The sequence below is a fragment of the Janthinobacterium sp. BJB446 genome (assembly GCF_002735655.1).
In the GTDB taxonomy this organism is placed as follows: Bacteria; Pseudomonadota; Gammaproteobacteria; order Burkholderiales; family Burkholderiaceae_D; genus Janthinobacterium; species Janthinobacterium lividum.
On the sequence record NZ_PDZK01000006.1, the window covers coordinates 1 to 115343 of the forward strand.

96 protein-coding genes and 4 tRNA genes (1 of these 100 running past the window's edge) are annotated in these 115343 nt (G+C 61.9%); 54 read left to right on the plus strand and 46 right to left on the minus strand.

From position 1 onward, the window contains the following. Positions 1 to 164 precede the first annotated feature (164 nt). Genes CSQ92_RS25375 through CSQ92_RS25395 form a run of 5 tightly spaced genes read right to left on the minus strand, consistent with a single transcriptional unit; the run spans position 165 to position 9436 of the window. Positions 165 to 893, minus strand: coding sequence for a YfaP family protein (locus tag CSQ92_RS25375; RefSeq protein WP_070253868.1), 729 nt, complete (start codon positions 891 to 893; stop codon positions 165 to 167). Between the two features lie 29 nt (positions 894 to 922). Then, entirely contained in the window at positions 923 to 2605 is a 1683-nt protein-coding gene (locus CSQ92_RS25380) for a DUF2300 domain-containing protein (protein WP_099395730.1), read from the minus strand. Further along, the gene (locus tag CSQ92_RS25385; RefSeq protein WP_099395731.1) at positions 2605 to 7155 is read right to left on the minus strand and encodes an alpha-2-macroglobulin family protein; all 4551 of its coding nucleotides are present in this window, start codon (positions 7153 to 7155) and stop codon (positions 2605 to 2607) included. Before CSQ92_RS25385 ends, CSQ92_RS25380 begins: the two co-directional genes overlap by 1 nt. Positions 7156 to 7163: 8 nt before the next feature. Next, positions 7164 to 7838, minus strand: coding sequence for a DUF1175 family protein (locus CSQ92_RS25390; protein ID WP_099395732.1), 675 nt, complete (start codon positions 7836 to 7838; stop codon positions 7164 to 7166). Continuing rightward, entirely contained in the window at positions 7835 to 9436 is a 1602-nt protein-coding gene (locus tag CSQ92_RS25395) for a DUF2138 family protein (protein ID WP_180277112.1), read from the minus strand. The genes CSQ92_RS25390 and CSQ92_RS25395 overlap by 4 nt, the downstream gene beginning before the upstream one ends. A 164-nt stretch (positions 9437 to 9600) precedes the next feature. On the opposite strand from CSQ92_RS25395, the gene CSQ92_RS25400 reads away from it, so the two are divergent. The 9 genes from CSQ92_RS25400 to CSQ92_RS25440 all read left to right on the plus strand — a co-directional run bounded on the left by CSQ92_RS25400 (position 9601) and on the right by CSQ92_RS25440 (position 18288). Continuing rightward, entirely contained in the window at positions 9601 to 11121 is a 1521-nt protein-coding gene (locus CSQ92_RS25400) for a B12-binding domain-containing radical SAM protein (protein WP_099390197.1), read from the plus strand. 57 nt (positions 11122 to 11178) lie between these two features. Continuing rightward, positions 11179 to 12312: an MlaE family ABC transporter permease gene (locus CSQ92_RS25405; protein ID WP_099395734.1), complete on the plus strand. Its 1134-nt coding sequence runs from the start codon at positions 11179 to 11181 to the stop codon at positions 12310 to 12312. After that, positions 12312 to 13211: an ABC transporter ATP-binding protein gene (locus CSQ92_RS25410; protein ID WP_070253863.1), complete on the plus strand. Its 900-nt coding sequence runs from the start codon at positions 12312 to 12314 to the stop codon at positions 13209 to 13211. The genes CSQ92_RS25405 and CSQ92_RS25410 overlap by 1 nt, the downstream gene beginning before the upstream one ends. Continuing rightward, positions 13211 to 14170 carry an MlaD family protein gene (locus CSQ92_RS25415; RefSeq protein WP_034781344.1) on the plus strand — a complete coding sequence of 320 codons (960 nt, stop codon included), beginning with the start codon at positions 13211 to 13213 and terminating at the stop codon, positions 14168 to 14170. The genes CSQ92_RS25410 and CSQ92_RS25415 overlap by 1 nt, the downstream gene beginning before the upstream one ends. A gap of 12 nt (positions 14171 to 14182) precedes the next feature. Beyond that, on the plus strand, positions 14183 to 14797 hold the full coding sequence (locus CSQ92_RS25420; protein ID WP_034781341.1) for an ABC-type transport auxiliary lipoprotein family protein: 615 nt from the start codon (positions 14183 to 14185) through the stop codon (positions 14795 to 14797). Then, positions 14794 to 15981 carry a VanZ family protein gene (locus CSQ92_RS25425; RefSeq protein ID WP_034781338.1) on the plus strand — a complete coding sequence of 396 codons (1188 nt, stop codon included), beginning with the start codon at positions 14794 to 14796 and terminating at the stop codon, positions 15979 to 15981. Before CSQ92_RS25420 ends, CSQ92_RS25425 begins: the two co-directional genes overlap by 4 nt. Before the next feature lie 40 nt (positions 15982 to 16021). Next, entirely contained in the window at positions 16022 to 16339 is a 318-nt protein-coding gene (locus tag CSQ92_RS25430; protein ID WP_034781335.1) for a (2Fe-2S) ferredoxin domain-containing protein, read from the plus strand. A gap of 35 nt (positions 16340 to 16374) precedes the next feature. Beyond that, positions 16375 to 17028: an alpha/beta hydrolase gene (locus CSQ92_RS25435; protein WP_070280179.1), complete on the plus strand. Its 654-nt coding sequence runs from the start codon at positions 16375 to 16377 to the stop codon at positions 17026 to 17028. 114 nt (positions 17029 to 17142) lie between these two features. Continuing rightward, positions 17143 to 18288 carry a D-alanyl-D-alanine carboxypeptidase family protein gene (locus tag CSQ92_RS25440; protein ID WP_034754313.1) on the plus strand — a complete coding sequence of 382 codons (1146 nt, stop codon included), beginning with the start codon at positions 17143 to 17145 and terminating at the stop codon, positions 18286 to 18288. Positions 18289 to 18351: 63 nt separating this feature from the next. Here CSQ92_RS25440 and CSQ92_RS25445 read toward each other — a convergent pair whose 3' ends face one another. From CSQ92_RS25445 to CSQ92_RS25455, 3 genes are read right to left on the minus strand one after another with little or no spacing between them, the layout of a single operon-like run. Next, positions 18352 to 19737 (minus strand): cytochrome c, encoded by a 1386-nt coding sequence (locus CSQ92_RS25445; RefSeq protein ID WP_099395735.1) that lies wholly within the window; start codon positions 19735 to 19737, stop codon positions 18352 to 18354. A gap of 14 nt (positions 19738 to 19751) precedes the next feature. Then, a complete protein-coding gene (locus CSQ92_RS25450; protein WP_052140055.1) occupies positions 19752 to 21539 on the minus strand; it encodes a GMC family oxidoreductase in 1788 nt (595 codons plus the stop codon). A 38-nt stretch (positions 21540 to 21577) separates the two neighbouring features. Next, positions 21578 to 22270 (minus strand): gluconate 2-dehydrogenase subunit 3 family protein, encoded by a 693-nt coding sequence (locus CSQ92_RS25455; RefSeq protein ID WP_070258739.1) that lies wholly within the window; start codon positions 22268 to 22270, stop codon positions 21578 to 21580. Between the two features lie 251 nt (positions 22271 to 22521). Between CSQ92_RS25455 and CSQ92_RS25460 the strand changes: the two genes are divergently transcribed. After that, entirely contained in the window at positions 22522 to 23064 is a 543-nt protein-coding gene (locus tag CSQ92_RS25460; RefSeq protein WP_143450432.1) for a TetR/AcrR family transcriptional regulator, read from the plus strand. Between the two features lie 53 nt (positions 23065 to 23117). Then, positions 23118 to 24044: an aldo/keto reductase gene (locus CSQ92_RS25465; RefSeq protein ID WP_070258735.1), complete on the plus strand. Its 927-nt coding sequence runs from the start codon at positions 23118 to 23120 to the stop codon at positions 24042 to 24044. A gap of 3 nt (positions 24045 to 24047) precedes the next feature. On the opposite strand, the gene pssA is transcribed toward CSQ92_RS25465, so the two are convergent. Next, positions 24048 to 24788: a CDP-diacylglycerol--serine O-phosphatidyltransferase gene (gene pssA, locus CSQ92_RS25470; RefSeq protein ID WP_225243950.1), complete on the minus strand. Its 741-nt coding sequence runs from the start codon at positions 24786 to 24788 to the stop codon at positions 24048 to 24050. A gap of 268 nt (positions 24789 to 25056) precedes the next feature. Here pssA and CSQ92_RS25475 point away from each other — a divergent pair, with 268 nt between their 5' ends. Together CSQ92_RS25475 and CSQ92_RS25480 are read left to right on the plus strand one after the other, a co-directional pair. Then, on the plus strand, positions 25057 to 26007 hold the full coding sequence (locus tag CSQ92_RS25475) for a CAP domain-containing protein (RefSeq protein WP_306532438.1): 951 nt from the start codon (positions 25057 to 25059) through the stop codon (positions 26005 to 26007). Positions 26008 to 26112: 105 nt separating this feature from the next. Beyond that, positions 26113 to 26748, plus strand: a complete 636-nt coding sequence (locus CSQ92_RS25480; RefSeq protein ID WP_034781319.1) for an Hpt domain-containing protein — start codon at positions 26113 to 26115, stop codon at positions 26746 to 26748. A 9-nt stretch (positions 26749 to 26757) separates the two neighbouring features. Here the strand turns inward: CSQ92_RS25480 and CSQ92_RS25485 are convergent, their stop codons facing one another. Further along, positions 26758 to 26955 carry a hypothetical protein gene (locus CSQ92_RS25485; protein ID WP_034781317.1) on the minus strand — a complete coding sequence of 66 codons (198 nt, stop codon included), beginning with the start codon at positions 26953 to 26955 and terminating at the stop codon, positions 26758 to 26760. A gap of 179 nt (positions 26956 to 27134) precedes the next feature. Between CSQ92_RS25485 and CSQ92_RS25490 the strand changes: the two genes are divergently transcribed. Next, positions 27135 to 28832, plus strand: a complete 1698-nt coding sequence (locus CSQ92_RS25490) for a M1 family metallopeptidase (RefSeq protein WP_099395737.1) — start codon at positions 27135 to 27137, stop codon at positions 28830 to 28832. Between the two features lie 23 nt (positions 28833 to 28855). Here CSQ92_RS25490 and CSQ92_RS25495 read toward each other — a convergent pair whose 3' ends face one another. The 6 genes from CSQ92_RS25495 to rpmH form a co-directional block, all read right to left on the minus strand. Further along, the gene (locus tag CSQ92_RS25495; RefSeq protein WP_143450433.1) at positions 28856 to 29155 is read right to left on the minus strand and encodes a hypothetical protein; all 300 of its coding nucleotides are present in this window, start codon (positions 29153 to 29155) and stop codon (positions 28856 to 28858) included. Positions 29156 to 29164: 9 nt separating this feature from the next. Further along, entirely contained in the window at positions 29165 to 30544 is a 1380-nt protein-coding gene (mnmE, locus tag CSQ92_RS25500) for a tRNA uridine-5-carboxymethylaminomethyl(34) synthesis GTPase MnmE (protein ID WP_070258729.1), read from the minus strand. 185 nt (positions 30545 to 30729) lie between these two features. Further along, a complete protein-coding gene (yidC, locus tag CSQ92_RS25505; RefSeq protein ID WP_070258727.1) occupies positions 30730 to 32460 on the minus strand; it encodes a membrane protein insertase YidC in 1731 nt (576 codons plus the stop codon). 11 nt (positions 32461 to 32471) lie between these two features. Then, complete coding sequence (yidD, locus tag CSQ92_RS25510) at positions 32472 to 32732, minus strand: membrane protein insertion efficiency factor YidD (RefSeq protein ID WP_034754335.1); 261 nt, start codon at positions 32730 to 32732, stop codon at positions 32472 to 32474. After that, positions 32729 to 33166, minus strand: coding sequence for a ribonuclease P protein component (gene rnpA / locus CSQ92_RS25515; RefSeq protein WP_071653349.1), 438 nt, complete (start codon positions 33164 to 33166; stop codon positions 32729 to 32731). Before rnpA ends, yidD begins: the two co-directional genes overlap by 4 nt. 23 nt (positions 33167 to 33189) lie before the next feature. After that, a complete protein-coding gene (rpmH, locus tag CSQ92_RS25520) occupies positions 33190 to 33324 on the minus strand; it encodes a 50S ribosomal protein L34 (protein WP_010401996.1) in 135 nt (44 codons plus the stop codon). A gap of 513 nt (positions 33325 to 33837) precedes the next feature. On the opposite strand from rpmH, the gene dnaA reads away from it, so the two are divergent. The 5 genes from dnaA (at position 33838) to CSQ92_RS25545 (ending at position 41475) form a co-directional block, all read left to right on the plus strand. Further along, positions 33838 to 35232 (plus strand): chromosomal replication initiator protein DnaA, encoded by a 1395-nt coding sequence (gene dnaA, locus CSQ92_RS25525; RefSeq protein ID WP_034781304.1) that lies wholly within the window; start codon positions 33838 to 33840, stop codon positions 35230 to 35232. Positions 35233 to 35382: 150 nt separating this feature from the next. Next, on the plus strand, positions 35383 to 36489 hold the full coding sequence (gene dnaN, locus CSQ92_RS25530; RefSeq protein ID WP_034754341.1) for a DNA polymerase III subunit beta: 1107 nt from the start codon (positions 35383 to 35385) through the stop codon (positions 36487 to 36489). A 153-nt stretch (positions 36490 to 36642) separates the two neighbouring features. Further along, positions 36643 to 39141, plus strand: a complete 2499-nt coding sequence (gyrB, locus tag CSQ92_RS25535) for a DNA topoisomerase (ATP-hydrolyzing) subunit B (RefSeq protein WP_034781301.1) — start codon at positions 36643 to 36645, stop codon at positions 39139 to 39141. A 145-nt stretch (positions 39142 to 39286) separates the two neighbouring features. Then, positions 39287 to 40207, plus strand: a complete 921-nt coding sequence (locus CSQ92_RS25540) for a bifunctional helix-turn-helix transcriptional regulator/GNAT family N-acetyltransferase (RefSeq protein ID WP_099395739.1) — start codon at positions 39287 to 39289, stop codon at positions 40205 to 40207. A gap of 206 nt (positions 40208 to 40413) precedes the next feature. Further along, a complete protein-coding gene (locus CSQ92_RS25545) occupies positions 40414 to 41475 on the plus strand; it encodes a GGDEF domain-containing protein (RefSeq protein ID WP_052140052.1) in 1062 nt (353 codons plus the stop codon). On the opposite strand, the gene CSQ92_RS25550 is transcribed toward CSQ92_RS25545, so the two are convergent. After that, positions 41472 to 41822 (minus strand): hypothetical protein, encoded by a 351-nt coding sequence (locus CSQ92_RS25550; RefSeq protein ID WP_092613340.1) that lies wholly within the window; start codon positions 41820 to 41822, stop codon positions 41472 to 41474. The two genes, CSQ92_RS25545 and CSQ92_RS25550, sit on opposite strands and share 4 nt — an antisense overlap. Positions 41823 to 41945: 123 nt before the next feature. Here CSQ92_RS25550 and CSQ92_RS25555 point away from each other — a divergent pair, with 123 nt between their 5' ends. Beyond that, positions 41946 to 42956, plus strand: a complete 1011-nt coding sequence (locus CSQ92_RS25555) for a hypothetical protein (RefSeq protein ID WP_143450434.1) — start codon at positions 41946 to 41948, stop codon at positions 42954 to 42956. Between the two features lie 163 nt (positions 42957 to 43119). Next, positions 43120 to 44271 carry an AI-2E family transporter gene (locus tag CSQ92_RS25560; RefSeq protein WP_070280107.1) on the plus strand — a complete coding sequence of 384 codons (1152 nt, stop codon included), beginning with the start codon at positions 43120 to 43122 and terminating at the stop codon, positions 44269 to 44271. 1 nt (position 44272) lies between these two features. Here CSQ92_RS25560 and CSQ92_RS25565 read toward each other — a convergent pair whose 3' ends face one another. From CSQ92_RS25565 to CSQ92_RS25575, 3 genes are all read right to left on the minus strand, one after another. Beyond that, the gene (locus tag CSQ92_RS25565; RefSeq protein WP_099395741.1) at positions 44273 to 46006 is read right to left on the minus strand and encodes a methyl-accepting chemotaxis protein; all 1734 of its coding nucleotides are present in this window, start codon (positions 46004 to 46006) and stop codon (positions 44273 to 44275) included. A 350-nt stretch (positions 46007 to 46356) separates the two neighbouring features. Continuing rightward, positions 46357 to 47970 (minus strand): toxin-antitoxin system YwqK family antitoxin, encoded by a 1614-nt coding sequence (locus CSQ92_RS25570; protein WP_099395742.1) that lies wholly within the window; start codon positions 47968 to 47970, stop codon positions 46357 to 46359. A gap of 41 nt (positions 47971 to 48011) precedes the next feature. Further along, positions 48012 to 48926 carry a DMT family transporter gene (locus CSQ92_RS25575; RefSeq protein WP_099395743.1) on the minus strand — a complete coding sequence of 305 codons (915 nt, stop codon included), beginning with the start codon at positions 48924 to 48926 and terminating at the stop codon, positions 48012 to 48014. Between the two features lie 102 nt (positions 48927 to 49028). On the opposite strand from CSQ92_RS25575, the gene CSQ92_RS25580 reads away from it, so the two are divergent. The 6 genes from CSQ92_RS25580 (at position 49029) to CSQ92_RS25605 (ending at position 56956) form a co-directional block, all read left to right on the plus strand. Continuing rightward, a complete protein-coding gene (locus CSQ92_RS25580) occupies positions 49029 to 49817 on the plus strand; it encodes an AraC family transcriptional regulator (protein WP_092613323.1) in 789 nt (262 codons plus the stop codon). 116 nt (positions 49818 to 49933) lie between these two features. Then, a complete protein-coding gene (locus CSQ92_RS25585; protein ID WP_034781292.1) occupies positions 49934 to 50533 on the plus strand; it encodes a MarC family protein in 600 nt (199 codons plus the stop codon). Positions 50534 to 50551: 18 nt separating this feature from the next. Then, positions 50552 to 51097, plus strand: a complete 546-nt coding sequence (locus CSQ92_RS25590) for a DinB family protein (RefSeq protein ID WP_099395744.1) — start codon at positions 50552 to 50554, stop codon at positions 51095 to 51097. 138 nt (positions 51098 to 51235) lie between these two features. Continuing rightward, a complete protein-coding gene (locus tag CSQ92_RS29645) occupies positions 51236 to 51529 on the plus strand; it encodes a hypothetical protein (protein WP_218964091.1) in 294 nt (97 codons plus the stop codon). Positions 51530 to 51736: 207 nt separating this feature from the next. Further along, the gene (locus CSQ92_RS25600) at positions 51737 to 53443 is read left to right on the plus strand and encodes a methyl-accepting chemotaxis protein (RefSeq protein WP_099395745.1); all 1707 of its coding nucleotides are present in this window, start codon (positions 51737 to 51739) and stop codon (positions 53441 to 53443) included. A gap of 174 nt (positions 53444 to 53617) precedes the next feature. Further along, positions 53618 to 56956, plus strand: coding sequence for a DEAD/DEAH box helicase (locus CSQ92_RS25605; RefSeq protein ID WP_257219351.1), 3339 nt, complete (start codon positions 53618 to 53620; stop codon positions 56954 to 56956). Between the two features lie 180 nt (positions 56957 to 57136). On the opposite strand, the gene CSQ92_RS25610 is transcribed toward CSQ92_RS25605, so the two are convergent. Both CSQ92_RS25610 and CSQ92_RS25615 read right to left on the minus strand, forming a co-directional pair. Continuing rightward, a complete protein-coding gene (locus CSQ92_RS25610; RefSeq protein ID WP_099395747.1) occupies positions 57137 to 58537 on the minus strand; it encodes a heavy metal sensor histidine kinase in 1401 nt (466 codons plus the stop codon). Next, positions 58534 to 59244 carry a heavy metal response regulator transcription factor gene (locus tag CSQ92_RS25615; protein ID WP_099395748.1) on the minus strand — a complete coding sequence of 237 codons (711 nt, stop codon included), beginning with the start codon at positions 59242 to 59244 and terminating at the stop codon, positions 58534 to 58536. Before CSQ92_RS25615 ends, CSQ92_RS25610 begins: the two co-directional genes overlap by 4 nt. A 138-nt stretch (positions 59245 to 59382) precedes the next feature. Here CSQ92_RS25615 and CSQ92_RS25620 point away from each other — a divergent pair, with 138 nt between their 5' ends. Together CSQ92_RS25620 and uraH are read left to right on the plus strand one after the other, a co-directional pair. Further along, positions 59383 to 59877, plus strand: coding sequence for a GlcG/HbpS family heme-binding protein (locus CSQ92_RS25620; RefSeq protein WP_099395749.1), 495 nt, complete (start codon positions 59383 to 59385; stop codon positions 59875 to 59877). Positions 59878 to 59888: 11 nt separating this feature from the next. Further along, positions 59889 to 60299 carry a hydroxyisourate hydrolase gene (uraH, locus tag CSQ92_RS25625; protein ID WP_099395750.1) on the plus strand — a complete coding sequence of 137 codons (411 nt, stop codon included), beginning with the start codon at positions 59889 to 59891 and terminating at the stop codon, positions 60297 to 60299. Positions 60300 to 60306: 7 nt separating this feature from the next. On the opposite strand, the gene CSQ92_RS25630 is transcribed toward uraH, so the two are convergent. Continuing rightward, positions 60307 to 61005: a glutathione binding-like protein gene (locus CSQ92_RS25630; RefSeq protein WP_099395751.1), complete on the minus strand. Its 699-nt coding sequence runs from the start codon at positions 61003 to 61005 to the stop codon at positions 60307 to 60309. A 177-nt stretch (positions 61006 to 61182) separates the two neighbouring features. Between CSQ92_RS25630 and CSQ92_RS25635 the strand changes: the two genes are divergently transcribed. After that, positions 61183 to 61608 carry a hypothetical protein gene (locus tag CSQ92_RS25635; RefSeq protein WP_034781263.1) on the plus strand — a complete coding sequence of 142 codons (426 nt, stop codon included), beginning with the start codon at positions 61183 to 61185 and terminating at the stop codon, positions 61606 to 61608. 4 nt (positions 61609 to 61612) lie between these two features. Here CSQ92_RS25635 and CSQ92_RS25640 read toward each other — a convergent pair whose 3' ends face one another. Next, on the minus strand, positions 61613 to 63265 hold the full coding sequence (locus tag CSQ92_RS25640) for a methyl-accepting chemotaxis protein (protein WP_099395752.1): 1653 nt from the start codon (positions 63263 to 63265) through the stop codon (positions 61613 to 61615). A gap of 288 nt (positions 63266 to 63553) precedes the next feature. Between CSQ92_RS25640 and CSQ92_RS25645 the strand changes: the two genes are divergently transcribed. Both CSQ92_RS25645 and CSQ92_RS25650 read left to right on the plus strand, forming a co-directional pair. Further along, complete coding sequence (locus CSQ92_RS25645; RefSeq protein WP_070280120.1) at positions 63554 to 63982, plus strand: EamA family transporter; 429 nt, start codon at positions 63554 to 63556, stop codon at positions 63980 to 63982. A 73-nt stretch (positions 63983 to 64055) separates the two neighbouring features. Continuing rightward, on the plus strand, positions 64056 to 64421 hold the full coding sequence (locus tag CSQ92_RS25650) for a hypothetical protein (protein ID WP_099395753.1): 366 nt from the start codon (positions 64056 to 64058) through the stop codon (positions 64419 to 64421). Between the two features lie 112 nt (positions 64422 to 64533). On the opposite strand, the gene CSQ92_RS25655 is transcribed toward CSQ92_RS25650, so the two are convergent. Continuing rightward, positions 64534 to 64959: a hypothetical protein gene (locus tag CSQ92_RS25655; protein ID WP_034781252.1), complete on the minus strand. Its 426-nt coding sequence runs from the start codon at positions 64957 to 64959 to the stop codon at positions 64534 to 64536. Positions 64960 to 65130: 171 nt separating this feature from the next. Here CSQ92_RS25655 and CSQ92_RS25660 point away from each other — a divergent pair, with 171 nt between their 5' ends. Beyond that, positions 65131 to 65973 carry an AraC family transcriptional regulator gene (locus CSQ92_RS25660; protein WP_257219352.1) on the plus strand — a complete coding sequence of 281 codons (843 nt, stop codon included), beginning with the start codon at positions 65131 to 65133 and terminating at the stop codon, positions 65971 to 65973. 54 nt (positions 65974 to 66027) lie between these two features. Here CSQ92_RS25660 and folE read toward each other — a convergent pair whose 3' ends face one another. Further along, positions 66028 to 66594, minus strand: a complete 567-nt coding sequence (gene folE, locus CSQ92_RS25665; RefSeq protein ID WP_034781250.1) for a GTP cyclohydrolase I FolE — start codon at positions 66592 to 66594, stop codon at positions 66028 to 66030. A gap of 74 nt (positions 66595 to 66668) precedes the next feature. Next, positions 66669 to 67508 (minus strand): NAD(+) diphosphatase, encoded by an 840-nt coding sequence (gene nudC, locus CSQ92_RS25670; RefSeq protein WP_099395754.1) that lies wholly within the window; start codon positions 67506 to 67508, stop codon positions 66669 to 66671. Positions 67509 to 67799: 291 nt separating this feature from the next. Here nudC and CSQ92_RS25675 point away from each other — a divergent pair, with 291 nt between their 5' ends. The 5 genes from CSQ92_RS25675 to CSQ92_RS25695 all read left to right on the plus strand — a co-directional run bounded on the left by CSQ92_RS25675 (position 67800) and on the right by CSQ92_RS25695 (position 76300). Then, positions 67800 to 70133 (plus strand): catecholate siderophore receptor Fiu, encoded by a 2334-nt coding sequence (locus tag CSQ92_RS25675; protein ID WP_099395755.1) that lies wholly within the window; start codon positions 67800 to 67802, stop codon positions 70131 to 70133. Positions 70134 to 70517: 384 nt separating this feature from the next. After that, on the plus strand, positions 70518 to 71831 hold the full coding sequence (locus tag CSQ92_RS25680) for a dicarboxylate/amino acid:cation symporter (RefSeq protein ID WP_034781235.1): 1314 nt from the start codon (positions 70518 to 70520) through the stop codon (positions 71829 to 71831). Between the two features lie 108 nt (positions 71832 to 71939). Next, entirely contained in the window at positions 71940 to 72932 is a 993-nt protein-coding gene (locus CSQ92_RS25685) for a porin (RefSeq protein ID WP_034781233.1), read from the plus strand. A gap of 121 nt (positions 72933 to 73053) precedes the next feature. Then, positions 73054 to 74964 (plus strand): sensor histidine kinase, encoded by a 1911-nt coding sequence (locus tag CSQ92_RS25690; RefSeq protein WP_034781230.1) that lies wholly within the window; start codon positions 73054 to 73056, stop codon positions 74962 to 74964. After that, the gene (locus CSQ92_RS25695; RefSeq protein ID WP_034781227.1) at positions 74957 to 76300 is read left to right on the plus strand and encodes a sigma-54-dependent transcriptional regulator; all 1344 of its coding nucleotides are present in this window, start codon (positions 74957 to 74959) and stop codon (positions 76298 to 76300) included. The genes CSQ92_RS25690 and CSQ92_RS25695 overlap by 8 nt, the downstream gene beginning before the upstream one ends. Here CSQ92_RS25695 and CSQ92_RS25700 read toward each other — a convergent pair whose 3' ends face one another. Both CSQ92_RS25700 and CSQ92_RS25705 read right to left on the minus strand, forming a co-directional pair. Continuing rightward, positions 76301 to 77038: a metallophosphoesterase family protein gene (locus CSQ92_RS25700; protein WP_099395756.1), complete on the minus strand. Its 738-nt coding sequence runs from the start codon at positions 77036 to 77038 to the stop codon at positions 76301 to 76303. It lies immediately after the preceding gene. Then, positions 77035 to 77610 carry a GNAT family N-acetyltransferase gene (locus CSQ92_RS25705; protein ID WP_373606065.1) on the minus strand — a complete coding sequence of 192 codons (576 nt, stop codon included), beginning with the start codon at positions 77608 to 77610 and terminating at the stop codon, positions 77035 to 77037. The genes CSQ92_RS25700 and CSQ92_RS25705 overlap by 4 nt, the downstream gene beginning before the upstream one ends. 168 nt (positions 77611 to 77778) lie before the next feature. Here CSQ92_RS25705 and CSQ92_RS25710 point away from each other — a divergent pair, with 168 nt between their 5' ends. Continuing rightward, complete coding sequence (locus CSQ92_RS25710; RefSeq protein ID WP_099390167.1) at positions 77779 to 78627, plus strand: MipA/OmpV family protein; 849 nt, start codon at positions 77779 to 77781, stop codon at positions 78625 to 78627. Positions 78628 to 78633: 6 nt separating this feature from the next. On the opposite strand, the gene CSQ92_RS25715 is transcribed toward CSQ92_RS25710, so the two are convergent. After that, positions 78634 to 79143, minus strand: coding sequence for a GNAT family N-acetyltransferase (locus CSQ92_RS25715; RefSeq protein ID WP_143450435.1), 510 nt, complete (start codon positions 79141 to 79143; stop codon positions 78634 to 78636). A 254-nt stretch (positions 79144 to 79397) separates the two neighbouring features. On the opposite strand from CSQ92_RS25715, the gene CSQ92_RS25720 reads away from it, so the two are divergent. The 3 genes from CSQ92_RS25720 to CSQ92_RS25730 all read left to right on the plus strand — a co-directional run bounded on the left by CSQ92_RS25720 (position 79398) and on the right by CSQ92_RS25730 (position 84471). Then, positions 79398 to 80315, plus strand: a complete 918-nt coding sequence (locus CSQ92_RS25720; RefSeq protein WP_099395758.1) for an ABC transporter ATP-binding protein — start codon at positions 79398 to 79400, stop codon at positions 80313 to 80315. A 10-nt stretch (positions 80316 to 80325) separates the two neighbouring features. Beyond that, positions 80326 to 83907 carry an ABC transporter permease/M1 family aminopeptidase gene (locus CSQ92_RS25725; RefSeq protein WP_099395759.1) on the plus strand — a complete coding sequence of 1194 codons (3582 nt, stop codon included), beginning with the start codon at positions 80326 to 80328 and terminating at the stop codon, positions 83905 to 83907. 135 nt (positions 83908 to 84042) lie between these two features. Further along, the gene (locus tag CSQ92_RS25730; RefSeq protein WP_099395760.1) at positions 84043 to 84471 is read left to right on the plus strand and encodes a hypothetical protein; all 429 of its coding nucleotides are present in this window, start codon (positions 84043 to 84045) and stop codon (positions 84469 to 84471) included. A 6-nt stretch (positions 84472 to 84477) separates the two neighbouring features. Here CSQ92_RS25730 and CSQ92_RS25735 read toward each other — a convergent pair whose 3' ends face one another. The 6 genes from CSQ92_RS25735 to ssb all read right to left on the minus strand — a co-directional run bounded on the left by CSQ92_RS25735 (position 84478) and on the right by ssb (position 89943). Further along, positions 84478 to 85746 carry an MFS transporter gene (locus tag CSQ92_RS25735; protein ID WP_176374355.1) on the minus strand — a complete coding sequence of 423 codons (1269 nt, stop codon included), beginning with the start codon at positions 85744 to 85746 and terminating at the stop codon, positions 84478 to 84480. Then, positions 85721 to 86479, minus strand: coding sequence for a nucleotidyltransferase domain-containing protein (locus CSQ92_RS28905; RefSeq protein WP_143450436.1), 759 nt, complete (start codon positions 86477 to 86479; stop codon positions 85721 to 85723). The genes CSQ92_RS25735 and CSQ92_RS28905 overlap by 26 nt, the downstream gene beginning before the upstream one ends. Then, complete coding sequence (locus CSQ92_RS25740; protein WP_099395762.1) at positions 86476 to 87561, minus strand: DUF455 family protein; 1086 nt, start codon at positions 87559 to 87561, stop codon at positions 86476 to 86478. Before CSQ92_RS25740 ends, CSQ92_RS28905 begins: the two co-directional genes overlap by 4 nt. A 108-nt stretch (positions 87562 to 87669) precedes the next feature. Then, positions 87670 to 88860 (minus strand): hypothetical protein, encoded by a 1191-nt coding sequence (locus CSQ92_RS25745; protein WP_139144537.1) that lies wholly within the window; start codon positions 88858 to 88860, stop codon positions 87670 to 87672. Positions 88861 to 88925: 65 nt separating this feature from the next. Continuing rightward, entirely contained in the window at positions 88926 to 89150 is a 225-nt protein-coding gene (locus CSQ92_RS25750) for a hypothetical protein (protein WP_131688859.1), read from the minus strand. Between the two features lie 283 nt (positions 89151 to 89433). Next, positions 89434 to 89943, minus strand: a complete 510-nt coding sequence (gene ssb / locus CSQ92_RS25755) for a single-stranded DNA-binding protein (RefSeq protein ID WP_034781209.1) — start codon at positions 89941 to 89943, stop codon at positions 89434 to 89436. A gap of 381 nt (positions 89944 to 90324) precedes the next feature. Here ssb and uvrA point away from each other — a divergent pair, with 381 nt between their 5' ends. Then, entirely contained in the window at positions 90325 to 93174 is a 2850-nt protein-coding gene (gene uvrA / locus CSQ92_RS25760) for an excinuclease ABC subunit UvrA (RefSeq protein ID WP_070258657.1), read from the plus strand. A 185-nt stretch (positions 93175 to 93359) separates the two neighbouring features. Here the strand turns inward: uvrA and CSQ92_RS25765 are convergent, their stop codons facing one another. Next, the gene (locus tag CSQ92_RS25765; RefSeq protein WP_034781200.1) at positions 93360 to 95231 is read right to left on the minus strand and encodes a phosphoenolpyruvate carboxykinase (GTP); all 1872 of its coding nucleotides are present in this window, start codon (positions 95229 to 95231) and stop codon (positions 93360 to 93362) included. 356 nt (positions 95232 to 95587) lie between these two features. Between CSQ92_RS25765 and CSQ92_RS25770 the strand changes: the two genes are divergently transcribed. Continuing rightward, the gene (locus CSQ92_RS25770) at positions 95588 to 96601 is read left to right on the plus strand and encodes a D-2-hydroxyacid dehydrogenase family protein (RefSeq protein WP_099395763.1); all 1014 of its coding nucleotides are present in this window, start codon (positions 95588 to 95590) and stop codon (positions 96599 to 96601) included. Here the strand turns inward: CSQ92_RS25770 and CSQ92_RS25775 are convergent. Then, entirely contained in the window at positions 96589 to 97362 is a 774-nt protein-coding gene (locus CSQ92_RS25775; RefSeq protein ID WP_099395764.1) for an L-asparaginase, read from the minus strand. The genes CSQ92_RS25770 and CSQ92_RS25775 overlap by 13 nt on opposite strands. A gap of 179 nt (positions 97363 to 97541) precedes the next feature. On the opposite strand from CSQ92_RS25775, the gene CSQ92_RS25780 reads away from it, so the two are divergent. Together CSQ92_RS25780 and CSQ92_RS25785 are read left to right on the plus strand one after the other, a co-directional pair. After that, positions 97542 to 98027, plus strand: a complete 486-nt coding sequence (locus CSQ92_RS25780) for an asparaginase domain-containing protein (RefSeq protein WP_034781194.1) — start codon at positions 97542 to 97544, stop codon at positions 98025 to 98027. Between the two features lie 520 nt (positions 98028 to 98547). Beyond that, positions 98548 to 101292 carry a TonB-dependent receptor gene (locus CSQ92_RS25785; RefSeq protein WP_092613252.1) on the plus strand — a complete coding sequence of 915 codons (2745 nt, stop codon included), beginning with the start codon at positions 98548 to 98550 and terminating at the stop codon, positions 101290 to 101292. Between the two features lie 136 nt (positions 101293 to 101428). Here the strand turns inward: CSQ92_RS25785 and CSQ92_RS25790 are convergent, their stop codons facing one another. Together CSQ92_RS25790 and dinB are read right to left on the minus strand one after the other, a co-directional pair. Further along, positions 101429 to 102325 carry a recombination-associated protein RdgC gene (locus tag CSQ92_RS25790; RefSeq protein ID WP_034754435.1) on the minus strand — a complete coding sequence of 299 codons (897 nt, stop codon included), beginning with the start codon at positions 102323 to 102325 and terminating at the stop codon, positions 101429 to 101431. Positions 102326 to 102443: 118 nt separating this feature from the next. Beyond that, the gene (gene dinB, locus CSQ92_RS25795) at positions 102444 to 103598 is read right to left on the minus strand and encodes a DNA polymerase IV (RefSeq protein WP_034781190.1); all 1155 of its coding nucleotides are present in this window, start codon (positions 103596 to 103598) and stop codon (positions 102444 to 102446) included. 173 nt (positions 103599 to 103771) lie between these two features. Here dinB and CSQ92_RS25800 point away from each other — a divergent pair, with 173 nt between their 5' ends. The 5 genes from CSQ92_RS25800 to CSQ92_RS25820 all read left to right on the plus strand — a co-directional run bounded on the left by CSQ92_RS25800 (position 103772) and on the right by CSQ92_RS25820 (position 106680). Next, complete coding sequence (locus CSQ92_RS25800; protein ID WP_099395765.1) at positions 103772 to 105946, plus strand: S9 family peptidase; 2175 nt, start codon at positions 103772 to 103774, stop codon at positions 105944 to 105946. Between the two features lie 100 nt (positions 105947 to 106046). Beyond that, positions 106047 to 106122, plus strand: a tRNA-Val gene (locus tag CSQ92_RS25805). 54 nt (positions 106123 to 106176) lie between these two features. Beyond that, a tRNA-Asp gene (locus CSQ92_RS25810) sits at positions 106177 to 106253 on the plus strand. 217 nt (positions 106254 to 106470) lie between these two features. Then, positions 106471 to 106546, plus strand: a tRNA-Val gene (locus CSQ92_RS25815). Between the two features lie 57 nt (positions 106547 to 106603). After that, a tRNA-Asp gene (locus CSQ92_RS25820) sits at positions 106604 to 106680 on the plus strand. 162 nt (positions 106681 to 106842) lie between these two features. Here CSQ92_RS25820 and CSQ92_RS29135 read toward each other — a convergent pair. Further along, positions 106843 to 107016, minus strand: a complete 174-nt coding sequence (locus CSQ92_RS29135) for a hypothetical protein (protein WP_180277113.1) — start codon at positions 107014 to 107016, stop codon at positions 106843 to 106845. A gap of 38 nt (positions 107017 to 107054) precedes the next feature. Between CSQ92_RS29135 and CSQ92_RS25825 the strand changes: the two genes are divergently transcribed. From CSQ92_RS25825 to CSQ92_RS25835, 3 genes are all read left to right on the plus strand, one after another. Then, positions 107055 to 107894 carry a hypothetical protein gene (locus CSQ92_RS25825; protein ID WP_143450437.1) on the plus strand — a complete coding sequence of 280 codons (840 nt, stop codon included), beginning with the start codon at positions 107055 to 107057 and terminating at the stop codon, positions 107892 to 107894. After that, a complete protein-coding gene (locus tag CSQ92_RS25830) occupies positions 107885 to 108511 on the plus strand; it encodes an ATP-binding cassette domain-containing protein (protein ID WP_099395767.1) in 627 nt (208 codons plus the stop codon). Before CSQ92_RS25825 ends, CSQ92_RS25830 begins: the two co-directional genes overlap by 10 nt. Before the next feature lie 136 nt (positions 108512 to 108647). Beyond that, positions 108648 to 108986 (plus strand): CzcE family metal-binding protein, encoded by a 339-nt coding sequence (locus tag CSQ92_RS25835; protein ID WP_099395768.1) that lies wholly within the window; start codon positions 108648 to 108650, stop codon positions 108984 to 108986. 69 nt (positions 108987 to 109055) lie between these two features. On the opposite strand, the gene ahpF is transcribed toward CSQ92_RS25835, so the two are convergent. From ahpF to rbsD, 5 genes are all read right to left on the minus strand, one after another. Next, positions 109056 to 110651 carry an alkyl hydroperoxide reductase subunit F gene (gene ahpF, locus CSQ92_RS25840; protein WP_092613242.1) on the minus strand — a complete coding sequence of 532 codons (1596 nt, stop codon included), beginning with the start codon at positions 110649 to 110651 and terminating at the stop codon, positions 109056 to 109058. Positions 110652 to 110749: 98 nt separating this feature from the next. Then, positions 110750 to 111313 (minus strand): alkyl hydroperoxide reductase subunit C, encoded by a 564-nt coding sequence (gene ahpC, locus CSQ92_RS25845; RefSeq protein ID WP_034780873.1) that lies wholly within the window; start codon positions 111311 to 111313, stop codon positions 110750 to 110752. 188 nt (positions 111314 to 111501) lie between these two features. Then, entirely contained in the window at positions 111502 to 111906 is a 405-nt protein-coding gene (locus CSQ92_RS25850) for a DUF3597 domain-containing protein (protein ID WP_099395769.1), read from the minus strand. Positions 111907 to 112076: 170 nt separating this feature from the next. After that, on the minus strand, positions 112077 to 114920 hold the full coding sequence (locus CSQ92_RS25855) for an EAL domain-containing protein (RefSeq protein WP_257219353.1): 2844 nt from the start codon (positions 114918 to 114920) through the stop codon (positions 112077 to 112079). 134 nt (positions 114921 to 115054) lie between these two features. Next, positions 115055 to 115343 carry the 3' portion of a D-ribose pyranase gene (gene rbsD / locus CSQ92_RS25860; protein ID WP_034780878.1) on the minus strand. 104 nt of this gene lie beyond the right edge of the window, so the window shows 289 of its 393 coding nt (coding positions 105-393); its start codon lies beyond the right edge, outside the window; its stop codon occupies positions 115055 to 115057.

Here is a 115343-nt window from a genome sequence, read left to right on the forward strand (position 1 = left end):
GCGTTGTGTTTGTCAGCTGCGAAGAAGGAAGAGTATGAAGCATTTCGCTACGTCCGTCAACTCCTTCTTTTTTCTCACTTTACGCTGCATTTGCATGCGTCGTTCAGCGAGGGGGCGAATTATAGCCATAGTGCTGCGGCTCCGCAAGAGCCATTTGCGACCATTTATGGCAAGACGAACGATTTCACCAAGGTCAGCTCGCCAGCAGCCCGCATCGGTACCTGGAAGCTCTGCAGCTTTTCACGCGGCGTGCCTTCGTTGGTGATGACCGATATGCGGGCGACAGTCAGCATGGCGGTGTTCTCGCCGCTGCCGTAGTAATTGACATAGACGTGATAATTGCCCTTCAGGGGTGCCGCGCTGGAAAAGATCTCCGGGCCATAACCGGTGGTCACGTCCACATCCAGCGCGCCGCCATCTTTCAAGACGCGATTGCCGTACCAGGCGTGGCCACCGTCCGGCGTGACCACGTGCATATCGAGGTCCGTGCCGGCGCTGTCCCAGGACAGCACGATACGCAAGCGCGCCTGCGTCTTGCCCTGGTAGCTGTCGACAAACTGGGTGCGCGCACGGCTCCTGCCATCCGGCGAGCGCACTTCCACGCTGTTCGAGCCGCTGCCGAAGCCATACGGACGTCCGTAGCTGCCATCCTCGCCCACTTCCATTGGCATCGCCACGCCATTGACTACCAAAGTAGCGGGCTTGCCCTTGACGGCGCCCGCGATGCGTCCCCGTATCTGCGCCGTCTCGGCCTGGCCCGGCTGCAGGTTGACGGACGCGGCGGGGTAATTCACCGCTTGCGTATAGTCCTCGCGCGCGCCGGCCGAATTGCGCCAGCCGCCCTTCGGTGCATCGATGGTGACCTGGGCCTGAGCCCAGAGTGGCAATAGCATCAGGGGAATCGAGCAACGGATATAAAAACTCACAGGGCCTCCAGGTTAAGGTCGACGAGCCGGCGGGCCAGCCGCTCGACATATTCTTCGTCCTGGCCGCGCGGATGACGGCGCAGGCCAAGATGCAGGTATTCATGGGCCAGGGTGATGCGGTCTTCGCGCGTGGCCAGCGGCCGCATGAAGATACGGTTGCGCGACTGCTCCGAATACGGCGCGCCACTCTGCAAGGCGCAGACCAGCGGCGCTTGTGGCGGCGCCTCGTAGCCGGCCTCGCGCAGCAGCACGCGCTGCCAGCGCGGCACGGACCGCGCTAGCCAATCCTCGTTCTGCGCCAGGCGCTGGCAACGCGCGCCGGTATTGCCAAAGGTAGTCAATGCGCCGCCGGGATAAGCTGCCGCCAGCAATTCATCATAGTGCTTGCCCTGTTTGGCCTGGCGCACCGCCTCGCTCCATGCCATGGTGCCCTCGGACGGCAAGTTCGTGTGATAGCGCACGGTGACGCCATCGACGATTAACTGGTCGGTCCAGCGCGCAATCGCCAGCGCCGCCGGCGTGGCGGGGCTGGGACTGACGCGCTGGGTCGCACTGCTGTCGGCGATCTGCTGGCAGCCTGCCACGGTCACGGCGTTCTGCTGCAGATACGTGCGCGCGGCAATCGCCAGCGCCTTGGCCGCTTCCGGCTCGCCGGCATTCGCTTCGCGGTCGAGCACGCGCGCCACATATTCATTGACGCCGAAGCGGCCGCGCAATTGCGGGCGGCCGCCCTTCTCCTGCAGCAGCATCAACTCGCCGCTGCTGCGCAGGGCCAGGTTCTGGCCATTTTCGAATTGCACATGGTAGCGGCCATTGAGCGGGCCAGGTGCGGCTGCACCACGCTCGCCGCGCACGGCACGGATCGGATAGCGCTTGAAGTAATCGACCACCACGCAGCCGCCATCGTCGGCCGCGCCCACTGGCGGCAAGCTGGCGGCCAGTCTGGGCGCCCACTGTGCAAAGACATTGCTGCTGCCGCCCGCGCCGCCAAACCAGATCGGCGTGCCGTCGGCCAGCCAGCCGGCCGCGCCGCCGATACGCTCTTCTGCCCGGCGCTGCTCGTGCCAGGAATACGTCTTCACGCGCAGCTGGCTGCCGAACCAGCGCGCCGCACCAAAGCCGCGCCCATCGAGCACCACGCGCAGCAGCGCCGCTTCGGCATCCGCGCGGCTGGCAGCCGGGATGCTGCCCAGCGCGCGCAGCAGGCTGTCCAGGCGCACCATGCGCGCCGGCGCCAGCTGCGCGGGGTCGGACAGCCAGGCAAAATCGCCTGTGGGTGCGCTACCCAGGCGGCCCGTCCAGTACTGGCGCCATGAAGCCGGCGCGATCATCAGACGCCTGGGCGAGAAAAAGGGGCCGCAGGACTGCGCCAGCGCCGCGTCGTGGCCGATGCTCTGGCCCGCATCGCAGCAATACACTTCTTCCGGATCGCGGCCGCCGCAGCGGTAGTCCGGCATCGCCACCTTGCTATCGCTCGCGTACACATATACGAACAGCTTCCACAGGCTGGCCAGCGGCACCTGCCGCGCGCCGTCAAACGGCGGCGGCGCAGCACCGCCCTGGCGCAGCTGCCGCACTTCCGTCTTGCCGTCGCGCCACCAGGCGACATCCAGCGATGCAGACCGGGCAGGAGCGGCCAGCAGCAGGGCCGCCATCAACGCAGGAAGTACCACACGCATCACTCGACTTTCAACGCGCGCGTGGCCTTGCCGCCGCCCTCGAGGGCTTTCTGCTCCGGCTGGTACATGCGATAAAAGCGCGCTGGCGGCAGCACATAACTGCCCTTCTGTGCAAAGCGAATCAAATGGCGCACGGTCACGTCGCCGGCCAAAGGCTCGATCGGCACCGCATAGCCGTCGCGGCGCTCGGTGTGGCGCGCGCGTTCCAGCGCGGCCGGCTTGTCGCCCGCCATGACCATGCCCCAGGTGGTCGATTCGACCATGGCGCCCGGCGGCAGCGCCACTTCCAGCAAGCCAAAGCGGTGCTTCGCGCCCGCCGCCGCTTTCAAGGTGATTTCATCGAGGTACAGCGCGTCCGTGCTGAGCGCCTCGCCCGGCTTGACCAGCTCCGTCGTGTAGCCGCCCTTGCCCGCCTTCATGCGCAGGATGCGCCGTTCGACGGTGACCGGCAAGGTCTGCGTTTCGGCGGCGTGGCTGTCGTACTGCAGCACAGCCACCGTGCCGGCTGGCGCCGGGGTCGATGCAGCGAGACGCAGTTTGTCAGGCAGGCCCTTGGCATCGCTCCAACGCCAGAGCGGCTGGCCGCCGCGGCTGTCGCGTTTTTGCCATGCACCGTCCGGCGCGACGGCCGGCCCCTTGCCAAACGATGCCCCGCCCAGCTTTTTTTGCACCCACAACAAGGTCATCGCGCGGTCCAGGGTCGGCATCTCGGCGCGCACGCTGGCCAGCACCGCCTCGGCCTGGGTAGCCGGCACTTCGCCAGCCAGCATCAGCAGGGCCTGCGCCACCGGCGCTTTCGATTCGCGCAGCACCTGCCACGCGCTGGCCACTTGCAGCTGCAGCGAATGCGGCAAGGCGATGCCGTTCTGGGCGGCGACCAGCGCCACCAGGCCCAGCGACATCGCTTGCGCTTCGCGGTCAGAAGCACCGCCCAGCAGCAGGCTGCCGCTGTCGCCCGCCTGGCGCGGCTTGCCGCCCAGGACGGCGATAGCGCTGTCGTCCACCAGGCCCGCCGCCAGCGTCTGCGTGGGCAGACCCATCTCGCGCGCCATCCACAGCACCAGCGCGCGGTCGCCCATCGCGTCCTTCAAGCCATGTTCGCTGTAGACGGCCAGCAGCTTGTTCCAGTGTTCGGGCGGCAGCTCGATGCGCAGCGCGCGCGCAGCGTACCAGTCGGCGTAATAGGCATAGGCCGTCATCAAGGCATTGCCGGCCGTGGCATTGCCCCACCAGCCGAAGACGGCATTCGGACCGGCCATGGACACCAGGCGCAGGCGCTGCGCAGTCAGCAGCGTTTGCAGGCGCTCGCTTGCCGCGCCGGCATCCGCTCCCAGGCTTTGCGTGGCCAGCGCCAGCGGAATCAGGCGGCTCGCCGTCTGCTCCACGCAGCCATATGGATAGTCGATCAAATCGTCGGCAATGCGTGCGAAGTGGCTGGCGGCTCCTTGCGCGAACGAGAGGCGGATATTGCGCGCATCCGCCGGCAGTTTGAGGGGAATCTCACCAGCGGCGCCATCGAGCGGCAGCACCAGCGTGCGCGGGCTGCTCCAGGTGGCGGGCAGCGTCTGCATAGCGGTATCCAGCGCGTCGACCAGTTTGCCGTTCTGTTTTACCTCCAGGCGCAGCGGTCCGGCAGCGCCTGCAGCGAGCGGAAATTCAACGTAATTGACGCCCGGTTTGGCGGTCAGTTTTTCCGTCTTCGCTTGCGTGCCGCCTGCACCGCCGGAAAGCACCACGTCGAGCGCCTGCTCCTTGCCCGTCTGGTTGAACACGGCCACCGAAGCGCGCGGCGCATCGCCGGCGCGCATCCAGTCCGGCGCGGTCCACTTGGCATAGTAATTCTTGTCCGAACGCAGATAGGCGGTGCGCTGGCCGACCCGTCCCTGCTCATCCATCGCGCGGCCCGTGATCCTCCAGCGGGTCAGCGCGTCGGGCATGATGAAGCTCACGCGCGCATTGCCATTGGCATCGGTCTTCAGCGATGGCGCCCAGTACGCGGTATCGATATTGTCGCGGCGCGGACGTTCGAGTACCTTGACGCCCCGCTCGTTGTAGTTGTGGCGCGCCGGTGCGCCCGCGGTGCGCCCCTGGGCCATGTCGTAGCTGATGAAAGACAGGCTGGCCGTGGTGCGCACGTTGTTGCGGCGCGGATGATAGAAGAAGTCGCCGATGTCCGGCGCGATTTCCGGCTGCAGCACATAGATCATTTCATCGACCACGCCCAGCGCCACCAGGGTGCTCAGGGGCTTGCCGTCCAGGGTCGCCTTGACGTCCAGGGTGACCTTCTCGCCCGGCTGGTAGACCTCCTTGTCGCTCTTGAACTGCAGCGCGACGCGCGGCTCGATCACTTGCAGGCCCGCGTTCTCAAAGACGAAATCGCCATTGCGGGTATAGGCTACCGAGAACGTCATGTTCGGCCCATGCTCCTCCTTGACGGGAATGCGCACGCGCCACTGCCGCGGCGCCACGCGCTTCGCCTGGTACCAATCAGCGGCGCCGGCCATCAAGCCATGGTGCTCCACCTTGTCGCGCTCGAGCGTGAACAGCGCCTGGTCGACCTTGTCGGAAAACGTGATCAGCGCTTCGGCGGTGTCGCCGGGACGATAGCGGGCGCGGTCCAGCACGATCTCGATGCTGCCCGGCGTCGCCTGCACGCCGTCACCCGACACCCAGTGGCTGGCGGCGGCCAGCAAGTTGCCGCGCTCGTCGCGCAGCGCCAGCTGATACGAGCCCGATGCGGGGAATGTCACATCCCAGCCCTTGGCGGCCGGATCAAATGCGCCCTCGGTCTTGCCCTGTTTTTCCAGCTGCACCATCTCCCAGCGCACGGGCTTGGCCGCGCTTTGGCCATCGGCCACCAGGTCGAAATGCACGTTTTGTCCCGGATCGGAAAACTGGCGCGCGGCCTTCAGCTGGTAGCTGCTGCTCGAACGTTCTATCATCAGCTCGCGCGTCGTCTTGACGCGGTAGGCCGCGCCATCGGTCGCCAGCACGGTCAGGATGTAGCGCGACGGATCGGCGGCGGGCGGCAAGGTGAAGTCCACATTGCCGCTGCCATCGCTCGTCACTTCCTCGGTTTTCAGCGCCACGGGGAACAGGCCGCTGTAACGCAGTTCGCCCTCGACCATGGTGTTTTGCTGGCTGCGCAGCGACAAGGTCATCTTCGCGTTTTTCACCGGTTTGCCATCGGGGTAGCGCAGCGCGATGCTGCCCTTGACCGCCTCGCCCGTCTTGAATTCCGGTTTCGATGGCTGGACGTTGATTTCAAAATGCGGCTTGACGTATTCGGCCACGCGGAAGGCCGCGCCATACACGCCATCCTTGTAATTGAAGCGCAGCTCATAGCCGCCGGCGGTGGCTTCCGTGGGCAGGCGGAAGCGCGTGTCGGCGCCCATGTCACCGGACAGCTGCAGCGTTTGCGTCAGCAGCGGCGTGCCGTTCGGATTGAGCACGGTCAGGCTCAGCGGCGCAGCAGCGGCCGCCTGCGATGCGCGCGCCGAAGTGAATTCTCGCCCCAAAAACTTGACATTGACTTCGTCGCCGGGCCGGTACAGGGGCCGGTCGGTTACCGCATAAATCTTGGTGTTATAGATTTCGCTGTCATAGTAAAAATTCTCGGACACGAACACGCCGCCGTCGCGGTCCTGGCCCAGCACATACGTATGTTCCGGGCTGCCGCGCTCGAGCGAGGCGACGCCATCTGCCCCCGTAGTGGCCGACTGCAGCACGCCGGTGCCGTCCGTCCACGCCACGCTGGCGCCAGCCACGGCGGCGCTGTTGTCGCGCCGCGCCGTCCACACCAGCATCTGGCCGGACGATACCTTGGTGACGGCCACCGTGTCCGACACGAACACCAGGGTGGTGGCGCGGTGCTCGCCGATGATCGCTTCGATCAGGTACAAGCCCGGCTTGCGTTTGCCCAGCGGTATCATCACGTTGCCGGCGCCGGCGACGATGAAGTCGCTGCTGGAGCCATCGAGCTTGACGCCTTTCGGCGGCGCGATGGCCTTGGCTTGCCAGATCGGATAGCGGAAGCTCTCGACCAGCTCCATGCCCTTGATCGGCTTGTACTGCGGATGGTTGGCAAACACGGTCGGCTTGCGGATCGCGTCATTCGTCGCCAGTTGCGGCTGCTCTTTCGTGACGGCGCGGCGCGCCTCGCCGGAAAACAGCTTGCGCCAGGCCAGGCGCGACTGCTTCCACCAGCTATCCCACAGAAAGCTCAGCGTATTGGCCAGGCCCTCGCCCTGGTAATTGCCTTCAACCTGGATGCGGTGCAGATTGCGCTGTTTCTTCAGGAATTCCATCGGTTCGGGCACGCGGTAGACGACGATGTCGGCGCCCGAATACGCTTCCAGGTTCATGCGTCCCATATCGCGGCCCGGCACTTCCAGCCGCACGCGCGCTTCATCAAGACTGCCGTAGCTGGCGTCCGACAGCAGGAAGAAGGGCTCGCCCTTGAAGGTGCTGTAGTTGCTCGCTTCGCGCTGCTGCGCGGAGGCACCGCCTATGAGCACCAGCGCCAGCAGGCCGGCAAATAACAGCTTCATGAGAAGCTTCATGACAGGAACGCCAGCCGGAACACACCGGCGAAATTCGGATTGTTGACCACAGGTTGCCACCGCGTGTCCTTCCAGCTCGTAAGTTCTTTGATATCGACGGTCCGCAGACCATTGTCGTCGGGGGTGACGGTGCCGGTGTGGTAGGCGATGCGCGCCCCCATCCAGACCATCAGGTGCTGTTCGTCGCCCTGGTCGAAAAACAGCAGGTCGCCGGGCAGCGCCTGGCTGATTTCGCGGGCGATGAAACGGCTGTTGTGCTGCACCAGCGCCAGCGCCGTGACGAAGTGGCCGACGCTGCCGCCCGTCTGCACCCAGCGGTTGCGCAAAGCTGCCTGCTTCGCGTCCAGTTCCAGCTCGGGCGGCAGGCGCCGGTCGCTGGCGATGCCGTTCGCATGCAGCCACTTCGCGTCATGCACGGTCAAGGCTTCGTTGACGGCAAAGCGCACCAGGCCGGCGCAATCGCGGTGCGTCCAGCGCGGTGACGGCCCGCGTTCGATCTGCGCATTGACGATGCGCAGCATCCAGGCCTGGAAGGCGCGGCTCTGGGCCTGCGACAGCTGCACTTGCGGTTCGGCGGCCGCGCGCAGGGCCCACGCCTGGGGCACTGCCGCGGTGGCGGCACAAGCCACGAGCCGGCGCAAGGTGGCGCGGCGCGCGTGCCACACCGTCATCGCGCGGTCTCCTGCCATTCCAGCGTTTCCCATGACGTGCCGCTGGCTGGCTGCCGCTTGAGCACCATGCGCAGCGGCGGGTATTTTTTCAAGGCGTTCAGGCGCGGCACCAGGTGTTCGTTGGCGGCTGCGCGCAGTACCGGTTCGTTATTCGCCGGCAGAGTATCGAAGGCTTCCAGCTGGATCAGCCGGGCCAGCGATGCCGGCGCGATCAGGCCAATGGTGCGCGCGCCATCGGACAGCAGGTCGCTGGCGGCCGGCGCCTGCTTGCGGCGCACGGCCAGCACCTGGTCCACCAGCTTGCCGTCGGCGGAAAAGACCACCGTATTGCCGGCCACGGCCAGCGCCGGCGTGGACTGGCCCAGGGCCGTGGCGACGCTGCGCTCCCAACGAACGGCGCCATCCTTGCCAGTGGTCTTGCGCACGGGGTCCTTGCCGCCGATGGCCGCCTCGAACAGGCTGCCATATACAGCGTCATCACCGGCCTGCGCACTGCGGGTGGCGACAAACACCGGCGTATGCAGGCGCGAAGTACCGTACCAGCATGCGGCGGCAGGGCCTTGCAAATGTCCGGCCAGCGGTACCACCGGCGCCGATGTCTTGTCGCCCAGGCGCTTGAGCACGGGCTGCAGCGCGGTCCAGTCCACCGGCACGCTGAAACAGGCGCTCGGGTTGTGCGGCAGCACGGGCCACAAGGCGCTGCTGTCGTAGCCGCCCTTGCCGCTCTTGTTCAATTTGTCGGCATTGAGCAGCACCTTGGACTGCCAGGCGCCCTTGCTGAAATCGAAGCGCAGCGCTTCAAGCGCGCCAAAGAAGGGTTGGTAACCGAATGACAGGAAATCCGCCTTGACGGCGATGCTGTGGCCCTCGGGCGCGGCGCTGTCGAGATGGAACTGCGGATGAAAGACATTCTGTTTGGCCGGCTCCGGCGCCAGCAGGCTGGCCACGGTTTTCTCGGCCGTGCCATCGCCATTCTTGCCATCACTGCCGCCATACAGCATGCCGGGATGGGACAGGATAACGAGGCGCTGGCCGTGCGCGGCAAACAGCAAGGTGCGCTGGTAGGCGTAATTGAGCGCGTACACCGGCACCTGGCCGCCATCGACGCGCAAGCTGCCGGCCACGCGCATTTGCGTATCCTTCAAGGCGATCTTTCCCGCTTCCTCGAGAAGGCGCGTCAACTGGCCACGCGACACGGCGATGGCGAAGTGCTTGAGCGAGCCGTCGGCGTCGCGCCACAGGGCCACTTCCGCAGGCTGGTCCAGCACCATGCGCAGCAACTGGTCGCCCCATCCCAGCTCATGTTCGTAGGCGATGCGGCGCAAGCTGCCCTTCAGGCCCAGCCGGTCTTCGCTCTGCTCGTAATAGAAGAGGAAATCCTCGCGCAGCACGTCGCGCGCCAGCGGCACCGTCAGCAGGTCGCGCGGCAAGGTCGACAGGCTTTTCGTCCGGACCAGCGCGTCGGGCCGGGATAAATCCAGCTTCAGGCCGTTGACCGGCCCCATCGCGCCCCAGCCGAAGACGCGGTAGCCGACCAGCGCGGCCGCCACCAGCGCCACCCCGGCAAGTGCCCCGACCAGGACTTTTTTACTAAGCACTTTTTTATCTTGTACTTTTTTCGCCAGCACCGTGTATTCCTTTACCCTGCCGTAGCATTGACAAGTTAGTAATTATTGACAAATGGTAACATGGCATTTCTGGCCGCAGCGCACCGGTGACGCGACAGCGTAAAATAGCGGTTTCGCCGTTTCCATCGCCTCCCATGACCATCCTGCTCTCCACCCTGAACGCCCGCTACACCCACGCCTCGCTGGGATTGCGCTATTTGCTGGCCAATATGGGGCCATTGCAGGCGCAGACGCGGCTGCAGGAATTCGTCATCGGCACGAAAACCACGGAACTGGTCGAGCGCATCCTCGTCAACAAGCCGCGCATCATCGGTTTTGGCGTGTATATATGGAACGTCGAGGAAACAACGAAGCTGGTGGCCATGCTCAAGCGCGTGGCGCCCGAGGTCATCATCGTGCTGGGCGGGCCGGAAGTGTCGCATGAAGCGGGCGAGCAAGAGATCGTCAAACTGGCCGACTACCTGATCACGGGCTGGGGCGACGTCACCTTCCCCAAGCTGTGCGGCGAGATCCTCAACGGGCCGAAGCCGCTGATGAAGATCCATGCCGGCGTGCAAGCGCCGCTGGCGGAACTGCAACTGCCCTACTCCTTGTATACAGACGACGATATCCGCCACCGCACGATTTACGTGGAAGCATCGCGCGGCTGCCCGTTCAAGTGCGAATTCTGTCTGTCCGCGCTGGACAAGACGGCCTGGCCCTTCGCCCTGGAAAATTTCCTGGCCGAGATGGAATCCCTGCATGCGCGCGGCGCCCGCCTGTTCAAGTTCGTCGACCGCACCTTCAACCTGAACATCAAGACCAGCTTGAAGATCATGCAGTTCTTTCTGGACAAGATCGAGGCGAACCCGGACGATCCCATCTATGCCCACTTCGAACTGGTGCCCGACCACTTGCCCGATGCCTTGAAAGAAGGCATCAGCAAGTTCCCGCCCGGCGCGCTGCAGTTCGAGATCGGCATCCAGAGCTTCAATCCGGACGTGCAATCGCTGGTCAGCCGCAAGCAGGACAATCAAAAGGCGGCCGACAACATCCGCTGGCTGTGCGAGGAATCGAACGCCCACCTGCACGTGGACTTGATCGCCGGCTTGCCGGGCGAGGATGAAGCGAGTTTCGCGGCCGGCTTCAACAAGCTGGTGGCCTTGAAACCGCATGAAATCCAGTTCGGCATATTAAAGCGGCTGCGCGGCACGCCCATCATCCGCCATACGGAAAACTACGGCATGGTGTTCGATCCGCACCCGCCCTACACCATCCTGGCGAATAAACAGCTCGATTTCATGAGCATGCAGCGCCTCGTGCGCTTCGCCCGCTACTGGGACCTGGTGGCCAACTCGGGCCGCTTCGCCAATACGGTGCAATGGATGCTCGGTGATGCGCCGTTTGAAAACTTCATGGATTTTTCGAACTGGCTGTACGCCCACACGGATGCCACCCACCGCATCGCCATGGAACGCCTGGCCAAGCTGGTGGCGCAATGGCTGCAGACGCGCGGCATGAGCGCGGTCGAGGCCAATGCCCTGCTGGCCAGCGACTATGCGGGCGGCGCGCAGGCGGCCGCGCATGGCAAGCCAAGCGAAGTGAGTACTAGCGGCGCCAAGGTGCGCCCGGACGTGGCCCTGCCGCAGCGGCAGGCACGCCATCTGGCTTCCTGACAGGCTGGCGATTGAACAGCGGTGGCGGTCTGCGCCATTCTCCCTTAAACTGGCACGATGCCGACTGTACAATCGCCGAAACTGACCCTCTCCCAGACCAGCTCCCAACAGGGAGCCCTTGTCACTGCCAGCGGCACCTGGCAGGTGCACGCGCTGGCGCATGACAATGCCATCAAGGCCATCGATGCCCAGCTCAGGCCCTTGCAGGGCGATACCAAGGCGCAATGGGACCTGTCGGCCATCGACAGCATGGACCATATCGGCGCCCAGCTGTTCTGGAATGCCTGGGGCAAGCAGCGTCCGGCGCAGCTGACCCTGGCGCCGTCGCAGGAAGAGTTTTTCAGGCGCATCGAAGAAACGGGGCCGTTGGAAACGCCGCCCTCGCGCGCCAACCGCCTCACGCCCGTGATGAAACTGGGCATGGCCATCCTGCTGTTTTTCGAACATTTGAAGGGTTTTATTGCCCTCGTGGGCCAGGTGACGCAGGATATCGGCCGCTTCGCGCGCCATCCGATGCGCGGGCCATGGCGTGAAATTTCCGCCAATATCTTCCATGCGGGCTTCCAGGCGCTGGGCATCACGGCCCTCGTCGGCTTTCTGATCGGCGTGGTGCTGTCCTATCTGTCCGCGCAGCAGCTGCGCGCCTTTGGCGGCGACATCTATCTGGTCAACCTGCTGGGCATGAGCGTCATTCGCGAACTGGGGCCGCTGCTCGCCGCCATCCTCGTCGCGGGCCGCTCGGGCTCGTCCATCACGGCCCAGCTGGGCGTCATGCGCGTCACGGAAGAGCTCGACGCCATGCTGGTGATGGGCATTTCGCACGGATTCCGCCTGATCATGCCGAAAGTGCTGGCCCTGGCCATTTCCATGCCCCTGCTCGTCATCTGGACGGATACGGCCGCGCTGATCGGCGGCATGGTGGCGGCCAAGGTGGAACTGAACCTGTCGGCGCGCTACTTCATCCAGAAGCTGCCCGACGCCGTGCCGCTGGCCAACTACATGATCGGCCTGGGCAAGGGCGTCATCTTCGGCATGCTGATCGCGCTGGTCTCGTGCCACTTCGGCCTGCGCATCAAGGCCAACACGGAAAGCCTGGGGCGCGGCACCACCACCGCCGTCGTCACGGCCATCACGGTCGTGATCCTGGCCGACGCCGTGTTCGCCATCGTCTTCAATGGAGTGGGCTACTGATGGCGGACGACACCAATATCGCTTGCGGCACCGGCAAGGAAGGCCAGTTCAACCTGCACGGCGACGCGCCCGTGGTGGACATCACCAATCTGTGGACCAAGTTCGGCCGCACCGTCGTGCACCAGGATTTGAACCTGGAAATCGAACGGGGCGAGATCCTGTCCATCGTGGGCGGCTCCGGCACGGGCAAGACGGTGCTGCTGCGCCAGATGCTGGGCCTGGAACATCCGGCGCGGGGATGCGTCAAGGTCTTTGGCGAAGATATCAACCAGGCAAGTTCCGACCAGCTGCAACAGTTGCGCAACCACTGGGGCATGCTGTTCCAGCAAGGCGCCCTGTATTCGGCCCTGACCGTGTTCGACAATGTGGCCCAGCCCATGCGCGAATTGCGCGTGCTGCCCGAAGCCTTGGTGCACGACGCGGTACTATTAAAGATGAACATGGTGGGCCTGGGCCCGGAACATGCGCTGAAAATGCCCTCGGACTTGTCGGGCGGCATGATCAAGCGCGTGGCGCTGGCGCGCGCCCTGGCGCTGGAACCGAAATTATTATTCCTCGACGAACCCACGGCGGGCCTGGACCCGGACCTGTCGGAAAGTTTTGTCGCCCTGATCCAGTCGCTGCACCGCGAACTGGGCTTGACAGTGGTGATGGTCACGCATGACCTAGACACTTTGTTCGCCCTGTCCACGCGCATCGCCGTGCTGGCGGAAAAACACGTGATCGCCATCGGCCCCACGCGCGAGGTGATCGAAGTCGACCACCCGTTCATCAAGCAATTTTTCCTCGGCGACCGCGGCAAGCGCGCGCTGGCCGTCCTCGATGAGAAACAGGCGGCGGCGGGCAATGCGGCCCAGCCAGGCGACGATGCCGGCACAGACAAGAAAGCGGAGAAGTAATGGAAAACAGATCACATGCCCTGATGACGGGATTTTTTACGCTCACCCTGCTGGTGGCCGCCATTCTGTTTGGCGTCTGGTTCAACCGCGACCGCGTGGAACGGGTGCCTTACCTGCTCGCCACCACCCTGTCCGTGCCGGGCCTGAACCCGCAGGCGACCGTGCGCTACCGGGGCCTGGAAGTGGGCAAGGTCGACGCCATCGACTTCGACACGCAAAAGGCGGGGCAAATCCTCGTGCACATCAGCGTGGCGCCCGATACCCCCGTCACCAACACCACCTTTGCCACCCTCGGCTACCAGGGCGTGACGGGCATTGCCTACATCCAGCTCGACGATGAACAGGTGGGCTCGAAACTGCTGGGCACCAGCAAGGACAAGCCGTCGCTGATTCCCCTGCGCGCGGGCTTGCTCGACCAGCTGGAAAAGCGCGGCAAACGCATCCTCGACCAGGCCGAACAGATCACCAACAAGGTCAACAACCTGCTCAGCCCCGAGAACCAGGCGGCCATGCTGGGCGCCTTCAATGAAGTGGGCAAGGCGGCCAAGGCCTTTGGCGCCATTCCGCAGCAGCTCGAGCCGACCCTGACGCAATTGCCGCAACTGACGGAACAGACGCGGCAAACCCTGACGGCCGTCAGCACGGCCGGCAAGAACGTGTCGGACTTGACGGCCACGTGGAAAAAACTGGGCAACGATATCCAGGCGCCCGGCGGCGTGCTCGACAAGGTCAATGGCACGGTCGACCGGGTCGGCAACTCGGTGGAAACGGTGGCCAATGGCGTATCGCTGGAAGTCTTGCCGCAGGTAATCGAGCTGAGCGGCGAAGCGCGCTCTTCGATGCGCGCCCTGAAAACCACCATGAGCACGCTCAATGAACAGCCGCAGAGCATCTTGTTCGGCGCCCCAGACATCCCGCCCGGCCCGGGCGAGCCCGGTTTTTCGGCACCGGGCAAATAAGGAGAACACCGCATGCCTATCCCACGCAATCTCAGCGCACTCGTCCTGGCCGCCGCATTCCTGCTGGGCGGTTGCGCCAGCCGCGGCCCCGTCCCCACGTTTTATGATTTCGGCCCGGCCGCGCCGCTGGCCGCCGCGCAGCCGGCGGCGCCAGCCGTGCCCGTGCTGGTAATCGCCGACGCCAACGGTCCATCCTGGCTGGACAGCCAGCGCATGTATTACCGCTTGCTGTACGCCGATGCGCAGCAATCGCGCCCGTACGCCTACAACCGCTGGAACACGCCGCCGCTGCAACTGCTGAGCCAACGCCTGAAAACCCGCGTGGCGCAAAGCGGCGTGAAAGTGCTGTCGACCACGGACGCGGCCGCCGGCATGCCCCTGCTGCGCATCGACGTCGATGATTTTTCGCAAGCTTTCGATACGCAGACGCAGAGCAGCGGCCATGTCTCGCTGCGCGCCTCGCTGTTCCGCGGCCACCGCCTGATCGACCAGAAAACCTTCAGCCGCAGCGGCCCGGCAAGCAGCGCCGACGCGCAAGGGGGCGCGCAGGCGCTGGCGGCGGCCTCGGACGCCATCGCCGCTGACCTGCTGACCTGGCTGGGCACGCTGACCATCCCGAAAGAATGACGGCGCCAGCTTCCCCCGCCAGTCCGGCGGCACCACTGCCGCCCGTCCGCTCCTCGCCCGTGTCGCGCGCGACCCTGCTCGCCTACGTCTTCCTGATCGTGTACGCCAGCTGGTTTCCATTCACGGGTTGGCACAGCAATGGCCTGTCGCCGCTGACGTTCCTGGAAAACACGCGCATGCCCCGCTACTGGACGGGCTTTGACGTGGGCATCAATGTCGTCGGCTACATCCCGCTGGGCGCCTTGATCGTGTATTCACTGTTTCCACGCATCACGGGTTTCTTTGCCGTCATCGTCGCCAGCCTGTGCGGCATGTTGATTTCCGGCAGCATGGAAGCCGTGCAAACCTATTTGCCCAGCCGCGTATCGTCGAATCTGGACTTTTATACGAATTCGGCCGGCTGCTGCATCGGTTCCATCATCGGCGCCCTGACGGCGCGCAAGCTGCTCGACCATAGCCATTTGTACCGCTTGCGCCAGCGCTGGTTTGCCCAGCACGCCAGCCAGGGCCTGGTGCTGGTGGCCCTGTGGCCGCTGGCGCAGATCTATCCGCAAGGCTATCTGTTCGGCCTGGGCCAGCTGCTGCCCATCCTGTCGGACTGGCTGTCGCGCCTGGCGGGCATGGAGATCGACCTGGCCACGTATCTGCGTCCCGACGTGATCTTAACTGTCGAGCAATATTGGCTTTCGGAAACCATTATCACGGCGTGCGGCATGACGGGCGCCGTGCTTACCTTGCTGTGCCTGCTGCGCCGCGCGGCGCCCCGCACCGTGCTGATGCTGATCCTCATCGCCGCCGCCCTGACCGTGCGCTCGATGGCCAGCGCGCTGCTGTTTTCGCCCGAAAACGCCTTCGTCTGGATCACGCCGGGCGCCCAGGGCGGTTTCCTGATCGGCCTGATCATGCTGGGCGGCCTGGCGTTCGCCCCGCACGTGGCGCAGCGCCGCATCGCGGCCGCCACCTTGCTGCTGAGCCTGGTGATGGTGAATACGACGCCGATCAACCCGTACTTCATGTCAACCTTGCAAGGCTGGGTGCAAGGCAAGTTCCTGAACTTCAATGGCGCGGCGCAATTCCTCGCCTTGCTGTGGCCCTTCATGGCCCTGTGGTTCCTGTGTCTGCCCTCGCACCGCCTGAACCGGCAGGAGGACGTGCAGCGCCAGCGTCGCGAAGACCACCCATAAGCGTTATCATGGCGCATTGATGAATCAGCAGGAGAATAGTATGAGCGACGCACCGTATTTTGAACGCCACGTTTTTTTCTGCATGAATAAACGTGAAGACGGCCGCAACAGCTGCGGCGACCATGGCGCGGAAGCGGCGCAAAAGCATTGCAAGCGCCGCATCAAGGAACTCGACATGAATGGCGCGGGCAAGATCCGCATCAACCAGGCCGGCTGCATGGACCGCTGCGAAGAAGGCCCGCTGCTGGTGATCTACCCGGAAGCGACCTGGTACACCTATGTCGACACCAGCGATATCGATGAAATCATCGATACGCACCTGGTGGGCGGCAAAATTGTCGAACGCCTCAAGATTTAATGCCAATTTAAGAGATACCCACCAGTATGAGCATCATGAACAGAAACTCGGAAAAATTTACCCTCGCCGGCCATGCAGGCAGCATGGAAGGCTTGCTCGATTTCCCGGCAGACACCCCGCGCGGCATCGCCCTTGTGGCCCATCCGCATCCGCTGTATGGCGGCACGATGGATAACAAGGTCACGCAAACCCTGGCGCGCGCGTTTGTCGCCCTCGGTTACGTGGTAGCGCGCATCAACTTCCGCGGCGTCGGCGCTTCCGAAGGCGTGCATGACCATGGCGCGGGAGAGACGGACGACATGCAATTGCTGTATGAACACATGCGCGGCCTGTACCCGGGCTTGCCCGTGGCCTTGTCCGGTTTCTCGTTCGGCACCTTCGTGCAATCGAAACTGCAGGAGCGCCTGGCTGCCGCAGGCACACCCGCCGAGCGCCTGGCGCTGATCGGCAGCGCGGCCGGCAAGTGGGCCATGGCCGATATTCCCGCCGACACCATCTTGATCCACGGCGAACTGGACGACACGATTCCCCTGTCCGCCGTCTTCGACTGGGCCCGTCCACAAGACATTCCCGTGATCGTGATCCCCGGCGCCGACCACTTTTTCCACCGCAAGCTCAACCACATCAAGAACCTCGTGATTGCCCTGTGGCATGGTGACAAACCCGCAATCGCAGCAGATGATCATTGAAGTGTGGGCTTACTAGCGCCTCCACGGCTATAATTGATCCGTTTTTTCCACGCGGCCATGCAGGTAGCAACAGCATGGCCCTCAGCCTTCATCTTTTTCTCGCAGACCAGCCCCATGAAAAAACTTTTAGCGGCACTGGCCTCCAGTGTATTTTTCTTTTCCGCCGCCTACGCCCAGAGCGTGCCAGCCCCGACCATCGCCGCCAAGTCCTGGCTGTTGCTTGACGCCACCAGTGGCCAGATCATTGCGTCGCAAGATCCGGACGCGCGCATCGAGCCGGCATCGTTGACCAAGATCATGACGGCTTACCTGACGTTTGCCGCCATCCGCGAAAAGAAACTGGCACTGGACCAAAAAGTGAACGTGTCCGTGCGCGCCTGGAAAGTCGATTCGAGCAGCTCGAAGATGTTCATCGACCCGGCTACCCCTGTCTCGATCGACGATTTGCTGCACGGCCTGATGATTCAATCGGGTAACGACGCCGCCGTGGCGCTGGCTGAAGCCGTTGCTGGCGATGAAGGCACGTTCGTCGTGCTGATGAATCGCGAAGCGCAACGCATGGGCTTGAAAAACACGCGTTTTGCCAATCCGCATGGCTTGCCTAGCCCCGATAACTATTCCACGGCGCAAGACCTGTCCGTGCTGGCCAAGCGCGTGATCGCCGACTACCCGGAATTCTACAAAATCGATTCCATCAAAAGTTTTACGTACAACAAGATTACCCAGCCTAACCGCAACCGCCTGCTGTGGCTGGACCCAACCGTCGATGGCATGAAGACGGGCCACACGGAAGCGGCCGGCTATTGCATGATCGCGTCGGCCCGCCGTCCAGGCGGCACGGGCGAGCGCCGTCTGATCTCCGTGGTGCTGGGCACCTCGTCGGACCAGGCCCGCACGCAGGAAAGCCAGAAGCTGCTGAACTGGGGCTTCCAGAACTTCGATACGGTCAAGCTGTACTCGAAGGGCCAGGCCGTGGCCACGCCGGAAGTGTGGAAGGGCTCGAAAGGCACCGTGAAAATCGGTTTCGCCCGCGATGTGCTCGTCACCGTACCCAAAGGCACGGCTGCCAAGATGAAACCGGTGCTGGAACGCAAGGACCCGCTGGTCGCGCCATTGGCTGAAAACGCCCCTGTCGGCAAACTGAAAATGATGGTCGACGACAAGGTCCTGCTGGAACTGCCTGTCGTGGCGCTGGAAACCATCAACCAGGCCACGATCTTCGGCCGCGCCTGGGATTCGATGCGCCTGTGGATGAAATAAGCAGTTAGCCCCCCCATAAAAAATGCCCGCAGATGCTGCGGGCATTTTTTTCGTCCGTAGACTTTACTTCGCCGGCGCATCCTTCAGGTGCGGCTTGCGCGCCACGGGCGGGAAGGTGCCGTGGCGGCCTGCCGCAAACGTCGCTTCCGTCTGCGATGCCTCCACCGGCACGGACACCTTGCGCACCTTGGCCACCTGCGCCGCCGTTACTGGTGTGCCGCGGTTGCCCCAGCTGGTCTGGATGAAGGTCACCACCTGGGCAGTCTGCTCGTCATTAAAAATGTCGGCATACGGCGCCATCGTCAGCGCCGACGGCGCCGTGCGCGTGGCCGGCACGGCGCCACCCGACAGCACGATGTTGATGGACGACGTAGGATCGTTCGTCTGCAGCACGGCATTGCCGGCCAGCGCAGGGAAAGCCTTGTCGTAGCCCTTGCCGTCGGAGCGGTGGCAGCCGGCGCAGCGGTCCAGGTACAGCTGCGCGCCCTTGGAATTGACGATACCGCTGAACAATTGCTTGCCCAGCTTGTCATCGGCCACGAAGGCCGGCGTGGCTGGATTCGACGGCGGCAGGGACTTCAGGTATTTCGCCATCGCCGCCAGGTCGCCATCCGTCATGTGCTGCATGGAATGGGCCACCACATCGTTCATGGCGCCAAACGATGCCGTATGGCTGTTGCGGCCCGTTTTGAGGAATTCGGCGATCTCCGCCGCGCTCCAGCGCGCCAGGCCGCCGCCATGCTCATTGCGCAGCGAGGGCACGGACCAGCCGTCGATGACGCCGCCGCCGGCCAGGAAGGTGGTATTACCCTCGTCCGTCAGCGATTTTTCCTGCATGCCCACACCGCGCGCCGTATGGCAGGCGCCGCAGTGGCCCAGGCCCTGCACCAGGTAGGCGCCGCGCAGCAATTGCGCGTCGCCCGTGGCTGGCGCCTTGTAGGGCTGCGGCGTGGGGGCAAACGCCCAGCGCCAGATGGTCAAGGGGAAACGCATCGATAGCGGCCATGGAATATCGGCCGCCTTGTTCGGCGTCGGGTCCGCCTTCACGCCATGCATGAAGTAGGCGTACAGGGCCTGCATATCCGCCTCGCTCAGGCGCGAGTACGACGGGTACGGCATGGCCGGATACACGGTGTAGCCGTGCTTGGTCACGCCGGTACGCATCAGTTTGTCGAAATCGGCAAAGCTCCAGTCGCCTATGCCGGCCTTTTTATCCGGCGTGATATTCGTGGAATACACCTTGCCGATCGGTGTTTCCATGCCCAGGCCGCCCGCGAACGGCTGGCCTTTCGTGCCGGCCGTATGGCAGGCGATGCAGTCGCCGGCGCGGGCCAGGTATTCGCCCTGGCGTATCAGCTGGGCGTTCGGGGTGGTGGTGGCGGCGTTGGAGGCACTGGAGGCGAGCGCCAGCAACAGCGCGCCCACGGTATGGGTGAATGTGTTGTTCATCTTCTTGTTCTTTATCAGGCGACCAGGGGACGGGGATCTTTCAGGTATTGCTCGCGGATGGCCTTGGCCGACCAGTAGGTCAGCGCGCAAGCGAGGCCCGTCGGGTTGTAGCCGATACCGACCGGGAACACGCTGGAACCGACGGCAAACACGTTGTGCACGTCCCAGCTCTGCAGATAGCGGTTGACGACGCTGGTCTTGCGATCCGCGCCCATGGCCGTGCCGCCCGCCCAGTGGGTAGTCTGGTAGTTGCGCAAGTCGAGGTGGTCGCCCACGCTCTTGACGGACACCTTGATCGCTTCCGGATTCATGGCCTCGGCCACCTTCATCATCTTGTCGGTGACGAAACGGCTCATCTTGATATCGTTTTCCTTCCAGTCGAAGGTAAAGCGCAGCAATTGCTGGCCATACTTGTCCGTGTAGGTCGGGTCGAGGTCGACATAGCAGTCGCGATACGTCATGTTGGCGCCGTGACAGTCGAAGGAGACCGTGTTCAGATAGCTCTTCTTGACGGCTTTTTTCCAGGCAGAACCCCAGGCGGGCGTGCCGTCCGGCGTGGCGATGCCCGAGATGGGCTTAGAGCCGGCCGGGTTGCACCAGGCGGGCGAGCCGCCGACAAAGCCCAGCGGGCCATGGTCGAAATTGTCGCCATTCCAGTCATCGAGGGCGACGCCCGTGCCGCCGGCGCCGATGAAGGGGTTGGTGTTCGTGTCTTCCTTGAAGAAGGTCTGGATGGTGGACATCATCTGGTAGGCGATATTGCGCCCCACCACGCCTTCATTGCTGACGGGGTCGTACGGCTTGCCGATGCCCGAGAGCAAAAACAGATGCGCGTTGTTGTAGGCAAAGGCACTGGCGATGACCAGGTCGGCCGGCTGCTCGACGGCCTTGCCGTCCGCATTGATGTAGGTTACGCCGGTAGCGCGTTTCTTGCTGCCGTCGAGATTGATGCGCACGACGTTGCAATTGGCGCGCAATTCAAAATTGGAGACCATGCGCAGGGCCGGCATGATGTTGACGTTGGGCGACGCCTTGGAATAGTTGTAGCAGGCGTAACCGGAGCAGAAACCGCAGAAATTGCACGGTCCCATCTGGCAGCCATAGGGGTTCGTGTACGGGCCGGACGCGTTCGACGAAGCGTTGACGAACGGGTGATAACCGACGGCCTTGGCCGCGCGGCGGAACAGTTCGGCCGTGTACGGCACTTTTTGCGGCGCCAGCGCGTAATTGTCGGAGCGGTCGCCCTCGAACACATTGCCGTCGCCGACGACGATGCCGTTGACCTTATACGCCTGGCCCGAAGTGCCGAAGACTTTTTCCACGAAATCGAAGTGCGGCTCCAGCTCGGCGTAGGTCACGCCGAAGTCCTGGATCGTCATGCCTTCGGGGATGAATTTCTTGCCGTAGCGGCGTTCGTAGTGGCTGCGGATTTGCAGCTCTTCCGGCAAGACGCGCCAGTGCATGCCCGACCAGTGCAAGCCCGCGCCGCCCACGCCCGTGCCGGGCTTGAAGGCGCCGATCTGGCGGTACGGCACGGCCACGCCCGTGATGCTGTGGCGGAAGGTGAACGTGCTCTTCGACATATCCTGGAACAGCTTGCTGCGCTGGATGTAGGTCAGCTCGTCGAGGGTCTTCGGATAGGCGCCGTCGGGATAGGTGTCGCGGTACTCGCCGCGTTCCAGCGCGACCACGTTCAGGCCCGCTTCCGTCATTTCCTTGGCCATGATGGCGCCGGTCCAGCCAAAGCCGACAATCACGGCATCGACAGGCTTCATTTTTACATCTGGTTTGATATCACTCATGATGGTTTTTCTTTTTCTTTGATCTGCTACAAAAAGTCTTATGCGATAGAAACAGGCGGCAGCGGGTATTTCTTGCCATACTGTTCCACCCAATCCATGTAATCTGCGCGCGCGCCGGGGAATCCCACCATCTTCCAGGCCAGCATGTCCTTGTTGCCACCGTGGACGGGGTCGCAAAAGTAGCCTTCGCGCGTGTTTTGCAGCAACTGGTTGAAGAAGACCTTGGCCGGCACTGCGCCGATGTCCAGGCTTCCCTTTTGCAATTGCGTGATGACGGCGTCGCGCTCGGCCGCATTCAGCTGCACGAAAGGCTTGCCGGACTGTTTATTGACGGCTGCATTGACGCCGGCCAGGGCGCTCTTGTACAGCTCGCGCGGCGCCATGTGGAACTGGTAGCCGAACTGTTCGATCGAGGGCACGAACGGCCCCTGCATGTACCACAGCGCGCCATACGCGTACGGCGTGTTCATCTGCAAGTCGATGAATTCATGCGCACCCGATTCCAGCGCGCCCGGCCCTTCGCCGTCGGCCGGGATCAGCCGGTCGACCAGTGCGCACAATGTGGCCCATTCGGTGGCGTCGAAAAAGCGCGGTTTGTAGGCAGGCTGGTCCTTGGAGACGGCCATGGCCAGGCCGCCGCCGGCGCCGGCCAGCAAGGCCACGGCAGGCGCGGCGCCGACGGCCTTGCGCAGGAAGTTACGCCGGTGGGGCGAAATCCCGATGATTTTCATAGGTTTTCCTCAGGCGGCACGAGCCGCCACAGTGATGGATGTGGGAGTCAGAAAGAAAATGCGGGCACGCGCCGCTGAGATTGCAGATTTCACGTAGAGATGACTGGAGTATCGCGGCGCGCTGCATCAACCTGCCGGTTAATTGACCAACATGATTGACAAGCAGTTGCTTTGCATTTACGGTACGCATCGTACCATAATTAAAAGAAACATTCAGAGACAGGTTCGACGTGATTAAAAAAGAGGCAGCGGTGCGTGGCCGCCCGCGCAAGGCGGGCGTGGAAGATGCGGTACTGGAAGCGATCGTCATGCTGGTGCGCCAGCATGGGCTCGACGCCGTGACGATACAGATGGTGGCCAACGTGGCCGGCGTGGGGCGTCAGACGATCTACCGGCGCTGGCCGCGCCGCGAAGACATGCTGCTTGACGCGCTCGTCAAGCGCACGGCGGAAAAGCTGCAGCGCGCGCTCGACATGCCGGACGGCCAGGAAATCGAGGCGATCTGCGCGCGCATCTTCGACAACCTGAACGCCGATGGCCGCTTCACCTGCGATCTCCTGGTGCTGATCCACAATGATGCGGCGGCGCAGCTGCGCTTCCGCGAGCAGATCGTCGCGCCGTGGATCACCCTGGTGGTGCAGCGCCTGGTCAATATCGGCGTGCGCGCCGACCTCGATCTGCGCCTGTTTGCCTTCATGCTGCAATCGGCGCTGGTGTACCAGATGCAACTGGGCGGCCAGCTCGACGCTACCCTGCAGGAACGTTGCTGCCGCTTTATACGCAGCATGCTGTAGCACTGGATATAATCGGGGCGTCACCTTCTTCGCCACCATCAGAAAGCCAGCCCATGAGCCATGTATTTCCCGCCAGCCTGCAAGCGCCGCGCAGCCGTTTAAGCAGCAACGGTCCCGAACTGTCGCGCATCGTCGCCGGCATGTGGCGCATCGGCGAGTGGAATATGTCGGCGCAGCAGCGCCTGGCCTTCATCGAGCAATGCCTGGCGCTGGGCGTGACCAGTTTCGACCATGCCGATATCTATGGCGATTACAGCGCCGAAGGCCTGTTCGGCGAAGCGCTGGCCCTGCAGCCGGGCTTGCGCGACAAGATGGAACTGGTCAGCAAATGCGGCATCAAGCTGCTGTCGCCGCACCGGCCCGGCCACGCCATCCAGCATTACGACACGAGCGCGGCGCACATCACCAGTTCCGTGGAACACACCTTGCGCCAGTTGCACACGGACCGCCTGGACTTGCTGCTGATCCACCGTCCCGACCCCCTGATGGATTTTGACGAGATCGCAGGCGCCTTCACCCAGCTGCAGCAGGCGGGCAAGGTCTTGCACTTTGGCGTGTCGAATTTCAGCCGCCACCAGTTCGAGTGCCTGCACCGGCGCTTCCCACTGGTGACGAACCAGGTGGAGTTTTCGCCGCTGCACGTGGCGCCCCTGTTCGACGAAACCTTCGACGGCTTGCAGGATGTGGGGGTGGCGCCGATGATCTGGTCGCCGCTGGCCGGTGGCCGCCTGTTCCAGGGCGGCGACGCGAATGTGGAGAATTTGCGCAATGTCATCAAGCAGATCGCCGACCAGCTGCAGCGTCCGTTTGCCAGCGTGGTGTTTGCTTGGATCATGCAACTGCCATGCCGTCCCCTGCCGCTGACGGGCACGGGCCGCATCGAGGCCGTGGGCGTGGCCGTGGAAGGCACGCAGTTCACGCTCAGCCGCAGCGACTGGTTCGCCATCCTGCGTGCCGCGCGCGGGCACGAGGTGGCTTAGAATTTAATCGATCTCGTCAGGGTCGTTGAATACCTGCGGCAGCGCAATACCGCGCCAGCCCAGGTACCACGCCAGGTTGAGCAGCAGGGTGGCGGCGATGTAGACGGCGAAGAACAGCGCGAAGAAGCTGGTCTTCAGCCACACCAGCAGGGCGATGGCGACGATCAGCACCAGCAGCGCGGCCAGGCTTTTCTTTTGCTTGGAGCTGGGGAAACGCAAGGTCGACACCATCAGGCTGCCCACGCCCACCAGCAGCAGCATCAGCAGATAGCTGTGCAGCATGGAATCGATGGGCGCCGGCCACGCCACCACCACGGCCGCCACGCAAGCGGCCCCGGCCGTGATAGGCATGCCGACGAAATACAGGGGATCGGTACGCCCCACGTTCACATTGAAACGCGCCAGGCGCATGGCGCCGCACGCGACAAAGAAGAAGCTGGCCATGCCGCCAAAGCGCAGCAGCAGCGGATCGTGCACGCCCATCTGCACAAAACCGTAGCAGTACAACAGGACGGCCGGGGCGCAGCCGAAATTCATCACGTCGGCGATGGAATCGAGCTGCACGCCAAACTGCGAACTGGTGTTCGTCAGGCGCGCGACATAGCCGTCGAGCGCATCGAACACACCCGCGAGTACCAGCAAGGCGGCGGCCAGGCGGTAGGCATCCGCGTCGCCGACAGTCGCGTTATCGACGGAAATGACGATGCTGGCAAAACCGCAGGCTATCGAAAGCAAAGTCACCATGCTGGGCAAGGCGTACTTGGCGCGCTGCAGGCGCGACTTGGGCAATGTGTTCAAATTTGTGGGCAATCAAAGAAATCGGTAATGAGGCTACGCAGCGGCAAACGCTGCACTATGCTCATTCTACCCTGCGCAGCTGCGGCACCGTCCGCGCACGAGCGCGCGACATATCTTGTCATGGATGCTCTACGGCATATAAAAATGCCTTAGAATCGTTTTACAGGGCAGCACGTTGGCTTACCGCTGTCCGCCTACCTATACAGGAGTCAACTTGATTGTCTCGTCACTGCGTTGGAAATACTGGATACCCGCCCTGCTGAGCGCAGCCCTGCTGAGCGCCTGTGGTGGCGGCGATAGCGGCGACAAGACGTCGCTGAGCACCTCGACCCCGGCCGGGCAGCTGACACAGGAGCCCGGTGCTCCCGTCCTCAGCAACAATATTGCCACCGATGGCTTCAACTGGTTCAACTACCGGCGCAGCCAGATCGGCCTGTCGCCAATGGTGCGCAATGGCTTGATCGACAGCGCGGCCCTGGGCCATTCCAACTACTTGAATCTCAACAATACAGTGGCGCACGAGCAAGTGCAGGGCAAGCCCGGCTTTACCGGCGTCAAACTGGGCGACCGCCTGGCCAAGGCCGGCTACGTCGTCACGTCGCTGCAGGGCGAAGTCATCGCCGGCGCCAGCAATACGTCCGGCTTTTACCTGGCCGAGGAACTGGTCACGGCCATTTATCACCGCTTCGTCATTTTCGAGCCCCTCTTCAAGGAAGGGGGCGCGGGCGCGGCCGTCAGTGGCGCCGGCTATGCGTATTTCACCACCGACCTGGCCGGTAACCGCAGCTATGGCTCCGGGCTGGCGGCAGGGAAAATCGTCACCTACCCATTCGGCGGCCAGCAAAAGGTAGCCGTCAATTTTTCCAGCGATAACGAAGCACCCGATCCCGTGCCGAACCAGGACGTGGTCGGCTACCCGATCAGCGTGCATGCCAACTACGGCACGACCGTCAGCGTGACGGCGTTCAGCGTGCGCCAGCGCGGTGCCGCCGCGGACTTGACGGTGCGCCTGCTCACCAGCGGCAATGATGCACATACGCCAGTCTCGGCCGCGTCCATCATCCCGCTGGCGCCGCTGCTGGCGAACACGGCCTATGACGTGAGTTTCATCGGCAAAGTCAATGGTGCGGACGTCACGCAGAGCTGGTCATTCACGACACGCTAGCGATTTTGCCGACTGCCAAGCGGGCGCAGCGTCGGGTACGACTGGATGTAGAATAGCTGTTCCTGCTTTACGGCAATTGACAAGTTTTCGGGCGCTCTGCACAGCATGCTGAAACCACACGCCACTTGCGATGATGATGCCGCCGTTGCGGCATCCGACATGGTCCGCATTCTCGATGTCGAGAACGGACTGGGCCGCATCATGGGCGACCGCATCCTGTACCTGAAAATCCTGCGCCGCTTCCTGCATGACCACGGCACCACGCCGTGCCAGATCCGCGCCGAATTCGACACGGGCAACTATGCCTCCGCGCGCCTGAAGGCGCATACCTTGAAGGGCGCCGCCGGCATGATCGGTGCGCGCCACGTGCATGGCCTGGCCGAAACGCTGGAGTCGGCACTGCGTGCGCAAGCGCCCGACCTGGCCCGGCAAATGCTGCAGCTGGAACTGGCGCAGGATCAATTGCTGGGCGCGGTCAGCAGCATGCTGGGCACGCCGGAGGCAACCCACACGGCGGCGCAGGACGTGGCGCCCGATCCGGCCGCGCCCGCCATACAGCTGCTGCTGGCGCGCCTGGCCAGCCATCTGCGCGAAGGCGACGGGGCGGCCATCGACATCCTGGAAAACTCGGCCAGCCTGCTGGCGGCCAGCCTGGGCGTCAACGTCTATCAGGAAGTGGCAGCCGCCGCGCACGAGTTCGATTTCGACGGCGCGCTGGCGGCACTGCTGCGGCGCCGCTAGTTTCCACGCTCAACGGTGGTATTGCGCCTCTTCCGCGTAAGCCATGCCGCAACTCTTGCCGCAAAAGCGGCGCACGGCGTCGAGCGGCTTGTCGCAGTACCAGCACGCGCCTTTTGGCGGCAAGGTAGCGATCAATTCCGGCATGGCGGGCAATGCCGCCAGCACCTCTCCCTCGCGTTCCACGACGTCCGGCTGTTTGCTGTCCATGGCGCTTCCTTTCCTAGCGGCACTTCAAGGCCGCTCAGCAAGATTACGTCAGCACAGTTTGAAGCCCATGACATTTCTCAACGGCGGCCCCGCTTGCCCCATCGGCACTTTGAAATTTCCAAACGACAACGTTATCACTTCACACTACAATCAGTGTTCCGTTCACTTGCGCGCTCGCCATGAAACACATCCCTCTGCTACTCTCCTGCTTGCTGCTCAGCGCCTGCGCCACGCGCGCGCCCACCGCCTATACCCTCAATTCGGGCGCCGAACGCACGCCGGAGCAATTGGCGGTGGTGTTCGAACACGCCGACCTGACCTTGCGCATCGATCCGGCCAGCCGCAGCATCGCCGGCGACGCGCGCCTGACCTTCCTGGCCACGCAGCCGATCTCGCGTTTCGCGCTGGACCTGGACCGCAACCTGCCGGTCGATGCCATCGAAATCGACGGCAAGGCGCTGCGGCCGCAAGACTATACCAACCCGGACGGGCGCCTGAGCATGACCTTGCCGGCCACCCTCGCGGCAGGCGCGCGCACCACCATCCGCATCGTCTACCACGGCGTGCCGCACGTCGCCGTGAAAGCGCCGTGGGATGGCGGCATGGTGTGGTCGAGCACGGCCGATGGCGCGCCGTGGATCGCCAGCGCCGTGCAGGGCGAGGGCTGCGACCTGTTCTGGCCCTGCATCGACCATCCGATGGGCAAGGCCCAGCTGATCGACCAGCATATCCAGGTACCGGCGCCGCTGGTGGCGGCCGGCAACGGCATCGCGCTCGGCATGGATGAGGCCGACGGCTGGCGCACCTGGCACTGGCGCGCCAAACACCCGAGCACGTATGGCATCGCCCTCAACGTGGCGCCCTACCGCAGCCTGCAGGGCGAGTATGCGAGCCGCTACGGCAACCGCATCCCCCTGCAGTTCTGGTACTTGCCGGAAAGCGAGGCGAAGGCGGGCGCCCTGTTCGCGGAATTGCCGCCCATGCTAGATTTTTTTGAAAGCGTCATCGGCCCCTACCCGTTTGGCGATGAAAAAGTCGGTATCGCCGAAACGCCGCACAAGGGCATGGAACACCAGACCATCAATGCCTATGGCAACAAATTCGCCAAGACCAGCTATGGCTACGATGAACTGCTGCAGCATGAATTCGCGCATGAATGGTTCGGCAACCAGCTGACCAACAGCAACTGGGACGATATGTGGCTGCACGAAGGCTTCGGCACGTATATGCAACCGCTGTACATGCAGTATCTGCGGGGAGAACAGGAGTATTTTGCTTCGTTGCAGCAAATGCGCGCCGGCATCGTCAACAAGGCCCCCATGGTCTCGGGCAAGCCGAAAAGCGAGGAAGAAGTCTACGACCTGAAGAAGGGCGGGCCGGGCGGCGACATTTATGTGAAAGGGGCGCTGGTGCTGCACACCTTGCGCGGCCTGATCGGCGACGACGCGTTCTTCCGCGCCGTGCGCCTGCTCGTCTACGGCACGGAACGACCGCAGCCGGGCCAGTTCCAGCCGCGCTATGGCAGCACGACGGAGTTCATGGCCATCGTCAACAAAGTCACGGGCAGCAATTACGACTGGTTCTTCCAGGCCTATCTGTACCAGGCCGCGCTGCCGGAACTGTCCGCCGTGCGTGACGGCGACACCCTGCGCCTGCTATGGAAGACACCTGCCGACATTGCCTTCCCGATGCCGGTGGAAGTACGTATCGGCAAGGAAATCCATACCGTTTCCATGTCGCTGGGCTTTGGCGAACTGCCCCTGCCGGCTGGCGCCACGTACACGCTCGACCCGCACTCGCGCGTGCTGCGCCGCGCAGAGCATATCGAAACGTTCCAGAAATTCAGGGAAGAGCAGGCCAAGCACAAGAAGAGCTGAGCTGCCGCAAGTCAGGGCAGCCGCTATTTCCGGAAACTGCGCACCGCGTCATTGGCATTATCGGCAATGATTTTTTGCAGCGTCGGCTGCCCTGCATACTTGGCGGACAGCCGTTTCCACTGCCGCTGCGCCTTCCCGCACGAGTCGGCCACGGCTTGCGTGATCTCACGCTGGCGCGCCTTGTCGTTGTCATCCCATTCGCCGGCAAAGTGTTCGCACATTTGCGCATGCTCAATGAACTGCGCCACGTCGCGCGGCAGCTTTTCCTCTGCCTGAGCCAGCAAGGGTAGACAGCACAGTGCGGCAGCAATCAACATTTTCATCGCTTCCCCTTACTTGCCGATACAGAAACGGCTGAAGATCACGCCCAGCAGATCGTCAGGCGAAAACTCGCCCGTGATGCTCGACAGCTGCACCTGCGCCAGGCGCAGTTCTTCGGCGAACAGGTCCAGCGACTGGTCGTCCTGCGCCGCGTGCTCGGCGGCGATGTCCAGGTGCTTGCCGGCCGATTTCAAGGCGATCAGATGGCGTTCGCGCGCCAGATACAGCGATTCGCCCGTCTGCTGCCAGCCGGCGATGCGCAAGAGCTCGGCGCGCAAGAGGTCAATGCCGATGTGCTCGTGCGCCGACAGATACACGTGCGTGGCATCGGGCAAGCTGTCGACGCTGGGCTTGTGGCCCGACAGGTCGATCTTGTTCCACACGCGCACCACGGGCACGCCTTCGGGGAAGGCGGCAACGATGGTTTCATCGGCCAGGGTGGGGCCATGGTCGGCATCCAACAGGTGCAGGATCACGTCGGCCTTGCCGATCTCTCCCCACGTGCGTTCGATGCCGATGCGCTCGACGGCGTCGATGGTGTCGCCCGCGCTGCGGATGCCGGCCGTGTCGATGATGTTGAGCGGAATGCCCTCGATCTGGATGGTTTCGCTGACCTTGTCGCGCGTGGTGCCGGCGATCGGCGTAACGATCGCCACGTCGGCGCCCGCCAGCGCGTTCAGCAGCGACGACTTGCCCACGTTGGGCTGGCCCGCCAGCACGACATTGAGGCCTTCGCGCAGCAGCGCGCCCTGCGCCGCCTGCGCAAACACTTTATGCAACGCTTCGATGACGGCCTTCAATTGACCGCGCGCATTCGATTTTTCCAGGAAATCGATTTCTTCTTCCGGGAAATCCAGGGTTGCTTCAACCAGCATGCGCAATCCCGTCACCTGCTCCACCAGCGCGTGGATCGTGTTGGAAAACGCGCCCGACAGCGATTGCGAAGCGGACTTGGCGGCCGCTTCCGTGGAGGCATCGATCAGATCGGCCACGGCTTCGGCTTGCGCCAGATCAAGCTTGTCATTCAAAAACGCGCGGCGCGTGAATTCGCCCGGTTCGGCCAGGCGCAAGCCGCTGTCACGGCCCGCTTCCAGCACGCGCGCCAGCAGCAGCTGCAGCACCACGGGGCCGCCATGGCCCTGCAATTCCAGCACGTCTTCGCCCGTGTACGAATGCGGACCCTTGAAGTGGATGGCGATGCCCTGGTCGATGATGGCGCCGTCGCTTTCCGTGAATGGTAGATAGGTGGCGTGGCGCGGTTTCAGTTGCTGCGCGCCGAACAGGGCGGCCATCAAAGGGGCGAGATTTTTGCCGGAGGCGCGTACCACGCCGATGCCGCCGCGTCCGGGAGCGGTGGCGATGGCGGCGATAGGGGAAGAGTCGAGTTTCATGGGGATATTGTAATAGGTACGGCAAGGGAAGGTGCAGCAACGTAGGTCGGCTTAGCGCGCAGCGCGTAAGCCGACGCAGCACACGCTGGCGATAGTGTCGGATTACGCGTGGCCTTGCCACGCTAATCCGACCTACAAGAATTAAAAAGCCCGCACTAGGCGGGCTTTCTGGTCGCTGGCCGGACTTACTTGACGGCAGGCGCGTATTTCTTGGTGATCACCCATTGCTGGCCGATCGACAGGACGTTGTTGACGACCCAGTAGAGTACCAAGCCCGACGGGAAGAAGAAGAACATCACCGAGAATGCCAGTGGCATGAACAGCATCATCTTCGCTTGCATCGGATCGGCCGGGGCCGGGTTCAGCTTGGTCGTGATGAACATCGAGATCGCATACAGCACGGGCAGGATGCACCATGGGTCATGCTGGGCCAGGTCGGTGATCCAGCCGATCCATGGCGCGCCGCGGATTTCCACGGACGCGTTCAAGACCCAGTACAGGGCGATAAAGACGGGCATCTGGATCAAAATCGGCAGGCAGCCGCCCAGCGGATTGATCTTTTCCGTCTTGTACAGCTCCATCGTGGCCTGGTTCATCTTTTGCGGATCGCCCTTGAAGCGTTCGCGGATGGCTTGCATCTTCGGCGTGACCAGTTTCATCTTGGCCATGCTGCGGTAGCCGGCGGCCGACAGCGGGAAGAACAGCAGCTTGATCAGGATCGTGAAGGCGATGATGGTCCAGCCCCAGTTGCCCAGCACGCTGTGGATCTGTTCCATGACCCAGAACATCGGCTTGGCGATGATGGTCAGCCAGCCATAATCCTTGACCAGTTCCAGGCCAGGCGAGACGTTTTCCAGCAGATGCGCGATTTGCGGACCCGAGTACAGCTTGCTGTCCATGCTGGCCGAGGCGCCAGGCGCCAGGGTAGGCAGGGGCAGCACGTTGCCGATGGCGTACAGGTTGGGGCCGACCTTCTTCGTGAAGATGTCGCGCTTGGCGTTCTCAGGCGGAACGAAAGCGGACACGAAGAAGTGTTGTGAAATCGCAAACCAGCCGCCATTCGCCGTCGCCGGGTGCAAGCCCTTCATGGCATTGTCGTTGCCCTTCTTCTCGTCTTCTGCAGCCGCTTTTTCGATTTTCTCGAACGTCAGCTTCTGGTACTTGTCCTGTGGCGTGTACAAGGTCGGACCAGTGAAGCTGCTGTTGAAGAACGAATCGCCGACCGGCTTGTTGCCGTCATGGGTCAGTTGCAGATACAGCTGCGGCGTGACAGGCGCCGCGCCCACGTTGGACACGTCGTGGCGCACGTCGATGACGTAGTCGCCGCGCTTGAAGGTAAACGTCTTGGTCAGCTTGACGCCGCCTTCTACCGCTTCCATCACCAGTTGGATCTGCTTGCCATCGGCCAGGGTACGTACGCCAGGCTGCACAGTGAAGCCGCTCGCGTGGGTAGGGAATGGACCGCCGACCAGGCCCGATTGCGCCAGGTAGGTGTGGTTCGCGCCTTCGTCGAACAGCACTTCGTTTTGCTTGCCGTCGTCCGGCTGGCACCATTTGAACAGGCCGAAGCAACCGCCGAACCAGCCCGGATTGCCCGCGCCCTTGAATTTCAGCAATTCCAGACGCTTGACCTGGCCGCCCAGGGTGTCGATATCGACCTTGATGACGTCGGTGGTGATGGTAATCACTTCGCGCTTGAACGCGGCGGGATCGACAGCCTCGCCCGGCAGGGCAGGCACGCCTGCCGCAGCTGGCAGGGCAGCCGTCTTGGCAGGGGTCGCAGGCGCCTTGGCGGTTTGTTCCGTGTTCGCGGAGAACATCGACGGCTTGCCGTTCGAGATCATCCATTCGTTCCAGAGAATTACCAGCGAGACGGAAAACACGATCCACAGGATGGTACGTTTATTGATATCCATTAGGGTATTTGTCAGGAGTGGTTGCAACCGCAAGCGGTCGTTGAAGATTGTTTGCCATCGGCCGGCGGCACCGGGTCGACGCCCCCTTCATTCCAGGGGTGGCAACGGCACAGGCGCTTGGCAGCCAGCAGGCTGCCCTTGGCCGTGCCGTGCACGCGCAGCGCTTCCATCGCGTAATGCGAACAGCTCGGATAGAAACGGCAATTCTGTCCCAGCATGGGGCTGATCAGCAACTGATAAGCGCGCAGCAGGAACAGCAGCAGGGTTTTCATGGCGCGGATGGTGGTGGCGCAGCAACAGAACGGGCCTGGGCGGCGATTTGCGCCGCGAACAGGCGGCTCAATTCCTCACGCAGCTCGGCTTTGAGCCGGGTCGTGGTGGCCGGGCCATCCTTGCTGTTGACGGCGCGCGACAAACGCACCACGCAGTCGACCGGCGGCATCGCGCTGTTGCGAAACAGCTCGCGCGTGACGCGCTTGATCGTGTTGCGGGTCGCCGCGCGCGGCGCGAAACGCTTGGCCACAACGACGCCCAGCCGCGCATGCGGCAATTGATTGTGTCGGGTGTACAGCACAAAATGCGCTGTTTTTTGCGAAGGGCGCAAACGAAAAACGGATGAAAATTCATCCGTTTTAACGATACGCCGAACGCGCGCGAAGTCGTGTGAACCTTCGCGTTGATTGCCGACTGGAGTACAGCTAGCCACGCGATCAGCTGTCAACGACAAGCCTAGACGGCCAGACGTTTGCGGCCCTTTGCGCGACGTGCGTTGAGCACATCACGGCCACCACGGGTAGCCATACGAGCGCGGAAGCCGTGCGTACGCTTGCGGCGAACGACGGAAGGTTGGTAAGTACGTTTCATGTTGGTCTCGCTAAAAACAAAAAAAATGCAAAATCGGGTCTGACGTCCCGTCAGTTTTTGGTGCCAATGACAATCGCGCACTTATGCCAAGGCACAAGCTGGCCAATCTCATCGCCCGCTTAATCCACGCTTAGTCCATATTGTCGTTCCAAATGAATAAACACGGAATACGGGCGGGGAACCCTGAATTATTCAGCATATGCCCCCCTCTTGTCAAGGATTGCCGTGATCGCCTGGAAATTTGCGCGCCGTCCCCCATCTGCCGGCAAGGCCCCGCCACAGGCCGCGCCAGCACTGCCTGTAACGGGATAACCCGGGGATAAGTCGCCTCTTATGCACACGGCGCCCCACCCCGCCACACAAAAATAACAGCCGTGCCTGTGGATAACTTTCGCAGTCGGGAGTAGAATAGCGCGTTACGTGTGGCGAGCCCTCGCGCGACGCCGGCCTTGCAACACGGTGAACGCAGGGCAGAATCGATACGCCCTCCCACACCTTTTCACATAGACATACATGGATAATTTCTGGCAGGCCTGTTCCGCGCAGTTGGAACTGGAGCTGACACCGCAACAATTCAGTGCGTGGATCAAACCGCTTATCCCTCTCGATTACGAAGAGGGCAAGCTGCGCATTGCTGCGCCCAATCGCTTCAAGCTCGATTGGGTCAAGACCCAGTTCGCCAGCCGCATCACTGCCCTGGCCATTCAGTACTTCGAAGCGCCGACGGAAGTGCAGTTCGTGCTCGACCCGCGCCTGGCCCTGCCGAAGAAACCCGTCACCGCCAGCACCCCGGCCAGCGATCCGAATGGCGGCGCGCCCAGCGCGCGCGCCGCGGAGCCGCAGCCCAGCGTGCCGGAACTGAGCATTGGCGCCGCGCCGCGCCGCGAGCAGAGCCGCATCAACACCGACCTGACCTTCGACAGCTTCGTGACGGGTAAAGCCAACCAGCTGGCGCGCGCCGCCGCCATCCAGGTGGCGAACAATCCGGGCGTGTCGTACAACCCGCTGTTCTTCTACGGCGGCGTCGGCCTGGGTAAGACCCACTTGATCCACGCCATCGGCAACCAGGTGATGGCCGACAATCCGGGCGCGAAGATCCGCTACATCCACGCGGAACAGTACGTTCGCGACGTAGTGACCGCTTACCAGCGCAAGGGTTTCGACGACTTCAAGCATTACTATCACTCGCTCGACATGCTGCTGATCGATGATATCCAGTTCTTTGGCGGCAAGAGCCGCACGCAGGAAGAGTTTTTCTATGCGTTCGAGGCATTAATTGCCGCGAAGAAACAAATCATCATCACCTCGGATACCTATCCGAAGGAAATCACGGGCATGGACGACCGCTTGATCTCGCGCTTCGACTCGGGCCTGACGGTGGCCATCGAACCGCCGGAACTGGAAATGCGCGTGGCGATTCTGCTGAAAAAAGCCAAACAGGAAGGCGTGACCTTCTCTGACGACGTGGCCTTCTTTGTCGCCAAGCATTTGCGCTCGAACGTGCGCGAGCTGGAAGGCGCGCTGCGCAAAATTTTGGCGTATTCGCGTTTCCATGGCAAAGACATCACCATCGATATCGTCAAGGAAGCCCTGAAGGACTTGCTGTCGGTGCAGAACCGCCAGATTTCCGTGGAAAACATCCAGAAAACGGTGGCCGACTTCTTCAATATCAAGGTTGCCGACATGTATTCGAAGCGCCGCCCCGCGAATATCGCCCGGCCGCGCCAGATCGCCATGTACCTGGCCAAGGAATTGACACAGAAGAGCCTGCCAGAAATCGGCGAGCTGTTCGGCGGCCGCGACCACACCACGGTGCTGCATGCCGTGCGCAAGATCGCGCTGGACCGTACCAAGAACCCGGAATGCAACCACGAGTTGCATGTGCTGGAGCAAACGTTGAAGGGCTAAGCACGGCTTTGGCAAGACTGGCTCAAAACGTGCTTTACCCTTATTATCTGGGAGGGCACCGCAGCCGGTCTGTCGGGGCTTCCCATGGCAACAATTGTTAAATTAATACGTTAAACGTCGTACTGTTCAACCTATACATTGAGGATAAATATGCAATTGGTCAAAACCACCCGAGATACCCTTCTCCGGCCACTGCAGATCGTGAGCGGTATTGTCGAGCGTCGGCACACTATGCCGATTCTGGCCAATATCCTCATCCGCAAAGACGGTGAAAATGTCTCCTTCCTGTCGACCGACACCGAAGTGCAGATCACCACGCACGCGGAAATCGGTTCCGGCGCGGACGTCACCGGCACCACCGTGGCCGCGCGCAAGCTGCTGGACATTTTGCGCGCCCTGCCGGAATCGGGCGACGTCACCATGACCCTGCTGAACAAGCGCCTGACCGTGCAAACGGGCAAGTCGCGCTTCGCCCTGCAAACGCTGGCGGCGGAAGAGTTTCCAACCGTGCAACAGGCGGAAAGCTACAACGCGTCCGTCACCCTGCCCCAAAAAACGCTGAAGCACCTGTTCAACATGGTGCATTTCTCGATGGCGCAGCAAGACATCCGCTACTACCTGAACGGCTTGCTGCTGGTTCTGGATGGCAATAATGTCATCGCCGTGGCCACCGACGGCCACCGCCTGGCGTTTTGCCAGGTCGCCACCGAGCAGACGTTCGCGCGCCAGGAAGTGATTATTCCGCGCAAGACCATCATCGAACTGCAGCGCCTGCTGGAAGAGAACGATGAGCCGGTGCAGCTGGACATCGCCGCCAACCAGGTGAAACTGACCTTTGCCGACATCGAGCTGATCTCGAAGCTGGTGGAAGGCAAGTTCCCCGACTACACGCGCGTGATTCCAAAAGGCTACAAAAACGACTTCACCATCGGCCGCGATGAACTGCTGCGCTCGCTACAACGTGCCGCCATCATGACCAGCGACAAGTTCAAGGGCGTGCGCTGCATCATCACCCCGGGCAGCATGAAGATCAGCTCGACCAATGCGGACCAGGAAGAAGCCGTCGAAGAGCTGGAAATCGACTACGGCGGCGACTCCGTCGACATCGGCTTCAACGTGACGTATCTGCTGGACGTGCTGAACAACCTGAAATGCGAATACGTCAACATCGCGCTGGGCGATTCGAACTCGTCCGCCCTGATCTCCATCCCGGACAATGCCGACTTCAAGTATGTCGTCATGCCGATGCGCATCTAAAGACCACAGCAGTGACGTAGGTCGGATTAGCGCAGCGTAATCCGACATGCTGAATCGCCGTCTGTCGGGTTACGCCGTTCCGGCCAACCCGACAGACGGTCATCAGCCAGCAGCCCCGAATCAATCAGCAATCGTTATTTGAGAAAGCAGTCCATGTCCGAGAATCCACAAGACACCCCGATCCAGGCCAAAACGGAAGAATACGGCGCCGCCTCCATCCAGATCCTGGAAGGCCTGGAAGCCGTACGCAAACGCCCGGGCATGTACATTGGCGACACCTCGGACGGCACCGGCTTGCACCATCTGGTATTCGAAGTGCTGGACAACTCGATCGACGAATCGCTGGCCGGCCACTGCACGGAAATCCACGTCACCATCCACAGCGACAATTCGATCTCGATCACCGACAATGGCCGCGGCGTGCCGACCGGCCTGAAAATGGACGACAAGCACGATCCGAAGCGTTCGGCGGCGGAAATCGTCATGACCGAATTGCACGCGGGCGGCAAGTTCGACCAGAACTCGTACAAAGTCTCGGGCGGCTTGCATGGCGTGGGCGTGTCTTGCGTGAATGGCCTGTCGAAACTGCTGAAACTGACCATCCGCCGCGACGGCAAAGTGCATCACATGGAATTCGTGCGCGGCGTGCCGCAAGACCGCCAGATCGTCATGGTCGGCGACATCGCCACCTCGCCGATCAAGGTCATCGGCGACACGGACAAGCGCGGCACCGACGTGCATTTCTGGGCCGATGAAGAGATTTTCACGCACGTAGAATTCCACTATGAAATCCTGGCCAAGCGCATCCGCGAACTGTCCTTCCTGAACAATGGCGTCAACATCAAGTTGTCCGACCAGCGCACGGGCAAGGAAGAAATCTTCGCCTTCGAAGGCGGCACGCGCGGCTTCGTCGAATACATCAACAAGGCCAAATCGGTCTTGCACCCGACCATTTTCCAGGCCACGGGCGAACGCCTGTCGGACCAGGGCACGAACATCTCGGTCGACGTGTCGATGCAGTGGAACGATGCCTACAACGAACAGGTGCTGTGCTTCACGAACAATATCCCGCAGCGCGACGGCGGTACCCACCTGACGGGCTTGCGCGCGGCGATGACGCGCGTGATCAACAAATACATCGATGAACACGAGTTCGCCAAGAAGGCGAAAGTGGAAATCAGCGGCGACGACATGCGCGAAGGCCTGACCTGCGTCTTGTCGGTGAAAGTGCCGGAACCGAAATTCTCGTCGCAGACGAAAGACAAGCTGGTGTCGAGCGAAGTGCGCGGTCCCGTCGAAGAGATCGTCGCCAAGACCCTGGCCGACTACCTGCAGGAAAAACCGAACGACGCCAAAATCATTTGCGGCAAGATCGTCGAAGCGGCGCGCGCGCGCGAAGCGGCACGCAAGGCCCGCGATCTGACGCGCCGCAAGGGTATCATGGACGGCCTGGGCCTGTCGGCCAAGCTGGCCGACTGCCAGGAAAAAGACCCCGCCCTGTGCGAACTGTACATCGTCGAGGGTGACTCGGCAGGCGGCTCGGCAAAACAAGGACGCGACCGCAAGTTCCAGGCCATCTTGCCGCTGCGCGGCAAGGTCTTGAACGTGGAAAAAGCCCGTTTCGAGAAAATGCTGTCGTCGGAGCAGATCACCACCCTGATCGCCACGCTCGGCACCTCGATCGGACCGGACGAATTCAACGTCGAAAAACTGCGCTACCACCGCATCATCATCATGACCGATGCGGACGTCGACGGCGCCCACATCCGTACCCTGCTGCTGACCCTGTTCTACCGCCAGATGCCGCAACTGGTCGAACGCGGCCACATCTACATCGCGCAACCGCCGCTGTACAAGGTGAAGGCCGGCCGCGACGAGCGCTATCTGAAAGATGACGCCGAGGAAGCGAGCTACATGATGACCGTGGCGCTGAACACGGCCGTGCTGGTGCCGCGCACAGGCGCGGAAGGCATTTCCGGCGAGACCCTGACGGAACTGGTGCGCAAGTTCAACCTGTCGAACACCATCATGACCCGTCTGACGCGCGTCATCGACCGCGCCGCCCTGACGGCCATCATGACGGGCGTACAGCTCGACCTGTCGACCCTGGACCTGGCGGAAACCTCCGCCCTGGCCCTGCAGACGGCCATCAACGACAGCGCCGTGCGCGTGCATGTACGTTCCGACGACTTGTCGGAAAAACACATGCTGCGCATCGAGCGCATGCACCACGGCAACGTGAAAGTCAGCGCCATCGACGCCGACTTCGTGCAAGGCCCCGACTACGCCGTACTGAGCAGCGGCGCCGCCACCTTCGAAGGCTTGATCGGCGAAGGCGCGTTTGTCCGCCGCGGCGAAGGCGAGCGCATCAAGGAAATCGCCGTGGTCGACTTCCACCAGGCCATGCAATGGCTGCGCGACGAAGCCGAACGCACCGTCTCGAAACAGCGCTACAAAGGTCTGGGCGAAATGAACCCGGACCAGCTGTGGGAAACAACGATGGACCCGACCGTCCGCCGCCTGCTGAAAGTGCAGATCGAAGACGCCATTGCGGCGGATCAAATCTTCACCACCCTGATGGGCGACGACGTGGAACCACGCCGCGCCTTCATCGAAAACAACGCGCTGCGTGCGGGGAATATCGACGTGTAAGTCAGCGTCCCTGGTTTTCGTTGCAGCCAAGGCGGCCCTCTTCAGGGCCGCTTTTTTTATGCACGCAAGTATCCTGCCGCCAGATTGACATACTTGCCAAAAGCAAGCAATAATCTGCCATAAGCAAGTAAATGGGAGATAGCATATGCAGGCGGATCAACTCGGCGAACGCACGGAGATCGTGCGTCGTTTTAACCGTTTCTATACGCGTCAGATTGGCGTACTGCATGAACACTTGCTGGACAGCGCGTTTTCGCTGACAGAGGTGCGCATCCTGTATGAACTGGCGCATCAGGCACAACTGACCAGCGCGGACCTGTGCCGCGAGCTGGGCTTGAATGCGGGCTATCTGAGCCGGGTCATTGCCGGGTTCGAAAAGCAGGGGCTGATCGCCAAGACGCGCTCGCCCACGGATGCGCGCGCGGCGCAGTTGCAGCTGACCGAACAGGGACAGCGCACCCTCGCCCCCCTGGTCGACGCCTCTCGGCGCGAAGTGGCCGCCATGCTGGAACGCTTGCCGCCGACGGCGCAACAGGAGCTAGTTGCTGCCATGGAGCAAATCCAGGGTTTGCTGGGGGAACCATCGCCCGTTTATATCCTGCGCAATCCGCAGCCGGGTGACATGGGCTGGATCATCCACCGGCAAGCCGTGCTGTATGCGCAGGAATATGGCTGGAACAACGAGTACGAGGCACTCGTTGCCGACATCCTCGCCAAGTTCGTGCAGGAATTCGACCCGGTCCGCGAGCGCTGCTGGATAGCAGAGAAGGACGGCAAGGTAATTGGCTCCGTCTTCATCGTGCGCCAGGACGACACAACGGCCAAGCTGCGCCTGCTATATGTCGATCCCTGCGCGCGCGGCCTGGGCATCGGCGGCCGCCTGGTCGATGAATGCCTGCGCTTCAGCCGCCAGGCTGGCTATACGAAAATGGTGTTATGGACCAACAGCATCCTCACCGGCGCACGCCGCATCTACGACAAGGCCGGCTTCCAGCTGGTCGAGGAAGAGGCGCATCACAGCTTTGGCAAGGATTTGGTCGGTCAGGTGCTGGCGCGTGACCTGTAAGCAGGCGCTTGCCAGCTTCTGAGGTGAAAGCGACTGTGGCGGCACGAGGACAGTGGCCGCCAATTTCCTCGCCCGTATCCCCCTTCCCCCCAAGAAACCAGTACACTAGTTCCTGAGCGCAACTAATTTTGTGCGCGCGCCATGCCGCCTGCCGTTGCCGGGAGGTGCCCCTGCCGCAAGGCGTGTTGTCTGCCTGGACAAATGTCATGTTCACTTCGCGCAGCCTGTCTCCTGCCTTCTATTACCTGTTCTTTTCAGGAGAACGGGAACAGCAGCAGCGCTTTTTCAGGGAACTGCATTTCATTTCGATAGCGATCCTGACGTTTGGCCTGGCTTGCTGGCTGGTCACGTTCAGCCTGACCTTGTCGCGCGCCTCGCTCGATCATGCGCAAGCGGCGCTGGGCGTGACGGGCATGGTGGTCGGGCTGGTACTGACCAAATATGCGAAGTCGCTGCAAGCGATCATCGTCAGCGGCACCATCAGCGTGCTGTTCATCGCTTTCAGCTTTCGCGTGCTGATGCTGGGTACGGACGATCCCGCTTTCTGGGTATTGCCGCTGGGCGTGATGATCACCCTGACGACGGCGCCCATCTTCAGCGGCATCGCGTACTACCTGGGCGTATCGCTGTGCGTGTGGGCCATCCTTGGGCTGGGGCAGTTTCCCGTGCATGCGGGCCAGGCTGACCAGCATTGGCCCGTGCTGGCCGTCACCATCAGCGTGATCATCGGCCTGGCGCTGAACATCTATTTTCTCGTCTTGCGCATCCATAACTACCGTTCCCAGCGCGAACTGGCGACCATGGCCTACAAGGATGGCTTGACCGGACTCAACAACCGGCGCATGTTCACGCAAAGCGCCCGCACCTTGCAGCGCACGGCGCGCACACCCGCGTATTTCCTGATGATCGACATCGACGACTTCAAGCAGATCAACGATGTGTATGGCCATGACGTGGGCGACGAGGTGCTGAAAAAGATCGCCGAGGTCATCGGTGGGCTAGCGGGCGAGCACCTGTGCGGCCGCCTGGGCGGCGAGGAGTTTGCCGTGATTTACCTGGGCGAAAAGAACGCGGCCTGCGCCTTTGCCGCGCAACTGGTCGATGCCGTCGAAGCGGCCTTTGTGCCGGAACGCAAGGTGTCCGTCAGCATCGGCATCGCGGAACTGATCAAGGAAACGGACTTGTCGCACAGCTACCGGCGCGCCGATGAATCCTTGTACCAGGCCAAGAAAAACGGCAAGAACCGCTACGTGCTCAACGCCGCCTAGGCATTGGCGTCCTGCTTGGCATCGAGCAGCGCCAGCAAGGCTTGCGGGGAAATCTTCCAGGGATCGCGCTGCTTGGGATCTACCTCGTACCAGCTGTCCTGGGCCCCGATCTTGAGGATCGTCAAGGGGATGTCCTTGCTCTCAAAGAACGCCAGCATGCGGCGGATCAAACGGCTTACCTTGGCGTGGTCATTCAGAAACAAGGGACAGGTATAAAAACAGCCCGTCTCTCCCATACGCAACAGTTTGGCCGAGCCGACGAGCGAGCGGCCCAGATATTTGTGCAGGAACTCGGTCACTGCCGCATCGTCGACAGGGATACTGCAGGAAATAGTAATCTGGGCCATGGAAACGGGAACAGTGATTCAATAGCCAAGCTTAGCAGAAAGAGATTTATTCCTGAAATGCTAAGATCGCTGCCCGCGCATGCCGGCAAGCCGTCCGGCATGGCGTCTCGACAAGGATTGCCATTGAACACCCCAGGAAACATCACTTTTCGCATGCTGTCGCTGTGCGCCGCCCTGTGCCTGCCGCTTTCCAGCATGGCGCAAGCCATTCCTGCCGAGGATGCCGCCTTCGTGGCCGCCACCGTGCCTGTCCCATCGCCGCCGCTGCGCCTGAGCGCACATCCCGAGATCCGCGCCGACGTCTTGAAACTGCTCGGCTATGCGCGCGGCAGCTATACGCAGGGCGATACCCTGATCGCGCGCCAGGTGCTCGACAGCATGCATTCACTCGATGACATCACGCGCACCATGCTGCCCGACGGGCGCTCGGTGCTGGCCTCCATCGATGCCAGCACCGACGGTGCATGGCGCGCCGCCATGCTGTTCGATCCGCAACGCAAGCTGTTGGCGCTGGGCCTTGTCAACGGCCATTGCCAGGCCGCCATCGGCGACGCCGCGCCCGCCTGCCTGCCATCCACGCATGCCGTGCTGACACTGTTCCTGGCGCCCGGCGCGGAGGACGAGATGGCCGCGCCGCTGCTGGTCTGGGCGCGGCAGTTGCCGACTATGCTGGCACAGGCTGCGCCGGAACAGCGGCAAAGCATTGCTGTGGTGGAATACATCACGACCCGCCCCGGCCAGCCCGGCTGGGAACAGCGCGACGTGCCGCCCGGCTTTCCCGCCAGTTTGCTGCACCTGCTGCTGCCGAATGCGGAACTCAACAGCAGTTCCAGTGGTGGCAAACTCATCGCGCCGGCGGGCCTGGCGGGTTTGCCCATGCGCACACCGACGGAAGCGGCCGAGGCCGGCGACGAGCCCATGCCCGATGCCAGCATCACCCTGCGCAGCTATGCCGATTTCCATTGGGTACTCAACACCTACGCCAAACTGGCCAAGGGTGCGCAAGTGAAGGGGCATGAGGAGAAGGTCGTGTTCACGGGCAGCGATACGAGCGGCCGCTACACGGTGACCTTGCGCGAGCCGGACAAGGAAAACGGCGTCTTCATTACCGTAGCCAACTGGCGGACAAAATAAGCGGAGGCACACAGGGAAAACATTGCCATTCCGCACAAGGGCATGGCATTTTGGCATTTTGCGGTATGATTTCCGGCCGTGCGGCGCGGCCCGATCCCTGCCTTGCCCACCCTGTCCTTCAAGCCAGCCACGCTTGCGTAGCATCCTGCCCTAAGGAATTCATATGTTCGGTTTTAACTTGCGCGTCGCCAAGATGGTGTGGACGGCTTTTCTCGTCGCTTTTTTGTTATTCATCACGTACAAGGTATCGTCGACCCTGATCGTGGTGGTGTTCGCGGTGTTCTTCAGCTACCTCGTGTATCCGCTGATCGGGCTGCTGGAGCGGTATGGGCCGAAGCGCCTACCGCGCACGGCCAGTATCGGCATCGTCTTCCTGGTGGTGATCTTGCTGGTGGCGGTGCTGGGGTCGATCTTCGGGGCGCGGATCGAGGAAGAGGCGATCAAGCTCAGCGATCAATTGCCGACCTTACTCAAGGGGAATAATTTTGCCGAGCGCATTCCTTTGCCGGAATTCATGGAACCGTTGCGCGCGCGCCTGCTGTCGTTCATGCAGACACAGCTGAGCAGCGGTACGGGACAAGCCATGCCGCTGGCGAAAGAACTGGGCTTGACCGTCATGCATGCGGCCAGCAACCTGATCTATCTGGTGCTGGTGCCCGTGCTGAGCTTTTTGCTGATCAAGGAAGGGCCGGACATGCGCGACGGCTTGCTCTCCTTGCTGAACCGCCCGAACAAGAAACTCTGGGGCGCCATCATCGATGACCTCGACATCTTGCTGTCGCGCTATGTGCGCGCCCTGCTGCTGTTGTCGATCGCCACCTTTGTGTCCTACAGCATCGCCTTTTCCCTGATGGGCGTGCCGTACAGCCTTCTGCTGGCCGGCGCGGCCGCCTTGCTGGAATTCATCCCGTTTGCCGGCCCGCTGGCGGCGGCCGTCATCGCCGTGGTCGTGGCCGGTTTCAGCGGCTTCGAGCACGTGTTCTGGCTGATCGGCTTTATCGCCGCCTACCGTTTGTTCCAGGATTACGTGGTCAACCCATACTTGATGAGCGAAGGCGTGGAAGTAAGCCCGCTGATGGTGATCGTCGGCTTGCTGGCCGGCGACCAGTTGGGTGGCGTGGTCGGCATCTTCCTGTCCGTGCCCGTGATGGCGGCCATCAAGATCGTCTTCGTGCGTGCCAGGGCAGCCTTGCAGGCGCGCCATGATGCGCATGAGAAAGCGGAACAGGCGGCGGAAGAAGCGCGCGCCCAGGCCTTGGCCGAGGCGGCGCGCTTGCAGGAACAGGGTAGCAAGGCCACCCTGCCAGCGCAGTAACTTAGAACTCTTCCCACTCGCCGCTGTTATCGGCAGCAGGCTTGGCGGGACGCGGTTTTGCGGCAGCGACAGGTGCAGCAGCGGCGCGGGCCGGCGCCAGGCGCAGCGCCGGGCGTTTCAAGCCCGTGCTGGCGGCGGCCACGACAGGCTTGCGCAAGGCAGGCTTGGCCGCTGCCGGACCGCTATGGTTGGCGTCGAGTTTAAAAATGCTGACCATCTCGGCCAGCGCGGCCGCCTGCTCCTGCATGGATTCCGAAGCGGCTGCCGCTTCTTCCACCAGCGCCGCATTCTGTTGCGTCACGGTATCCATTTCCGCCACGGCTTGATTGATCTGGCCGATGCCCAGTTCCTGCTCGCGGCCGGCGGCGCTGATTTCGCCCATGATGTCCGTCACGCGGCGGATGCTGGCCACGATCTCGTCCATCGTCGTGCCCGTCTGGCTGACCAGTTCGCTACCGGCGCCCACGTTCTGTACCGACGCTTCGATCAGCATCTTGATGTCCTTGGCGGCGCTGGCCGAGCGGTGCGCCAGGTTGCGCACTTCCGTGGCGACGACGGCAAAGCCACGGCCCTGTTCGCCGGCACGCGCCGCTTCCACGGCCGCATTCAAGGCCAGGATGTTGGTCTGGAAGGCGATGCCATCGATCACGCCGATGATGTCGGCAATCTTTTTCGACGATTCGCTGATGGTGCCCATGGTATCGACCACTTGTGCCACCAGCGCGCCACCCTTGATGGCCACGTCCGATGCGGACACGGCCAGCTGGTTTGCCTGGCGCGCATTGTCGGAATTCTGCTTGACGGTCGAGGTCAGCTCTTCCAGCGAGGAGGCCGTTTCTTCCAGGCTCGACGCTTGCTGCTCCGTGCGGCTGGACAGATCCAGGTTGCCCGAAGCGATTTCATTGCTGGCCGTGGCGATGGCGCCGCTGCCGTCGCGCACGCCGCGCACGGTGTTCGACAGGCGTTCCTGCATTTTCTGCAAGCCCGTCAGCAAGGCGCCCATCTCGTCGTTGCGCGTGATGACGATATCGTTGGCCAGGTTGCCGTCGGAAATGGCGCCGAAATGGCGCAGGGCCTGGTCCAGCGGGCCGAAGATGGCGCGCAGCAGCAAGATGCTGGAAATAATCGTCAGCAAGGCGCCGACGATCATACCGCCGATGGCCATGGCCACCTGGGTGCGGTAACTGGACTGGCTGGTCGCATACATCGCGGCGGCCGACGTGGCCTGGTATTGCGTCAATGTTTCGGCTGCCTGGTCCAGGGTGCGGTACAGCGGCGTCAGCCCCGTCATCATCAAACCGTCCGCTTGAGCGACGTTGCCTTCACGCAAAGCCTTGCTCATGACCAGCAAGCCGTTGCTCATGTAATCGCTGCGTTTCTTGTCCATGTCGTCGGACAGGCGCTTTTCGTCCGTGCTTTGCGGCAAGGCCAGGTACACCTTCCAGGACTTGTTGGAGGCTTCCATGAATTGTTCGGCACGGGCCAGGATATCCTTGGCGTCGGCCGCTTCGGGGTGCACCATCACGCGGTCCATCGTGAAACGGGCGCGGCCCAGCAGAATCTGCGACTCGCCGATGGCTTGCGTCGATGCCAGCTGATTGCTGTAGACCTCGTTGAGGCTGTTGTTGGCCGATTTCAGGCTGATGATACTCATCGCGCCCAAGACAGCGATCAGCAAGCCCAGCACACTCATGGTGGCGATCAGGCGCATTTTTATTGTTATGTTCGACAGCATGCAGTTTCCTTGGTAAGGGCGCAACCTTGCCTGCGCATGCCGGACGAGATAGCGGCAAACGCCAATGGGGCGGGTCACGTGAATTGTTCAGGACAGATCGATACGGCGTGTAAGGCGGCAGGGGGGAAGGCGGCCCGCGCATATCGTCAGGAGTGCAATACAGGGCAACGAGGTCGAGGTTTCCTGTACTTTTAATTTCCTGACTGCAAGATACAGGGAAAGTTTACTAGTAGCAACATCCAGTATTGATTTTCACGCTTTGTAACAAGCGGATGATGTTTTTTGCGCAGAACTGGCATTCCACTGCCGTGCAAGGTCGCGTGGGAATGCCATTTATGCTAGCTAACAAGTTAATACATGGTTTCTTCGATGAGCTGGCCATCGTCGCGGAAATACTGGAACCGGCCCGTTTTCATGCCCATGTTGTAGGCGCCTATCCGCTTTGGTTTCCCGTTCTGGAAATTCTCGATATTGACGCCATGCAGCACGCCCTTGTGCCAGTTGCGGTGAAATTGCGGCACTTCGCCATCGGGATAAAACAGGGTTTCCGCCCCATCGCGCTTGCCGTTGGCAAACGAGCCCTGGTAACGCCGCTTGCCATCCGGATAAAAACTCTCCATCGGGCCCTCGAGCTCGCCAAAGCGGTAATGTTCGACCAGTTCCAGCTGGCCACCGGCCGCATATTGTTCCAGCTTGCCGTCCGGTTCGCCATCGCGCATGGTCAGCACTTGCCAGCCGCCATCCGGCGTCGCCTTCTTCCACGGCCCCTGCTTGATGTCATCGACATACAGGCCGCCACCGCCCGGCTCGATCCACTGGCCCTGCTTCTTGCCATTCACATAGTTGCCCTGCCAGTGCACCAGCGTACCGATACGGCGCTCGCTGGGGCCGTCCAGCCTGTCTTTGACGTAGGTATCGAAACCCTGGTAATTGCCCTTGCCCTCGTCGCGCCATTCGTCCACGCCCGGGCTCACTTCCCAGCGGCCCGTGCGCTGGCCCCGCTGCATCATGCCCGTTGTCGTTTCCTCGCCGCTTTCATACGTCCACGGCCCTTCGGCCTTGTCGTCGACAAACGCGCCAACCGAGCGGATGGTGAGCGGCTCTTCATAGTGCCACTGCCCAGTGCGCTTGCCTTGCGCATACCGGCCACGGGCATACACGTTGCCCGTGCAACAATTCACGTCGTATTCGATGAGCAGCCCATCCTGGCTGGCGGCGAAGCGCTGCGGCTGCGTTTCCCAGGTGATCCACTTGACGTGATAACTGGGCGCGCGCCCGCCTTCCCAGCCCTTGCCCAGCAGATAGGTCACCGTGAGGAAATGGCCCTCTTTTTCCTGGAAAGTTTTTTTATAGGCAAACGCCGGGGCGTCCGTCGGCTTGCCGGGCAATAACTCGCCATCGATATTGAAATAGCCGACCAGGGTGCCGTGGCCATGCTCGATGGCGTCGAACTCGGCCACGCCCGTGGGTGCGTACGCGATGCTGTAGTCGATCAGCTGCAAGCGGGCCAGCGCGGCGCGCACCCGCGCCTCGTCCATGGTTTTCGCGCCGCGCACGATGGCGTCCAGGGTCGGCTGCAGGGTGGCCACCTTGAACATCCTGCCGCCGCTGCGCTCGTAGCGGTAGGCATGCAAGCCAAAGAGCTTATCGCTGCTGCGGCTGAGCACGAACGTGGTTTCGCCTTCGCTGTCGAGGTCAAGCTGGAACACGGCCGCGATGCTGGCCTTGCCATACTTGTCCAGGTTCATGCGCTTCTCGCTATCCCCGTTGCACTGGCAATAGTAGCCGTTGACTTCGCCATTTTCCCGCAGGAAGGCCAGCACCACGCCGCCATCGCGGCGCTCGACAACGCTGGCGGTGGCCATCGCTTGACCTTCGTAGAACCGGACTGCCGCCTGCGCCGGCGCCAAGGTGCCCAGCGCCAGCAGCGCCGCCATCGTGCTGATCCAAAATGTTTGCCGCATGCCAACTCCACTGCCTGAAAACCGCCATTATGCATGGCTGTTCAGGCAAGACCGGACACGCCAGGACGCTGGCGCCACAGGGGCCGCTGCACCGTCTGCGCCAGCAGCACGCCCAGCAGCGAAATGCCGCCGCCGACCAGGTGGTACACATGCATGCTTTCGTGCAGCCAGACGATGGCCAGCAAGGCCGTCAGCAGGGGCAGCAGGTTGATGTAAATGCTGCAGCGGTTCGGTCCCAGCAGTTTTACCCCTTCAATCCACAGGTAGGACAGCACGATGGACGAGCCGATGCCGGCATAGCCGATCAGCGGCAAGGTCGTAGCGTCCAGCCTGGCGCTGCCGGCCGGCAGCAGCAGGAACAGCGGCAGCATGCACGCCAGCGCCGCCAGCGCCTGGCAATAAATGGCTTGCCAGGCGGGAATGGACAGACGCCAGCGGCGCAGCAGCACGCCATACAGGGCAAAACTCAGGCAAGCCAGCAGCATCAGCGCATCGCCCGCATGCACGCCTTGATGCAGCAAGGCCAGCACGTCGCCGCGCCCCACCAGGTACAGCAAGCCGCCAAACGACAGCACGCCGCCGGCCGCCATGCCGACTGTCAACCGCTCGCCCAGCAGCAGCACGCTGAGCAAGGCCGTCATCAGCGGCGCCAGCGCCGTGACGATGGCCATATTCGTCGCCGTCGTCGATTCGGCGGCGCGGTAGGACAGGCTCTGGAACAGCGCCATCGACATCACGCCGCACAGGGCCAGCTGCCACCATTGGCGGCGGATGGCGGCGCGGTTGCGCCACAGGGGGCGAGCGATAAACGGCGTCATCACCAGCAAGACCAGCACCAGGCGGTAAAAAGTGATGGCGGTGGGGGCGATGCTGGACGCGGCCAGCTTCGAGACGACGACGTTGCCGGCCCACAGCAGCATGGCCAGAAACGGATACAGATAGGCGCGCACAGGCATGCGAAGCTCCAGGAATAGTTGCGGGAAACCATCATGCCGCAGGCGCGCCGCGCCTTCTCGCGCTAAAATGTCTGGACCTATCGCAAAACTGACATCATTTTCATGGATTGCACCTCCCCCGCCTTTCAGGAATTGCTGCCCGTCACGGCGCGCGCCATGGCGCTGGCCGTCGACTATGCGCATGGCCACGTGATTTCCGTGCACCGCCACACGCATGCACAATTGCTGTATGCCATCGAGGGCGTAATGACCATCGAGGCCCAAGGCGGGCGCTGGGTGGTGCCGCCCACGCGCGGCGTGTGGCTGCAGCCCGGCATCGCGCACCAGGTACGCATGAGCGGCGCGGTGAAAATGCGCACCGTCTTCATCGACTGCGCCAGCTCACCGCTGCTGCCGCGCCACAGTTGCGTGCTCGACATCAGCCCCCTGCTGCGGCAATTGATCGTGGCAGCCGTCGACATCGCGCCCGATTTCACGGAAGGCAGCCGCGACTGGCATCTGCTGCAATTGCTGTTGCACGAGCTCGACAGCCTGCCCGTGCTGCCCCTGTATCTGCCGCTGCCTGCCGATGCGCGCCTGCGCGGCATCTGCGCGCGGCTGATGGCGCAGCCGGGCGAACAGCAGACGGTGGCGCACTGGGCGCAGGAACTGGCGATCACCGAGCGCAGCCTGCACCGGCTGTTCCAGAAACAGACAGGCATGCGCTTTGGCCAGTGGCGCCAGCAGGCGCGATTGCTGCGGGCGCTGGAACAATTGGCGCACGGCAGCAAGGTCATCGACGTGGCCATGGACAATGGCTATACGAGCCAGAGTGCCTTCACGGCCATGTTCAAGAAGCATTTCGGCACCACGCCCAGCGCGTTTTACCAGGCAAAAGTCATCGCTGCGTAAAAAAAATGCTGCTATGCATCAATAATCATGGGCGATAGCCGCCGCTCTTGTTATCATCGCAAGCCTTATCGCACCGCGCCCATCCTGGCAGCGGTGTTGACCTCAATCACATCACCATGACACAGAATTTTTTCCAGACATTTATCCTGCTCTTGCTCGTGACCGATCCGTTCGGCAACGTTTCCCTGTTCGTCAATGCCCTGAAACGGGTGCCCATCGAGCGGCGCTGGAAAGTCGTGGTGCGCGAATGCCTGATTGCCTTCGGCATCTTGCTGCTGTTTATGTTCTTCGGCCGCCATTTCCTGAACGCCTTGCAATTGTCGGAAGTGGCGCTGCGCATCGGCGGCGGCGTGATCCTGTTCCTGATCGCCATGCGCATGGTCTTTCCGCAACCCAACGCCGGCAATAGCGACCACGAGATGGGCGGTGAACCGTTCATCGTGCCGCTGGCCATCCCCGCGCTGGCCGGCCCGTCGGCGCTGGCCACCGTGCTGCTGTTTTCCTCGCATGAAATGAACGAAGTCATTGCCCACGTGGCGGGGCTGACGGCTGTGGCCGTCGTCTGGCTGGCCGTCTTCCTGTGCGCCGAACGCTTGCAGCGGGCCCTGGGTCCAAGAGTCATGACGGCGTTTGAACGCCTGATGGGCTTGATCCTGACGGCGATGGCCATTGAAATGCTGCTGGCCGGCATACGCGCGTTTTTGAAATCCGTCTGATATAGAACATTCATCACCATGAGCCGTTGCGCCCACATTTTCCTGATGGCCGATTACAACCAGTGGATGAATGCCAAGGTGTACGCGGCGGCGGCCAGCCTGCCACCCGGCGAGCTGCAGCGCGAGCGGGGCGCCTTCTTCGGCTCCCTGCTGGCCACCCTGAACCACGTGATGGTGGGCGACACCCTGTGGCTGCAGCGCTATGCGAAGCATCCAGCCGGCTTCCCCCTGCTCGATCCCATCCGCGCCATCACGCCGCCCGCGTCGCTCACGCACCCGCTGTTCGCGGCCGACGATTTTGCCGCCATGCACGCGCACCGGCAATGGCTGGACCAGCTCATCATCGACTGGACCGCCTCGATCACGGAAGCCGACCTCGACCATTTGCTCGACTACCGCAACAGCAAGGGCCCGAACCGGCGCGAGTTTTTCAGCCTGCTCATGCATTTCTTCAACCACCAGACGCACCATCGGGGCCAGGCCAGCACCCTGCTGTCGCAAGCGGACGTGGACATCAGCGACACGGATCTACTGTTTCGCATCCCCAACCATATTGCCGACTGACGACGGGCGGTAGCGCCATGCTTTGAGCAGGATCAAGGCCAGCGCAAGAAAGACAATGGGATGCGGCAGAGTCATGGCATTTCCTTTGCCGCATACTCGGTTTGCCACAGTTCCGTCACAATGACGAGCGAGGGAACCGTGTCTCTCGCACGCTGCCGGCGCCTCCTGGGCGAGATCGACGCGGCCGAGCAGGAATTATCCAGCAGCAAGAGCTGCACCCCGAGGACGCCTGCGCGTCAAGCTGCCGCAGGTGGGCAGCCTGCTGGCCGCATTGGCGCACGCCTATCCGCAGGCCGCTTGCAGCGCGTGCTGGACGCGCACCGCCAGCACGACGGCGCCTTTCGCATCCTGTGGCCCAGCAGCCGCCACCTGACGCCGAAACTGCGCGCCTTCATCGACTTCCTGGCCACCCGCGTGTTTCCGGAAAGATGAGTCCGCGTCCGGCGCCGCGCTCGTTGTTTCCACACGACAACTTATTTAATTTGCTACCAATTTTTAAACTTTTCGCTGACTTGATACAAGTTTTTGTATTGCAGTGCGGAATTTTGAGGAACAATTACAGGCTGGCCGCCCTTACGTATAAACCCGTAGCCCTGGCCTGTCGACGTTTTCCTTCACTTCCGCAACACGAAAGCAATCATGTCACTCACACAATTCAAAATCGGCACCCGGCTCGGGATCGGGTTTGCTGTCGTTCTCGGCCTGCTGGTAGCTGTCTTGCTCGTCGGCCTGTACTCCATGGGACAACTGAGCGCGCGCACGCACGACATCGTGGCCGACAAGAACGTCAAGATGGCGGCCGCCAATACCATGAGCGACAACGTGCGCAACATTACCCTGGCGATCACGAGCATCGTGGTGGCGCCGACGGAAGCGCTGGTGCAGGCGGAACTGGCAAAGATTGGCGAAGCGCGCAAGAAATATGGTGCCGCCAAGGAAACCTTGCAAAAGAAAATCTCGACGGACAAGGAAACGGCGCTGATGGCCGAACTGGACGCAGCCCTGAAATCGGGCGCGCCGCTGAACAACAAGGTCATCGAGCTGCGCAATGCGGGCCAGACGGAAGAAGCGATCGCCTTCTTGACGCAGCAGGCGGCACCGAGCCTGAAGCGCGTGCTGGGCGCACTCGACAGCCTCGTCGCGTATGAAGGCGAGCAGGCGGCGCAGGCGGCGACGGATGCCGAGACGCTGAGCGCCAGCGCGCGCGCCTCCATGATTGCCCTGGGCAGCGTGGCCGTGCTGCTGGGCGCTTTTGTTGCCTGGATCATCACGCGCTCGATCACCCGCCCCATCAATGCAGCCGTGGGCGTGGCCGAAACCGTGGCCTCGGGCGACTTGTCGTCGCACATCGTCGTCAATTCCAGCGATGAAACGGGCCGCCTGCTGGGCGCCCTGAAAGCCATGAACGACAGCCTGTTGGGCGTGGTGGCGCAAGTGCGCAACGGCACGGATGCGATCTCCACGGCATCGAGCGAAATTGCCGCCGGCAACCTCGACCTGTCGTCCCGCACGGAAGAGCAAGCCAGTTCGCTGGAAGAAACGGCGTCGGCCATGGAAGAGCTGACCTCGACCGTGAAACAGAACGCGGACAATGCGCGCCAGGCCAACCAGCTGGCGAAAAGCGCGTCGGAAGTGGCCGTGCGCGGCGGCAGCATCGTCTCGCAAGTGGTCGACACCATGGGCACCATCAACGCCTCGTCGAAGAAAATCGTCGACATCATCGGCGTCATCGACGGCATCGCCTTCCAGACGAATATCTTGGCCTTGAACGCGGCCGTCGAAGCGGCGCGCGCGGGCGAACAGGGCCGCGGCTTCGCCGTCGTTGCCACGGAAGTACGCAACCTCGCGCACCGTTCGGCCTCGGCTGCCAAGGAAATCAAGGAATTGATCGCCGCCTCGGTCGCCAACGTGGACACGGGTTCGCGCCTCGTCAATGAAGCGGGCCAAACCATGGGCGACATCGTCGACAGCATCGTGCGCGTGACCGACATCATGGGAGAAATCACTTCCGCCACGCACGAGCAAACCATCGGCATCGAGCAGATCAACATGGCCATTGCCCAGATGGATGAAGTCACGCAGCAAAACGCGGCACTGGTGGAAGAAGCGGCGGCCGCCTCGCAAAGCATGCAGGAACAGGCGGGCGAACTGGCGCACGTGGTGGGCTTCTTTAAAACCGGCAACCATGTTGCCAGCGCAACCAAGCTGACGCCTGTACGCGCCGCGCCAGCCGCGGCAAAAATCGCGCCTCCCGCAGCCCGGCCCGCACCCACGCGCAAGGCCGTCGCAGCCGCGCCGGCACGCCGCAGCAATGCGGCTGCCGAGAGCGAATGGGAAGAGTTTTAACGAATAGCAACATCCTCCCCGCAAGAAAGCCAGGCAGGAAGTTGCTGCCTGGCTTTTTTTCGTCCGCAATCGCCACTTTTTTTGCGGCAAAGCCCGCGCAATAGACAAAAGTGCAAAACGTGCACCGCGCATACGCTTTACAATCCTCGCTCGCTTTACAAAATATTGGTCATCATGAATCAGGCAGAACAGCAGCGCCTCCTGGCTATCCTGGAGTATTGGCACAAGATCGAATTCTTTATCCCGTTTGACCTGAATCAAATCACGGACGTTGAAGACCAGTCCACCGTGCGCCTCCTGCACCGCGAACAGCTGGCGCAATTGCCGCTGCAGTTCGCCACGCAATGGCAAGTGCCGTCCGACCGCGAGATCGACGGCTTCTCGCTGTTCCTCGGCGTGTTCGACAAAGCCGAAATCAACAAGGCTTGTCCGCCGGCCAACGGCCCGGAAAACATGGCCGAAACAGAAAAAACAGAACTGCTGGGACGCTCGTGCTTTGCCCGCCTGAACCTCAATGCGCTGGGCGAGCCGCAGTTCGACCCCGTGTCCGTGTCGACCTTGCCGTGGGCGCTGGGCCGCGCCCGCACGCCGGACTGGTCGGGGCTGAGCCTGGACGCCTTCAGCGACAGCCAGCTGGCGCTGCAAGACAGCCTGCGCAACTTCGCCGCCGCGCGTGCCCCGCAGCAAGTGACGGACGAAGCGGGCAATGTCTCGTCGCCCCTGTCCGGCATGGAAATCGCGGCCCTGGCCGATCTGCTGCGCGACTGGGCCGGCTTCCACCCGTCGGCCGGCCAGCCGCTGGCCGTGCTGGAATTGCGCACGCGCAAGAAACGCGCCGCCGTGACGGAAGCCGATGCGCTTGAGTCCAGCCAGAACCGCAGCCTGGACTTCGGCGACACGGTGGAACCATCGATCGATATCCTCAACAGTTTTTACCTCGATGACCTGGAACAGATCATCCGCGCCCTGCGTGGCGGCAAGCTACCCGCGACGGTCGCCGCCTATCTGACGCCGCTGGCGCAGGATGAACGCATCGACCTGTACAGCCCGGCCGGACGCCAGGCGCTGGCCGCCATGCTCAATCCGGCGAACATGAACCGGGGACACTGGCTGGAAGACGCCAGCTACGCCATGAGCCTGATGCAGCAGTTCGCCATCCACGGTGCGCGCACGGGCGTGAGCGAGCGCGGCATCTTTTCCGTCAACGGTCCGCCGGGCACGGGCAAGACCACGTTGCTGCGCGAATTGTTTGCTGACAATATCGTGCGCCGCGCCAGCGTGCTGTCCTGCCTGGACCGCGCTGGCGATGCCTTCATCGGCAAGGTGGCAGTGGCCTTCGAAGGTGTGCGCGACCCGATTACCATCGCCCGCCTGCGTCCGGAACTGACGGGCTTTGAAATGGTCGTCGCCTCGTCGAACAATGCAGCGGTGGAAAACATTTCTGGCGACCTGCCAAAACCCAAGCAGCTGGGCAAGGAATGGGCGCGCACGCGCTACTTTGAAAGCGTGGCGCGGCGGGTCGTGGCAGACGGCAATGGCGCCAACCGCGCCCTGGGCGAGGCGGAAGCGCCGTGGGGCTTGATGTCTTGTGCGCTGGGCAATAGCGCCAACCGCCGCCGCTTCGTCAGCAATTTTTATGACGACGACTGGGACAAGACCACGGCGCGCAAGACGCCGAACGCGCAGAATATCCGCCAGTGGCTGGCCAGCTACCAGGGCGTCAGCTTCGCCCAGGCGGCGCGCGAGTTTCGCGAAACGGAACACGTGGTGGAAAAAGCCCTGGCCGAGCACGCCCAGTACGCGGCCCTGTGGCAAGCCGTGGGCACCTGCACGGAAGCAGACTTCATGCAGGCCAGCCAGCAAGCGCTGATTGCGGCTGAGCAAGAGATGGATGCGGCGAATGGCGCCCTGACCGACGCGCTGGCGCAGCAGGACACCCTGCTCGCCAGCAAGAAGGAATTGCTGGAAGAAGAACGCCTGGTGGCGCTGACGCAGCCCGGCTTCTTTGCCCGGCTGTTCCGCACGGCACCGGCGCGCGCCTACAAGGATGCCGTCGTCGCCAATGCCGAGGCGCAACGCCAGGCCGCGCGCGACGTGTCCGCCATCAAACTGCTGCTCAAGGGCGAGCTGGAGCCGCGCTGCGAGCGCGCCCGCAACAGCCTGCACATCGCCCGGCGCACGGCGCAGTCGCGCCAGCGCGAATGGGATGACAGCACGGAACTGCTGCGCCGCGCGCGCATGCGTTTTCCCACCATCATCGCGCCGGCCACCCTGGACGAGCTGGACGGCGACGCCCTGCAAATTGGCGGCCTGTGGCATGAGCCGGCCCTGGCCCGCCTGCGCTCGCGCCTGTTCGCCAAGGCCCTGGCCCTGCATGAAGCGTGGCTGGCGGAAGTGGCAAAGAAGGGTGGTCCCGGCTTTGGCGGCAACTTGCTGGCCGTGTCGAAATTGCTGAAAAACAAGCGCGCCTATGACCAGTCGCACATCGCCATGGTCTGGCACAGCCTGTTCATGGTGGTGCCCGTCGTGTCGACCACGTTCGCCTCGTTCGCGCGCCAGTTCCAGGGCATGGGCCCTGAATCGCTGGGCTGGCTGTTCATCGATGAGGCGGGCCAGGCCGTGCCGCAAGCGGCGCTGGGCAGCCTGTGGCGCGCGAAACGTGCTGTCGTCGTCGGCGACCCGCTGCAGATCGAACCTGTCTTCACGGTGCCGGGCCGCCTCGTGCAAACGTTATCCGCCCTGTCGCCGCACACGCAGGATGGCAGTTACGCGCCAACCTCCGTTTCCGTGCAGACCCTGGCAGACAAGGCCAACCGCTATGGCGCCGTCGTCGGCGCCGGCAGCGCACAGCCGCTATGGATCGGCAGCCCCTTGCGCGTGCACCGCCGCTGCGTGGAGCCGATGTTTTCGCTGGCCAATAGCATCGCCTACGAAGACAAGATGGTCTACGCCTTGAGCGAACGCACGCCGCCGGCCGGCGCGCGGGGCCTCACGAAAGGCCCGAGCCGCTGGATCGACGCTCTTGGCCCCGTCAGCTACAAACAGGTGGTGCCCGTGCAGCTCGATTTCGTGCTGGAAGTGCTGCTGAAACTGTATCGCCGCGACGGCAAGCTGCCCGCCATGTATGTGATTACGCCGTTCAAGGCCGTGCGCAACGAATTGCGTTCGCGCATCGTCGACATGGACTGGGACCGCCGCCTCGGCTACGGCAAGGCACCGACGGCGCGCGAATTGCGCCAATGGAGCAGCCAGATGGTGGGCACCGTGCACACCTTCCAGGGCAAGGAACAAAGCGTGGTGATGCTGGTCCTCGGTGCCGACGACAGCACGGTAGGCGCCGCCCAGTGGGCGGCCGCCACGCCGAACCTGCTCAACGTGGCCCTGACGCGCGCGCAGCACTATGTGTACATCGTCGGCAACCCGCTGCTGTGGGGGCAGTTGCCGCACTTTGCACCGGCGTGTGCGCAATTGCCGCATACGGGCATGCATGAGTTTTTGGTGGAGATGGGGTAGGTCGGATTAGCGGGGGCCGCCGAGGCTGCCAACGCGTAATCCGACAACATTGTTGGCGGCTCTTGTCGGATTACGCGTAGCTTCGCCTCGCTAATCCGACCTACCCTGCGCCGGAATGCGGCGTAGGTCGGATTAGCGGGGCCGCCGAGGCGTAGCGTAATCCGACACCACCCCAGTCAATTACGCCGGAAAAACCAGGGTAAACGTCGTGGCGGCCGCGTCCGACGCCACGGTCGCGCTGCCGCCATGCAACTGCATGATGGCCGTGACAATGGCCAGCCCTAACCCTGTGGAGGCGGCCGAATCGCTGCGGGCCGGGTCGGCGCGGTAGAAGCGCTCGAACAGGTGCGGCAAGTGGCGCGCGGGGATGGCGGACCCCAAGTTGCTCACACTCAATTCCACCCCCTCGTTCGTCGCGTGCGAGCGCAGCAGTATCGTGCTGCCCGGCGCCGCGTGGCGGATGGCATTCGACAGCAGATTGCCCAGCGCGCGGCGCAGCAGTTGCGGCTCGGCCGTCACATTGCCGCTGCCGTGGCAAGCCAGCGCCAGCCCGCGCTCTTCGGCTAGTCCCTCAAAGAAATCGGCCAGGCGCAAAAACTCGTCCTGCACGGGCAAGGCTTGCTTGACGAGCACCATTTCATCCTGCTGCGCGCGCGCCAGAAACAACATGCTGTCGATCATGCGCGACAGCCGTTCCAGCTCTTCCACATTCGATGACACCAGCTGTTCATAGTCTTGCGCACTGCGCGGGCGGGCCAGCATCACCTGGCTTTGTCCCAGCAAATTGGTGACGGGCGTACGGAATTCATGCGCCAGGTCGGCGGAAAACTGCGACAGCCGCGCATAGCCTTCCTGCAGCCGCGCCAGCATGGCATTCAAGGCCTGGATCAGGGGCAGCAATTCCGTAGGCGCGCCGCGCGCATCGAGTTGCTGCTCCAGCTTGCCCGGCCGCACGAGGGCCGCATGGGCGGCGATATTGCGCAGCGGCCGCAAGCCCCGCAACAGCATCAAGCTCGCCAACAATGCCGCCACCAGCGCGCTGACGGCAACGGACACGACGATCTGCCAGCGGTAGGCGGCAAACATGGCCGTGCGGTCGCCATAGACCCTGGCGACGGAGATGTCGGCCATCTGCGCCGGGTCGCCAATGCGCGCGCTGGCCGCCACCACCCTGGCCGGATAACCGTCGCGGCTGGTCCAGCTGACGATGGCGCTGTCCGTGACGGGCGCATCGACGGCCACGGGAACAGGATGCGCCACCGTCTCGCCGTTTGGATTGACATCGATCAAACGCGTGCCATCGGCGCGCACGATGCGGACCAGGGAATTTTCTTGCCCGCTCATGGTGTCGCGGAAATACTGGGGCCGCTCGCGGATGATGTCGAGGGTGCCCGCATTGCCCAGCAGTTGCTGGATCTGCCGCAGTTTTCCCAGCAACAAAATGTCATCGCGGCGCTCGATTTCCGCGACGAACGAGCGGTACAAATGCATGCCCAGCCCGGCCGACACGAGCGCCACGATCAGCACGAACACGAGCGTGACGCGCAGCGTCAGCGAGCGGCGGAGTTGCGCCAGCTTCATTGCGTGGCGCCGCTGTTGGGCACGGTAGGCGCGCGCAATTCGCAGACATAGCCCATGCCACGCAAGGTGTGGATCAGCTTGGGTTCGAACGGGTCGTCGAGCTTGCTGCGCAGGCGGCGGATGGCAGCATCGATGACGTTGGTGTCGCTCTCGAAATTGATGTCCCACACTTGCGAGGCGATGATGGAGCGCGACAAGACTTCGCCCTGACGCCGCGCCAATAAATGCAGCAAGCCGAATTCCTTGGCCGTCAGAGTGATGCGCTGGCCTTGCCGGCTGACCTTGCGTTTCATCACGTCGATTTCCATGTCGCCGATACGGATCACGTCGTCCTCGCGCGGCGGCCCGCGCCGCAGCAAGGTGCGGATGCGCGCCACCAGCTCGGCAAAGGCGAATGGTTTCACCAGGTAATCGTCGGCCCCCAATTCCAGCCCTTTGACCCGGTCTTGCACTTCGTCGCGCGCCGTGAGGAAAATCACGGGCACGTCCGCACCGCCCTCCTGCAGCCGCAGCGCGCGCAAGACTTGCCAGCCATCCATGATGGGCAGCATGACGTCGAGCACGATGAGATCGGGTGACTCCGTACCGGCCATGTGCAAGCCGTCGCGGCCGTTGCGCGCCAGGCTCACCGTAAAGCCGGACTCGGCCAAGCCGCGCAGCAGGTAATCGCCCGTCTTCGGTTCGTCTTCGATTACCAGGATACGCATGGCCACTTTCTAAAGAGAATATAAGACCATTCTACGCCGCGCGCACAGCGCCGCGGATGATAAAAATGTCATGCGGCGATCATCTTCGCGTAGGGTAACACTGGCCATACTGGCGTCACTTGATTCCCTGGACGCCACATGAAAACCCTTCTTTTCGGCAGTACCCTGCTATGCGTGCTGGCCAGCCCCGCACACGCCCAGTTGCGCAAGGTCGATGATCTTTCTCTGCCAGCGGCCAACAAGCTGGCCGATGCGGCCATGGCCGCTTGCCTGGCGCAGGGCCGGCATATCGTCGTTACCGTGCTGGACCGTGGCGGCAATATCATGACGGTGCAGCGCGCCGACGGCGTCGGACCGCACAACACGGAAGCCAGCCGGCGCAAGGCGTATACGGCGCTGTCCACCAAGAGCGATACCTATGCGCTGGCCGTGGCCGCGAACGCCAATCCGGAGATGCGCAACCTGACTACCGTGCCGGAACTATTGCTGCTGGGCGGCGGCCTGCCCTTGCGAGCCCAGGGCGAAGTGGTCGGCGCCATCGGCGTGGCCGGTGGCGGTGGCGCGCAGCAAGACCGTGCCTGCGCCCAGGCTGCCCTGGCCGCCATCCCCGAACTCGATTCTCCCACCCTTTGAAAGACACGACGATGACGTACCTGAAAAAGATCACCGCCGCCCTGGCCTTCGCCAGCCTGTCCAGCATGGCCCTGGCCGCCGCCAATCCCTTGAGCGTGCACATCCTCGACTTGCAGAGCGGCCAGCCGACAGCGGGCGTGACGGTCACCCTGGAGCAAAAGAAAGGCGAAGGCTGGCAACAGCTGGCCAGCGCCGTGACGAATGCGCAGGGGCGCATCGCGGCCATGTATCCGGAGGATGCTCCCATGCAGGCGGGCGATTACCGCATCGTGTTCAAGACAGGCGAGCACTATGCGCGCCTGAAACAGGAAACCTTCTTCCCGGAAATCCCCGTGCAATTCCACGTGGAAAAGACCGACCAGCACTATCACATTCCCTTGCTGCTCAGTCCTTTCGGTTTTTCCACTTACCGAGGAAACTGACCGTTGATCACGCCACCGTCTTCGCCGTCTGCCCGAACAGCACGCTTTTCGCGTCGCCGCTGACGGTGGGCTGCACATTGATTTCAGCCGCCCGCGCATACGCGCGCACGGTGGCGGGACGGGCGGCAATGGCCGCGAACCAGCGCGCCAGGTGCGGGAAATCTTCCAGCTTCTGGCGCTGGCGCTCGTGCGGCACGATCCACGGGTAGATCGCCATGTCGGCGATGGAATACGTGTCGCCGGCCACGAATGCGCGGTCCGCCAGGCGCTTGTTCAGCACCCCGTATAGCCGGTTCGTTTCGTTGACGTAGCGCGTGATGGCGTAATCGATGGGTTCGGGCGCATATTGCACGAAATGGTGGTTTTGCCCGGCCATGGGGCCAAGGCCGCCCATTTGCCAGAACAGCCACTGCATCACTTCGGCGCGTCCCCGCACGTCGTCCGGCAGGAATTGCCCGCTTTTCTCGGCCAGGTATTGCAAAATCGCGCCCGACTCGAACAGGGACAAGGGCGCGCCGCCATCTTCCGGTGCCTGGTCGACGATGGCGGGGATGCGGTTGTTCGGCGCGATGGCGAGAAACTCGGGCTTGAACTGCTCGCCCTTGCCGATATGCACGGGAATAATGTTGTAGGGGATGCCCGCTTCTTCCAGGAACATCGTCACTTTGTGCCCGTTGGGCGTGGTCCAGTAATACAGGTCGATCATCGTGGTCTTTCCAGGTAGATAAGTAGGGCAGGCGGCCTCCGCATCACTATTGTCGCGCCGCAACTGATATGCATGGATATAATGCCACGTAAGCGAAAAACAAGACGGCGCAAGCATTCACTAGCGCCGTCACGCAGGCATCCCGACATTCCCGAGCACCAACCAAGAAAGCCGACCATGCGCAAACTCCTGATCGTCACGCTGTCCGTCCTGCTGTCAGGCTGTGTCCAGGACTTCGCCATCTACATGTTCGATGGACAGGACCATTCCCTGACCGTGCGCCGCCAGCAACGTTATTTTTGGCAAGATACCGTGGAAGTGCAGCTGATGGCGACCAATTTGCCGCAATGCCAGCGCCTGCATACCCTGTCGACGGATGCGCCAGCCGACATCACCGTCGAGCTGTTTGCAGCCGGCGATGGCATCTGGAATATCCGCATGGGCAAGCAGCTGTGGCAGGCGGAAACGAATACCTGCAATGCGCTGACGGAAATGGAAAACGACCCGAAAGCCGACCTGGGCCAGCCGGTCGGGCAATTCGTGGTCGTCGATGACAAACTGGAATTCGAACCGGCGCCGCAAGCGGCGGCGCCAGCCCAATAAAATCCTAGCGCGCCGCCAGGCTGCGCAGCGGCTTTTTCGCCACGGCGCGTGGCGCGCCAGCAGAACTTGCCGCCAGGCGCGGCGACGTCCCCGTCCCAGGCTCCTGCGCCGACAGCTTGAAGCGCGCCACCAGTTGCGCCAGCACGGCCGCCTGGTCCTGCATGCTCGACGCCGCGGCCGCCGCCTCTTCCACCAGTGCCGCATTTTGCTGCGTCACGCTATCCATCTCCGTGATCGCCTGGTTGACGTGGCCGATACCCGTGCTTTGCTCGTGCGAAGCGGCCGTGATGTCGGCCATGATGTCGGTCACGCGCGAAACGGAAGCGACCACCTGATCCATGGTCGTGCCCGCCTGTGCGACGAGCGTGCTGCCGGCCGCGATGCTGTCGACGGAAGCGCCGATGAGTTCCTTGATTTCCTTCGCCGCGCCAGCGGACCGTTGGGCCAGATTACGCACTTCCGACGCCACGACGGCAAAGCCGCGTCCCTGCTCGCCGGCGCGCGCCGCTTCCACGGCCGCGTTAAGCGCCAGGATATTCGTCTGGAAAGCGATGCCATCGATGACGCCGATGATGTCGACGATCTTGCGCGACGAAGCGTTGATGGTATCCATGGTGCCGATCACTTGCGCCACCACGGCGCCGCCCTGGCGGGCCACGGCGGAAGCGGACTGCGCCAGTTCATTCGCCTGCACGGCGTTGCCCGCGTTTTGTGTCACGGTCGAGGTCAATTCCTCCATCGAGGCCGCCGTTTCTTCCAGCGAACTGGCTTGCATTTCCGTGCGTGCCGACAAGTCCATATTGCCGCTGGCAATCTCGCTCGATGCCGTGGCAATCGTCTCGGCGCTGTGGCGGATTTCACTGATCGCATCGACCAGGTTGGCTTGCATGGTTTTCATTGCGTACAGCACGCTGTGGCGGTCGTTGGCATGCGTGCGCACGACGCCGCTCAAATCGTTATTCGCGATCTTTTCGGCCACGTCGGCCGCATACTCGGGATCGCCGCCCAGCGCATGGCGCAAGCTGCGGTTGATCACGACGACGACGGCGGCCAGCAGCGCGCACACGAGGACCAGCACGCCCAGCGAAGTCAGCAGCGACTGGCGGAAGGCCGCATCGATATCATCCATGTACACGCCCACCACCAGGGTCCAGGCCCATGGCTTGTAGGCCACCACGCGGCTCATCTTCGGTTCCGGGGTCTTCTGGCCGGGACGGGGGAAATAATAGTGGACGAAGCCCTTGCCTGCATCGGTCTTGCCGACGGCAACGATGTCGCGGTACAGATAAGTGCCGTTGGCATCTTTAAAATCCGACATGTTCTTGCCATCGGTTTGCGGTGCGGCGGGATTCATCACGACGACGGCATCGAGGTTGATGATGGACAAATAACCGGTTTCGCCGAAACGCATGCTCTTGATGACGGCCGTGGCCTGCTTCTGCGCTTCTTCCTTCGTCAAGGCGCCGCTGGCGGCCAGGTCGCCGAACATCTTGACGGCGCCCAGGCCCAGGTCGGCGGCATTGCTCAGGTCGGCGCTGCGCTCTTCGATGCGGATCTTGCGAACTTCCAGCGCGTTATAGACAAAAATAACGGTGATGCACAACAAGCTGCAAATCAGGGGAATCCATAACTTCTGCTGGAACGTCAATTTCTTCATGCTGTGTCTCCAACTATCTATTTGCGGCGATGGGGCGTGGCCCGCTTCCTGCCCTGCAAGCCAGGAATGCGGCGGCGACGGTGCTCTGGCGGCACCGTTCAGACTGCTTCAGCATACGCTCGAACGACCGATATTTACAATGCCGGGAAGCAATGAATTTTGCCCAGTGTTGTTAATGCGTTGCGACAATTGATGAGAATTGATGCTGCATTGCAATAAAAATGCGGCCAGCGGCCGCCGTTCTTTTGCGCTACAGTCACTGCCATTCCCCACCGCGCGAGGAGTCCCATGTCGACCACCATGAGCTGGCAAGGCTTTGCCATCCTGTCGGCCGTGTTCGCGGCCCTGACGGCCATCCTGGGCAAGCTGGGCGTAGCCCACCTGAACAGCAATATGGCCACCTTGATACGCACTGGCGTCATCCTGCTGGTGACGGCAGCCATCATCTCGCTGCGCGCGGAATGGCAGCGCCCGTCCGGCGGCAATTGGGTGGGCTGGACTTGCCTGATCGCTTCGGGCGCGGCCACGGGGCTGTCGTGGCTCTGCTATTTCCGTGCGCTGCAGCTGGGGCCCGTCTCGCTGGTGGCGCCCGTCGACAAACTCAGCGTGGCGCTGGTGATGCTGGCCGGCTGGCTCGTGCTGGGCGAACCGTTCACCGTGAAAGCGGCCATCGGCGGCGGCTTGATCGTGCTCGGCTCGCTGATTTTGCTGTTGTAATGCATTCCCCGGCACGCGGCGGCGCGCCTGTGTCAGAATGCACGCCGCATAGATCGAATCACGAAAGAACAGCATGACCAAGAATGAAGCCATGAAACGCATCAACGACCGCCTGGGCAAACCCACCCTGACGGACAAGAACACGCATTTTGCCAGCGTCGCCAGCTATGGCACGGACGAAGGCTGGTGGCTGAAGATCCCCTTCCTGACGTTCAAGCAGGAATTGCACTTCATCCTCAACAATGAAAAAACGAAAAGCTTCCAGCACCTGAAAATCGGCGCCAACCAGATCCTCAGCCCCGGCATGAAGTTCCGCAGCACGGGCGGCGCGGCCGACGTCTTCATGTCGGCCTCGGCGCCGAAACGCCTGGTCGACTTGCTCGACGGCGGCAGCAAGTACAACTTCACCAAGCATTTCGTCAACGACTATCGCTACTAGTCCCACCTGACCCAACCTGCTGCGCGTCGGTATAGGCAGCCTGCGATGCTCACCGTACTAGAGTACGGTTGCGCTTCTCGGCTACCTCTCCCTTCCGCTCGCGACGGTTTGGTCAGGCGTCGTGACGCCTTGTCGGATCATTGTGGGGCGGCAGCCACGCCCTGAGCAAATGCTGCGCGATGTCGAGCGCGTCGTCGCGGCTGGTGCCGAAATGCAGGGGATAGCCCCAGAACTTGCCGAACATCACGGCAAAGGCCTTGCCGGCCAGGCGCTTGGCGGCGCTCGGTTCGACCAGCACCATGCCCTGGATATACGCGCGGATGGCCGCCTTGTTCTGCTTCATCCATAGTGAAGCCCGCTTGCGCTCTTCCTGCGGGTGTTCATGCCCGTCCTCGTCAAAGCCTTCTTCGCTGAGGATGACAAACGCCTGGCGGCGCGCCAGCAGCGCGTCAAACTGGGCAAACAGAATATCGGGCTGGACAGGTGCTGCCTCGCGGCGCATCCAGACGAGGGGGAAAGTGGATAGATCAAGCTGCATGGTAATGACTCCTTCAAGGGGGTTGCCGTTCCTCCTCACCTTCATCAGAACACGGGCGGCGGCGGTTGCCGTTGAAGCGGGGCTGCGGATGCCCATACGATAGCGTTGGCAGCGCTGCGCGTCATTGCATAAAATAGCCACAATATTATTCAATCCAGCCAAAGTACTCCCATGCCCCATCCCCTCTTGCCCAGCATGCTGACGGCCCACCTGGGTCTGGACGACGACGCTTCCATCCTCGATTTCGACGTCGATGGCGTGCTGCGCCCCTTGCTGGCCGTGGGCCTGGCCAGCGTGCCCGAGGATGCGGAGCAGGCGCCGCATCAGCACCGCAAGGGGCAGTTGCTGTATGCCACGCGGGGCGTGATTCATTGCGAGGTGGAAAGCGGCGTGTGGATCGTGCCACCGCAGTGCGCCGTGTGGATACCAGGCGGTCTGATGCATGCTGCGCAGGGCGTGGGCGAGGCGGAATGTTATTGCCTGTTTATCGAGCCGGCCATGGCGCCAGCCTTGCCGGCCGTCTGCTGTACCGTGGCCGTTTCGCCCTTGCTGCGCGAACTGATCGCCAAGGCGACCGTTTTTCCCACCCTGACCGTGCTGCAGGGCGCGCAGGAACGCCTCGTGCTCACTTTGCTCGACGAGCTGGCGGCCGCGCCCGTGGAAGACTTGCATCTGCCGATGCCGCGCGATGCGCGTTTGCGCTGCCTGGCTTCCCTGCTGCTGGCGCAGCCTGCCGATAAAAGGACCTTGGCCGAATGGGCCAGCCGCATCGGCATGAGCGAGCGCAGCATGACCCGGCAGTCACTGGAGGAAATGGGCATGAGTGTAGGCCGCTGGCGCCGGCAATTGCACGTCATCCTTGCCTTGCAACGGTTGGCGCAAGGGCGCAGCGTGAAAGCGGTGGCGCTGGAACTCGGTTATGAAAATACCAGCGGTTTCGTCACCATGTTCCGCAAGGCCGTGGGCAAGCCGCCGGCGCGCTACCTGGCGGAACGGGAATCGAAGAGAATATAAAACGCATAAAAAAAGGCGGCATATTCCGCCTTCATCCTGCATCGTCGCTGAAAATCAGACTTCGCGCGCCAGCGCCAGAAATTCCGTGCGCAGCGCCAGGTTCGGCTGCATCTCGCCCAGCATGGCCGAGGTGATGGTTTCTTCGCCCGGCGTGCGGATGCCGCGGCTTTCCATGCACAGGTGGCGGCAACGTACGACCACGCCCACCGATTTCGGTTCCAGCACTTCCATCAGGGCATTGGCGATCTGCATCGTCATGCGTTCCTGCACTTGCAGGCGCTTGGAGAAGCAATCGACGAGGCGCGTCAGTTTCGACAGGCCGACGATCTTGCCGTTGGGCACGTAGCCGATGGTGGCCTTGCCGAAGAACGGCGCCAGATGGTGCTCGCAATGGCTGTAGACGGGAATGCCGCGCACGACGATCAGCTCGTTGTACTGTTCCGCGCCATCTTCGAAGGCTTTCAGTAAGTCCACCGGATCCTGGCCATAACCGGACGTCCAGTGTTTCCAGGCTTTTGCCACGCGCGCCGGCGTTTCCAGCAAGCCAGGACGCTGCGGATCTTCGCCAAGGCTGCTGATCAACCGGCGCCAGTCGTTTTCGGAGAATTCTTCTTGAGACATGCTAAACCACCCTAAAATTTTCAATTGCCGCCAGTATATAGAAAATGCGGCAAGCTGCCCGAGCAGTCCCCGCTTTACGACACTGCCGGCGGACGGTGGGCGCCGACCAGCAGCGCGGAAATCGACACGCTCGAACTCGCTTCCGGCCACGCATCGCCGGGGCCGAACCAGCGCGCCTCGGCGATTTCATTCTCGTCGAGGCGAATCTCGCCATCGAGATAATCGGCCGTAAACGCGATCATCAGCGAATGGGGAAACGGCCAGGATTGGCTCATGAAGTACTGCAAGTTATGCACGCGCAAGCCCACCTCTTCCATCACTTCGCGGTGCACGGCTTCCTCGATCGATTCGCCCGCTTCCAGGAAGCCGGCCAGCGGACTGAAACGCTGCGATGGCGAATGCTTGTGCATGGCCAGCAGCACCTGGTCGCCCTTGCGGATGAGTACCATCATGGCTGGCGAAATACGCGGATACGCGAGCATGCCGCAGGCGGCGCATGTGAAGCAGCGCTCGCCAGGCGTGCGCTGCATGGGTGTGGCGCATACGCCGCAATGGCGGTGCGTGCGCGCCCACTCGGCCAGTTGCGCGGCGCGGCTGGCCAGGCCCAGGAAAGCATCGTCGACGGCATTAAACAGCGAACGCATGCCGTGCCAGGCCAGAGTGCTATCGGCGGGCAACAGCTCCTCATCCGTCCAGACGGTCTGGCAATAACGGCCCTGCCACAGGCCCACGGGCTGGGCGCGGCTGAGGTCGATATCGAGCGCGGCCGCCTCGGCGGCATTGGGCAAGGACAGCTCGGACGTGCGCAACAATAAACGCCCGCGGTGAAAGACGAATGTGAGCGTGTCGGCTGCCGCCGGGGCCGGTTCGGGCGCATCGATCAGGGGGACAAAGGCTTCGGGAGTTTGCAGCATGCTTGGCGGAAATTTGTAAAGGTTGCTTATCATACTCCCGCCGGCGGACGCCTGCGCGCATAGCAGCGGCCAGGCCGCAAAGCAAGCATTCATGAGCCATGACAGTGTTTTTTTTGCGGCACACCCAATCCGTTGCGTAAACGAGACTGATAACGATTCTCATTTACGAATGAGTGCCCAATAATTACAATGTCTGCCAACCCGTCCATCGCCAGCCACTTGCCCGCTTGCCACAGCACAGCGGCGCAGAGCCAGCCAGGAACCACTACCTGACCTTATCGAGAGAGCAAGATGGCAATCAAGAGCCGCAAACACGCCCCAACCCGTTTCAACCAGCACATCGGCGCCGCCCTGGCCGTGATGCTGCTGCCCGTCGCCGCCCAGGCGGCAGACCCGGCCGGCCAGAGCGCCCCCGCATCGCAGCAAACCCTGAACGAAGTCAAGGTCATTGGTTCCAAGGAAAACGACTTCAAGGCCGAAAAAGCCTCGTCGCCAAAATACACGGAAGAGCTGGTCAATACGCCGCAAACCATCGTCGTGATCAAGAAGGAATTGATCGAACAGCAAGGCGCGCTGACCCTGACGGACGCGCTGCGCAACACGCCTGGCGTCGGTACTTTCTTCCTCGGTGAAAACGGCAACACGAATACGGGCGACGCCGTCTACATGCGCGGTTTCGATTCGTCCGGCAGCATCTATGTCGATGGCGTGCGCGACGTGGGCTCCATCTCGCGCGACGTCTTCAACATCGAACAGATCGATGTACTGAAGGGCCCGGCGGGCACGGACAGCGGCCGCGGTTCGCCCACCGGCTCGATCAACCTGGTCAGCAAGACGGCGACCATGGAAAACAAATTCAATTCGCTGCTGACGGCGGGCAGCGGCAAGCAGAAACGCGCCACGGCCGACTGGAACCGCATCCTCGACAGCGACTCGGGCACGGCATTGCGCCTGAACCTGATGACGCAGGACAGCGGCAACCCGGCGCGCGATGAAGTCAAGAACAAGCGCTGGGCCTTCGCGCCCACCGTCACCTTCGGCATCGGTAAACCAACGCGCATCACGGCCAGCTACCTGCACGTGGATCAAAACAATGTGCCCGACGGCGGCGTGCCGACCATCGGCCTGCCTGGCTACTCGACACCGGACACCATCACGCCAACGAACAAGGTCATCCGCACCTTCCTGAACGGCGCGACCAAGGTCGATCCGAAGAATTTCTACGGTTCCACCTCGGACTACGACAAAATCAAGGCCGACATGGGCACCTTGCGCATCGACCATGATTTCTCGCCGAACGTGCAGATCCAGAACACCACGCGCTATGGCAAGACCCAGCAGGACTATCTGCTGACGGCCTTCATGGCCAACACCGCCAACCTGAAGACACCAGTCACCACCGATCCATCAACGTGGACCCTGGCGCGCTCGCTGCGCACCGTCAAGGACCAGGAAAACACGATCCTGACCAACCAGACCGTGGTCAGCGCGCAATTCGACACGGGCGTGCTGAAGCACTCCCTGGTAGCCGGCGCCGAGTTCACCAGCGAAAAACAGACCAACTACAGCTATGTGCCCGCCAGCCTGGGTACCTTGCCGGCAGCGAACCTGTACAACCCGAATCCGCGTGACACCGTCACCGGCCATAACCCCGTACGCAGCGGCGCCTTCACGGAAGGCGAAGTCAACACGCAAAGCCTGTATGTCTTCGACACCATCAAGGTCGGCGACAAGTGGCTGTTCAACGGCGGCGTGCGCTTCGACCATTTCAATACCACGTATGACGCCATCACCCTGCAAACGGCCGTGACTGCGCCCGCGGTACAGCCATTGCCAGTGGGCACGCCGATTCCTACCCACCTGACCCTGAGCGACACCCTGGCCAACGGCAAGATCTCGGCCATGTACAAACCGACGCCGGACAGCAGCGTGTACGCCTTGCTGGCCACGTCGAAAGCGCCGCCTGGCGTCAACTTCGCCCTGAGCACGGGCGCCAGCAGCGCGCAAAACCCGAACTATGACCCGCAGGAAACTATCACCAAGGAAATCGGCACCAAGTGGGACTTCCTGAAGCAAAAACTGTCGCTGTCGGCGGCCGTCTACCAGACCACCGTCAAGAATGAAGTGGAACAGGACCCTGTCATCCCGACCATTTATTACCAGACCGGCAAGAAGCGTGTGGAAGGCCTGGAACTGGGCGTGGTGGGCGAAATCATGCCGAACTGGCTGGTCAGCGCCGGCTACACGCGCATGAATACCAAGGTCGAGTCGGGCAAGGTCGTCACGGCCAGCGGCATCAATAACCTCAGCTACACGCCAAAACAGGCGTTCACCAGCTGGACCTCGTACACCCTGCCGTTCGGCCTGAAAATCGGCGGCGGCGCGCGTTACGTGGGTGAAATGCTGCGCGGCACCGATGGCGCCGTCGGCACGCCGGCACGCGTGGATGCCTACTGGGTCTTCGATGCCATGGCAACCTATACCGTCAACAAGAACCTCGACTTGCAGCTGAACGCCTACAACTTGGCCGACAAGACCTATGTGGCGGCCATCAACAAATCCGGCTTCCGCTACACCCCGGGCCAGCCGCGTTCGTTCAGCCTGACGGCAAATATCAAGTTCTGAAATCAATAGAACAGAAACTCCACCACATCAAGCCCCTCTTCGGAGGGGCTTTTTTATTGTCCTGCCAATCTTGTCTTTTTGGCGCACCGCCGCCCTGCCGCGACTAGCGTATGAAAAGTCATACAGCGATATCCCGCCGCGTCCAATATTTCGCGCAAGCACGCCAAGTTGCGACATCTAAACAACAAAAAAGCTTCCTTAAATCAACAACTTAAGAAGTTAGGTTCCAAATTCCCATTTCAGGCATATCCTTTGCTATGTACAGGTTTTGCTGCAAATAATCGCTGGCACGCAAGGGCTTGTTTTTGAGAAATATTGACTCCAAGCTTGAGTTGCTCGCTATCAATAATCCGCTCACAGCGGCGTTTCACCGGAGGAGTCAAAATGAAAAAGAAACGGCCATTAACCCTGTACATCCTGATTGCCATGATCCTCGGCATTGCCGTGGGCTATGGATGCAACACCGCCTTCCCTGATGCCAAGCTCAGCGCTCAGATCGCTGGCAATATTTCCATCGTTACCGACGTCTTCCTGCGCCTGATCAAGATGATCATTGCGCTGCTGGTGTTCTCCACCCTGACGGTCGGTATCGCCCACATGGGCGACGGCAAGACGGCGGGCCGTATCGGCCTGAAAGCCATGTGCTGGTTCGTCGTTGCCTCGCTGGTGTCGCTGGCGCTGGGCATGGTGCTGTCGAACCTGATGCAGCTGGGAACCAACCTCGGTTTGCCATTGCCGGACATCCACGCGTCGACGAATCTGAAAACGGCCGCCTTCACCTTGAAAGATTTCTTCACGCACCTGGTGCCGAAGTCGCCGATCGAGGCCATGGCCAACAATGAAATCCTGCAAGTACTGGTGTTCTCGATCTTCTTCGGCGGCGCACTGGCCGGCCTGGGCGAATCGGGCAAGACCCTGACGGCCGTCGTCGACCAGCTGGCACAAGTCATGCTGCGCATCACCGGCACCATCATGAACCTGGCCCCGCTGGCCGTGTTCGCTGCCATGGCCTCCGTCATTACCACCCACGGCCTGGGCGTGCTGGTCACGTTTGCCAAGTTCATGGGCGGCTTCTACGTAGGCCTGCTGTGCCTGTGGGCCCTGCTGATCGGCGCCGGCTTCGTCGTCATCGGCCCGCGCATCTTCAAACTGGTCGGCCTGATCCGCGAACCGTTCTTGCTGGCATTCTCGACGGCCAGCTCGGAAGCGGCGTATCCGAAACTGCTGACGGCGCTCGACCAGTTCGGCGTGGACCGCAAGATTTCCAGCTTCGTACTGCCGATGGGCTACTCCTTCAACCTCGATGGTTCGATGATGTACTGCACCTTTGCCGTGCTGTTCATTGCGCAAGCCTATGGTATCGACCTGTCGATCGGCACCCAGATCACCATGCTGCTGCTGCTGATGCTGACCTCGAAAGGCATGGCCGGCGTACCGCGCGCCTCGCTGGTGGTGATTGCCGCTACCCTGAACCAGTTCAATATTCCGGAAGCGGGCCTGCTGCTGCTGATGGGCGTCGACCAATTCCTCGACATGGGCCGTTCGGCAACCAACGCGGTCGGCAATGCCGTCGCCACGGCCGTCGTCGCCAAGTGGGAAGGTGGCCTGGCCACCGAGGAAGAGGCAGCCGCGGCCAACGCGGCCAGCCAGAACACGGAAAGCCATTGGGGCGAAGCGGATCACGCTAGCAAAGCCTGATAGCGCCATGGCCCGCCACAAGCGGGCCATTTATTTGTTGTCCATGTTGAGTAACAAGCAGTCAGGTAGTGCGATCAGTAGTCATCCCAACTTATTAGAGAGATTTTCATGAAAAAAGTCCTGTTTACCCTGCTGGCCCTTGGCGCAGCTTCCGGCGGCGCGCTGGCCCAATCGAGCGTGACCATCTATGGCGTGGCTGACGCCGGCCTGGTGTTCGACAAGGATGCGGCTGGAGACCGCCTGAACCGCGTCGCTTCCGGCGTAGCCTCGGGCTCGCGCATCGGCTTCAAAGGCAAGGAAGACCTGGGCGGCGGCCTGGCCGCAACCTTCGTGCTGGAAAGCGGTTTCAATATCGACACCGGCACCTCGGGCCAGGGCGGCTTGCTGTTCGGCCGCCAGGCATATGTCGGCCTGACCGGCAGCGCCGGAGCCGTCACCCTGGGCCGCCAATATTCCCCGTACTACCTGGCCCTGCGCGACGTGGCCGATCCGTTTGTCATCGGCCTGGCCGGCACGGCATCGAACCTGATGGCGACGAATATCCGCGTTGACAACATGGTGCAATACACCACGCCAACCTATAGCCACCTGTCGGCCGACCTGGCGTATGGCTTTGGCGAAGTGGCTGGCGACAATGCGAAAAACCGCAGCATGGGCGGCGCCGTGCATTACATCGACGGCCCGCTGAACGTGACCCTGACGCACCACCGCAAGGAAAATGCGCTGGCGACCCAGCAAACGCGCAACACCCTGCTGGCCACGCGCTACGACTTTGGCGTGCTGCAAGGCAACTTCGGCTACGCCGACAACCGCGCCCTCGACAACAGCAAGAGCAACGACATCCTGGTCGGCTTCAGCGCACCGTTCGGCGCCACCAAGCTGGTCGCGTCCTACATCCGCCACAACGACAAGAGCAATGCCAACCGTGACGCCCAGCAGTGGGCCATCGGCGCCTTCTACGCCCTGTCCAAGCGCAGCGACCTGTACACCGGTTACGGCCACATCAGCAACAAGAACGGCGCCACCTTCGTCGTCGGCAATGCCACCGACAATGGCACCGGCAACAGCGGTTTCAATTTAGGCATGCGCCATACCTTCTAAGGACGTCGAGCTGTCCGTGACATAGAAGTGTGAGCCGCCGGATGCATATCCGGCGGCTTTTTCTTTTTACGCAATATTTAAATGCGATACTGTGGGTTCTTGCAAGTTGGCAGCTGATTTTATGAATAGCAGTACTACGAAACCCTCCCTTTCCTGGCGCCAGCGCCTGTCGCAACGGTCGGGCCGCGAAACGCTGGCCTGGGGCGTGGTGCTGGCCGCCTGTCTGGCCACCGTCTGGCTCGTGTATTTCTGGACCGAACGCATCGCCATCGGCAAGCTGCAGGCCAGCGGTGCGCAACGCCTGGAAGTGTATGTCAGCAGCCTGGAAAATGCGCTGGAGAAATACGACTTCCTGCCCAAGACCCTGGAGCTGAACCGCGACGTGATTCGCCTGCTGCAGCACCCGGAAGACCCGGTGCTGGTCGATACGGTCAACCACTACCTCGAGCAGATGAATGACCAGGCAAAATCCTCGACCATTTTCATCAGCAACCTCGACGGCAACACGCGGGCCGCCAGCAACTGGCAGCAGCCCGACAGCTTTATTGGCGACAATATCTCGTTCCGCCCCTACGCCCAGGACGCGTTGCGCGGCACGCCGGGCCGCTTCTATGGCGTGGGCACGACGCGGCTGGAGCCCGGTTACTTCTTTGCCCACGGCATCTACCAGAATGGCCACATGCTGGGCCTGGCAACGGTGAAGGTGAACCTGGAAAACCTGGAAAAACGCTGGGTGCAAGGCGCCGACAAGGTCATGCTGGCCGACGAGCATGGCGTGATCTTCCTGAGCTCCATGGCGGACTGGAAGTACAAGACCCTGGCGCCGCTGTCGCCCGCGATCGTCGAGGAACTCAACCGCACGCGCCAGTATTATTCGAAGCAGCTCGCAGCCATCCCCTTCGTTTCCGACCGCCAGCTGGGCAATGGGGCGCGCGTGATCAGTGTGCGCGAACAGGAACATGCCGACACGCCACCGAAGATCAGTTCCAGCGTGATGACGCAGATCAAGCTCAAATCCCCGCAAGGCTGGACTTTTATTTATTTGTCCGACCTGGCGCAAGCGAAGGCCAGCGCGCGCGCTGCGGCCGCCTTCTCTTGCGTGCTGCTGGGCTTTTTCATGCTGCTGTTCTTTTACCTGCGCCAGCGCCGCGCGGCCGTGGCGCAAAAACTGCGCGCCCGCGAAGACCTGCAGCATGCCTATGACAACCTGGAAGCCATGGTCGAGGAACGCACCTCGGAACTCAATGCCATGACGCAAAGTCTGAGCCAGGAAATCGAGGTGCGCAGCAAGGCCGAGCAAAAGCTGCACATCACGCAAAACGAACTGTTTCAAGCAGGTAAGATGGCGGTGCTGGGACAAATGTCGGCCAGCATCACGCATGAACTCAACCAGCCACTGACGGCGCTGCGCACCATGTCCGACAATGCCGTCATCCTGCTGGAACGGGGACGGCTCGACGACGCGCGGCGCAATCTGGCGAAGATTTCGCAAATTGCGGCCAGGATGGGAACCATTACGGGCCAATTGAAGATTTTTGCGCGCAAGTCGACCACCAGCCTGACCTCCGTCTCGATCCCTACGGCAATCAGCAACGCCCTGTTCCTCGTCGAACGCCGGCTGCAGGTGGAAAATGTGCGTTTCACCCTGCAACTGCCGCCCGAAGACATTTTCGCCATGTGCGAAAGCAACCGCCTGGAGCAGGTGCTGGTGAACCTGTATGCCAATGCGCTCGACGCCATGAATGGCAGCGACGTGCGCAGCCTGCGCGTGGCCGTGGAATGCACGCCCGAGCACGTGCTGATCCACGTGGCCGACACGGGGCCCGGCTTGTCCACGGAAGTGTGCGAACACCTGTTCGAACCGTTCTTCACGACCAAGCCGCAAGGCCTGGGACTGGGCCTGGGACTGGCCATTTCCGAACAGATCACGCGCCAGTTCGGCGGCGTGCTGCGCGCCGAGAACGCCCCCGGCGGCGGCGCCATCTTCACCATCGAACTACAGATTGCAACGCAGGAGGAAAAACATGTTTGACGGCTTGAAGGTCTTGCTGGTCGAGGACGACCCCACCGTACGCGAGGGCAGCGAGCAGGCACTGCAGCTGGCCGGCCTGGACGTGCTGGCGTTTCACTCGGCCGAGCTGGCCTATAAACTGCTGACGCCGGATTTTCCCGGCATCGTGGTCAGCGACGTGCGCCTGCCCGGCATGAGCGGCCTGGAATTGCTGCAAGCGGTCAAGACACTCGATGCCAACCTGCCCGTGATCCTCGTCACGGGCCACGGCGACATCACGATGGCAGTGCACGCCATGCGCACGGGCGCCTACGATTTCATCGAAAAGCCGTATTCGTCCGAGCAACTGGTCGACGTCATCCTGCGCGCGCTGGAAACGCGGCGCCTGACCCTGGAAGTGCACAGCTTGCGCCGGCAACTGGAAGACGGCGGCGGCATCGAATCGCGGTTACTGGGTAATTCCGTGGCAATGCGCGACATACGGCGTTTGATCCTCGACGTTGCGGACGAACCGGCCGACGTGCTGATCTATGGCGACACGGGCACAGGCAAGGAAATGGTGGCCCGCTGCCTGCACGACTTCAGCCACCGCCGCAAGCACAACTTCGTCGCCGTGAACTGCGGCGCGATTCCGGAAAGCATATTTGAAAGCGAGGTCTTCGGCCACGAACCGGGCGCGTTTACGGGCGCGGCCAAGCGGCAGGTGGGCAAGATCGAGCACGCGGATCAAGGCACTTTTTTCCTCGACGAAATCGAAAGCCTGCCCCTGTCGCTGCAAGTCAAATTGCTGCGCGTGCTGCAGGAACGCTATATCGAGCGCCTGGGCTCGAACGTGCCCACGCCCGTCGACGTGCGCGTCATCGCGGCAGCCAAGCTGGACCTGGAAGACTTGTCGCAGCAACAGAAATTCCGCAGCGACCTGTACTACCGCCTGAATCTGATCGTGCTGCACCTGCCGCCGCTGCGCGAGCGGCGCGAGGATATTCCCATCCTGTTCGAGCACTTCGTGCTGGCCGCCGCCGCCCGCTACAACCGCGCCGCGCCCGTCGTCTCCAGCGCGCAGATGCGCAACCTGATGGCGCATTCCTGGCCCGGCAATGTGCGCGAGTTGCGCAATATCGCCGACCGCTTCGTGCTGGGCATCGCCGGTGGCGCCTCGAGCCTGCTGGCGGCCGGACTGGCCAGCCCCCTGTCGCTGGCGGAACAGGTCAACGGCTTCGAACGCGCGCTGATCGAACAGGAACTGCGCGCATATTCCGGCAACGTCAGCGAAGTGAGCACAGTGCTCGGCTTGCCGAAACAGACCTTGTATCACAAGATGCAGAAGTACAACCTGGTGGCGGAAGAGTTCCGCTAATCAGCCGACCCGGCCCGTGCGCAAGGGCGTGACCCAGTCGGGCCGCCCGTTCGCCAGCGCCAGCCGGGCCGCCTTTTCCCAGTCATATGCCACGGCATGCAACTGCGCCGTCCAGGCACCATCGCTTCCCTGTTCGGCGATGGCATAGCGCGCATGCGGCGTGCCGTTTTCCATCACGTGCGGATAACCATGGTCGTCGTCGTAGGCTTGCAAGCCCACGCTGCCCGGATTGACGATCAGCCGCCCATCGGGCAGGCGCACCTGGCGCGGCATGTGCGTATGGCCGCACAGGATCAAGGCAGCGTCCGTCATACCGGCCCGTTCGGCCACCTCCTCCGGTGTGGCGGCGCGGCTGCCGTGCGGTGTGACGCTGTCGAGAAAATACACGAGGTCGCTGTTGGGCGTGCCATGCACGAGCAGCACGTCCTGCCGCAGGCGCACGGTGGCGGGCAGCGCCGCGATCCAGTCCAGCTGCTGCGGCAGCAGTTGGGCGCGCGCATAGGCGTCCGAGACGCCCATGCGGGCCGGATCGCCCAGTAACTGGCGCTCGTGGTTGCCGCGGATGGTGGGCAGATCGAGCGCCATCAGACGCGCCGCCGTGGCGCGCGGCTGCAAATGGCCCGAAACGATATCGCCAAGGTTGACAGTCACGTCCACGCCACGCCGGGCGATGTCGTCCAGCACGGCCTCAAGCGCATCCAGGTTGCCGTGGATATCGGAAATAGCGGCGATTCTCATGTTACCTCCCTGTGCAACCATTCTGCACGCGTCAGACGATACAGGCAATGCGTGCGCAATGCATGTCCTGGCGGTAAGGCCGGATGCTCGAAAGTGCCGGCCTCGCGGCGCATGCCCAGACGCGCCATCAGCGCGCTCGAGCGCAAGTTGGGCAGCGCCGTAAACGCGACGATTTCCGGCAGCTGCAAGCGCTCGTAACCTGCCTGCAAGGCGGCCTGCGCCGCTTCCTGCGCGTAACCTTGTCCCCAGTAATCGAACGCCAGGCGCCAGCCGATTTCCACGCACGGCGAACATGGCAGTTGCGCAGCGGGAATATGCAAGCCCGTCATGCCGATGAAGGCATCGTTTTCTCGCAAGGCAACGGCCCATAAGCCCCAGCCCCGCTCGTCGATCAAGCCGCTACAGCGCCGCGCCATGGCGTCGCTGGCGTCGCGCGACAGGGCCGCCGGGAAATATGCCATCACGCGGGGATCGGCATTCAGGGCCGCGAACGGCGCCAGGTCGCTGTCGCGCCATTGCCGCAGCACCAGTCGCGGCGTCACCAGTTCCATGATTTCCTGCATCGTTTCCATCCCTTCCTTACCAGTCGTTACAGTGGATTTACCGGCGGTAGGACAAGTCCGACGGCCACTTGCGACGTGCGGCTACGTAATTTAAAAGTAACAATTGCTACCATTTCCTCATTGCACTGTTGCCCAAAGCGTCGCAACAGTTTTCACTTTATCTTGAGGAGTAGCCCCATGTTTGCCATGTCCGTGTCCACCCGCCTGTCCCCACCACGCCCGCACCACCTCGCCTTGCGCGGCGCCATGATGCTGGGCATGCTGGGCATTGCCACGGCCGCCGCCACGGCGCGGGCCGAACCGTCGCCCACCCTGGACCGTGTCAGCATTTCGGTGGGAGCGTTTTCCGCCGATCCGCGCATCAATGTCGGCGCCGACACGCAGTTTGGCCGCATCGACGCGCCCGAATCGAATCCCAGCCGCACCACCATTCCCCGCATCAAGGCCGAATTGCTGATCGGCGATCATCATGCCCTGGCATTCGACTACTACCGCTACGACAAATCCTACACGCCAACGCTGACCGGCCAGACCACCATCAATGGCCAGCCGGTTTCCGGCACCGCCAAGGCGGACGCCGACCTGAAGCTGGACCTGGCCAAGATGTCCTACCGCTGGTGGCTGGGCAGCGGCAACGACACCTTCGGCATCGGCCTGGGTGCCGCCTACTACAATGCCAACCTGAACGGCACGGCCACCGGCGTCGTCAATGGCGAAACGGCCACGGCGCGCGATTCCATCGGCGAGCACGCGTTCGCGCCGCTGCTGGAAGTAGGCTGGCGCCACGCCTTCACGCCGGACTTGCGCATGTATGCGGAAGCGTCGGGCATCAAGAAAAATGGCGGGCGCATCAATGGCCACATCTACGGCGGCAATATTGGCGTGGAATGGTTTCCGTTCAAGAACATTGGCTTCGTGGCCGATTACGGCATCTCGAAAATCAAGCTGCACCGCGACAGCGAACGCGATGCCGACTTAAACGTGCGCCTGACGGGGCCGTCGGCGTATGTGAAAGTGCGCTTCTAAACGAGTTCAAGCCGCCGGTTTCAGCAAAGTCAGCTGGAACTGCGGCAAGTCCGGATCGTCCCACGCCTCGACGCTGGCAAACGGCAGGCGCGCAAACGCCTGCCGCCAGAATGCGCAGGCAGCGGCATCGTCGCGAAACGTCGCCAACAGCCACGTCTGCGCGCTGTCCAGCAGCACGCGCCGCACCACTTCCAGCGCCACGCCCCGGCGCCGGTATTTCTTCAGGATGAAAAAGTCGCTGAACTCCTGCACGGCCAGCTCACCCGCCATGCCAGGCTCCGTGATGAAAAAACCGGCCAGTTCGCCATCGACCTCGATCCAGCTGGCCGTGTGGCCGGCGCCATGCACATACGACGCCAGCCCCGCATCGCACACCTCATAGCGGCCGTCGGCCAGCAGCGCCTCGCCGCTCCAGGCGGAATTGTCATAACAGTAGAGCTGGAACAGCTGCGCCAATGCGCCCTCTTCGCCCGGGGCAATGGCGCGCAATGCGATGACCTTGTTTATTGCATGCATGAAGAACTTTCCCGCACGATGGCGTTGATCCAGTCCGCGATCTTATCACCGTCACTCATCCCCGCCCTCCGGCATTTCATGCCTGCATTTCCTCCCTTGGTCGCAAAACCATTCTTTTCCTTTCAGTTGCATATACATTATTGTTTTTAAGTAACGTCCGCCATCGCGGCTGATAAAAACAAGGGTGATCCCCTTCCACAGGCCGGCAGGCATGCATCTGCCGGCTTTTAGACCCATGTCCTGGAGAGTGCTGCATGCTAAAGATCAAACAGCTGAACAAAACATATGCCAATGGCGTCAAGGCCATCAACAATGTCAGCCTGGAAATTCCCAATGGAATGTTCGGCTTGCTGGGGCCGAATGGCGCAGGCAAGTCTTCGCTGATGCGTACCATTGCGACATTGCAAGATCCCGATAGCGGCAGCATCCATTTCGACGGCGTCGATGTGTTGCAGGACAAGGCCGGCCTGCGCCGCCAGCTCGGCTATCTGCCGCAGGATTTCGGCGTGTATCCGAAGGTCAGCGCGGAAACCCTGCTCAACCACTTTGCCGTCTTGAAAGGCTTGACGGAAAAGGGGCCGCGCAAGGAGGCGGTGGAAGCCTTGTTGCAGCAAACCAATCTGTGGGAAGCGCGCAAGCGCAACCTGGGCACGTATTCGGGCGGCATGCGCCAGCGCTTCGGCATCGCCCAGGCACTGCTGGGCGCGCCGCGCCTGGTGATCGTCGACGAGCCCACTGCCGGCCTGGACCCGGACGAGCGCAACCGCTTCCTGAACCTGCTGGCAAAGATCGGCGAGCAGGTGGTGGTGATCCTGTCGACCCACATCGTCGACGACGTGACGGACCTGTGCCCGCGCATGGCCATGATCGTCAAGGGTCAAGTGCTGGTGCAGGGCGAACCGCAGGCGGCCATCGACACCTTGCACAACAAGGTGTGGCGCCGCAGCGTCAGCATGGAAGAACTGGCGCAGTACCAGCAGTCGCACAATGTGCTGTCGACGCGCCTGGTGGGCGGCAAACCGCAAATCAATGTGTATGCCGACAGCCAGCCCGACAGCGGCTTCGTGCAGATCGCTCCGGACCTGGAAGACGTGTACTTCCTGCACGTGCGCAACGCGGCCTGCGACGGCGCTGCCGTTCCCGCCGAGGCACCATCCGCCGTTGCGGCGTAAGGAGCACACCATGTGGAAGGAATTTTTCAAGTTTGACCTCGGCTATCAGCTGAAACAGCCGCTGCTGTGGGTATTTGCCGCCGTCATGGCCTTGATGGCCTTTGGCGCCAGCAGCAGCGATTCGATCCAGATCGGCGGCGCCATCGGCAATATCAACCGCAATGCGCCCACCGTGGTGGCGCAGATGCTGGGGATCTTCAGCCTGCTGGCGATGTTTCTCGTCACCGTCTTCATCGCCGGCGCCGTGTTGCGCGACAGCGAAGTCGGCATGGCCGACATGCTGTTCGCCACGCCCATGCGCAAGTGGGATTACCTGTTCGGCCGCTTCGGCGCCGGCTTCGTCGCCTGCCTGGTGATCTTTGTCGCCATCGCCCTGGCCACCATGCTGGGTCCCCTCATGCCATGGGTCGATCCCCAGCGCGTGGGCGCGTTCTCGCTGCACACCTATGCGTGGAGCTTCGCCGTCCTGGTCATCCCCAACCTGCTCTTCATCGGCGCCCTGCTGATGCTGCTGGCCGCCACCACGCGTTCGATGATGCTCGTCTACGTGGGCGTGCTGGGATTCTTCGTGCTGTGGGCCGTGGCCGGCGCCTTTACCCGCGACATCAACAACGAATGGCTTGCCGTCCTGCTCGACCCGTTCGGCGTGCGCGCCTTTGGCCGCATGACGCGCTACTTCACCTCCGCCGAATCGAACGCGGGCCTGCCGCCGTTTTCCGGTTTCCTGCTGGCCAACCGCTTGCTGTGGCTGGGCATCACGGCGCTGCTATTCCTCGCCACCGTCGTGCTGTTCAAGCCGCAGCGCACGGGGACGGGAAAACGCCTGTTCGGCAAGGCCAAGGCCGTGGCCGCCGCACCGGCCGTCACGGCGCCGCTGCACCTGCCGCGCAGCACTCCCGCATTTACCGCCGCGACAGCCTGGCGCCAGTGGTGGCACATCCTGCGCTTCGACGCCGCCGGCGTCTTCAAGAGCCTGCCCTTCCTCGTCATGCTGCTGTTCGGCATGATCAACCTGATCGCTGCCGCCAATGTCGACAAGAACATGTATGGCACGGCCGTGTATCCGATGACGCATTTGCTGTTGCAGCAAATCAGCAACAGCTTCAGCTTCCTCCTGATCATCATCGTCACCTTCTATGCAGGCGAGCTGATCTTCAAGGAACGACAAGCCAGGATCGCCGACGTCGGCGACGCCATGCCCGTGCCCGACTGGGTGCCCCTGCTGGCCAAATGCACGGCTTTAATCGGCGTCATCGCCGGCTACCTGCTGGCGGGCGTCCTCACGGCCATCGGCTTCCAGCTCGTCAAGGGAGGTGCGCCCGTGGAACTGGGACTGTACCTGCAAGGCACCTTGCTGGGTGCCCTCTTCTTCGTGCTGATGGGCTTGTGCGCCCTGACCCTGCAAGTGCTGTCGAACAACAAGTTCATCGGCTACCTGCTGGTGATAATGCTGATGGTGGCGCAAGCCGTGCAGGGCATGCTGCACTTCGAACACAAGCTGTACAACTTCGCCGCCACGCCGTCCATCAAGTATTCAGACATGAACGGCTATGGCCACTTCCTGACGGGCTGGGCCTGGTTTGCGCTGTACTGGAGCCTGTTTACCGTGGCCCTCGTCATGCTGGCGCAAGCGTTCTGGGTGCGCGGCCTGTCCAACGGCTGGCGGGCACGCGTGCGCCTGGCAGGCCAGCGATTGCAAGGCCGTACGGGTGCCGCGCTGGCAGCGGTGCTGCTGTGCTGGATAGGCACGGGCAGCTGGATCTTCTACAACACGAATGTGCTGAACCGGTACGAGACATCGAACATCGGCATGGACAAGCAGGCGCGCTACGAAAAATTGTACAAGCGGTACCAGCACTTGCCGCAGCCGAAGATCACGGAGGTCCAGGCCGACGTGGATATTTATCCTGAGCAACGCAAGGTGCTGATCAAGGGCCACTACGTGCTGCAAAACAAGACATCGCAAGCGCTCGACACCCTGCGCATCCAGCTCGACCCCGAGCTGAAAACGGCATGGCTGAACTTGCCCGCGCACAAGGTCGAACTGGACGACAAGGAACTCGGTTTCAGCATCCTCAAGCTGGCCCAGCCCCTGGCGCCCGGCGCCACGCTGCCGCTGGACTTCACGGTGGCCGTCACGCACCAGGGTTTCACCAACAGCGGCGCGCCGGACCAGCTCAACCTGAACGGCAGCTTCTTCAACAACCAGGCCTTTTTCCCCCACTTCGGCTATGCCAAGGAAATGGAATTGCTGGACCGCAATGAGCGCCGCAAGCGGGGCCTGGGCGAGCCGCAGCGCATGGCCAAGCTGGAAGACTCTTCCGCGTATGGCAACACGGTGCTGGGCGGCGATGCCGACTGGATCCATTTCGACACGACGGTGTCCACCAGCGGCGAGCAGATCGCCCTGGCGCCCGGCTATCTGCAAGGCAGCTGGGAAAAGGATGGCCGCCGCTACTACCGCTACAAGATGGACCAGCCGATGCTGCCCTTCTTTGCCTACCTGTCGGCGCGCTGGGAAGTCAAAAAAGGCGAGTGGCACGGCTTGCCGATCGAAATCTATGTCGACAAGAAACACGGCTACAACACGGACCGCATGATCACTTCCGTGCAAAAGTCGCTCGACTATTACACGACCCAATTCACGCCCTACCAGCACAAGCAGGTACGCATCCTGGAATTCCCCGGCTACCAGAGCTTTGCACAGTCGTTTGCCAATACGATTCCGTATTCGGAAGGCATCGGCTTCATCGCCGACCTGCGCGACAAGGATGACATCGACTATGTGTTCTACGTCACGGCACATGAAATGGCGCACCAGTGGTGGGGCCACCAGGTGATCGGCGCAAACGTGCAAGGCGCCAGCATGCTGATGGAATCGCTGTCGCAATACTCGGCTCTGATGGTGATGGAAAAGGAATATGGCCGCGACAAAATGCGCCGCTTCCTGCGCTATGAACTGGACCGCTACCTGAGCGGACGCGGCGGCGAAGCCATCGAGGAATTGCCGCTGGCGCGCGTGGAAGGACAGCAATACATCCACTACAACAAGGGCAGCCTGGTGTTCTACCGCCTGCGCGACGAGCTCGGCGAAGAGGCGCTGAACCGTGCCCTGAAACGCTATCTGCAGGACAAGGGCTACCAGCAGGCGCCGTTCACCACCTCGTCGGAATTGCTGGCGTACATCCGCGCCGAAGCGCCGCAGGACAAGCAAGCCCTGATCACGGACCTGTTCGAAAAGATCGTCTTCTACGACAACCGCGTCACGCAAGCGACGGCCGTCAAGCGCCCGGATGGCCAGTGGGATGTCACCATGCAGTTGCACCTGGCCAAACTGGAGTCCGACGGCAAGGGCAAGGAAAGCGCGCGCGCCTATGACGAGCCGGTGGAAATCGCCATCTTCGCGCGCGCGCCGGGCGCCAAGGAGAAAGATGAAAAAGTCGTGTTCACCGACAAGCGCATGTTGTCCGGCAGCGACCCGGTGATCACCATCACGGTGAAGGAAAAACCGTTTGAAGTGGGTGTCGATCCGTACAACAAGATGATCGACCGGGTCTCGCGCGATAACCGCAAGGAAGTCAGTTTCAATTAAGGCTTGCGTCAACGTGCTTGACGCAACGCAAACCGGCCGCGCCTTCGACCAGTGCGCGGCCGGTTTTTGTGCCTGGCGTAAGATGGCAAGCGTCGCCAGCAACCGTGCTGGTGTCCACTTCAAGGGGAAAACCGCATGCCGCATCGTCCACTGCCCATCCGCGCCAGCCTGCTGCTGGCGGCACTCGTCTTTGCCACGCCCGCCTGGAGCGCCGATCCCATCCACAAGGAAAGCGTGACGTTGACGGCGAACCAGGCCACGCATACGGTCAAGGGCAAGATCAAGGGCTACGCCACGGCCGAATACACGGTGTCAGGCAAGGCGGGACAGACCCTCAGCGTCAAGCTGAAAACCAATCAGCCATCGAACTACTTCAACCTCCGCCAGCCAGGCCAGGATGAAGCCCTGTTCATCGGCTCGACCAGCGGCAACACTTACCAGGCGGCACTGCCGGCCGATGGCGAGTACACGGTGCAGGTGTATTTGATGCGCAATGCGGCGCGCAGGAATGCGGTGGCGAATTACAGCCTGGAAATGAGCATCAAAGAAGCCGCAGCGCATTGATGCGCATCATGCCGGCTTGCTGCCAGCCGAGTATTTACTGGCAGCGATCGCCAGGCAGGCGGCCAGCAACAGGATGGCGGCCAGGACAAATGCCGCACCGCTGTCGTGGCTGGCAGGATCAACGGCGACCAGCATGGCGAACAGGGCCGGTGTCGCCAGCCCCGCCAGGCTGCCGGCACTCTTGACGGCGCCCTGCAGCCAGCCCTGCTGCCGCGCCGATACGGCACTGGTCAGCAGACCCTGCAGGGCCGGGTTGGCCATCTCTCCCACGCCGAGCAGGAAAATGGCCAAATATGCCCCCGCCGACTGGCGCGACAGGGCAAGGCACAGGAAGCCGGCACAGCAGCCGGCATAGGCCAGCATGGCCGTGCGCCGCGGGCCGTATCGTGTCATCAGAAACGGTGCACATTTCATCTGCGCCACGCCGCCCCAGCCTGCCAGCACGGCAAGCATCAAGCCGACCTGGGTCGAGTCCCAGCCATACCGCTGTTGCGTGTAAAACACGAACGCCACGGAAATCGACCAGTGCGCGCTGGCCACCAGCAGATACGCGAGCGTCAGGAAACGCAGTTCGGGACGCCTGGCCAGCTCGAACACGGCACCGAATGGATTGCTCATGCGCCAGCTGACGGGAACGCGCTTGTCCGGCGGCAAAGACTCGGGCAAGACCAGCACGCCATACAGGAGATTGCCGAGCGACAGCCAGCCGGCAAGGTAAAAGGGTAAGCGCACATCGATATTGCCCAGCCAGCCGCCCAGGGCCGGCCCCGCCACCAGTCCCATGCTGTACGCCGCCCCCATCGAGGCAAACGCGCGGGTGCGCGCGGCGCCTTCGGAACAGTCCGCAATAAATGCATAGGCGATACCAAAGCTGGAGGCGGTGATGCCGCACAAGATACGCCCCAGCACCAATTGGCCCAGCGTTTCAGTATCCGCCAGGCAAAAGAAATACACGGCCACGCCCAGGTTCGACAATAACAGCAGCGGGCGCCGGCCAAAGCGGTCCGACAATGCTCCCAGCAGTGGCAAGGCAAACATTTGCGACAGCGAAAACAGCATCCCCAGATAACCGAGCCATAACACGGGCTGGGCGGGACTGTCCCTCAATTGCAGCAACAGGCGCGGCAAGACAGGGGCCACCAGTCCCGCGCACAGGACGTCGATCAGGACGGTCATGAAGACCAGCGGAAAACCGAACAGCTGTACCGGACGGCCCTGCACCGTGCGCATCAACACAGTGCCAGCCGTCTCAGGCGGCAAGCGCGGGCGTGTCACTCTTCCATTCCGCGGGCGCATGCAAGGCATACCCGTCGAGCAAAGGTCCGCCATACGGCTGCAGCGCACGCGCGACCAGGCCGCCAAACGCCTGCTTGCCGGCGGGTGGATCGAGCAGGGTCGCGCGCATGGCGGCATGCAGGTCATCCGCAATCGACGGGCTATGGGCCCTGAGCCGGCGCGCCAGATGCTTGCCGACGCCGCTCCACGCGCCCCCGGCACGCAGCACGAAATTGGCCAGCACATCGTACAGCTTGGTGGCGATCGCCAGTGTTTCCTCGGCTACCGTGCTGTCAACGAGGTCTTCCAGCAAGGTCGTGATTTCATAGCGCCGGCTGGCCAGGGCATCGGGCGTCAGCGCTGGCGGGCCTTCATCGTAAATGGCTTGCGCCAGCTGGTACAGGGCGACGGACGCGCTCGTCTGCGGCAAGAGATTTCTGCCCTCGATGACCATCATCGCCATCGGGATCCGGCCACCGGGACGGTCCATCTTGCGGCAAAAGTAATCGAAGGAGCGCAAGTCATGGCCATACAATTCCACCGTCTGCTGGCCCAGCTTGAGCGTCTCGCGCCAGGCATGCGGCACGTTCTCGAACAGGATCAGAAGGTCGATATCCGAGGTGGCCGTTCCCTGGCCGCGCGCGATGGAACCGCCGATGATCGCCGCCTGGGCATGCGGATAGGCGGGCAGGATGTGTTGTTCCACCAACTGGCGGGCTGCGTCGAAATTCATTCCATCATCCCCTGCAGATCAGGTAACTCCACCGCTTGCGAACGGTCCCGCTGGCGTTCGATTTCCGTCGCGCTGAAACCGACATACTGGCGCGCGGCGGCATTGAAAAACCGCCCGCCGATCACGCTCACCTTGGACGACTCTTCCAAGGTGCGCAAACGCGGCACGGCCTGCGCACCGAGCAGGGTATGAAAACTGGCCAGGCCATTCTTCACGTGGTTGACCTCGTCGATATAAATGCATTCATGCAGCAGGGAAATATCAGCGCGCCCGATGGCACGGTACAGCTCCGCATAGTACAGGTCGGCGCCCAGCGAAAAGCCTTCGCCGATCACTTGCTCGAGGCCGATGCAGTCTGCCGCATTCTGCGCCGCCCGGCAACTTTTCCAGATGCCCAGGGATACTGGCGTTTCGCCGATGCGGCCCCCCTCATTCGCCAATGCGCCCAGCAGCAGCTGCGCGTGGCGGAATTCTTCAGCGCACTGCAGGGTCAGCGATTCGGCCACGGCGCCCGGCAACTCCGGGAATCGCAGCACCAGCATGGCGCACACTTCGCCGGCGCATACTTCCACATTGAAAATCTGCTGGTGCAATTTCCTGCGCGGATAATCACGGTCCAGCTCATAGCGCACGTAGTCGACGATCTCCAGCTGCTCGGGGCGCCCGGGCAGCTCGGGACAATCCCACTGCGCCGGCAGCACCTGGCCTTCGAGGCGCTGGCAGCCGCTCTGCATGGCAGGCAGTAACCACAAGACCTTCTGTGCCGCCAGCTCGCTCTTGACCCACAAGCCGAGCGAGGCGAGCGCCTGCATGCTGTGCCGGAGGGCGGCGAAATGCGCGTCGATGTGCACGCCCTCGTCCCCGCCATGCGGGGCGCCTGGCGCTTCGCCCAGGGCAAAGCTCTGGCAGCAATCCTGTAACGTCGACAGTGCCTGCTGCGCCGCATGCAAGGTCATGGACCACGCGATCTTGCCAGCCACCTCGCGTTCCGTAATCAACGCGTGCGCCGAGGCGTTCCGGATGGCCGCGAGGGCGTGGGCGGCGGCAGCCAGGTGTGCCGTGTGTTCTTTGATGACGGACATATCATTCCCAACGGTAGCTAATGGAGTATCAACAGCATCTGAACAACCGTGGCGCGCGGCAATGCGAAGGATGCCCGGGGCAAGGCGCGCCAGCGGTTGTCCGGCAGGCTAGGCGGTGGTACGCAACATCCTGAGGAAGCGCTCCCTCAGTGCCCAGTTCACGGGCTCGAGCGTCTCATAGCCCAGCACCTCATCCACAGGGAACACCGTCTCCCCGGCAGAACCTTCCTTTGCCGCCCAGCGCAACATTTTCTCGGGCAAGCCAGGAAACGCCGACGCCATCCAGTACGCCATCGAATAGTATGCGTTGCGTCCCTCCGCATAGCCGGGATAACGGTCTGCGTAATTCGAGAACGAATACTTGGGGAAGCAGCCATCGATGATTTTCTTGGGCGTCATCCACAGGGGATAGACGAGGGTGACGTCGCCGATCGGACGGGCCGGCAGGGGCAATAAACGGCGTTCCGTCGCCATGATCGCGAACATCTCGCCCAGCAAGTCTTCGAAATTCAGGCCGGTGGCGATGAATTTCGCATCGAGCGATTTGGCCACGCTCGTCAGTACGCGCCGGATGATCAGGGTGCCGAGGAATTCGAAATCATCGTCGGGAAATTCCCGGGCAAACCGGTCCGTGATGCCCAGGCCGCCAGCGCTGGCGCCGAGTATCGCTTTCGATTCTTCTTCCGATACCACGGTCAGCGGCAGATTGTAGGCCTGCGCCAGCTCGCGCGCGCGCGGAACGCCGGAATTCCACTCGCCCGGTCCTTCGATAATGACCGGATGGATGTCAATAGGGAACTCGTCAAATTGCGACAGGGCATACAGCAGGGCATTGCTGTCGCCTCCGCCACTCACGCCGACCACCAGCTTGTCGCCAGGCGACAGGGTGTCGCGCAGCGTTTGCGCCACGGCATCGCGCACGGCCAGCTTGCACTCGTTCGACGAGAGGCGTTTCAGGATATTCGGGCCGCCCTTTGCCGCGCCGTTGGCGTAGATATATTCGGCAACGGCTTCTTCATTGTTGGCTGGCGGGGAAACCTGCAAGGTGTTGTTGGTGTGCAGGAAAGGATCAATATTTCTTTGAAAAAATGCAAAGACTTGCCGGTCCGGCGGAATCGAACTGCCAGTTTCACTCAGGCAAGGAAAAAGGGTATAGGCGCCGGATGGGTCGCGCAGATAGGTCGCCACCGCCGTCCAGGGCACATGATTGCGCGCCAGGGCATCGAGCACGCGCTCGTCTTCGCCGATGTCAAAACTGGATGTTCCATGGGTCGTTACTACAATTAATTCTCGATTCATTGAGCTTCCCTCGGATAAAGCCCAAGGCGGGCTAGGCCTAGCACCACCTTGGGCACAGTCAGTGATTACATCGACGACAGTACGGTGCTCGGGCCAACGATGCACTCGAGGTTGTTGCGCGAGCATTTCGGAGCGGCGCCGTGCATGCGGCTGTTTTCCAGCGCGGCAATATCCAGTGCGGCAACGGCGACATTGCTGGCAGGAGCGATATCGCGGCTGGCGCGTTTCAGGGAATAGCCAGAGGTATTGAAAGACCCGGTACCATGAACCACTTGAGTGTTACTAATCATAAGTTTCTCCTTGAGTGATGGACCTGCGCTCGGAACCGCAAAAAATGCACGCTTCCGGCCACCGGCAAAGGGCGGCGTAGATTATTTTATAAGCTTTCATCTACGACATTCTCTCGTTTTGTCACCACCGGGCAGTAAACTGTATCGACAGCGGTTTTGGCTCCCTCAAACAATAGTGCGCTTCGGCCTGTGCGCTAGACGTGCGCGCTTGTGCCGCGCCAAAGAAAAATGCCCTGCACATCAAGGATGTGCAGGGCATTGCTGATGACATGATGTGTTCCGATCAGAACGGGATGTCGTCGTCCATATCCGAGAAGTTCGGTGCTGGCTTCGGTGCCGGGCGTGGCGCCGGTGCCGGGGCTGGGCGCGGAGCCGGTGCCTGGCGCGGGGCCGGGGCTTCGTAGCCGCCGCCACCGCCGTAGCTGTCATCGCCACCGCCGGCGTCGCCGCCCATGCCGGAACGGCCGCCCAGCATTTGCATCTGTTCCGCGATGATGTCGGTTGCGTACTTCTCGACGCCGTCCTTGTCCGTGTATTTACGGGTTTGCAGACGGCCTTCGACGTAGACGGACGAACCTTTTTTCAGGTATTGGCCGACGATTTCCGCCAGGCGGCCGAAGAACGAGATACGGTGCCACTCTGTCAATTCTTTTTGTTCGCCCGTGTTGCGGTCCTTCGATTTGTACGAAGTGGCCACGGCGATGTTGGCGATCGCGTCGCCGCTAGGCATGTAGCGGATTTCCGGGTCACGGCCCAGATTGCCGACGATGATGACTTTGTTGACTGATGCCATGAATAACTCCTGATGAACTGCGGCGGGAGCCCGTGTCCCGCGCGTTAGTTTAGTGTACTAAACGAGGATTATAAGCGACCACGCGGCGCAAAGCACCCGCTTTCTGGCGGACGCCCTCTGCCGTGCGGCAGCACGTTTTTTTCACGGCAGGTGAAAACAAGAAACTTGAATACTGGTATTATATACAGTGTTTAAACGTCTGCACGCATCTGTATCAAACTTTGTCAGGGCACGTTCGCCTGGCGGCGCAATCCGCCCGTGGCTGCCCCAGGCATGCAGAGCAAAACCCGGCTATAGTTACAGGTTGACCCGTTGTGGCTCCTCATCCGCACCCAGGCACAATGCGCCGGCCGCACCACTCACTGAAAGCAAGGCAATCACATGGAACAGATCCGCATTCGCGGCGCTCGCACGCATAACCTCAAGAATATCAATCTCGATTTGCCGCGCAATAAGCTGATCGTGATTACCGGCTTGTCCGGCTCCGGCAAGTCTTCGCTGGCCTTCGACACCTTGTACGCGGAAGGGCAGCGCCGCTATGTCGAATCGCTGTCGGCCTATGCGCGCCAGTTCCTGCAATTGATGGAAAAACCCGACGTCGACCTGATCGAGGGCCTATCCCCCGCCATCTCCATCGAACAGAAGGCAACTTCGCACAACCCGCGCTCGACGGTGGGCACCGTGACGGAAATCCACGATTATCTGCGCCTGCTGTATGCGCGCGTGGGCACACCCTACTGCCCCGACCACCCGGAAAACGCGCTGGCGGCCCAGTCCGTATCGCAAATGGTCGATGCCGTGCTGGCCATGCCGGAAGACACCAAGCTGATGATACTGGCGCCCGTCGTCGCCAACCGCAAAGGCGAACATGTCGACCTGTTCGAGCAGATGCAGGCGCAGGGCTTCGTGCGCTTTCGCGTGCAGAGCGGCACGCATGCGGCCAAGATCTATGAAGTCGATGACCTCCCGAAACTGAAGAAAACGGAAAAACACACGATCGACGTCGTCATCGACCGGGTCAAGGTGAACCAGGAGATCAAGCAGCGCCTGGCGGAAAGTTTCGAGACGGCCCTGCGTCTGGCCGATGGCCGCGCCATTGCCTACGAAATGGATACCGCCCAAGAACACGTGTACTCCAACAAGTTTGCCTGCAATGTGTGTGGCTATTCCCTGCAGGAACTGGAACCGCGTCTGTTCTCGTTCAACAACCCCATGGGCGCCTGCCCCGAATGCGACGGCCTGGGACACATTGAATTCTTTGACCCGAAACGCATCGTCGCGTTCCCGAACCTGTCGCTCGCTTCCGGCGCCGTCAAGGGCTGGGACCGCCGCAACCAGTTTTACTTCCAGATGCTGTCGAACCTGGCCGCGTATTACGAGTTCGACCTGGACATGCCGTTCGAGCAGCTGGACTTGAACTCACAGCAAGCCGTGTTGTACGGTTCCGGCAAGCAAGTGATTCCGTTTAGCTATGTCAACGAACGGGGCCGCACCGTCATCAAGGAACACACGTTCGAAGGGGTGGTCAACAATCTGCAGCGCCGCTACCGCGAGACGGATTCGATGGCCGTCAAGGAAGAGCTGGCCAAGTTCATCAATGAAAAATGCTGCCCCTCATGCGATGGCGCGCGACTGCGCGTGGAAGCGCGCTTCGTCAAGGTCGGCACGGGCAAGCAGCAACGGGCCATCTATGAAGTGGCGGAAAAGCCGTTGCGCGAGACGCTGGAATTCTTTGAAAAACTGAAACTGACGGGCGCCAAGAAAGAGATCGCCGACAGGGTCGTCAAGGAAATCATTTCGCGCCTGAAATTCCTCAACAACGTGGGCCTCGACTACCTGTCGCTGGACCGCAGCGCCGACACGCTTTCCGGCGGCGAAGCACAACGCATCCGCCTCGCATCGCAAATCGGCTCCGGTTTGACGGGCGTCATGTATGTGCTCGATGAACCGTCGATCGGCTTGCACCAGCGCGATAATGACCGCCTGATCGAAACACTGAAACACTTGCGCGACATCGGCAACAGCGTACTGGTGGTCGAGCATGACGAAGACGCCATCCGCACGGCCGACTATATCGTCGACATGGGCATCGGCGCGGGCGTGCACGGCGGCGAAATCATCGCCGAAGGCACCCTGCCCGAGATCTTGAAGAACAAGAAATCGCTGACGGCGCAATACCTGAACGGCAAGCTGAAAATCGCCGTGCCCGCCAAGCGCCACGCCAGCAATCCGGAAAAACAACTGGTCATTACTGGCGCGACGGGCAACAACCTGAAAAAGGTGTCGCTGAGCTTGCCGGTGGGCTTGATGACCTGCGTGACGGGCGTGTCCGGTTCAGGCAAATCGTCGCTGGTCAACGATACCCTGTATCCTGCCCTGTCGCGCCATTTGTATGGTTCGCAGACGGAACCGGCGCCGCACGATTCGATCAGCGGCCTCGAGCATTTCGACAAGGTCATTTCCGTCGACCAGGCACCGATCGGCCGCACGCCACGTTCGAATCCGGCCACCTACACGGGATTGTTTACGCCGATCCGCGACCTGTTCTCCACCGTGCCGACAGCCAAGGAACGCGGTTACAGCGCGGGCCGCTTCTCGTTCAACGTCAAGGGCGGACGCTGCGAAGCGTGCCAGGGCGATGGCGTGATCAAGGTCGAGATGCATTTCTTGCCCGACGTCTACGTGCCATGCGACGTCTGCCACGGCAAGCGCTACAACCGCGAAACCCTGGAAGTGCAATACAAGGGCAAGAACATCACGGAAGTGCTGGGCATGACGGTGGAAGAGGCGCATGAATTCTTCAAGCCGGTGCCACTGATCGCGCGCAAGCTGCAAACCCTGCTCGACGTGGGCCTCGGCTACATCAAGCTGGGCCAGAGCGCCACCACCCTGTCCGGCGGCGAAGCGCAGCGCGTGAAATTGTCGCTGGAACTGTCCAAGCGCGACACGGGCCGCACCCTGTACATCCTCGATGAACCGACGACGGGCTTGCACTTCCACGATATCGACTTGCTGCTGAAAGTCATCCACCGCCTGCGCGACCAGGGCAACACCCTCGTCATCATCGAGCACAACCTCGACGTCATCAAGACGGCCGACTGGATCGTCGACCTGGGTCCCGAAGGCGGCGCCGGCGGCGGGCAGATCATCGCCACGGGCACGCCGGAAGACGTGTCACTGAACCCGGCCAGCGTGACGGGCAAGTACCTGGGACCGCTGCTGAAGCAGTAACGACGGCAGCGCAATAAAAAACGGCGCGGATTGCTCATGCAATCCGCGCCGTTTCTCTTTTTGCTAGCACCCCAGTCATTGCCGGCGTGTCATTTATCGCACGCCAGTCTTTGCCGGCGTGTTTCTCCCCCACTACAACTCTCCACACCTGACAAGCTTGTCAGGCGCGCTTTACGCTAACTTATTTATGCACTCAGCCGCTTTTCCAGCGCAGCCTTGTTATCTGCCAATTCTTGCGGCAGATGATACGCGAGTTTTTCAAACAACTCCGTATGCAATTTCAATTCTTCCACCCACGCGGCCTTGTCGATCGAGGTGATGGTGTCGAACTGTTCCTGCGTGAATGGCAAGCCATCCCAGTTCAGGTCGCCATACTGCGGTGTCGTGCCGAACAGGTTTTCCACGCCGCCCGCCTTGCCTTCGATACGCTCGAGCATCCATTTCAGCACGCGCATATTGTCGCCAAAGCCAGGCCAGACGAATTTGCCTGCCTCGTCCGTACGGAACCAGTTGACGCAGTAGATCTTCGGCAGGGCGGCCGGGTTGACCTTGCCCACCTTGACGCCCATGTCCAGCCAGTGCTGGAAGTAATCGCTCATGTTATAGCCGATAAACGGCAACATGGCAAATGGATCGCGGCGCACGACGCCCATCTGGCCCACGGCGGCGGCCGTCGTTTCCGAGCCCATGGTGGCGGCCATGTAGACGCCTTCAACCCAGTTGCGCGCTTCCGTGACCAGCGGCACGGTGGTCGAGCGGCGGCCGCCGAAGATGAAGGCCGAGATCGGCACGCCGGCCGGATCGTCCCAGGCAGCGTCAATCACCGGGTTTTGCGTAGCAGCAACAGTGAAGCGCGCGTTCGGGTGCGCCGCCTTGGTGCCGGACGCAGGCGTCCAGTCCTTGCCCTGCCAATCGATCAGGTGGCTTGGTGCTTCCTTGGTCAAGCCTTCCCACCAGACGTCGCCATCGTCCGTCAGCGCCACGTTGGTGAAGATCGTGTTGTCGCGCATGGACGCCATGCAGTTGTAATTGGTTTTTTCGTTCGTGCCCGGCGCCACGCCAAAGTAGCCCGCTTCCGGGTTGATGGCGTACAGGCGGCCATCCGCGCCCGGCTTGATCCAGGCGATATCGTCGCCGATGGTAGTCACTTTCCAGCCGTTAAAACTTGCCGGCGGGATCAGCATGGCGAAGTTGGTCTTGCCGCAAGCGGACGGGAACGCTGCCGCCACGTAGTGTTTCTTGCCTTCCGGCGATTCCACGCCGAGGATCAGCATGTGTTCGGCCAGCCAGCCGGGATTGTTATCGGCCGATTGCGCTTCCTGGTAGCCCATGTTCGAGGCGATGCGCAGGGCGAAACATTTCTTGCCCAGCAAGGCGTTGCCGCCGTAGCCCGAACCGAAGGACCAGATTTCACGCGTTTCCGGGAAATGCACGATGTATTTGGTGCTGTTGCACGGCCATTTCACGTCGGCCTGGCCGGCGGCCAGCGGTGCGCCCACGCTGTGCACGCATGGCACGAATGCGCCATCGGTGCCCAGCACGTCGTACACGGCACGGCCCATGCGGGTCATGATCTTCATGTTGACGGCGACATAAGGCGAATCGGACAGTTCCACGCCGATGTGCGCGATTGGCGAGCCCAGCGGGCCCATCGAGAAGGGCACTACGTACATGGTGCGGCCGCGCATGCAGCCATCGAACAGGCCGTTCAAGGTATGGCGCATTTCGCCGGGCTCGGTCCAGTTATTCGTCGGGCCGGCCGCTTCTTTCGTTGCCGAGCAGATATACGTGCGGTCTTCGACGCGGGCCACGTCGCTCGGGTCGGAGCAGGCCAGGTAGGAATTCGGGCGCTTTTGCGCATTCAGTTTTTTCATGGTGCCACTGGCAACCATTTCGGCGCACAGGCGCTCGTACTCTTCTTGCGAACCATCGCACCAGTAGATGCGCTCTGGCTTGGTCAGCGCAGCAATGTCGGCCACCCAGTTGATCAGTTTCTGTTGTTTAATATAAGCTGGGACGTTGAGTGCGGCGACGCCACCCATGACGGGCTGATTCATATTACCTCCAATACCAATAAAAGAAATTCTGGTCGTTCTGCAAGACAGGCAGCATCGTTGAGAGGTGGCTGCGGCTCACTGCGGGCGGCGTGTTCACGCGGGCAGGGCTCTGGTGTCGTGTCAGCCGCGGCGTTCGCGCCAGCGGCATTTACCTGGATCATGCTCCCAGGCTGCAAGAACAGTTTGCGCTATAACTATAATCAGGAAGCTTCAAAAGTGCCGGCGATTGTACACCCGCCAAACAGCTATTCTCGCAAAAATGTAGGAGAATAGCTTGACTAATGTAGTAGGCTATTCAGCATTTCCCGTATCCTGTTATTTCCCTACCAAATCCTCACTAAAATCGGCCATCCACCATGAAAATTGCCATACTTGATGATTACCAGGATGCCGTGCGCAGCCTCGATTGTTTCCAGTTACTAGATGGCCATGAGGTCAAAGTGTTCAGCAATACGGCGCGGGGCCTGGGCCAGCTGGCGATCCGTCTGGCGCCGTTCGATGCGCTGGTGCTGATCCGCGAACGCAGCAGTTTCAACCGGGCCTTGCTGTCGAAACTGCCGAATTTGAAACTGATTTCGCAAACGGGCAAGGTCAGCGGACACATCGATGTACCGGCCGCCACCGAGCTGGGCATCGCCATCGCGGAAGGCATCGGCTCGCCCACTGCGCCGGCCGAACTGACGTGGGCGCTGATCATGGCGGCGCAGCGCAAGATCGTGCCGTACGCGCAACATTTACAGGAAGGGCTGTGGCAAACGTCATCCATCGAGCCGGCGCGCAACACGCTCGGCACGGTATTGAAAGGGCGCACCCTGGCCATCTGGGGCTACGGCAAGATCGGTCAATTGATCGCCGGCTATGGCCGCGCCTTCGGCATGACCATCCTCGTGTGGGGCAGCGAAGCGAGCCGCGCGGCAGCCGTGGCGGCCGGCGATACGGCGGCGGCATCGCGTGTAGCCTTCTTCGAGCAGGCAGACGTGCTGAGCTTGCACCTGCGCCTGTCCGACAAGACGCGCGGCCTGGTCACAAAAGAGGACCTGGCGCGCATGAAACCGACTTCCCTGTTCGTCAACACCAGCCGCGCCGAACTGGTCGCCGATGGGGCACTGGAAGCGGCACTGCCGCAGGGACGCCCGGGCGCCGCGGCGCTGGACGTGTTTACGGACGAGCCGCTGCCGCCAAGCTCGCCATTGCTGCTGCTGCCGAACGTGCTGGCCACGCCACACCTGGGCTACGTCGAGCGTGACAGCTATGAACTGTATTTCCGCTACGCCTTGCAAAACATCGTCGATTTTGCGCAAGGCCAATGCACGCGCCTGCTCAATCCCGAGGCATTGCAACACGCGCGGCAAGCCCCTCAGGAGCGCTGAAAGCCCTTCAACAAATCGGGCTCGCCCGTGATACGGATGCCGGGCGCCGGCAGCACGTGCCGGCCGCGCCACAGGCCGGCCCAGCCGGGCGGCCAGGCGAGGTCCGGCCCACTGTACGGCGCCACGCCGGCGCGCACGGCGACGACCGGCACGGGCGGCATGTCTTGCAAGGGCTCGCCTGGCGTGCGCTGCATGTCCAGGCTGTACATGTAATTGGGCAATAAAGCATCGCAGACGCGGGCAAACCAGTCGCTATGGTCGTCGTCGCGCCCCAGCGCCTGCGCCAGGCCTTGCGGATCGAAACGGGCCAGGGCATCGATCAACTCGCCAGTGGTGGCGCCGGGCGTATCACCCCAGCCCATCACGGGGTTGACGTTGTAATCGGCGCCCGAGCCGTACCAGCCTTCGCGCCAGGGCCGCTGCATCCAGTCGCGCGGCCCCGCAAACAAATGCCAGCGCCAGTGCAGGCCGGAAGGCTTGGGCCAGGAATACAGATACAGTTTCTGATAGCCGGCCTGGTGCAGCTCGCGCACCATGGCCATCAGGCGTGCATGCGGCATGCGGTCCGGCGGCGCGCGGCGAAACAGGATCGCTTCGCCATCGGCGAATTGCACGTCGTCGGTCGACAGGTTCAGGTCCAGGGTCCGCGCTTCGCTACCGAAACGGGCGGCAATCCAGCCCGTCAGCAAATTGACGGACGTAATCACCCCGTAGCCGCGGTGGCGGTGAAAAATGACGGTGCCGGGAGCGAGCGCTTTCATACGGAGTCGGGGGTGGCAGGCAAACAAAGAAACCAGTGTACTCACAGATGGCCAAATTTTCCAGATGCGGCGCGGCAGCAGGGCGGCAAGCACGCTGCCCCATCTGCGGCGGCATTCACGCAACGGTGCCAATCCACGCTATCATGCGCGTCATTCTCCACTGACATCGTGACCACATCATGACTTTGCGCATACTCGCCACTGGCGGCACTTTCGACAAACACTACAACGAATTGAACGGTACCCTGGGCTTTTCCGACAGTCATTTGCCGGCAGCGATTGCCCGTGCGCGCATGACGGCGCCCGTGGCGCTGGAGCAACTGCCCCTGCTCGATTCGCTCGACATGCAGGATGCGGACCGCCAGCGCGTGCTGGCCTCGTGCCGCGCGGCACAGGAAAAAGCCATCGTCATCATCCATGGCACCGACACCATGCGCGAAACGGCGCAAGTGCTGGGCGCGGCGAACCTGCAGCAAACGGTGATCTTGACGGGCGCCATGATTCCCTACGAAATCGACAACTCCGATGCCTTGTTCAACCTGGGCTTTGCCTGCGGTGTGGCGCAAACCTTGCCAGCCGGCGTATACGTGGCCATGAATGGCCAGATCTTCGCCTGGGACAATGTGCAAAAGAACCGCGCCGCCGGCGTATTCCAACCCTTGTAAGCCTTTGGCAGACGGGGCGCGGCAAGCGGACCGGCACACGGTCTGACTGACACTCTGTCACAATTCGACCAGCCCGTTTTAACGGGCTTTTTTTACGTTTTTTTACCTTTCATAAATTCTGCAAAGCAATAGTTTTTCTCGAATTATTGTAGGTAAAACATCGAATTGCCAATAGAATAATTTTATGTTGTAAAAAAACACCATTGATAATTTTTAAAAACGACGATATATATAAATATAAAACTGTAATTTAACAGTTAAATTAAATATTCTTCTGTATCCACAATTTATTGCCAAATCCGACACGGTTGAGGTGCATTTTTTCTTGCTGAGACGACATAATGTTTGCCTCGACAAGTAAGAAGTGCATTTATAACAATATTGCGCTAAGTAGTCTTCCACCTCCCCCAGACGTGGTTCCGCCTACCGTACACGCCTCCGCTGGCCATCCATCCGATGGCTTGAGCGGTGCTCGTGTACTGCTTGTCGTTATTAAAACTACTACGGAGTAATTGTTATAATGGCATTTAAAGAAAAAATTGGCGTGCGCAGCGTACGCCTGGCCCTGACCGTCCTGGCAGGTAGTGTCTTGTTCTCTGGCCAATCCATGGCGGACGAAGCAATTCAAAAAGTTGAAATTACCGGTTCGAGTATCAAACGTATCGCCGTCGAAGGCGCACTGCCAGTGCAGCGCCTGACGCAAGAAGCGATCGCCCGTACCGGCGCTACCACCGTGGCTGACCTGGTACAAAGCCTGCCAGCCATGCAAGGTTTCACCATCGGCGCCGTGGCTGCCGGTTCCAACTCGGGCGGCCGCACCAGCGCGTCGATCCATGACATCGGCGAAAGCTACACCCTGGTCCTGTTGAACGGCCGCCGCATCGCGCCACAAGGCTCGGGCACCTCCGTCAACCTGAACGCCATTCCAATGAGCGCGGTTGAGCGCGTCGAAATCCTGACCGACGGCGCTTCGGCACTGTACGGCTCGGACGCTATTGCCGGCGTGATCAACTTCATTCTGAAGAAAAATGTCCAAGGCGGCACTCTGGAAGCCACCTATGGCGGCCCGGAAAATAAAGGCGGCAACGCCTGGAACACCAACGTCACCTACGGCTTCGGCGACCTGGACGAAGACCGTTTCAACGTGCTGGTATCGTACCGCCACGATGAGCAGTCGAAACTGCGCGCAACGGACCGTTCGTTCGCTCGTTCGTCGTTCATTCCTGTCAGCTATGGCGGCAAGAACTACATCTACGACCGTACCAGCACCTCGACCGCGCCAGCGAATGCCACCGTTGCGTTCAACAATAGCGCGACGCAACCGATCATGTTCAATCCGTACCTGGCAGCCAGTGGCCCCCGCAACGATTGCGGTCCGACCAACTACGTCACGGCAACCAATAGCAAGGCTTGCGGTTTCGATGGCGGCTCGACGGTTGAAATCGTTCCAGAATCGAAACGCGACAGCCTGTTCGCCCGCGGTACCTACAAACTGACGGACAACCTGAATGCGTTTGCCGAAGTGGCCCTGTCGCGCTTTGACCTGACGGCACGTATCGCCGCCAACCCGGTACCGATCAGCATCGCCAAGAACAGCGCACTGTACAACCAGTACGTGCGCCCAGGCCTGACACAAGCACAGCATGACGACGTGAAATCCGTTACCGCCAACTACCGCATGGTCGACTGGGGCACCCGCGCCAGCAACACCATCACCGACACCAAGCATTTCGTCGTCGGCGTGGAAGGCGAAGTCGGCGAATGGAACGTGGAATCGGCCCTGACCTGGTCGCAAAACGCGATCGACGAGCGCTACGTGGGCGGCTATGCCAAGAACGCCGACTTCGTCAAGATGCAGAGCAATCCGCAGTTCAACCCATTCTTGCCAGCCGGTAACGCATCGCCAGAACTGCAAAAGCTGATCAACGATTCGCAATTCAACGGTTCGATCCGTACGGCATCGACCACCATGCGCGGTATCGATGCGCACGGTTCGCGCGAACTGTTCACCCTGCCAGGCGGCAAGGCCAATATCGGTATCGGCGGCGACTACCGCGAATACAAGTACGAGCAATCGCCAAGCGCCGGTGCCAGCACCAGCACGATCTACAACTTCAACACCTCGCCACGTTACGACCTGAGCCGCGAAACCTACGGCGTGTTCGCCGAGTTGCTGGCACCTGTCACCAAAACGGTGGAAGTGAGCCTGGCTGGCCGTTACGACACCATCACCAAGATCGACAACGGTGTGGTGAACAAGTCCATCGGTAAAGACCAAAGCGCCAGCACCTACAAAGTGACGGCACGCTGGCAGCCAGTGCAGCAAGTACTGCTGCGCGGTTCGTACGGCACGGGCTTCAAGGCACCGAGCATGCTGGACATCGGCCAGCCGCTGGTCAACAACGGCTTCACGGCAAAACCATGGAACTGCCCGTTCCCAGGCGACGCCATGTGCCGTCCAGCAGCAACCCAGTACAACCAATTGGCTGGTGGTAACGAAAACCTGAAACCGGAAAAATCGAAGCAATACACCGTCGGTTTCCGTATCGAACCTAGCTCGGCATTCTCGTTCGGCGCCGACCTGTGGGACGTGAAGATCACCGACGCGGTCTCGGCCGTCAGCGAAACCCAGGCCTTCGGCAATCCAACGCTGTACAAAGACCTGTTCGGTACCTACATCGAGCCATCGACCGGCCTGCCTTACTTCGCCTTCAAATCGCTGTCGATGAACATCGGCCAGACGCATAACCGCGGTATCGACTGGGACATGACGGCGCGTCATCGCTTTGATTTCGGTAACCTGACGGCCAACCTGAGCGGCACCCACATGCTCAAGGCTGACTACACCGTGCCAGGCACCAAGAATCAGTGGACGACCAACATGAACTACTTCGGCATCACCGATGCAGTCACGTTCCGTAACCTGGTCAAGCTGAACATGAGCCTGGAAACCGGCAAACTGACCAGCACCATGGTTGTCAGCTATCGTAACGGCTACACCGATGCAGCCGCTTCGGTACTGAACGTCGATACCAGGAAACTGGAAACGATCCGTCTGGAAGTTCCTTCGTACACCACCGTCGATCTGCAAGGCCGCTATGCCTTCAACTCGGCTGTGACGCTGCGCGCTGGTATCAAGAACCTGTTTGACCGTGAACCGCCTCTGTCGCTGCGCGCTTCGTCGGGCCACCAGGTTGGCTTCGATCCACGCTACGCCGATCCAATGATGCGTTCGTTCTACTTCACCGGTAGCTACAAGTTCTAATTTGATGTCTTAAATTAGATTGTCCTGAAAGCGCCTTGCACCTCACCGTGCAAGGCGCTTTTTTTATGTTGCAACATATTGCACAGGCGAAAAAAAAGGAGCCGCAGCTCCTTTTTTTGTAGCAGCATGGCTGCTGTTACGCCGTCGCTTCGCCGCCCAATGCCTCGACCACGTCGGCCATCAGCTTGCTCAGTTCGCCCGTCATCAGCATCACGTCGCCGTCGAAACGTTCTTCGTCGTTCTTCGTGCTCGATTCCGTTTCCTTGATCACGTCCAGCGGCTTGACGCTCTTGATGGCCAGCGATTCCGTCAGCACGAACGAAATCTTGTCGTTCCACGTCATCGCCAGGCGCGTGCACTGCTTGCCGGCCGCGATGTGGCGGCGCACGTCGTCCGCTTCCAGAGTGTGGCGCACATAGCGCACGGTGGCCTTGCTTTCGCCCGTGGCGCGCAATTCCGTATCCATGTCGACCGTGAAGCCGGCAGGCGCGTCGTCGGCCTGCAGCCATTCCGTCATCACCGCCACGGGCGAGCGCTGCACGCGCAGGCTTTCCAGCGGTAATTTGTCGACGGCTTTCAACAGCAGCTTGATGACTTCATCGGCCTTTGCCGGGCTGGCGGCATCGACCACCAGCCAGCCATTGACGGGGTCGATCCACGTCCAGACGTTGCTGCGGATGCTGAAGGCGCGCGGCAGCAACTCGTCGGCCACGCGCTCCTTCAATTCCTTCATGGCTTTCTTGCCAGGCGCAAAGCCTTGTGCTTCTTCCATCTCGGCAGCGCGGGCCTTGGCCACCTGATTGATGACGGTCGCTGGCAGCAGTTTCTTTTCCGTGCCCAGCAAGATCAGCATCTGCTTGTTGACCACGTGGACCAGACCGCCGTTCGGGCGTGGCGTATCCCAGCCCTGGCGCATCAGATCCATGCTGGTCGCCGGCGTAAATTTGTTCGAGGACAAGGCCTCTTCCAGTTGTTCTGGCGTATAGGCCCATGGTGCGGGCAGGCGGTAAATCTGAAGATTCTTGAACCACATAGTTTTTGTCTTCCGTTTGTTTCAGTAGTGCCAGGGGAACGCCATTCTACACTTTCGACACGGGAATGCCGTCAAAAGCGCGGACTGGCGCGGTGTTGTTGATGCGTGGGGAATGCCGCTACAGGGCGGGAAACAGCTCCGCCTGGGCCGGCGCCTGCCGCGTCACGATGGCCGGATCGGACAAGGTCGAGATACGCACGCCCAGCAGGCGAATTTTCTTTTCAAATGGCACGCGCCGCAAGCAATCGCGGCTGGCGCGCAGGATGGCGGCCGCGTCCGCCGTGGCGCTGGGCAAGGTGATGTCGCGCGTGACGGTGCTGAAATCCTCGAAGCGCAGCTTGATGCCCACCGTGCGCCCGGCCAGCGACTGCTTGTCGAGGTCACCGGCCACGCGCGTGCACAGGCTTTCCAGCTTTTCCGACAGGGTGGCGCGGTCGCGCACCACCTGCAAGTCGCGCTCGAACGTCGTTTCGCGGCTGACGGACTTGGTTTCCCGGCTCGTCTGCACAGGCCGGTCATCGATGCCCAGCGCCGCCTGGCGCAGCCAGCCCGTGTACAAGTCGCCAAACTGCGTGCGCAGCATGGCCATGTCGGCCCGTGCCAGCTCGCCGATGGTGACGATGCCCAGGGCCTCCAGCTTGGCCGTCGCCTTCGGGCCGATGCCATTGATCTTTTTCGCCGGCAAGGGCCACACGCGCGCTTCGATATCCTCGGGCTGCAAAATGGTGAGACCGTCCGGTTTTTCCAGGTCGGAACAGATTTTCGCCAGCAATTTGTTGGGGGCCAGGCCAATCGAGCACGACAGGCCCGTCGCCTCGGACACGGCCGCCTTCAGGCGCGCCGCCATGGCCGGCGCCTGCTCGCCATACTCCGTCAGGTCGACATAGATTTCATCGATGCCCACGTTCTGGATGATGGGGCACAGCTGGGCCACGGCCTGCTTGAAGCGCGCCGAATACTCGCGGTAAGCTTCGAAGTCGGCCGGCAACAGGATGCTGTCGGGCGCCAGCTTGGCCGCCTTCATGATGCCCATGGCGGAAAACACGCCAAACGCGCGCGCCGCATAGGTCGACGTGGTGACGACGCCGCGCCCCACGTAATCGCGCATGCGCGCAAACTGCCGCGTGCCGTCTTCCTGCAGCACGGGCTGCTGCAAGCGCCCGCCGCCGATGACGACGGCTTCGCCGCGCAGTTCCGGATATTTTAAAAGTTCCACGGAGGCAAAGAAGGCATCCATGTCCAGGTGGGCAATCCAGCGGCGGGTTTCAGGCAATGTAAGGGCAGATGTGGTCAAGGGCACCTCGCGGCGGGATGCTGTCGAATACTGTAATTATATACAGTATCACTGCAAATGTCCGTGGATGCAAGTTGAAACGCATAAGCACGGCGGTTGCTTTTCTCAATAGCAAGATTACAATCCTGACACAACTATGAAAGGGAATCGCCTTGTCCATCGCCCATCACGCTTCGCGCCGCCGGTCCGCCTGGTTATCCATCCTGCCGGCCCTGCTGCTGTCCACACTGGCGCCATCCGCGCTGGCCGACGCCACCAACACCGTTGCCGCCACCCTCGCCACCGCGCCTGTCGCCGCCAAGACGGCGTGGCAGGAAACGCGCCACGGCACGGTCGTCACGGACGACTACCGCTGGCTGCAAAAGAAAACCGATCCTGCCGTGATCGATTACCTGAATGCGGAAAACGCCTACACGGCCGCCGTCACGGCCCCGATCCAGCCGCTGGCCGACAAGGTGACTGCGGAGGTCAAGGGCCGCATGCAGGAAGTGGACCTGTCCGTGCCTGCGCGCCAAGGCAATTTCTACTATTACACGCGCACGGAAGCGGGCAAACAATACCCGATTCACTGCCGCCGCCCGGTCGGCAAAAACGGCGCCTACGATGCGCAGGCGGCTGAGGAAATCTTGCTGGATCAGAATCAATTGGCCGAAGGCCAGAAGTTCTTTGCCGTGCGCGCATTCAGCATCAGCCCGAATGAACAGTTGCTGGCCTACACCACCGACACGACGGGTTTCCGCCAGTACGAGCTGCATGTCAAGGATTTGAAGACGGGCAAGTTGCTGGGCGATACCATGCCTCGAGTCACGTCCCTGGCCTGGGCGGCGGACAATGCCACCCTGATGCTGACGCAGGAAGACGCCACCACCAAGCGCGCGGACCGATTGTTCCGCCTGCCGCTGGGCGGCACCTTGCAGCAGGTCTATCACGAGCCGGTGGAACAGTTCGCCATCGGCGTGAGCCGCACGCGCGACCATCGCTACTTTGTGCTCACCGCGCGCAGCACGGATACGAGCGAAGTGCTGCTGCTGCCAACGAGCACGCCGCAAGGCACTTTTCAATCCGTGCTGAAACGTGAAAAAGGCCACCGCTACGGCATCGAGCACCGCGATGGCCAGCTGTATATTCTGACCAACAAGGAGGCGAAGAATTTCCGTGTCGTCAGCGCGCCGCTGTCCGCGCCGCAGCCGCAGAACTGGAAGCCCGTCGTGCCGCACAACAAGGATGCCGTGATCCAGTCCATCGACGTCTTCCAGGGCTACCTGGTGGTGATGGAAAAGGCCCGTGCCCTGAACCGCGCGCGCATCCTTGATTTCGCGCATAAAAACTGGAAAACGGTGCAGTTCGACGACCCCGTCTATCTGGCGACATCCGTCGGTACACCGGAATTTTCGTCCACGCAATTTCGCATGTCCTACCAGTCGCCCGTCACGCCGCCCACCATCATCGACGTCAGCATGCAAGACGGCAAGCGCACGGTGCTGAAGCAGCAGGAAATCGTCGGCGGCTTTGACGGCAGCCGCTACACCACGCAGCGCCTGTGGGTGAAGGCGCGCGATGGCGTGCAAGTACCGCTGTGGATCGTCTACAAGAAAGGCGTCAAGCTCGACGGTTCCGCGCCGCTGCTGCTGTACTCGTATGGTTCGTATGGCATTTCCACGGAAGCCAGTTTTGCCATCAGCCGCATCAGCCTGCTGGACCGTGGCGTCATCTATGCGCAGGCGCATATCCGCGGCGGCACGGACATGGGCGAAGCCTGGCATGAAGACGGCATGCTGATGAAGAAGAAAAACACCTTCAATGACTTCATCGACAGCGCCGACTACCTGGTGCGTGAAAAATGGACCAGCCCGAACCGCCTGATCATCCAGGGCGGCAGCGCGGGCGGCTTGCTGATGGGCGCCGTCGTCAACATGCGCCCGGACCTGTTCCACGCCGTGCATGCGGCCGTGCCGTTTGTCGACGTGATGAACACCATGATGGACGCCAGCCTGCCGCTGACGACGGGTGAGTACCTGGAATGGGGCGACCCGAACCAGAAGGCGGCCTACGACTACATGCTCAGCTACTCGCCGTACGACAACATTGCGCGCAAGAATTACCCAGCCATGCTGGTGACGACGGGCCTCAACGACAGCCAGGTCATGTACTGGGAACCGGCCAAGTATGTGGCCAAGCTGCGCGCGTACAAAACGGATGGCAATCCCCTGCTGCTGAAAACGAATATGGGCGCTGGCCACGGCGGCGCCTCGGGCCGCTATAACGCCATCGCCGAGAATGCGTTCAATATGGCGTGGATGCTGTCGCAATGGGGTATTACAGAGTAAAGTGAAAAAAAGCGCTTGCAGAAGGATTTCGCCCGTCCTATAATAGCGCCTCTTCCAGACGTGGTGACAAACGTCGGGATGGTTTTCTGAGACAAGCAACGGGTGCTTAGCTCAGTTGGTAGAGCGGCGCCCTTACAAGGCGTAGGTCGGGAGTTCGAGCCTCTCAGCACCCACCAAATCAGAAAACTGTCCAGTGCTTCATGGATCAGCAATACAGATCATACGAGCTTGGAGTGGTAGTTCAGTTGGTTAGAATACCGGCCTGTCACGTCGGGGGTCGCGGGTTCGAGTCCCGTCCGCTCCGCCAATAAAAGAAAAGCCCTTTGGTTCTCTGAACCGAAGGGCTTTTCCCATTTCGGAAGCAGAAAAAGCGTCAGCCCTCCCTCGCCCCGAATATTTTTGCGTTTTTCAGCAAAAAAATGCTTTTATCCCATAAGAATAGTTGCACAAGGGGGAAAGCGCCCCCTATAATAGTGCCTCTTCCAGACGTGGTGACAAACGTCGGGATAGTTTTCTGGGTATGCGGGTGCTTAGCTCAGTTGGTAGAGCGGCGCCCTTACAAGGCGTAGGTCGGGAGTTCGAGCCTCTCAGCACCCACCACCAATACAGAAAATTATCCAGTGCTTCATGGATCAGCAACACAGATCATACGAGCTTGGAGTGGTAGTTCAGTTGGTTAGAATACCGGCCTGTCACGTCGGGGGTCGCGGGTTCGAGTCCCGTCCGCTCCGCCAATAAAAGAAAAGCCCTTTGGTTCCCGGAACCGAAGGGCTTTTCCCATTCTGGGACCACAAATGCTCTAGAATCAGCGCTCCTGCTGACTCTGCCGCTCCTGCCTCGATGCGCTTGCCCCGTAGTACTCATCCCTATATCGCTCTGCGGCTGCGCCTGGCCCATCATGCTTTGCTGCAATTTGCCGCCAGCCTGACCAGTTCCATGGAAATCTTCTTTTTCCTGGCCGGCCCCGTCTTGCTGGGCTTGCTCAGCGTCATCGCCCTGCCCGGTTTTCTCGCCATCACCTTGCCCTGGCCCGCCGCCCTGGCCCTGCTGGGCGCGCAAGCGTTGTTCACTTGCCTGCCTGCCCGCCTGGCTGCTGCGCAAGCGATTGTTGCCGGCCCCCCTCGCCGCCTGGCTGCGCCAGCTGCCCTTGCCGCGTCGCCTGCGCTGGCAAGCCGACGTCGCCGTGGCCGGCCTGCTGATGCTGCCGCTGGGACTCGCCTATGCCGTCTCGGCCAGCATCTGGCTGGCGCAGTCGCCTCCCTGGCTGCGCCCGATTGCCGCCCCCGGCATGGCTGCCACCCTTATCGTCTGGCTGCTGGCGTGGCTGCTGACGACGCTCATCGTGGCGCAGCGCCTGCGCGCGCCGCAGCCCACACAAAGGGCGCGCCCGCCAACGATGACCGCGTATGTGCCGCAACGGCCCCGCTGGCGCACCGTGTTCCTGTGGCGTCAGCTGTTCTGGCTGCCATTCTGGCGCAATGACAATGTGATCGGCCTGCAGCAAAGCGTGCTGCTGGCCACGGCTGGCGCCAGCATGCTGGCCTGGCTGCTGCGCGCACCGCTCGTGCCGGCGCCGCTGCTCGGTTTGCTGGCCAGCGCCAGCCTGGTCATTCTGACGGACCGGGGCGACAAGGCCGTGCGCGAGCAGATCGCCGTGCTGCGCCCCACGCTGAACGCCTGGCCCATGGCCAGCACGGCCTTGACGCGCCTGGCTTGCGCGGCCAGCCTGCTGCCCGCCTTTGCCGTGCTGCTGGGCGCTGGCGTCTTGCTGTATTGCATAGATCCAGCCGCCTTGCGGCAGCGCGTCACCAGCGTGTACGCCATCACCGCCAGCCTGGCCCTGCTGGCCATCGTCGGCCTGCCCCGCCTCACGGCGCGCGGGCGAGTCACCCTCGTCGTCCTGTCCATCCTTGCCTTGAGCGCCATCGGAAGCGAATTATGGAATTGAACCTGTCGTCCCCCACCCTGCAGATCGAACACCTCGATTTCCACTTCCCCACGCACAGCGTCTTCCAGGGCTGCAATCTGCAATTCGGCCCCGGCATCACCTGGCTGCGCGGCGCGAACGGGGCCGGCAAGACGACCTTGCTGAAGCTGGCAGGCGGCGCCCTGCTGCCCGCGCGCGGCGCCATCCGCCTGGACGGTATCGACAGCGGCTTCATGCCGCTGGCCTACCGCGCGCAAGCGTCCTATTGTGGCGGCGACGCGCCCGCCCTGCCCTGGCTGCAAGTGCACGAATTTCTCGACCTGCATCTGGCCCTGTATCCGGGCAGCGACCAGTCCCTGCTGAACGACGAGCTGAGCGCGTTTGCCATGACGTCGACCTTGCAGCAAAGCATCAACGCCCTGTCCCTGGGCCAGCATAAAAAACTGCAACTGGCGCTGGCCCTGGCCCTGCCCGTGCGCCTGCTGCTGATCGATGAACCGTTCAACGGCCTCGATGCGGCGGCCATGCTGCACCTGCGCGCGCGCCTGGCCGATCCGGCCCGCCTGGCGCGCCAGTGCATCGTGCTGACCAGCCACCTGGCGCCGGACGTGCCGCTGGCAGCCACGGTGGAAATATAGACAGGAAATACAGCTTTGCAGATCGACCAAGGACAGCTTACGATGCCGTGTTGCAAAATCCGGCGATCCCGGTGCAGCCATTACCCATAACACGGCGCGCTTATTCACCGCGCCAGGCTTATTCTTGGAGATTACTATGTTGAACACCCACCGCAGCGCCCTGGCGATTTTGTGCGCCGCCTTCGCCGCCTCGGCCATCGCGGCCGGTCCGACAGGCACGCCCGCCGACTATGGCAGCAGCGCCCCGCACGCCGCCGCCCAGCGCAGCATCGACCTGCAGCCCGACACGCGCCACATCAACGTCACGCACGGCGAAACCGTCACCATCGCGCGCGCCGGCCAGCGCTTTACGTGGCACGTGCAAACCTTCAACAACAGGACCGTCTTCGCCCTGGCCGACATCGCACCGAAGGACATGCCCGTCGATGGGATTCAAGTGTATGTGGCCGGCAACCCGCTGTACGCGGGTAGCTGATTTCCTGCGCTCATAAAAAAACCGGAACCACCTTGCGGCGTTCCGGTTTTTTTTGATACGGCTCAATAGTTACGCCGTCAGCGCTTCCTTGGCGGCAGACTCTTCGACCACTTCCTCGTCATCCGAGCGGATCAGGTGGTCAAAGGCGGACAAAGCTGCCTTGGCGCCTTCGCCGGTGGCGATGATGATCTGCTTGTACGGCACCGTGGTGACGTCGCCGGCCGCAAACACGCCGGGGACCGAAGTCTGGCCACGTGCATCGACTTCGATTTCGCCGTGGCGCGACAACGCTACCGTGCCTTTCAGCCACTCCGTGTTTGGCACCAGGCCGATTTGCACGAAGACGCCTTCCAGCTCGACCTTTTTCGACTCGCCGCTGACCCGGTCCGTGTAGCTCAGGCCATTGACGATCTTGCCGTCGCCGTGGATTTCGGTGGTTTGCGCCGACGTGATCACGGTCACGTTAGGCAAGCTGTGCAGCTTGCGTTGCAGCACCGCATCGGCGCGCAGTTCCGCGCCGAATTCGATCAGGGTCACGTGCTTCACCAGGCCGGCCAGGTCGATCGCCGCTTCCACGCCCGAGTTGCCGCCGCCGATCACGGCCACGCGCTTGCCCTTGAACAGCGGACCATCGCAGTGCGGGCAGTAGGCGACACCGTGGTTGCGGTATTCCTTCTCGCCCGGCACGTTGATTTCGCGCCAGCGGGCACCCGTGGCCAGGATGACGGTCTTGGCTTTCAAGATGGCGCCATTGGCCGTTTCAATCTGCACCAACTTGCCTGGCGTCAATTTCGCGGCGCGCTGGGTGTTCATGATGTCGACTTCGTATTCCTTGACGTGCTGTTCCAGCGCCATGGCGAACTTCGGACCATCCGTTTCCTTGACCGAAATAAAATTCTCGATGGCAAGGGTATCGAGCACCTGGCCGCCGAAACGCTCGGCCAGCACGCCCGTCTTGATGCCTTTGCGGGCCGCGTAGATGGCCGCTGCCGCGCCGGCAGGGCCGCCGCCGACGATCAGTACATCAAAGACGTCTTTCTTGTTCAGCGCTTCCGCCTGGCGTGCACCGGCATTGGTGTCGAGCTTGGCGAGGATTTCCTCGACATTCGTGCGTCCCTGGCCAAAGTGCTCGCCATTCAGGAACATCATCGGCACGGCCATGATCTGGCGCGCTTCCACTTCTTTCGGGAACACGCCGCCATCGATGGTGGTGACCTTGATGCGCGGGTTGATCACGGCCATGGCATTCAATGCCTGCACCACTTCCGGGCAGTTATGGCAGGAGAGCGAAATAAATGTTTCAAACTCGTAATCGCCGTCGAGGTTGCGGATCTGCTCGATCACGGCGTCGTCGAACTTGATGGTGTGGCCGCCCACTTGCAGCAGCGCCAGCACCAGCGAGGTAAATTCGTGGCCCAGCGGCACGCCGGCGAAACGCACGCCGATGTCGGAGCCGGTACGGTTGATGCTGAACGACGGGGCCCGTACGCCAGCGTCAAGGCGCTCGACCAGCGTGATCTTGTCGCTCAACAGGACTATCTCCTGGAGCAATTCCTTCATCTCGCGGGCTTTTGCGCTGTCATCGAGAGAGGCGACCAGCTCAAGCGGATACACCACTTTTTCCAGGTAGGATTTCAGTTGGGTTTTGAGGGTTGCATCTAACATGATTTTTTCTTCCTTTACAAATATTTAGGCGAATGCCGGGCCGGACGCCCGGTCCGGCATCGCGGTAACTACTTGTTTGCTACGTGCTGCATCGAGACTTAGATCTTGCCAACCAGGTCCAGCGATGGGGTCAGGGTTGCTGCGCCTTCCGTCCATTTGGCTGGGCAAACTTCGCCTGGGTGAGCGGCAACGTATTGAGCTGCCTTAACTTTGCGCAACAGTTCCGATGCGTCACGGCCGATGCCGTTGTCATGCACTTCCAGTACTTTGATGAAACCGTCCGGGTTGATGACGAAGGTACCGCGCAGTGCCATGCCTTCTTCTTCGATCATGACTTCGAAGTTGCGCGACAGGGTACCGGTTGGGTCGCCGATCAGTGCGTATTGCACTTTCTTGATCGCGTCCGAGGTGTCGTGCCATGCTTTGTGCGCGAAATGCGAATCGGTCGAGATGCCGTAGACATCGACGCCCAGCTTCTGGAATTCAGCGTGGTGATCGGCCAGATCTTCCAGTTCGGTTGGGCAAACGAAGGTGAAGTCGGCTGGGTAGAACACGAATACCGACCACTTGCCTTTCAACGACGCTTCCGTCAGGTCGACGAATTTGCCATTGTGGAATGCGGTTGCCTTGAATGGTTTAACTTGGGTATTGATGAGCGACATAGTCATTTCCTCTCGTGTGGTGAATCAGTAAGACCCTAGTGTAAGGGGTTTTATTCCATATGCAAAATTGATTGTCACAATAGTTTCAATTAGTTTTAGCTATCACGACGCCATGGGAACTCCATGATAGGCAGTTCCCACAGGATTGGATAGCGGTGACAGTGGATACCCCTGCCACCGCCAGGTGTTTAGTTCTTCAGTTCGTCCGGTACCTTGCCGCCGTTTTCCGCCAGCTTGATCATCACCTGGCGGTGCAGCCAGATATTCATGCTGGCCGAATCATTGGTGTCACCCGTGAAATGCAGCTCTTGCGCCAGTTCCTTGCGCGAAGCGAGGCTGCTGTCGAGTTGAAGCAGTTTCATCAGGTCGACGATGGACGTGCGCCAATTGAGTTTTTCCGCGTTCTTGCTGGCCAGGTCGACCAGCACCACTTCCACGTCCACCACGGGCACGGCAGCCGCTGGCGCAGCAGGTGCAGGTGCGGCCGCCGGTGCTGCGGCAGGTGCTGTCGTGGCGGCGGCCGGCGTGGCTGCCGAGGCAGCGTCGGACGAATGGTGGAAGATCTTGTTGTAGATATTGCTGAAAATGCCCATGAGGTCACCTCGAGTTGAGTGAATGGAAGAAATATTGCCTGCGCACCCGGTGTAGGTACCGGTGACAGCAAAGCTGGGCGCAGGCGCCAGCCCGTCGAGTATAAGCCCGTTCAAGCCGGGAGCCCTGTCCCGCAGGCTTGCGTCAGATCTGGTGGCCGGCGACGCCTGTTTCAAGGGTGCAAGGGCCGCTGCGCATGCAGCAGGGCATCGAACGCTTCGATGGTCAGCGGCGGCGCAAACAGCTCGCCTTGCGCAAAATCGCAGCCGATCTCCAGCAGCCGCGCGCGCTGCTCTTCGGTCTCCACCCCTTCGGCAATGACCTGCAAACCCAGCTTGTGGGCCATGGTGACGATGGCTTCGCACAGCACCAGTTCGCTGGCACCGGGCGCCAGCTTGCGCACCAGCACGCCATCGAGCTTCAGGTAATCGATGCCGCACTGCTGCAGCTGCGTCAGCGAGGCATGGCCGCTGCCGAAGTCGTCGAGGGCGATCTGCAGGCCCGCTTCGCGCAAGTGCTGCAGGCGGGGCGCCATGCTATTGCCGCTAGGTAAAAGTACATCTTCGCGCATGTCGAGCACGATGGCCGAGGCCGGCACATCGAGCGCCATCAGTTGGCGCAGCCAGGTGCCGGGCGCCTCCACTTCGCGCTGCAGCTCCAGCGGCGACTGGTTCAGGCACAGTTGCAGGCCCGGCAAACCGATGGCATGGCCCTGCGCGCGCCAGTGCAGCAGTTGCGCGGCCGCCGTGTGCAGCACCCAGTCGCCGATCTCCACGATCAGGCCGCTGCTTTCGGCCAGCGCCAGGAAATCCGGCGGGCAGACCACACCCCGCTGCGGATGGTGCCAGCGCAGCAAGGCTTCCGCCTTGGCAAGCTTGCCGCTATGCAGCTCGACGATGGGCTGGTAATACAGCTGCATCTGCTGTTCCCGCAGGGCCGTGCGCAAATCCGCCCCCATGCGCATGCGGTTGACGGCCGCCACCTGCATGGCAGGCGTAAAGTAACTGTAGCGGTTGCGCCCCGCCCCTTTCGACACATACATGGCCTGGTCCGCCTGCTTGAGCAAGTCCTCGATCGTGCCCGCGTCGTCCGGATACAGGGTGATGCCGATCGAGGCCGAGACGAACGCCTGCTCCTGTCCCAGCAGAAACGGCGCCAGCAAGCCGTCGAGTATCTGCCGCGCGATGCGGTCAACTTGCTGCAGATCATCAAGGTCGGACAGGATTACCGTGAATTCATCGCCGCCCAGGCGCGCCACCGTATCCGTCTCGCGCACGCCCACGCGGATGCGCCGCGCCGCCTCGATCAGCAAGATATCGCCCTGGTGGTGGCCCAGGGTGTCGTTGACTTCCTTGAAGTGGTCGAGGTCGATGAACAGGATGGCCACGCGGCTCGCATCGCGCCGCCCCTGGGCCAGCGCCTGGCGCAAGCGCTCGTGGAACATGCGCCGGTTCGGCAATTGCGTCAGGGTATCGAAATTGGCTTGCTGCCAGATCAGCGCTTCCGTTTGCCGCTTGTCCGTCACGTCTTCCAGCATGCACAGGTGGTGCGGGCCGCCGTGACGCGCCGTGGCGATGGCCGTCACGGAAGCGTCGACCCACACCACGCCGCCATCGGGCCGCACGATCCGCTTGGCATGGCGAAAGCCCTGCAGACTGCGCGCCAGCAACTGCGCCACCTGCTCTTGCTCGCCGGCCACATCGTCGGGATGGCTGATTTCCATCCAGCTCGTTTGCTTCATGTGTTCCAGGCTGCGCCCGCTGATGGCCAGGTAGCGCGGATTGATGTCGAGAAACTGTCCGCTCACGGTATCGATCAGGGCGATGCCCATGGGCGCTTCCTCGAACATGGTGCGAAAGCGCAATTCTCCCTGGCGGATGGTGTCCTCCGTGCGGCGGCGCTCGCGCGCCAGGTTGTTGAAGTGAAAGGCGGCCGACACGGCCAGCAAGCTGCCCGCCAGGCCCAGCGACAGGTACAGCCAGCCCAGGTCGGCGCCTGGCACGGCACGGTACAAAAACCCCTTGTAGACGCGGCTGTCCGTGGCATTGCGCGGCAGCACGCCCATGCTGGCATACGTGTCGGCGATGTGCTGCCAGCGCTGGGGATTCATGTAGCCGAGCTCCACCAGCACGGGCTGCAGCAGCAATTCCATCTGCTGCGCTTCGTACAGCAGGTGCGCGCGGTCGTGGCGCTGGCTGTACTTGGCAAGGATCACGCGCGCCATTTCCTCGCGGTGCGCCATCGCATATTGCCAGCCGCGCAAGCTGGCCGCGCGGAACGCTTTGACACGCTCGGGATGGCGGCGCATTTCGTGCTCGCTGGTAAACAAGTTGTCGCCGTAGAAATCGATGCCGGCCGTGCGCGGCGTAAACTGGTAGTAGGAAAAGCCCGCCCGATCCAGGTAATCCGGTTCGTTGGTGGAATATGCGGCAATCGCATCGACCTTGCCATCGATCAAATCCTCGATACGGTAGCTGGGCGGCAAGTGGCGCATCTGCTGCGGCGCGACGCCCATTTTCGCCAGGAACAGCGACACTTCATCGGCTGCAAGCGCCACGTCGGTGGCCGCACCGATCATGACGGGCGCCCCCACCAGCTTGCGCACGTCGGGCGCGCCGCCATGCTGGCGCATCAGCAGCACGCTGGGCGAATGCTGGAACACCACGGCCAGCACCACCACGGGCTTGCCCGCCAGCCGGCTGAGCAACAAGGTGCTGTTGCCCACGCCATACTCGGCCTGGCCCGTCAGCACGGCCGCCTCGGCCAGCCGTCCGCCACCGCCTTCGACCAGCTTCACCTCCAGCCCCGCCTCGCGGTAATAGCCTTGCTCGATGGCCGCATAATAGCCGGCGAACTGGAACTGGTGCGTGAAATTGAGTTGCAGGGTAACGGGTTCCAGCGCCCGGGCTGGTGTGGCCAGGCACAGCAGCAGGAGGAAAAAGCCGCGCCAGCCGTGCGCCAGCCTGCCGGCGAGCGGCAAGACAAAGCGGAAAGCGTCGGGGGCTTTCATCGGCATGGCGGAACACCACAGGAAGCTGCCGAGCTGGCAGGGGTAAGGCTATTGTAGCCGCCCCTTTTGCCGATGGATAATTATTTCAGTGAGGACAATAGCGTTGATGTTTTTGGCAAACAATTTCGCGTTTGTTTGCGCTAGAACACGACGCCGGCCACCAAAATCACGTTGGCGTACGGACTGCACTCGCCCGTACGCACGATGGCGCGCGCGCCCTTGCTCAATTGCTTGAACTCGTCGTGCGTCACCTGGCGCGCATCGGGCAAAGCCAGGGCCGCCACCTGCGCCGCCATGGCCGGATTATGCTGCGGCAACTCGCTGGCGAGCAAATGGTATTCCACCTGCATTTCGCTTAATACCGTGTTGACGGTATCGATGAAGCCGGGGATGCCGCGCGTCAGGGCCAGGTCGATCAGGGGCACGCCC

Bases quoted from the DNA above. Each gene is read 5' to 3' on its own strand.
- CSQ92_RS25375 (WP_070253868.1), bottom strand. From the start codon at position 893: ATGCTATTGCCACTCTGGGCTCAGGCCCAGGTCACCATCGATGCACCG.
- CSQ92_RS25380 (WP_099395730.1), bottom strand. From the start codon at position 2,605: ATGCGTGTGGTACTTCCTGCGTTGATGGCGGCCCTGCTGCTGGCCGCT.
- CSQ92_RS25385 (WP_099395731.1), bottom strand. From the start codon at position 7,155: ATGAAGCTGTTATTTGCCGGCCTGCTGGCGCTGGTGCTCATAGGCGGT.
- CSQ92_RS25390 (WP_099395732.1), bottom strand. From the start codon at position 7,838: ATGACGGTGTGGCACGCGCGCCGCGCCACCTTGCGCCGGCTCGTGGCT.
- CSQ92_RS25400 (WP_099390197.1), top strand. From the start codon at position 9,601: ATGACCATCCTGCTCTCCACCCTGAACGCCCGCTACACCCACGCCTCG.
- CSQ92_RS25405 (WP_099395734.1), top strand. From the start codon at position 11,179: ATGCCGACTGTACAATCGCCGAAACTGACCCTCTCCCAGACCAGCTCC.
- CSQ92_RS25410 (WP_070253863.1), top strand. From the start codon at position 12,312: ATGGCGGACGACACCAATATCGCTTGCGGCACCGGCAAGGAAGGCCAG.
- CSQ92_RS25415 (WP_034781344.1), top strand. From the start codon at position 13,211: ATGGAAAACAGATCACATGCCCTGATGACGGGATTTTTTACGCTCACC.
- CSQ92_RS25420 (WP_034781341.1), top strand. From the start codon at position 14,183: ATGCCTATCCCACGCAATCTCAGCGCACTCGTCCTGGCCGCCGCATTC.
- CSQ92_RS25425 (WP_034781338.1), top strand. From the start codon at position 14,794: ATGACGGCGCCAGCTTCCCCCGCCAGTCCGGCGGCACCACTGCCGCCC.
- CSQ92_RS25430 (WP_034781335.1), top strand. From the start codon at position 16,022: ATGAGCGACGCACCGTATTTTGAACGCCACGTTTTTTTCTGCATGAAT.
- CSQ92_RS25435 (WP_070280179.1), top strand. From the start codon at position 16,375: ATGAACAGAAACTCGGAAAAATTTACCCTCGCCGGCCATGCAGGCAGC.
- CSQ92_RS25440 (WP_034754313.1), top strand. From the start codon at position 17,143: ATGAAAAAACTTTTAGCGGCACTGGCCTCCAGTGTATTTTTCTTTTCC.
- CSQ92_RS25445 (WP_099395735.1), bottom strand. From the start codon at position 19,737: ATGAACAACACATTCACCCATACCGTGGGCGCGCTGTTGCTGGCGCTC.
- CSQ92_RS25450 (WP_052140055.1), bottom strand. From the start codon at position 21,539: ATGAGTGATATCAAACCAGATGTAAAAATGAAGCCTGTCGATGCCGTG.
- CSQ92_RS25455 (WP_070258739.1), bottom strand. From the start codon at position 22,270: ATGAAAATCATCGGGATTTCGCCCCACCGGCGTAACTTCCTGCGCAAG.
- CSQ92_RS25465 (WP_070258735.1), top strand. From the start codon at position 23,118: ATGAGCCATGTATTTCCCGCCAGCCTGCAAGCGCCGCGCAGCCGTTTA.
- pssA (WP_225243950.1), bottom strand. From the start codon at position 24,788: ATGGTGACTTTGCTTTCGATAGCCTGCGGTTTTGCCAGCATCGTCATT.
- CSQ92_RS25480 (WP_034781319.1), top strand. From the start codon at position 26,113: ATGCTGAAACCACACGCCACTTGCGATGATGATGCCGCCGTTGCGGCA.
- CSQ92_RS25485 (WP_034781317.1), bottom strand. From the start codon at position 26,955: ATGGACAGCAAACAGCCGGACGTCGTGGAACGCGAGGGAGAGGTGCTG.
- CSQ92_RS25490 (WP_099395737.1), top strand. From the start codon at position 27,135: ATGAAACACATCCCTCTGCTACTCTCCTGCTTGCTGCTCAGCGCCTGC.
- CSQ92_RS25495 (WP_143450433.1), bottom strand. From the start codon at position 29,155: ATGAAAATGTTGATTGCTGCCGCACTGTGCTGTCTACCCTTGCTGGCT.
- mnmE (WP_070258729.1), bottom strand. From the start codon at position 30,544: ATGAAACTCGACTCTTCCCCTATCGCCGCCATCGCCACCGCTCCCGGA.
- yidC (WP_070258727.1), bottom strand. From the start codon at position 32,460: ATGGATATCAATAAACGTACCATCCTGTGGATCGTGTTTTCCGTCTCG.
- yidD (WP_034754335.1), bottom strand. From the start codon at position 32,732: ATGAAAACCCTGCTGCTGTTCCTGCTGCGCGCTTATCAGTTGCTGATC.
- rpmH (WP_010401996.1), bottom strand. From the start codon at position 33,324: ATGAAACGTACTTACCAACCTTCCGTCGTTCGCCGCAAGCGTACGCAC.
- dnaA (WP_034781304.1), top strand. From the start codon at position 33,838: ATGGATAATTTCTGGCAGGCCTGTTCCGCGCAGTTGGAACTGGAGCTG.
- dnaN (WP_034754341.1), top strand. From the start codon at position 35,383: ATGCAATTGGTCAAAACCACCCGAGATACCCTTCTCCGGCCACTGCAG.
- gyrB (WP_034781301.1), top strand. From the start codon at position 36,643: ATGTCCGAGAATCCACAAGACACCCCGATCCAGGCCAAAACGGAAGAA.
- CSQ92_RS25540 (WP_099395739.1), top strand. From the start codon at position 39,287: ATGCAGGCGGATCAACTCGGCGAACGCACGGAGATCGTGCGTCGTTTT.
- CSQ92_RS25545 (WP_052140052.1), top strand. From the start codon at position 40,414: ATGTTCACTTCGCGCAGCCTGTCTCCTGCCTTCTATTACCTGTTCTTT.
- CSQ92_RS25550 (WP_092613340.1), bottom strand. From the start codon at position 41,822: ATGGCCCAGATTACTATTTCCTGCAGTATCCCTGTCGACGATGCGGCA.
- CSQ92_RS25560 (WP_070280107.1), top strand. From the start codon at position 43,120: ATGTTCGGTTTTAACTTGCGCGTCGCCAAGATGGTGTGGACGGCTTTT.
- CSQ92_RS25565 (WP_099395741.1), bottom strand. From the start codon at position 46,006: ATGCTGTCGAACATAACAATAAAAATGCGCCTGATCGCCACCATGAGT.
- CSQ92_RS25570 (WP_099395742.1), bottom strand. From the start codon at position 47,970: ATGCGGCAAACATTTTGGATCAGCACGATGGCGGCGCTGCTGGCGCTG.
- CSQ92_RS25575 (WP_099395743.1), bottom strand. From the start codon at position 48,926: ATGCCTGTGCGCGCCTATCTGTATCCGTTTCTGGCCATGCTGCTGTGG.
- CSQ92_RS25580 (WP_092613323.1), top strand. From the start codon at position 49,029: ATGGATTGCACCTCCCCCGCCTTTCAGGAATTGCTGCCCGTCACGGCG.
- CSQ92_RS25585 (WP_034781292.1), top strand. From the start codon at position 49,934: ATGACACAGAATTTTTTCCAGACATTTATCCTGCTCTTGCTCGTGACC.
- CSQ92_RS25590 (WP_099395744.1), top strand. From the start codon at position 50,552: ATGAGCCGTTGCGCCCACATTTTCCTGATGGCCGATTACAACCAGTGG.
- CSQ92_RS25600 (WP_099395745.1), top strand. From the start codon at position 51,737: ATGTCACTCACACAATTCAAAATCGGCACCCGGCTCGGGATCGGGTTT.
- CSQ92_RS25605 (WP_257219351.1), top strand. From the start codon at position 53,618: ATGAATCAGGCAGAACAGCAGCGCCTCCTGGCTATCCTGGAGTATTGG.
- CSQ92_RS25610 (WP_099395747.1), bottom strand. From the start codon at position 58,537: ATGAAGCTGGCGCAACTCCGCCGCTCGCTGACGCTGCGCGTCACGCTC.
- CSQ92_RS25615 (WP_099395748.1), bottom strand. From the start codon at position 59,244: ATGCGTATCCTGGTAATCGAAGACGAACCGAAGACGGGCGATTACCTG.
- CSQ92_RS25620 (WP_099395749.1), top strand. From the start codon at position 59,383: ATGAAAACCCTTCTTTTCGGCAGTACCCTGCTATGCGTGCTGGCCAGC.
- uraH (WP_099395750.1), top strand. From the start codon at position 59,889: ATGACGTACCTGAAAAAGATCACCGCCGCCCTGGCCTTCGCCAGCCTG.
- CSQ92_RS25630 (WP_099395751.1), bottom strand. From the start codon at position 61,005: ATGATCGACCTGTATTACTGGACCACGCCCAACGGGCACAAAGTGACG.
- CSQ92_RS25635 (WP_034781263.1), top strand. From the start codon at position 61,183: ATGCGCAAACTCCTGATCGTCACGCTGTCCGTCCTGCTGTCAGGCTGT.
- CSQ92_RS25640 (WP_099395752.1), bottom strand. From the start codon at position 63,265: ATGAAGAAATTGACGTTCCAGCAGAAGTTATGGATTCCCCTGATTTGC.
- CSQ92_RS25645 (WP_070280120.1), top strand. From the start codon at position 63,554: ATGTCGACCACCATGAGCTGGCAAGGCTTTGCCATCCTGTCGGCCGTG.
- CSQ92_RS25650 (WP_099395753.1), top strand. From the start codon at position 64,056: ATGACCAAGAATGAAGCCATGAAACGCATCAACGACCGCCTGGGCAAA.
- CSQ92_RS25655 (WP_034781252.1), bottom strand. From the start codon at position 64,959: ATGCAGCTTGATCTATCCACTTTCCCCCTCGTCTGGATGCGCCGCGAG.
- CSQ92_RS25660 (WP_257219352.1), top strand. From the start codon at position 65,131: ATGCCCCATCCCCTCTTGCCCAGCATGCTGACGGCCCACCTGGGTCTG.
- folE (WP_034781250.1), bottom strand. From the start codon at position 66,594: ATGTCTCAAGAAGAATTCTCCGAAAACGACTGGCGCCGGTTGATCAGC.
- nudC (WP_099395754.1), bottom strand. From the start codon at position 67,508: ATGCTGCAAACTCCCGAAGCCTTTGTCCCCCTGATCGATGCGCCCGAA.
- CSQ92_RS25675 (WP_099395755.1), top strand. From the start codon at position 67,800: ATGGCAATCAAGAGCCGCAAACACGCCCCAACCCGTTTCAACCAGCAC.
- CSQ92_RS25680 (WP_034781235.1), top strand. From the start codon at position 70,518: ATGAAAAAGAAACGGCCATTAACCCTGTACATCCTGATTGCCATGATC.
- CSQ92_RS25685 (WP_034781233.1), top strand. From the start codon at position 71,940: ATGAAAAAAGTCCTGTTTACCCTGCTGGCCCTTGGCGCAGCTTCCGGC.
- CSQ92_RS25690 (WP_034781230.1), top strand. From the start codon at position 73,054: ATGAATAGCAGTACTACGAAACCCTCCCTTTCCTGGCGCCAGCGCCTG.
- CSQ92_RS25695 (WP_034781227.1), top strand. From the start codon at position 74,957: ATGTTTGACGGCTTGAAGGTCTTGCTGGTCGAGGACGACCCCACCGTA.
- CSQ92_RS25700 (WP_099395756.1), bottom strand. From the start codon at position 77,038: ATGAGAATCGCCGCTATTTCCGATATCCACGGCAACCTGGATGCGCTT.
- CSQ92_RS25705 (WP_373606065.1), bottom strand. From the start codon at position 77,610: ATGGAAACGATGCAGGAAATCATGGAACTGGTGACGCCGCGACTGGTG.
- CSQ92_RS25710 (WP_099390167.1), top strand. From the start codon at position 77,779: ATGTTTGCCATGTCCGTGTCCACCCGCCTGTCCCCACCACGCCCGCAC.
- CSQ92_RS25715 (WP_143450435.1), bottom strand. From the start codon at position 79,143: ATGCATGCAATAAACAAGGTCATCGCATTGCGCGCCATTGCCCCGGGC.
- CSQ92_RS25720 (WP_099395758.1), top strand. From the start codon at position 79,398: ATGCTAAAGATCAAACAGCTGAACAAAACATATGCCAATGGCGTCAAG.
- CSQ92_RS25725 (WP_099395759.1), top strand. From the start codon at position 80,326: ATGTGGAAGGAATTTTTCAAGTTTGACCTCGGCTATCAGCTGAAACAG.
- CSQ92_RS25730 (WP_099395760.1), top strand. From the start codon at position 84,043: ATGCCGCATCGTCCACTGCCCATCCGCGCCAGCCTGCTGCTGGCGGCA.
- CSQ92_RS28905 (WP_143450436.1), bottom strand. From the start codon at position 86,479: ATGAATTTCGACGCAGCCCGCCAGTTGGTGGAACAACACATCCTGCCC.
- CSQ92_RS25740 (WP_099395762.1), bottom strand. From the start codon at position 87,561: ATGTCCGTCATCAAAGAACACACGGCACACCTGGCTGCCGCCGCCCAC.
- CSQ92_RS25745 (WP_139144537.1), bottom strand. From the start codon at position 88,860: ATGAATCGAGAATTAATTGTAGTAACGACCCATGGAACATCCAGTTTT.
- CSQ92_RS25750 (WP_131688859.1), bottom strand. From the start codon at position 89,150: ATGATTAGTAACACTCAAGTGGTTCATGGTACCGGGTCTTTCAATACC.
- ssb (WP_034781209.1), bottom strand. From the start codon at position 89,943: ATGGCATCAGTCAACAAAGTCATCATCGTCGGCAATCTGGGCCGTGAC.
- uvrA (WP_070258657.1), top strand. From the start codon at position 90,325: ATGGAACAGATCCGCATTCGCGGCGCTCGCACGCATAACCTCAAGAAT.
- CSQ92_RS25765 (WP_034781200.1), bottom strand. From the start codon at position 95,231: ATGAATCAGCCCGTCATGGGTGGCGTCGCCGCACTCAACGTCCCAGCT.
- CSQ92_RS25770 (WP_099395763.1), top strand. From the start codon at position 95,588: ATGAAAATTGCCATACTTGATGATTACCAGGATGCCGTGCGCAGCCTC.
- CSQ92_RS25775 (WP_099395764.1), bottom strand. From the start codon at position 97,362: ATGAAAGCGCTCGCTCCCGGCACCGTCATTTTTCACCGCCACCGCGGC.
- CSQ92_RS25780 (WP_034781194.1), top strand. From the start codon at position 97,542: ATGACTTTGCGCATACTCGCCACTGGCGGCACTTTCGACAAACACTAC.
- CSQ92_RS25785 (WP_092613252.1), top strand. From the start codon at position 98,548: ATGGCATTTAAAGAAAAAATTGGCGTGCGCAGCGTACGCCTGGCCCTG.
- CSQ92_RS25790 (WP_034754435.1), bottom strand. From the start codon at position 102,325: ATGTGGTTCAAGAATCTTCAGATTTACCGCCTGCCCGCACCATGGGCC.
- CSQ92_RS25830 (WP_099395767.1), top strand. From the start codon at position 107,885: ATGGAATTGAACCTGTCGTCCCCCACCCTGCAGATCGAACACCTCGAT.
- CSQ92_RS25835 (WP_099395768.1), top strand. From the start codon at position 108,648: ATGTTGAACACCCACCGCAGCGCCCTGGCGATTTTGTGCGCCGCCTTC.
- ahpF (WP_092613242.1), bottom strand. From the start codon at position 110,651: ATGTTAGATGCAACCCTCAAAACCCAACTGAAATCCTACCTGGAAAAA.
- ahpC (WP_034780873.1), bottom strand. From the start codon at position 111,313: ATGTCGCTCATCAATACCCAAGTTAAACCATTCAAGGCAACCGCATTC.
- CSQ92_RS25850 (WP_099395769.1), bottom strand. From the start codon at position 111,906: ATGGGCATTTTCAGCAATATCTACAACAAGATCTTCCACCATTCGTCC.
- CSQ92_RS25855 (WP_257219353.1), bottom strand. From the start codon at position 114,920: ATGCCGATGAAAGCCCCCGACGCTTTCCGCTTTGTCTTGCCGCTCGCC.